At 69.9% G+C, this 112,754-nt stretch carries 110 protein-coding genes, 1 tRNA gene and 1 pseudogene (2 of these 112 only partly in view); 80 read left to right on the top strand and 32 right to left on the bottom strand.

Annotated features, from left to right (window positions below):
- A protein-coding gene (locus FHS07_RS01680) for a DNA-formamidopyrimidine glycosylase family protein (RefSeq protein ID WP_183418181.1) crosses the window boundary here: on the top strand, positions 1-116 show its 3' end. It extends 706 nt beyond the left edge of the window; only the last 116 of its 822 coding nucleotides appear in the window; its start codon lies beyond the left edge, outside the window; the stop codon is at positions 114-116.
- A 137-nt stretch (positions 117-253) separates the two neighbouring features.
- Here FHS07_RS01680 and FHS07_RS01675 read toward each other — a convergent pair whose 3' ends face one another.
- The 3 genes from FHS07_RS01675 to FHS07_RS01665 form a co-directional block, all read right to left on the bottom strand.
- Positions 254-415 (bottom strand): hypothetical protein, encoded by a 162-nt coding sequence (locus FHS07_RS01675; protein WP_183418180.1) that lies wholly within the window; start codon positions 413-415, stop codon positions 254-256.
- Between the two features lie 174 nt (positions 416-589).
- Positions 590-931 carry a hypothetical protein gene (locus FHS07_RS01670; RefSeq protein WP_183418179.1) on the bottom strand — a complete coding sequence of 114 codons (342 nt, stop codon included), beginning with the start codon at positions 929-931 and terminating at the stop codon, positions 590-592.
- A 1-nt stretch (position 932) separates the two neighbouring features.
- The gene (locus FHS07_RS01665) at positions 933-1,298 is read right to left on the bottom strand and encodes a DUF7882 family protein (RefSeq protein ID WP_183418178.1); all 366 of its coding nucleotides are present in this window, start codon (positions 1,296-1,298) and stop codon (positions 933-935) included.
- 113 nt (positions 1,299-1,411) lie between these two features.
- On the opposite strand from FHS07_RS01665, the gene FHS07_RS01660 reads away from it, so the two are divergent.
- The 3 genes from FHS07_RS01660 (at position 1,412) to FHS07_RS01650 (ending at position 2,566) form a co-directional block, all read left to right on the top strand.
- Positions 1,412-1,966 carry a MarR family winged helix-turn-helix transcriptional regulator gene (locus tag FHS07_RS01660; protein ID WP_183418177.1) on the top strand — a complete coding sequence of 185 codons (555 nt, stop codon included), beginning with the start codon at positions 1,412-1,414 and terminating at the stop codon, positions 1,964-1,966.
- Positions 1,963-2,142, top strand: a complete 180-nt coding sequence (locus tag FHS07_RS01655) for a hypothetical protein (RefSeq protein WP_183418176.1) — start codon at positions 1,963-1,965, stop codon at positions 2,140-2,142. Before FHS07_RS01660 ends, FHS07_RS01655 begins: the two co-directional genes overlap by 4 nt.
- A gap of 70 nt (positions 2,143-2,212) precedes the next feature.
- Positions 2,213-2,566 (top strand): hypothetical protein, encoded by a 354-nt coding sequence (locus FHS07_RS01650; protein WP_221189101.1) that lies wholly within the window; start codon positions 2,213-2,215, stop codon positions 2,564-2,566.
- A 49-nt stretch (positions 2,567-2,615) separates the two neighbouring features.
- Here the strand turns inward: FHS07_RS01650 and FHS07_RS01645 are convergent, their stop codons facing one another.
- Positions 2,616-3,008, bottom strand: a complete 393-nt coding sequence (locus FHS07_RS01645) for a DUF5684 domain-containing protein (protein WP_183418175.1) — start codon at positions 3,006-3,008, stop codon at positions 2,616-2,618.
- A 109-nt stretch (positions 3,009-3,117) separates the two neighbouring features.
- Here FHS07_RS01645 and FHS07_RS01640 point away from each other — a divergent pair, with 109 nt between their 5' ends.
- The 3 genes from FHS07_RS01640 (at position 3,118) to FHS07_RS01630 (ending at position 4,004) form a co-directional block, all read left to right on the top strand.
- A complete protein-coding gene (locus tag FHS07_RS01640; RefSeq protein ID WP_183418174.1) occupies positions 3,118-3,567 on the top strand; it encodes a hypothetical protein in 450 nt (149 codons plus the stop codon).
- Positions 3,568-3,652: 85 nt separating this feature from the next.
- The gene (locus FHS07_RS01635) at positions 3,653-3,838 is read left to right on the top strand and encodes a hypothetical protein (protein WP_183418173.1); all 186 of its coding nucleotides are present in this window, start codon (positions 3,653-3,655) and stop codon (positions 3,836-3,838) included.
- A 90-nt stretch (positions 3,839-3,928) separates the two neighbouring features.
- Positions 3,929-4,004, top strand: a tRNA-Arg gene (locus FHS07_RS01630).
- Positions 4,005-4,029: 25 nt separating this feature from the next.
- Here the strand turns inward: FHS07_RS01630 and FHS07_RS01625 are convergent.
- Together FHS07_RS01625 and FHS07_RS01620 are read right to left on the bottom strand one after the other, a co-directional pair.
- Complete coding sequence (locus tag FHS07_RS01625) at positions 4,030-5,199, bottom strand: tyrosine-type recombinase/integrase (RefSeq protein WP_183418172.1); 1,170 nt, start codon at positions 5,197-5,199, stop codon at positions 4,030-4,032.
- A complete protein-coding gene (locus tag FHS07_RS01620; RefSeq protein WP_183418171.1) occupies positions 5,199-5,807 on the bottom strand; it encodes a helix-turn-helix domain-containing protein in 609 nt (202 codons plus the stop codon). The genes FHS07_RS01625 and FHS07_RS01620 overlap by 1 nt, the downstream gene beginning before the upstream one ends.
- A gap of 94 nt (positions 5,808-5,901) precedes the next feature.
- On the opposite strand from FHS07_RS01620, the gene FHS07_RS01615 reads away from it, so the two are divergent.
- The 11 genes from FHS07_RS01615 (at position 5,902) to FHS07_RS16875 (ending at position 12,888) form a co-directional block, all read left to right on the top strand.
- A complete protein-coding gene (locus FHS07_RS01615; RefSeq protein ID WP_183418170.1) occupies positions 5,902-6,099 on the top strand; it encodes a helix-turn-helix transcriptional regulator in 198 nt (65 codons plus the stop codon).
- Positions 6,100-6,303: 204 nt separating this feature from the next.
- The gene (locus tag FHS07_RS16880) at positions 6,304-6,600 is read left to right on the top strand and encodes a helix-turn-helix domain-containing protein (protein ID WP_183418169.1); all 297 of its coding nucleotides are present in this window, start codon (positions 6,304-6,306) and stop codon (positions 6,598-6,600) included.
- A 446-nt stretch (positions 6,601-7,046) separates the two neighbouring features.
- The gene (locus tag FHS07_RS01605) at positions 7,047-7,346 is read left to right on the top strand and encodes a hypothetical protein (RefSeq protein ID WP_183418168.1); all 300 of its coding nucleotides are present in this window, start codon (positions 7,047-7,049) and stop codon (positions 7,344-7,346) included.
- Positions 7,343-7,645, top strand: coding sequence for a hypothetical protein (locus FHS07_RS01600; protein WP_183418167.1), 303 nt, complete (start codon positions 7,343-7,345; stop codon positions 7,643-7,645). The genes FHS07_RS01605 and FHS07_RS01600 overlap by 4 nt, the downstream gene beginning before the upstream one ends.
- Positions 7,642-7,887 carry a hypothetical protein gene (locus tag FHS07_RS01595; protein ID WP_183418166.1) on the top strand — a complete coding sequence of 82 codons (246 nt, stop codon included), beginning with the start codon at positions 7,642-7,644 and terminating at the stop codon, positions 7,885-7,887. Before FHS07_RS01600 ends, FHS07_RS01595 begins: the two co-directional genes overlap by 4 nt.
- Before the next feature lie 114 nt (positions 7,888-8,001).
- Entirely contained in the window at positions 8,002-9,168 is a 1,167-nt protein-coding gene (locus FHS07_RS01590; RefSeq protein ID WP_246383199.1) for a phage major capsid protein, read from the top strand.
- 804 nt (positions 9,169-9,972) lie between these two features.
- Positions 9,973-10,464, top strand: coding sequence for a terminase small subunit (locus FHS07_RS01585; RefSeq protein ID WP_425488136.1), 492 nt, complete (start codon positions 9,973-9,975; stop codon positions 10,462-10,464).
- Positions 10,448-11,026: a hypothetical protein gene (locus tag FHS07_RS01580; protein ID WP_183418163.1), complete on the top strand. Its 579-nt coding sequence runs from the start codon at positions 10,448-10,450 to the stop codon at positions 11,024-11,026. Before FHS07_RS01585 ends, FHS07_RS01580 begins: the two co-directional genes overlap by 17 nt.
- 474 nt (positions 11,027-11,500) lie before the next feature.
- Positions 11,501-11,848, top strand: a complete 348-nt coding sequence (locus FHS07_RS01575; protein ID WP_183418162.1) for a hypothetical protein — start codon at positions 11,501-11,503, stop codon at positions 11,846-11,848.
- Positions 11,845-12,282, top strand: coding sequence for a DUF6941 family protein (locus tag FHS07_RS01570; RefSeq protein ID WP_183418161.1), 438 nt, complete (start codon positions 11,845-11,847; stop codon positions 12,280-12,282). The genes FHS07_RS01575 and FHS07_RS01570 overlap by 4 nt, the downstream gene beginning before the upstream one ends.
- A 99-nt stretch (positions 12,283-12,381) precedes the next feature.
- Positions 12,382-12,888: a WhiB family transcriptional regulator gene (locus FHS07_RS16875; RefSeq protein ID WP_425488135.1), complete on the top strand. Its 507-nt coding sequence runs from the start codon at positions 12,382-12,384 to the stop codon at positions 12,886-12,888.
- A 209-nt stretch (positions 12,889-13,097) separates the two neighbouring features.
- Here FHS07_RS16875 and FHS07_RS01560 read toward each other — a convergent pair whose 3' ends face one another.
- A complete protein-coding gene (locus tag FHS07_RS01560; RefSeq protein WP_183418159.1) occupies positions 13,098-13,295 on the bottom strand; it encodes a DUF2188 domain-containing protein in 198 nt (65 codons plus the stop codon).
- Between the two features lie 119 nt (positions 13,296-13,414).
- Here FHS07_RS01560 and FHS07_RS01555 point away from each other — a divergent pair, with 119 nt between their 5' ends.
- The 6 genes from FHS07_RS01555 to FHS07_RS01530 are packed head-to-tail and all read left to right on the top strand — an operon-like array spanning position 13,415 to position 18,876.
- A complete protein-coding gene (locus FHS07_RS01555; protein ID WP_183418158.1) occupies positions 13,415-13,669 on the top strand; it encodes a DUF6458 family protein in 255 nt (84 codons plus the stop codon).
- A 31-nt stretch (positions 13,670-13,700) separates the two neighbouring features.
- Complete coding sequence (locus tag FHS07_RS01550) at positions 13,701-14,963, top strand: serine/threonine-protein kinase (protein WP_183418157.1); 1,263 nt, start codon at positions 13,701-13,703, stop codon at positions 14,961-14,963.
- Positions 14,960-15,523 carry a hypothetical protein gene (locus FHS07_RS01545; protein WP_183418156.1) on the top strand — a complete coding sequence of 188 codons (564 nt, stop codon included), beginning with the start codon at positions 14,960-14,962 and terminating at the stop codon, positions 15,521-15,523. The genes FHS07_RS01550 and FHS07_RS01545 overlap by 4 nt, the downstream gene beginning before the upstream one ends.
- Before the next feature lie 54 nt (positions 15,524-15,577).
- The gene (locus FHS07_RS01540) at positions 15,578-16,387 is read left to right on the top strand and encodes a transglutaminase domain-containing protein (protein WP_183418155.1); all 810 of its coding nucleotides are present in this window, start codon (positions 15,578-15,580) and stop codon (positions 16,385-16,387) included.
- Positions 16,388-16,426: 39 nt separating this feature from the next.
- Complete coding sequence (gene argS, locus FHS07_RS01535; RefSeq protein ID WP_183418154.1) at positions 16,427-18,091, top strand: arginine--tRNA ligase; 1,665 nt, start codon at positions 16,427-16,429, stop codon at positions 18,089-18,091.
- Positions 18,092-18,093: 2 nt separating this feature from the next.
- Positions 18,094-18,876: an LmeA family phospholipid-binding protein gene (locus FHS07_RS01530; RefSeq protein WP_183418153.1), complete on the top strand. Its 783-nt coding sequence runs from the start codon at positions 18,094-18,096 to the stop codon at positions 18,874-18,876.
- An 18-nt stretch (positions 18,877-18,894) separates the two neighbouring features.
- On the opposite strand, the gene FHS07_RS01525 is transcribed toward FHS07_RS01530, so the two are convergent.
- Positions 18,895-20,001, bottom strand: a complete 1,107-nt coding sequence (locus tag FHS07_RS01525) for a hypothetical protein (RefSeq protein WP_183418152.1) — start codon at positions 19,999-20,001, stop codon at positions 18,895-18,897.
- Between the two features lie 327 nt (positions 20,002-20,328).
- Here FHS07_RS01525 and lysA point away from each other — a divergent pair, with 327 nt between their 5' ends.
- The 6 genes from lysA to prfA all read left to right on the top strand — a co-directional run bounded on the left by lysA (position 20,329) and on the right by prfA (position 28,734).
- Positions 20,329-21,759: a diaminopimelate decarboxylase gene (lysA, locus tag FHS07_RS01520; protein WP_183418151.1), complete on the top strand. Its 1,431-nt coding sequence runs from the start codon at positions 20,329-20,331 to the stop codon at positions 21,757-21,759.
- Positions 21,756-23,081, top strand: a complete 1,326-nt coding sequence (locus tag FHS07_RS01515) for a homoserine dehydrogenase (RefSeq protein WP_183418150.1) — start codon at positions 21,756-21,758, stop codon at positions 23,079-23,081. The genes lysA and FHS07_RS01515 overlap by 4 nt, the downstream gene beginning before the upstream one ends.
- 2 nt (positions 23,082-23,083) lie before the next feature.
- Positions 23,084-24,166, top strand: coding sequence for a threonine synthase (thrC, locus tag FHS07_RS01510; protein WP_183418149.1), 1,083 nt, complete (start codon positions 23,084-23,086; stop codon positions 24,164-24,166).
- On the top strand, positions 24,163-25,095 hold the full coding sequence (thrB, locus tag FHS07_RS01505) for a homoserine kinase (RefSeq protein WP_183418148.1): 933 nt from the start codon (positions 24,163-24,165) through the stop codon (positions 25,093-25,095). Before thrC ends, thrB begins: the two co-directional genes overlap by 4 nt.
- A 151-nt stretch (positions 25,096-25,246) precedes the next feature.
- Positions 25,247-27,625 (top strand): transcription termination factor Rho, encoded by a 2,379-nt coding sequence (gene rho / locus FHS07_RS01500; RefSeq protein WP_343054575.1) that lies wholly within the window; start codon positions 25,247-25,249, stop codon positions 27,623-27,625.
- Positions 27,626-27,657: 32 nt separating this feature from the next.
- Entirely contained in the window at positions 27,658-28,734 is a 1,077-nt protein-coding gene (gene prfA, locus FHS07_RS01495; protein ID WP_183418147.1) for a peptide chain release factor 1, read from the top strand.
- 143 nt (positions 28,735-28,877) lie between these two features.
- On the opposite strand, the gene FHS07_RS01490 is transcribed toward prfA, so the two are convergent.
- Positions 28,878-30,281, bottom strand: coding sequence for an amidase family protein (locus FHS07_RS01490; RefSeq protein WP_183418146.1), 1,404 nt, complete (start codon positions 30,279-30,281; stop codon positions 28,878-28,880).
- Between the two features lie 30 nt (positions 30,282-30,311).
- Complete coding sequence (locus FHS07_RS16760; RefSeq protein ID WP_183418145.1) at positions 30,312-31,268, bottom strand: AraC-like ligand-binding domain-containing protein; 957 nt, start codon at positions 31,266-31,268, stop codon at positions 30,312-30,314.
- A 241-nt stretch (positions 31,269-31,509) separates the two neighbouring features.
- On the opposite strand from FHS07_RS16760, the gene FHS07_RS01480 reads away from it, so the two are divergent.
- A complete protein-coding gene (locus tag FHS07_RS01480; RefSeq protein WP_183418144.1) occupies positions 31,510-32,763 on the top strand; it encodes an acyl-CoA dehydrogenase family protein in 1,254 nt (417 codons plus the stop codon).
- Positions 32,764-32,933: 170 nt separating this feature from the next.
- Here the strand turns inward: FHS07_RS01480 and epsC are convergent, their stop codons facing one another.
- On the bottom strand, positions 32,934-33,503 hold the full coding sequence (gene epsC, locus FHS07_RS01475) for a serine O-acetyltransferase EpsC (RefSeq protein ID WP_183418143.1): 570 nt from the start codon (positions 33,501-33,503) through the stop codon (positions 32,934-32,936).
- Positions 33,504-33,505: 2 nt separating this feature from the next.
- The gene (cysK, locus tag FHS07_RS01470) at positions 33,506-34,444 is read right to left on the bottom strand and encodes a cysteine synthase A (RefSeq protein ID WP_183418142.1); all 939 of its coding nucleotides are present in this window, start codon (positions 34,442-34,444) and stop codon (positions 33,506-33,508) included.
- A 99-nt stretch (positions 34,445-34,543) separates the two neighbouring features.
- Between cysK and prmC the strand changes: the two genes are divergently transcribed.
- The 16 genes from prmC (at position 34,544) to FHS07_RS01390 (ending at position 49,309) form a co-directional block, all read left to right on the top strand.
- A complete protein-coding gene (gene prmC, locus FHS07_RS01465) occupies positions 34,544-35,434 on the top strand; it encodes a peptide chain release factor N(5)-glutamine methyltransferase (protein ID WP_183418141.1) in 891 nt (296 codons plus the stop codon).
- Between the two features lie 39 nt (positions 35,435-35,473).
- The gene (locus FHS07_RS01460; RefSeq protein WP_183418140.1) at positions 35,474-36,211 is read left to right on the top strand and encodes an L-threonylcarbamoyladenylate synthase; all 738 of its coding nucleotides are present in this window, start codon (positions 35,474-35,476) and stop codon (positions 36,209-36,211) included.
- Positions 36,208-37,383, top strand: coding sequence for an MraY family glycosyltransferase (locus FHS07_RS01455; RefSeq protein WP_183418139.1), 1,176 nt, complete (start codon positions 36,208-36,210; stop codon positions 37,381-37,383). Before FHS07_RS01460 ends, FHS07_RS01455 begins: the two co-directional genes overlap by 4 nt.
- Complete coding sequence (locus FHS07_RS01450; RefSeq protein WP_183418138.1) at positions 37,380-37,868, top strand: Cg1360 family ATP-synthase-associated protein; 489 nt, start codon at positions 37,380-37,382, stop codon at positions 37,866-37,868. The genes FHS07_RS01455 and FHS07_RS01450 overlap by 4 nt, the downstream gene beginning before the upstream one ends.
- A 310-nt stretch (positions 37,869-38,178) precedes the next feature.
- Positions 38,179-38,898 (top strand): F0F1 ATP synthase subunit A, encoded by a 720-nt coding sequence (atpB, locus tag FHS07_RS01445; protein WP_425488134.1) that lies wholly within the window; start codon positions 38,179-38,181, stop codon positions 38,896-38,898.
- Positions 38,899-38,942: 44 nt separating this feature from the next.
- The gene (gene atpE / locus FHS07_RS01440) at positions 38,943-39,176 is read left to right on the top strand and encodes a F0F1 ATP synthase subunit C (RefSeq protein WP_043360904.1); all 234 of its coding nucleotides are present in this window, start codon (positions 38,943-38,945) and stop codon (positions 39,174-39,176) included.
- 34 nt (positions 39,177-39,210) lie between these two features.
- On the top strand, positions 39,211-39,771 hold the full coding sequence (locus tag FHS07_RS01435; RefSeq protein WP_183418137.1) for a F0F1 ATP synthase subunit B: 561 nt from the start codon (positions 39,211-39,213) through the stop codon (positions 39,769-39,771).
- Positions 39,771-40,559, top strand: coding sequence for a F0F1 ATP synthase subunit delta (locus FHS07_RS01430; protein WP_055958093.1), 789 nt, complete (start codon positions 39,771-39,773; stop codon positions 40,557-40,559). The genes FHS07_RS01435 and FHS07_RS01430 overlap by 1 nt, the downstream gene beginning before the upstream one ends.
- A gap of 62 nt (positions 40,560-40,621) precedes the next feature.
- Positions 40,622-42,253, top strand: coding sequence for a F0F1 ATP synthase subunit alpha (gene atpA, locus FHS07_RS01425; protein ID WP_183418136.1), 1,632 nt, complete (start codon positions 40,622-40,624; stop codon positions 42,251-42,253).
- 25 nt (positions 42,254-42,278) lie between these two features.
- A complete protein-coding gene (locus FHS07_RS01420; protein ID WP_183418135.1) occupies positions 42,279-43,178 on the top strand; it encodes a F0F1 ATP synthase subunit gamma in 900 nt (299 codons plus the stop codon).
- A 22-nt stretch (positions 43,179-43,200) separates the two neighbouring features.
- The gene (atpD, locus tag FHS07_RS01415) at positions 43,201-44,649 is read left to right on the top strand and encodes a F0F1 ATP synthase subunit beta (RefSeq protein WP_055958085.1); all 1,449 of its coding nucleotides are present in this window, start codon (positions 43,201-43,203) and stop codon (positions 44,647-44,649) included.
- Position 44,650: 1 nt separating this feature from the next.
- Positions 44,651-44,911: a F0F1 ATP synthase subunit epsilon gene (locus FHS07_RS01410; protein ID WP_183418134.1), complete on the top strand. Its 261-nt coding sequence runs from the start codon at positions 44,651-44,653 to the stop codon at positions 44,909-44,911.
- 71 nt (positions 44,912-44,982) lie between these two features.
- Complete coding sequence (locus FHS07_RS01405; RefSeq protein WP_183418133.1) at positions 44,983-45,732, top strand: YaaA family protein; 750 nt, start codon at positions 44,983-44,985, stop codon at positions 45,730-45,732.
- 98 nt (positions 45,733-45,830) lie between these two features.
- On the top strand, positions 45,831-46,466 hold the full coding sequence (locus FHS07_RS01400; RefSeq protein ID WP_183418132.1) for a large exoprotein: 636 nt from the start codon (positions 45,831-45,833) through the stop codon (positions 46,464-46,466).
- A 258-nt stretch (positions 46,467-46,724) separates the two neighbouring features.
- The gene (locus FHS07_RS01395) at positions 46,725-47,498 is read left to right on the top strand and encodes a protein phosphatase 2C domain-containing protein (protein WP_183418131.1); all 774 of its coding nucleotides are present in this window, start codon (positions 46,725-46,727) and stop codon (positions 47,496-47,498) included.
- Between the two features lie 278 nt (positions 47,499-47,776).
- Positions 47,777-49,309: an APC family permease gene (locus FHS07_RS01390; protein WP_183418130.1), complete on the top strand. Its 1,533-nt coding sequence runs from the start codon at positions 47,777-47,779 to the stop codon at positions 49,307-49,309.
- Positions 49,310-49,324: 15 nt separating this feature from the next.
- Here FHS07_RS01390 and FHS07_RS01385 read toward each other — a convergent pair whose 3' ends face one another.
- Positions 49,325-50,305, bottom strand: a complete 981-nt coding sequence (locus FHS07_RS01385; protein WP_183418129.1) for an asparaginase — start codon at positions 50,303-50,305, stop codon at positions 49,325-49,327.
- Positions 50,306-50,409: 104 nt separating this feature from the next.
- On the opposite strand from FHS07_RS01385, the gene FHS07_RS01380 reads away from it, so the two are divergent.
- Both FHS07_RS01380 and FHS07_RS01375 read left to right on the top strand, forming a co-directional pair.
- On the top strand, positions 50,410-50,880 hold the full coding sequence (locus FHS07_RS01380; RefSeq protein WP_183418128.1) for an OsmC family protein: 471 nt from the start codon (positions 50,410-50,412) through the stop codon (positions 50,878-50,880).
- A 49-nt stretch (positions 50,881-50,929) separates the two neighbouring features.
- Positions 50,930-51,409 carry a hypothetical protein gene (locus tag FHS07_RS01375; protein ID WP_183418127.1) on the top strand — a complete coding sequence of 160 codons (480 nt, stop codon included), beginning with the start codon at positions 50,930-50,932 and terminating at the stop codon, positions 51,407-51,409.
- A gap of 149 nt (positions 51,410-51,558) precedes the next feature.
- Here the strand turns inward: FHS07_RS01375 and glpK are convergent, their stop codons facing one another.
- The 3 genes from glpK to FHS07_RS01360 all read right to left on the bottom strand — a co-directional run bounded on the left by glpK (position 51,559) and on the right by FHS07_RS01360 (position 55,749).
- Positions 51,559-53,070, bottom strand: coding sequence for a glycerol kinase GlpK (glpK, locus tag FHS07_RS01370; RefSeq protein ID WP_183418126.1), 1,512 nt, complete (start codon positions 53,068-53,070; stop codon positions 51,559-51,561).
- Between the two features lie 81 nt (positions 53,071-53,151).
- Positions 53,152-53,907, bottom strand: coding sequence for an MIP/aquaporin family protein (locus tag FHS07_RS01365; RefSeq protein WP_183418125.1), 756 nt, complete (start codon positions 53,905-53,907; stop codon positions 53,152-53,154).
- Between the two features lie 123 nt (positions 53,908-54,030).
- Positions 54,031-55,749 carry a glycerol-3-phosphate dehydrogenase/oxidase gene (locus FHS07_RS01360; protein WP_183418124.1) on the bottom strand — a complete coding sequence of 573 codons (1,719 nt, stop codon included), beginning with the start codon at positions 55,747-55,749 and terminating at the stop codon, positions 54,031-54,033.
- 110 nt (positions 55,750-55,859) lie between these two features.
- On the opposite strand from FHS07_RS01360, the gene FHS07_RS01355 reads away from it, so the two are divergent.
- Positions 55,860-56,825, top strand: a complete 966-nt coding sequence (locus FHS07_RS01355; protein WP_183418123.1) for a sugar-binding domain-containing protein — start codon at positions 55,860-55,862, stop codon at positions 56,823-56,825.
- Between the two features lie 27 nt (positions 56,826-56,852).
- Here FHS07_RS01355 and dhaM read toward each other — a convergent pair whose 3' ends face one another.
- The 4 genes from dhaM to FHS07_RS01335 form a co-directional block, all read right to left on the bottom strand.
- Positions 56,853-57,599: a dihydroxyacetone kinase phosphoryl donor subunit DhaM gene (gene dhaM, locus FHS07_RS01350; protein ID WP_183418122.1), complete on the bottom strand. Its 747-nt coding sequence runs from the start codon at positions 57,597-57,599 to the stop codon at positions 56,853-56,855.
- Complete coding sequence (dhaL, locus tag FHS07_RS01345; protein WP_183418121.1) at positions 57,596-58,234, bottom strand: dihydroxyacetone kinase subunit DhaL; 639 nt, start codon at positions 58,232-58,234, stop codon at positions 57,596-57,598. Before dhaL ends, dhaM begins: the two co-directional genes overlap by 4 nt.
- Positions 58,231-59,226: a dihydroxyacetone kinase subunit DhaK gene (gene dhaK, locus FHS07_RS01340; RefSeq protein WP_183418120.1), complete on the bottom strand. Its 996-nt coding sequence runs from the start codon at positions 59,224-59,226 to the stop codon at positions 58,231-58,233. Before dhaK ends, dhaL begins: the two co-directional genes overlap by 4 nt.
- Before the next feature lie 93 nt (positions 59,227-59,319).
- Entirely contained in the window at positions 59,320-60,069 is a 750-nt protein-coding gene (locus FHS07_RS01335) for a lysophospholipid acyltransferase family protein (protein WP_183418119.1), read from the bottom strand.
- A 111-nt stretch (positions 60,070-60,180) separates the two neighbouring features.
- Here FHS07_RS01335 and FHS07_RS16755 point away from each other — a divergent pair, with 111 nt between their 5' ends.
- On the top strand, positions 60,181-61,149 hold the full coding sequence (locus FHS07_RS16755; protein WP_183418118.1) for an FKBP-type peptidyl-prolyl cis-trans isomerase: 969 nt from the start codon (positions 60,181-60,183) through the stop codon (positions 61,147-61,149).
- 9 nt (positions 61,150-61,158) lie between these two features.
- A complete protein-coding gene (gene dxr, locus FHS07_RS01325) occupies positions 61,159-62,241 on the top strand; it encodes a 1-deoxy-D-xylulose-5-phosphate reductoisomerase (RefSeq protein ID WP_183418117.1) in 1,083 nt (360 codons plus the stop codon).
- 263 nt (positions 62,242-62,504) lie between these two features.
- Here dxr and FHS07_RS01320 read toward each other — a convergent pair whose 3' ends face one another.
- Positions 62,505-64,160, bottom strand: coding sequence for a Mur ligase family protein (locus tag FHS07_RS01320; RefSeq protein ID WP_183418116.1), 1,656 nt, complete (start codon positions 64,158-64,160; stop codon positions 62,505-62,507).
- A gap of 87 nt (positions 64,161-64,247) precedes the next feature.
- Between FHS07_RS01320 and FHS07_RS01315 the strand changes: the two genes are divergently transcribed.
- The gene (locus tag FHS07_RS01315) at positions 64,248-65,564 is read left to right on the top strand and encodes a site-2 protease family protein (protein WP_183418115.1); all 1,317 of its coding nucleotides are present in this window, start codon (positions 64,248-64,250) and stop codon (positions 65,562-65,564) included.
- Positions 65,565-65,796: 232 nt separating this feature from the next.
- Here the strand turns inward: FHS07_RS01315 and FHS07_RS01310 are convergent, their stop codons facing one another.
- The gene (locus FHS07_RS01310) at positions 65,797-67,812 is read right to left on the bottom strand and encodes an anthranilate synthase family protein (protein ID WP_183418114.1); all 2,016 of its coding nucleotides are present in this window, start codon (positions 67,810-67,812) and stop codon (positions 65,797-65,799) included.
- A 208-nt stretch (positions 67,813-68,020) separates the two neighbouring features.
- On the opposite strand from FHS07_RS01310, the gene ispG reads away from it, so the two are divergent.
- Both ispG and FHS07_RS01300 read left to right on the top strand, forming a co-directional pair.
- Positions 68,021-69,172 (top strand): flavodoxin-dependent (E)-4-hydroxy-3-methylbut-2-enyl-diphosphate synthase, encoded by a 1,152-nt coding sequence (ispG, locus tag FHS07_RS01305; RefSeq protein ID WP_183418113.1) that lies wholly within the window; start codon positions 68,021-68,023, stop codon positions 69,170-69,172.
- Between the two features lie 75 nt (positions 69,173-69,247).
- Entirely contained in the window at positions 69,248-70,432 is a 1,185-nt protein-coding gene (locus FHS07_RS01300) for a benzoate/H(+) symporter BenE family transporter (protein ID WP_183418112.1), read from the top strand.
- A 118-nt stretch (positions 70,433-70,550) separates the two neighbouring features.
- Here the strand turns inward: FHS07_RS01300 and pcp are convergent, their stop codons facing one another.
- Positions 70,551-71,183 (bottom strand): pyroglutamyl-peptidase I, encoded by a 633-nt coding sequence (pcp, locus tag FHS07_RS01295; RefSeq protein WP_183418111.1) that lies wholly within the window; start codon positions 71,181-71,183, stop codon positions 70,551-70,553.
- Positions 71,184-71,370: 187 nt separating this feature from the next.
- Between pcp and FHS07_RS01290 the strand changes: the two genes are divergently transcribed.
- Together FHS07_RS01290 and FHS07_RS01285 are read left to right on the top strand one after the other, a co-directional pair.
- Complete coding sequence (locus FHS07_RS01290; RefSeq protein ID WP_183418110.1) at positions 71,371-73,167, top strand: proline--tRNA ligase; 1,797 nt, start codon at positions 71,371-71,373, stop codon at positions 73,165-73,167.
- Positions 73,168-73,255: 88 nt separating this feature from the next.
- Entirely contained in the window at positions 73,256-74,077 is an 822-nt protein-coding gene (locus FHS07_RS01285; RefSeq protein ID WP_183418109.1) for an aldo/keto reductase, read from the top strand.
- A 173-nt stretch (positions 74,078-74,250) separates the two neighbouring features.
- Here the strand turns inward: FHS07_RS01285 and FHS07_RS01280 are convergent, their stop codons facing one another.
- A complete protein-coding gene (locus tag FHS07_RS01280) occupies positions 74,251-75,060 on the bottom strand; it encodes a DUF1206 domain-containing protein (protein WP_183418108.1) in 810 nt (269 codons plus the stop codon).
- Between the two features lie 184 nt (positions 75,061-75,244).
- Here FHS07_RS01280 and FHS07_RS01275 point away from each other — a divergent pair, with 184 nt between their 5' ends.
- The 6 genes from FHS07_RS01275 (at position 75,245) to rbfA (ending at position 83,830) form a co-directional block, all read left to right on the top strand.
- Positions 75,245-77,740, top strand: coding sequence for a glycogen/starch/alpha-glucan family phosphorylase (locus FHS07_RS01275; RefSeq protein WP_183418107.1), 2,496 nt, complete (start codon positions 75,245-75,247; stop codon positions 77,738-77,740).
- A gap of 308 nt (positions 77,741-78,048) precedes the next feature.
- A complete protein-coding gene (locus FHS07_RS01270) occupies positions 78,049-78,651 on the top strand; it encodes an HD domain-containing protein (RefSeq protein ID WP_183418106.1) in 603 nt (200 codons plus the stop codon).
- Positions 78,652-78,924: 273 nt separating this feature from the next.
- Complete coding sequence (nusA, locus tag FHS07_RS01265) at positions 78,925-79,914, top strand: transcription termination factor NusA (RefSeq protein WP_183418105.1); 990 nt, start codon at positions 78,925-78,927, stop codon at positions 79,912-79,914.
- Positions 79,915-79,947: 33 nt separating this feature from the next.
- On the top strand, positions 79,948-80,199 hold the full coding sequence (locus FHS07_RS01260) for a YlxR family protein (RefSeq protein WP_183418104.1): 252 nt from the start codon (positions 79,948-79,950) through the stop codon (positions 80,197-80,199).
- 93 nt (positions 80,200-80,292) lie between these two features.
- Positions 80,293-83,121: a translation initiation factor IF-2 gene (infB, locus tag FHS07_RS01255; RefSeq protein ID WP_183418103.1), complete on the top strand. Its 2,829-nt coding sequence runs from the start codon at positions 80,293-80,295 to the stop codon at positions 83,119-83,121.
- A gap of 217 nt (positions 83,122-83,338) precedes the next feature.
- Complete coding sequence (gene rbfA, locus FHS07_RS01250) at positions 83,339-83,830, top strand: 30S ribosome-binding factor RbfA (RefSeq protein WP_183418102.1); 492 nt, start codon at positions 83,339-83,341, stop codon at positions 83,828-83,830.
- Positions 83,831-84,136: 306 nt separating this feature from the next.
- Here rbfA and FHS07_RS01245 read toward each other — a convergent pair whose 3' ends face one another.
- The gene (locus FHS07_RS01245; protein WP_183418101.1) at positions 84,137-85,015 is read right to left on the bottom strand and encodes an A/G-specific adenine glycosylase; all 879 of its coding nucleotides are present in this window, start codon (positions 85,013-85,015) and stop codon (positions 84,137-84,139) included.
- 472 nt (positions 85,016-85,487) lie between these two features.
- Here FHS07_RS01245 and FHS07_RS01240 point away from each other — a divergent pair, with 472 nt between their 5' ends.
- The 5 genes from FHS07_RS01240 (at position 85,488) to FHS07_RS01220 (ending at position 88,683) form a co-directional block, all read left to right on the top strand.
- A complete protein-coding gene (locus tag FHS07_RS01240; protein ID WP_183418100.1) occupies positions 85,488-85,994 on the top strand; it encodes a nucleoside/nucleotide kinase family protein in 507 nt (168 codons plus the stop codon).
- The gene (gene truB / locus FHS07_RS01235; RefSeq protein ID WP_183418099.1) at positions 85,994-86,887 is read left to right on the top strand and encodes a tRNA pseudouridine(55) synthase TruB; all 894 of its coding nucleotides are present in this window, start codon (positions 85,994-85,996) and stop codon (positions 86,885-86,887) included. The genes FHS07_RS01240 and truB overlap by 1 nt, the downstream gene beginning before the upstream one ends.
- A complete protein-coding gene (locus FHS07_RS01230) occupies positions 86,884-87,252 on the top strand; it encodes a hypothetical protein (RefSeq protein WP_183418098.1) in 369 nt (122 codons plus the stop codon). The genes truB and FHS07_RS01230 overlap by 4 nt, the downstream gene beginning before the upstream one ends.
- Before the next feature lie 70 nt (positions 87,253-87,322).
- The gene (locus FHS07_RS01225; protein ID WP_058232245.1) at positions 87,323-87,742 is read left to right on the top strand and encodes a hypothetical protein; all 420 of its coding nucleotides are present in this window, start codon (positions 87,323-87,325) and stop codon (positions 87,740-87,742) included.
- Positions 87,739-88,683, top strand: a complete 945-nt coding sequence (locus tag FHS07_RS01220; protein WP_183418097.1) for a bifunctional riboflavin kinase/FAD synthetase — start codon at positions 87,739-87,741, stop codon at positions 88,681-88,683. Before FHS07_RS01225 ends, FHS07_RS01220 begins: the two co-directional genes overlap by 4 nt.
- A gap of 126 nt (positions 88,684-88,809) precedes the next feature.
- Here the strand turns inward: FHS07_RS01220 and FHS07_RS01215 are convergent, their stop codons facing one another.
- Positions 88,810-90,177, bottom strand: a complete 1,368-nt coding sequence (locus tag FHS07_RS01215) for an MFS transporter (RefSeq protein WP_183418096.1) — start codon at positions 90,175-90,177, stop codon at positions 88,810-88,812.
- Positions 90,178-90,378: 201 nt separating this feature from the next.
- Between FHS07_RS01215 and FHS07_RS01210 the strand changes: the two are divergent.
- From FHS07_RS01210 to FHS07_RS01200, 3 genes and pseudogenes are all read left to right on the top strand, one after another.
- Positions 90,379-92,861: pseudogene (locus FHS07_RS01210) on the top strand (heavy metal translocating P-type ATPase).
- Between the two features lie 278 nt (positions 92,862-93,139).
- Positions 93,140-95,299: a DEAD/DEAH box helicase gene (locus tag FHS07_RS01205; RefSeq protein WP_183418095.1), complete on the top strand. Its 2,160-nt coding sequence runs from the start codon at positions 93,140-93,142 to the stop codon at positions 95,297-95,299.
- Positions 95,300-95,612: 313 nt separating this feature from the next.
- Positions 95,613-96,641, top strand: a complete 1,029-nt coding sequence (locus tag FHS07_RS01200) for a 6-phosphofructokinase (RefSeq protein ID WP_183418094.1) — start codon at positions 95,613-95,615, stop codon at positions 96,639-96,641.
- Positions 96,642-96,911: 270 nt separating this feature from the next.
- Here FHS07_RS01200 and FHS07_RS01195 read toward each other — a convergent pair whose 3' ends face one another.
- A complete protein-coding gene (locus tag FHS07_RS01195) occupies positions 96,912-99,026 on the bottom strand; it encodes a prolyl oligopeptidase family serine peptidase (RefSeq protein WP_183418093.1) in 2,115 nt (704 codons plus the stop codon).
- A 189-nt stretch (positions 99,027-99,215) separates the two neighbouring features.
- On the opposite strand from FHS07_RS01195, the gene FHS07_RS01190 reads away from it, so the two are divergent.
- From FHS07_RS01190 to FHS07_RS01175, 4 genes are all read left to right on the top strand, one after another.
- The gene (locus FHS07_RS01190) at positions 99,216-100,433 is read left to right on the top strand and encodes an inorganic phosphate transporter (RefSeq protein WP_183419359.1); all 1,218 of its coding nucleotides are present in this window, start codon (positions 99,216-99,218) and stop codon (positions 100,431-100,433) included.
- Entirely contained in the window at positions 100,433-100,762 is a 330-nt protein-coding gene (locus FHS07_RS01185) for a peptidase (RefSeq protein ID WP_183418092.1), read from the top strand. The genes FHS07_RS01190 and FHS07_RS01185 overlap by 1 nt, the downstream gene beginning before the upstream one ends.
- Positions 100,763-100,802: 40 nt before the next feature.
- Positions 100,803-101,702 (top strand): phosphodiesterase, encoded by a 900-nt coding sequence (locus FHS07_RS01180; protein ID WP_183418091.1) that lies wholly within the window; start codon positions 100,803-100,805, stop codon positions 101,700-101,702.
- A gap of 186 nt (positions 101,703-101,888) precedes the next feature.
- The gene (locus FHS07_RS01175) at positions 101,889-103,352 is read left to right on the top strand and encodes an aspartate ammonia-lyase (protein ID WP_183418090.1); all 1,464 of its coding nucleotides are present in this window, start codon (positions 101,889-101,891) and stop codon (positions 103,350-103,352) included.
- A gap of 153 nt (positions 103,353-103,505) precedes the next feature.
- Here the strand turns inward: FHS07_RS01175 and FHS07_RS01170 are convergent, their stop codons facing one another.
- Positions 103,506-104,372, bottom strand: coding sequence for a fumarylacetoacetate hydrolase family protein (locus FHS07_RS01170; protein ID WP_183418089.1), 867 nt, complete (start codon positions 104,370-104,372; stop codon positions 103,506-103,508).
- A gap of 85 nt (positions 104,373-104,457) precedes the next feature.
- Between FHS07_RS01170 and FHS07_RS01165 the strand changes: the two genes are divergently transcribed.
- From FHS07_RS01165 to FHS07_RS01155, 3 genes are all read left to right on the top strand, one after another.
- Positions 104,458-105,618: a PrsW family intramembrane metalloprotease gene (locus tag FHS07_RS01165; RefSeq protein ID WP_183418088.1), complete on the top strand. Its 1,161-nt coding sequence runs from the start codon at positions 104,458-104,460 to the stop codon at positions 105,616-105,618.
- Between the two features lie 227 nt (positions 105,619-105,845).
- The gene (locus FHS07_RS01160; protein ID WP_183418087.1) at positions 105,846-106,211 is read left to right on the top strand and encodes an FKBP-type peptidyl-prolyl cis-trans isomerase; all 366 of its coding nucleotides are present in this window, start codon (positions 105,846-105,848) and stop codon (positions 106,209-106,211) included.
- A 150-nt stretch (positions 106,212-106,361) separates the two neighbouring features.
- Positions 106,362-106,922, top strand: coding sequence for a YceI family protein (locus FHS07_RS01155; RefSeq protein WP_183418086.1), 561 nt, complete (start codon positions 106,362-106,364; stop codon positions 106,920-106,922).
- Between the two features lie 237 nt (positions 106,923-107,159).
- Here FHS07_RS01155 and FHS07_RS01150 read toward each other — a convergent pair whose 3' ends face one another.
- The 3 genes from FHS07_RS01150 to FHS07_RS01140 all read right to left on the bottom strand — a co-directional run bounded on the left by FHS07_RS01150 (position 107,160) and on the right by FHS07_RS01140 (position 110,208).
- A complete protein-coding gene (locus tag FHS07_RS01150) occupies positions 107,160-108,077 on the bottom strand; it encodes a DMT family transporter (RefSeq protein WP_343054574.1) in 918 nt (305 codons plus the stop codon).
- A 608-nt stretch (positions 108,078-108,685) separates the two neighbouring features.
- Entirely contained in the window at positions 108,686-109,990 is a 1,305-nt protein-coding gene (locus tag FHS07_RS01145; RefSeq protein WP_183418084.1) for an MFS transporter, read from the bottom strand.
- Positions 109,987-110,208, bottom strand: a complete 222-nt coding sequence (locus FHS07_RS01140) for a DUF167 family protein (RefSeq protein ID WP_183418083.1) — start codon at positions 110,206-110,208, stop codon at positions 109,987-109,989. The genes FHS07_RS01145 and FHS07_RS01140 overlap by 4 nt, the downstream gene beginning before the upstream one ends.
- A gap of 333 nt (positions 110,209-110,541) precedes the next feature.
- On the opposite strand from FHS07_RS01140, the gene rpsO reads away from it, so the two are divergent.
- Positions 110,542-110,811 (top strand): 30S ribosomal protein S15, encoded by a 270-nt coding sequence (gene rpsO, locus FHS07_RS01135; RefSeq protein WP_055835040.1) that lies wholly within the window; start codon positions 110,542-110,544, stop codon positions 110,809-110,811.
- 464 nt (positions 110,812-111,275) lie between these two features.
- On the opposite strand, the gene FHS07_RS01130 is transcribed toward rpsO, so the two are convergent.
- Positions 111,276-112,352 (bottom strand): isopenicillin N synthase family dioxygenase, encoded by a 1,077-nt coding sequence (locus tag FHS07_RS01130; protein ID WP_183418082.1) that lies wholly within the window; start codon positions 112,350-112,352, stop codon positions 111,276-111,278.
- A gap of 201 nt (positions 112,353-112,553) precedes the next feature.
- Between FHS07_RS01130 and efeU the strand changes: the two genes are divergently transcribed.
- Positions 112,554-112,754, top strand: the 5' portion of a protein-coding gene (gene efeU / locus FHS07_RS01125) for an iron uptake transporter permease EfeU (RefSeq protein WP_183418081.1). 891 nt of this gene lie beyond the right edge of the window; 201 of the gene's 1,092 nt are visible here — the first part of the coding sequence; it begins with the start codon at positions 112,554-112,556; its stop codon lies off the right edge, out of view.

Here is a 112,754-nt window from a genome sequence, read left to right as displayed (position 1 = left end):
GCGGAACGCGGGTGCGCGTGCGCGACGAGGTGGCGAACGATCCCGAGCAGCGTCGCACCTGGTGGTGCCCACGGTGTCAGCCGATGCCCTCGGGCGGCGATGTCGCGGCACGGTGAGGGGGACGGGCCCCTCGAACCTCCACCCGATGCTCCGTGGCGGTGTCGACGCGCGGTACCGGCACCTCGAGTTCCGCACCCTCTCGGAGTGCGCCGGGGGGTCGCCGTCGTACCGGGTGCGTCGGGCGTTCCGACCGTCAGCTGATGTCGCCGGTGGGGGAGCCGTCGGTGGTGGAGGCGTCGTCCGCGTCCTTCTGGGCCGCGGCCCCCTCTTCGGGTGATTCGCTCCCGGCACCGTTCGACGTGTCGTCGGGGGCGGTGCCGTGGTCGTCGTTCGAGTGACCGTCGTGGTGCGTCATGGGCTGCTCCATCCATCGCGTGCGAGTTGTCGAGGTTGGCACGCCGTTCGAACGGTGTCCAGGGGGTCGACGCGGGTCATCTGCCTCGACACGAGCCGAGCGATCGAGGCCACCCGGTGTCGCGTCGGTCTCGAGGCCGGCGGCGACGACGCGAACGTCGACTCGGCCCGACGGTCAGAGGTACGGCGCGAGAGCACCCGCGGTGAGTCCGAGGGCGAGAGCGGTCCCGCCCACGATCGTCGCGGCCGTCAACGTCGCACGATCACGTCGTCGACGCCGAGAGACGTTCGCCGGGTGCGTGGTCGACTGGAGGGAGGACTTCGCCGTGGCCAGCGTCTCGTACCGACCGACCGGGACACCGTGCGCGTCCCGCGTGACGAACCCACCGGCGACGGCGTCGACGCATCCGAAGTACTCGCCGCCGCGGTGGGCGACCCAGAAGCCCGCATCGACCTTCGCCCAGAAGACCCGCGCGGACGACAGGGAAGCGGGAGGAGCCGCGGAGATGACGGTCACGTCAGGCCGCCACGGGGAGTACGCGGCGGCGACCGACGGCGGCGGGACGCGGGTTCTGCTCTGCCGCGGGGATCTGCGCGGTCAGGTCGACGGTGAGACCCGCGGACGAGTTCGCCATGTCCGCCATGTTCTTCAGCGTGGTCGCGTTCAACGACTCGGGTTCGGCGGAGTCGAAGACGTATCGCAGGGGGATCGCCGGCTGCAGCCAGAGGGTGGAACGACCGGGGGTGCCGTCGACGTGGGTCCAGCTGAGGGTGAAGCTCTCGCTCCGGCGGAGCTTGGTGGTCGTGACCACCTTGATGTGCGAGAGAAGGCGATCGGGGATGCGGATCGACTCGGTCGACGTCCCGTAGTACAGGTGGCCCATGGGGTGCTCCCTTCGAAAGCGTTTAGCTGTGATGAGAACATACTCGGTTAGTAACTAGTTTGCCTAACTATTATTTGCGCTGTATAGTCGCGGTACGAGCGGAGGAGTGTGTCATGACAGACGTCGAAACCACGCCCCGCGCACCAGCGGCTGCGGCCGATGCGGGTGACGTCACCTATTGGTACGGCGACGAGCCGGCGGACCGTCGCCAGCGCAGCAAGGCCGTGCTCGAATCCCTGCGCGTCTACCGCGCCGCCGAGGTGGCGATGCGACGCCGCACGCGCGACTCGATGTCGATGGGTGAGAACGAACTCCTCGTGCTGCGCTTCCTGCTCCGCGACCCGAAACGGCAGGTCCGTCCGGGGGAGCTCACCCGATACCTCGGGCTGTCGACGGCGTCGACGACGGCGATTCTCGACCGACTCGAACGCTCGGGCCACATCACCCGCTCCGCGAACCCCGACGACCGCCGCAGCATCTTCATCGCCGTGACGCCGCGCGCCGACGCCGATGTGCGGCAGACGCTGGGCAATATGCACGACAGGATGCTGGCCGCGGTCATCGACATGACCCCCGCCGAGTCGGCGGCCGTCGTCGCTTTCCTCCGCCGCATGAGCGACGCCGTCGATGGTGTGGCCGCCGAGGCGCCCGCGGTCGATTCGCCGTGATCTACGTGCTCGTCGGCGGCCCGCGCCACGGACAACACGTGTACGACCTGCCGCGCGGCTACCGCTTGTCGCTGAGCGACCCCCAACCCGAACCGTTCGGCGACTTCGACACCGTGCGCGCGGTGTGGTTCGAGCTCGACGAGGCGATGTTCCGCTCTTCGCAGCGGAGGGGCTGAGGCGTACCCCACCGTTCGCGTCCCGGCAACCCGCCCCCTCGCCTCACGGTCGGACCGCCAGGGTGAGGGAATGCGATGTGTGACCTATGCCGGCGAGACCATGATGACCACGGACGACGTCGCCGCGTCGCTGATCGCACTGACGGCGGCTGTCGCGAAAGAAGGCCAGGCCGAGGCGGTCAGTATCCCCATCGTCACTGCGGCGAAGAAGGTCGCTCAAGCGGAACTGGTGATCGGCGTCGGAAACGACGTGCTCTCCGCGCCGCTCGAGTGGGATGACGAGGAGCCGGACTTCACCGCCGCCGTCCAGGAGCTGCGCACCCACCGCCTGTTCCCCCGGGCGCACCTGCGCGCCGTCGAACCCGACCCCGGCGGAGACGACGAACTGATCGACTGGGACTTCGACCAGCCCACCCAGGCCTGACCCCGGCTCCTCGGATCCGTTGCTCACGCGGCCTCGTGGCCGCCGGCCGTCAGAGGCGCTCGGGACGGTACTTGTCGTCGCCGAAGCCGATGATGAGGTAGCCGACGACGTAGAGGAACACCAGCAGGAAGAGCGAGAACACCCAACCGTGGCCGAAGGCTCGTCCGATCCGCAGCTGTACGACGATGTGGAAGACGACACCCACGATCGGGATGACGTAGAGCAGGGCGAACCACCCGGAGAACCCGGCGATCTTGGTCAGGAAGACGATGTTGACGATCGGGATGATCGCCAGCCAGCCGGGGTGACCGGCCTTGGTGAAGACCTTCCACAACGCCACGACCGTGAGGACGTAGAGGGCGAAGGCGATGAGCGACGTGGTACCGCTCAGGGCGAAGATCGAGGTCTGTTCGGTGATCGATGACGGCGACGAGGTCAGCATGCGCTCATCGTAGAGCCACGCCCTCGCGCGTGAAGTCCTCTGCGCGCGGAGCCGGCACGCCAGCCCGGGGTTACCCTCTGGGGAGGACGAGGGCAGGGGCGGTGGCGCGATGAGTGAGCGCAGGTTCGAGTGGGGCGGGTTGGGCGCCGACCGCGGCGATTACGTCACCGCAGCCGAAGCCCTCGCCATGCTCGAGGTGCTCTGCATCGCCCAGGCCGATCTGGCGGTGACCACGGCTATGACAAGCGGCGCGGCGTGGGCGCGGTTCGAACGGGGTGACCGGTGGGCGCTCGTGTCCACGCCCGGATCCCGGTGGTTCTCGGTCGAGACCGACACGGGCCACCGCCTGCAGTTGGTCGATGCGAACTCGTCGAAGGACCAGAGCGCGCAGCTGCTCGCCGCCTATGTCGACATCGCCGAGGTGTACGTCCGCGGCGACGCGCGGCCGGCGCGCGGGCGGGGATGGGGAGGCTCGACCCTCACCCTCGACGTGAACGGGCGTCACGTGATCCTGACGCAGCCCCTGGCGCGTCGCCTGCGAGCGATACTCGGTCGATAGGCCCCGCGGGGCCCCACGGTCAAGCCGCTCCATCCGGGGGCATCGCCTTGTCAGGCTGGGACTTCACGCGACGAAGGGACACCCCATGAGCGACCCCCAGAACTCCGCCCCCGAAGAGACACCGGCCGACGGCGCCGCAGACCTCGGCGACGACCCCACGGTCCGCCCGAGTCAGGAGAACGACCCCGAAGAGGCGTCGAAGGCTCCCACGAAGGACGACCCGAACGCCGACCACCAGGCCACCGGCATCGGCGTGGTCGGCGACGAGTGATCCGGATGCCGTGGGGCGACCGTCGGTGTGTTCGGCGCCGCCCCGCGGCGTCGGGGCCCGTCGCGCCGCGGTGATAACCTGGACACGTCCGCCTCCGTAGCTCAGGGGATAGAGCGTTGGTTTCCGGTACCAAAGGTCGCTGGTTCGATTCCAGTCGGGGGCACCAATCGGGACAAGGGATCGCAGGGCCATCAGGCCAGGCGGTCCCTTTCTCGTGACAACGGATTGACAACAACCGCAGCCCGCTTCGCCTCATCGAGAGCGGTCGCAACGGCGTCCAGATCGTCGTCAAAGAGGTCGGCGTACACGTCCAGAGTCATCGCAGCCGACGCGTGGCCCAACATTCTCTGGACCGCTTTCACGTTCGCGCCCGACGACACGGCGAGCGACGCGGCAGTGTGTCGGAGGTCGTGGGGCGTGATGCGCGGCATATCGACGTCGATCGCCTGGGCGGCTTTCACCGCGGCGGTGAACCATCCGTTCCGCGACGCCGGCAGACGCACGTGCTCGCGTCCATCGCCGAACAGCAGCGCGTCACGGCTCTTGCCCTCGGCGAGCTGGGCAATCGGGAGCGACAGGAACGCGGGGAAGGGCACCGACCGGGACCGGTGCGTCTTCGGCGTACCCACGTGGATCTCGTGCGAGACGAGCACGGCGTTCTCCTCGACGCTGACGCGCCGCCGGAGGGCGTCGATGTGTCGGACGCGCAGAGCGGTCGCCTCGCCCCATCGGAGGCCCGTGTACGCGAGGAACATCACGAGCGTGGGATGCCGCGCTTCGTCCGCGAGGAGCTGCACCTGAGCGTGTGACAGGTACCGCCGCGTCATGGCGCGTGACTTCGCTGGGAGCGCCACCCCGCGGGCGACGTTGCGGGAGATGCGCCGGTCGTGAACCGCGACGTCGAGGATGGCCGCGAGGAGCCCGTGGGCGCGCCGAATCGTGGTGGCGCTCGCCAGCTTCGCCGGAACCCCGTCGGTGGCCTTGCGCGTCTCGTGCGCGGCCAACTCGCCCATCCAGGCCCCGACCTCGCTGTGACGGATCGACCCGATCGAGCGGTCCCCCCACTTCGGCCGCACGTGCTTGTCCCACGTCGAGGCGAGAGAGCTGTACGCCGACGGCTTCAGCACGTTCTCACGGGATGCCAGCCACTCGACGCCGAGGCGTTCGACCGTGATCCGGGCCGTCGACGGATCGACGTGCTCGCCGCGAGCCTTTGCCACCTCGACCTCGGCTAGCCGAAGCTCAGCGTCCTTTTTCGTGCGGAACCCTCGCTCCGAGGTCTGCGTGTTGTCAGGACGCCGGAACGCGATGCGGTAGCGCCGTTCGCCCGCGGCCGTCGCGTAGGCGTGGACGGATCCCATCAGAATTCCGCGTCTTCGGTCTTGTCGTAGCCGGGGATTGGCAGCTCGCTCGCGGGGATCAGGCCGAAACGCCGTAGCAGCGCGTGTCCGGGGCGGTCGGCGACGAAGTTGTTCCAGGCCCAGGCGAGGCCGTCCAGGTCGTCGTACTCGAACAGCGCGGCGAGGGCCTGCGTTGCGGTCTGGCGTTCGCCGAACCACTCTTCGACGTCATCCCCGGCGGATGCGTCGAACTCGGCCGCGAGCGCCCGCAGCTCGGCGAGGGCGTTACGGGCATCGGCGACGCGCTGGCTCATCTCGATCAGTGAGGCGAGGACCGTCTTCGTCTGGCGCTCGATCTGCATCCGCATGGAGGCGCGCGATGCGGGATCGTGCTCGGCGAAGAGCGCCAGGTTCAGGTCGAGCGCGTCGGCCAGGGCAACCGCCTCGCCGAGGCTGACCCGACGGTTCCGGCTTTCGATCCGGGCGATCGTCTGCTGGACGAACTCGTGGCCGCGATCGCGCATGCGTCGGGCGAGGTCTTCTTGCGACAGTCCCGCAGACGTGCGGCCTCGCTTGATCCACGCCGCGAACACATCGTTCGTCGTCGCTCCGGGGGTCGTTTCGCTCATGTTCGCAACATTAGTGCGTTCTGGAGTGACCGGCTACACAATTCCCGTGTTACAACTGTTCCAAGTGATTGCAAACAACGAAAAGGAGTAGGGCATGAGTGACTACCTGACACCTGACCAGGTGCTGGAGCTGATTCCGGGAATCTCGAAGGCGGGTCTTGCGCAGTTGCGGTTCAAGGGCGGCGGACCGAAGTTCCTGCGCCCGACGCCGCGCAAGATCCTCTACCGCCGTGCCGACGTCATCGCGTGGGTCGAAGGCTCGGAGCGCACGTCCACGGCGGTGGCCTCGTGACGCACGAAGGCCGCCCGCACGATGTGCAGACGGCCCCCCAAGAGACGACGAATCTCCGGACCGATCTTAACCGCTCGGTCGCACGTGGTGACCGCTCCGTGATCATCGTGAACAGCGCCCTAGCTCGGTGCTGGGAACAGCTCGCCGCCGGCCGACGGGATCTCGCGCTGATCGAACTACGCCGCGGGCGGGGGGCGTGACGGTGTGTCGGCGACGCAACTCTCCACACGCGGGGTTCTTCGCAGTGGACGCCTCACGGGCCTCGGACTCACCGCTGGCGAACGACTCGTTCTCATCGTCCTCATCGATCACGCTGACGCCGACGGCATCACGTTCCCGGCCGAGCGCACCATCGCAAACGAGTCCGGGATGCAACGGTCCGGAGTGCAGAAGCAACTCCCGGCGCTCGTGCGGAACGGGGTCATACGAGTGGTTCAGGAGGGTGGCCCGCGAAGCTCCACCCGCTATCAGATCGCACCGCAGTTATGGACCACTGGGTAGGCCACTCGAACGCCGAGTTATGGACCACTGGGTATGCCATAACTCCGCTGGTCCAGAGGCCTACCCAGTGGTCCAGAAGAAAGAACTACTCACGGAGGCCGCTCTACCGCGGCTATGCGCGCTCTCCCGAGCGCTTGCCGCTCGCTTCGCTCGCTGTGTGTGCTCGAAGAAACCGAGACGAAATGGTGTCCGTCGCCGCTTGCGGTGACGGTTCCCCCCGGATGGGGGGCGGAGGGGGGAGCCCCGAGGTCGACGCGACCCGCAACATCGCGTCGATCATCTGCCGGACGTTGCGCCGGCTCCCGCCGACGCTGGCTGATGACGAAGAGATGCACGAACGGCCGGCTCCGATAGCGGGCCGTCTGTAGCAAGACCGAATTCATCCGTGGTCACCGAGAAGGCGACCGAAAGTACGCGCGGGCCTCGCTCGCAGAGAGAGAAAGATCATGACCTTCGACAACAACGACCGCACCAACCCGCCGACCATGGGCGAGGTCACCGCCACCGATCGCGCCCGAGCGCTCGGGGTCATCTGCGGTGTCCTGACCGGCGACTCCGAGATGGTCATCACGAACCTCGACGCGGCGGATGACGACGAGAATCCGGCCGCTCGGGAAGCTCTGATCGCGGTTCTCGCTGGCGAAGCCGCTCTCGGCTTGTTTCACCAGTACGGCGATACAACACACGAAGTCGCCCGGAATATGCTCGCCGAACAGCTCGCGCTCGCAGCCAAGGAGCAGCCGTGAGCGCCGAGGTCAACCCGGTCCTGCCGGCCGGCGTGAGCGTCGTGTCCCGCGGCCCCGGAGGGGATCCGGCGGTGGTGGACGGTCGCGGTCTGCTGCGGCCACAGCGCGCGCAGGACGGCCCCGGGCTGGTCAGCGGTGCCGAGGGCGCTTCCATCGCCGCAGATGGGCGCGTGGCACGTGCGGCGAAATGCCCGGAGTGTCGCGACGGCAAGCACAGGGTCTGTGCCGAGTTCGCGGATATCACCGACGACGACGAGCTGATCCCGTGCATCTGCCCGTGCCGCGAGGACGCGCCGTGATCAGCCGCAGCCCGTTCGGCCCGCCCGCGCGGCGACCCGAGCACCTGGCCGATGAGAACGGGGCGATCCGCGCGGCCGACGAGATCGCGGAGCTGAACCGTCTCGCCGCCGCGGAGTGGATATGGCGGCACGACGCGAACGTGACGGTCGACGCGCTCCTGGCGCGGATAGCAGAGGTGGGGACGGACGTCGCGACGGCCGAAGCACTCGCCGGTCGACTGCCGACACGCCGCGCACATTGAGCTTGACTCGCGACGACAACTGAGCATTATGCTCACCACAACGACTGGAATCGTTCGGACCGCATCACCGGCCCCTGGTCGACCCGATCAACGAACGAAGGAACGCACGTGAACATGAAGGAACAGATCCGCGCCGAGCTGGACAAGGCGAAGGCAATCGTCGCCACCGCCGAGAAGGCTGGCCGCGAGATGACGGAGCAGGAGATCTCCGACGCCGACACTCACCTGAAGACCGTCAAGGGCCTGCGCTCGCAGCTCGAAGCGGCCGACGGTTCGACGGCCGTGAAGAACGCTCTCGACGCGCTGAACGGCGAGTTCGCCGGAACGAAGTCGAAAGCCCCCAGCCGGGGCTACAAGGCGGCACGCTCGGCGTCGTGGGCCAAGTCGACCGACGAGATCCTGCGCGCCGTCGCCAGCTCGGGCGGTGCGAAGGCCCTCACTTCCGGCACGGTCGACGTGCCGGCCGTCATCGGCGACCCGGGCGAGATCCCCGCCCGCCCGCACACCGTCCTCGATCTCATCGTGGGCCGCGACCGCCCTGCCGACGGTAACGGTAACGCGATCCAGTACCTCCGCCAGACGCAGCGCCCGACCGGTGCCGCGGCGGTCGCAGACGGTGCGCTGAAGCCGACCGGCATCGCCACCTTCACCGACGTCGAGGACCGCCTGCGCACCGTCGCGATCCTGTCCGAGCCGCTGCCGATCCGCTACCTGACGGACTTCCGCGGGCTGACGGACATTCTCCGGGTGCAGCTCGGTGAAGCCGTCATCACCGCCGTCGAGGATCTGGTGGTGTCGGGCAACGGCTCGGGCGAGAACTTCACCGGCATTCTCCAGACGTCGGGCATCCAGACCCAGGCGCGCAGCACCAGCATCGCCGGCCTCGATTACCGCCTGGAGACGAGCCTGAAGGCGAAGACGAAGGCAGACGAGATCGGCGGCACCCCCGCCACCGGCTACGTTCTGAACCCGACCGACTGGGAGAACATCACCCTCGCCCGCATCGCGAAGAACCCGGCCAACGAGGCGGAGGAAGGCGCGAAGCACCTCCTCCACGATCTGCCCGTCGTCACCTCGACGGCGATCGCGCTCGGAACGGGCCTGGTCGGCGACTTCAGCACCCTCGAACTCGTGACCCGCGAGACGGACCGCGTCGACATCGACACCGCCGGCGAGCTCTTCACGAAGAACCAGTTCCGCCTCCGCGTCGAGGGCCGCTACACGCTGAAGGTCGGACGCCCGAACGCGTTCTGCCGCTTCGACCTGACGCCCGCCACGTAACAGACTCCCGTCCCACGGTGCCTGAGATCCACCACCGGGACGGGTCCGCAGACGTCTCCTGTCTGCTGTGGATGGCGGAGGAGGGTTCCAGTCCCCACTCCGCCCAGAAGGGGCCGGCGATTTCTCCCGCCGGCCCCTTTCTGCATCCCGGGGCATGGTCCCCAGAACCGGGGCACCTCAACCCGGGGCACGGCATCCGGAGTCACGGGCGAGAGAGCCGGGGGCGAGGCCGGTCAGCGTTCGCAAGCTCGACGCGATCGACCGGCGGCAGGGCGGGCATTCGCGGTCCGACGGAGCAGACAGCACCGCACGGCGCGCGGACCCCAGGCGACAGCGCAGGACAGGGCGGCACTCGACCTCGGTGGAGCACCGCAACGCCCCGGAGATCGGCACACAGCACCGAGCACGAAAGCACCGACGCAGCACGCGGCGACACCGCAGCATCTCGAAACGCGGGAGAGATCGGGAACGCAGGGTCGCGAGGGGTGAGAGGTCACGAGGCATGAACACCACGACCACGACCACGACGACACCAAGAACGACGAAGAACGAGGAGAGAGCGATGGAGACGACGACGAACACCCGACGCGGTATCCCGACACGGGCGACGCGACAGCCCGCCAGACGGACGCGTGACAGCGGAGCGAGCACGCCCGCGGCACCCCGACGACATGAGAAGGGGGAGGGGTGTCCGAATCTCTGGCGACCCGACGAGACTTCCGATCCACCGGCTTCGGTTTCCCCCACCGCGAGCGGGTGCAAAGTGAGCGCTGTCGACGTAGACGAGATTTTGGGGGGTGTGTGATGGCTCAGACGGAGGAGGAACGCCGCGAATCTAAGCGGATCTGGGCGGCTGCGAAGAGGGCTGAGATCGCGGCGGAGCGTGACGCTCGTCTACGCGCTGATCGTGCCGATGCGGTGGCTCACGCCCCTCGGACGCATCGTGACGCGTATGAGGCGTCGGTGTCGGCCGCGAAGTGGTTCAAGCCCTCGGATGGTGCCCTGGTAGCCCTGGGGCGGCTGCTCGCGGAGGATCTGGATTATGCCGACTACCTCGGGGATGACGCCCTGGTACTTCGGATCATTGGGCGTCTGACGTCGATCCTGGGCCAGCTCGGGCTCACGCCCGTGGTGCGCATGCGGTTCGAGCTGCGGTCCGCCCAGATCGAGGCGCGCAAGGCCACGGAGAGCGCCGAGGCTGCACCGCCGGCACCCGCTGGTGCACCGCCTCTCCCGGCGAACGTGTCGAAGCTGGCGCGGCCGGCGAAGCGTGGGGACGGTGGCGATCGTGGCTGATCCGGTTCCTCCCCGCCCGGGGCTGGAAAGCCTGGCGGATCGGCTCGCGGAGCTGCGGGCGGAGATTTCACGCCTGAACCGACCATCGGGCACACAGCGCGCCGGCATCGTGGGGAACTTGTCGGGGATGGTCGACTACATCGGAGCCAGGACGACGAGAGCCACGGATCCGGGTTCATCGTGGTCGATGACCGTCCCCGGCGATGGTGTGGAGCGTGTATACGAGACGGGGACGGCTCTCACGTTCACGTCGACCGGCTCGGCTCTCGTAGAGGTGGTGACGGGTCACGCGAGGATGACGCTGCTCGGGTCCGGCTCCGCGGCCATCTCGCTGCGGATGGCCGTTCGGGATGCTGCGACGGGTGTGACGATCCCGGGCAGCTCGGCGGGTGCGTCTGCTCGTCTCGCGGCGTCCGTTACGAACGGGGTGAGCATGAGGTTCGGCACGCTCGCGGCAATCCGTCCCGGGCCCGTCGAGGTCGTTGTGCTCATCGTGGTGTCCTGCTCTGTCCAGACCTCGTTCGACGTGGACGCGCCAACTCTCATGGTGAAGCCGCTTTAGCACGTCCGGCCGTCGCGCATTTCGCGGATGCCGGGTGGCGAGGGATTACATTGTTCGGGTGAATCTTTCGTGCGATGGCAGCGAGGTTGTCGTGCGATTCAGTCCGTTCTCGGAGGAGGGGCTGACTGCGAACGCAGAGCAGACGCACGTCATCGACACGCGAGATGGGACTCACCCGCCGCGATATGGCGTATCTGTCGTCGCGGGCCGGTGCGAGGATGGCGAAACGTTCGAGGAAGCTGTCGCGCGCATAGCGGGTGAATCGACCTTGAACGGCAAGACGATAGCTGTCATGCTCGGGAGTCAGTTGCGTGACGCGGGCCTAGACCTCGTGAGCGACCCCGTGCCGACAGTGAAGCGGCACTACCTGGTGGGGGAGGCTCCTTTCCAGGCGATGCCAAACATTTCAGCACTAGCATCTCTTGTAGAGCACGGCCGGATGCGTAATCCGGGGTGGAAAAAAGGACGGGCAGCATGAGCCGCGCAACAGTTGAGGTTGATCTGAACTCGCGCGACGCACACGGGCTTACCCCGGTGCGTTGCGACAAGGCGAGCGCGCCCCTCCACGTCGGCCAGATCGTGACCGCCGTCGAGCGCGAGGACGAAGTTCAGGCTCGCGCGTACGTCGCCGAGATCGATGCGCGCTCCGGGTACGCGTTCCTGCACATCGACACGAACTCGATGACGGACTTGGGCGATCCATCGTTCGAGGTCCAGGCGAACTGTGGTGTTAACCGTGCTGTGGCCTCCGTGCGAAACACCGCGGCCGCGTCGTCAAGTGCGTCTGGCCGTGCACGCGCCTCGATGTACTTCAACGTATGAACCCGACGCTTCTCACTGCCGTGCTGGCAGATGCCGTCACCGTGCGCGACAACCTTCTGCACGTCCTCGGTGGCGGGATCACCACGCTTCTGCGCCCCAGTTTTCCCGCTCCACTCGCCGCGCGTCTGGGACTAACCTTCTACTTCCAGTTCCCCGCGGGACACCGGGAAACGGTCACGTTCGGCGCGGCCTGCAAGGGCGAAGACGACGAAGTGGTGTTCGAGGTGGAGGGGTCGGTAGACGTCTTTTCGGTCGACAGTGACGCCCCCGCCTCAGCCTCCATCGCGGTGCCCCTCGAAAACGCAGGAGTGCCTAGTCCGGGGCGATACGTGATCGACGTGAGCATTAACGGAACAGTGCAGGCGCAGATCCCGTTCCGGGTGCAGCTAGTCGACCCCGACATGATGGATCCGGCCTCACCGCCATTCGGCTGACGAGCAGGCTGGGGATTGCGCTTGCTTCGCTGGCTGACGTACGCGCAAGCTGCGGAACGTGTGCGATCGCACCCTGAGACGGTGAAGCGATGGCGGCGCATGGGCCTGTCGTTCGCTCTGGTCGAGGGCCGGCGGATGGTCCGCGAGGATGTCCTGTTGGCGTTCTGGCGCGAGCGCATGCAGGCCGATCCGGTGCATCAGGCGAGGATCGCCCGGGACCGCCTCCAGGACGCTTCGGGGGCCGTGATGGCATCGGTGCCGCCGCGAGTTATGAAACGGCGTCAGGCGGGCGCACCGCGTCGCACAGCGGCACCCCGACCGCAGCCGGCACCTGACTGTGATCCGCTGGCGAACGTCGCCCCGATGCGCGGCGCTCGGGAGTTCGCGGCCCTCCGGGATGCTCTCCGCGACGTCACGCCGTCTTGTGACGGTGTGGACACCTACACCGACGATCGCCCATCAGGGGACGACGTAGCGACGATGGCGAGGATCTGCGCGTCGTGCCCCGTCGAGGCAGCCTGTGAGGCGTACGCCGTCGCTGGTCGACCCACAGCCGGCTACTGGCCGACCGTCGGGTCAGACGCCTCCCGCGTGACAACAATCTGACAACACTCGTCGGGAATCGGGCCTGACTCAAATAATCGAGACACGTTCTACTCCCGCAGGATTCCGCGGGTTCGACGCATCAGCCTTGTCGTTCCGGGGGCCTCATAGGGTTTCCGGTACCAAAGGTCGCTGGTTCGATTCCAGTCGGGGGCACCACCACGAAGAGGCCGCGATGTCCCATCGCGGCCTCTTCGTCGTTTCCGCCGGGGTCACCCCTCGTCGGTGACCGCCCCGGTCGGCTCGGCATCCTCGACGATGTGCGCGGAACCGAGTTCGTCGGCCGTGGCACGCCCCTGGTCGACCGCCTCCTGCTTGCTCGGGAAGCTGGCCGACAGCTCGGGGCGGCCCTCGACCGTGTTCTCCCACTGCCCGCGGTTGGATCGGGTGGTCACATCGTTCTGGCTCATGGCATCCATGTCACACCCCGTGTGGGGCAGTCGCACCCGTCTTGACAGGCGTTGTCAAGAGGATGACCGGTGAAGGTCGGTCCTTGCCATGCTGGGAACTCCTTCGAAAGGGGTCTGACATGAGCATCGGAGCCGGCATCGCCCTGTTCGTCATCGGGGCCATCCTCGCCTTCGCGGTGAACCTTCCCAACGAATACGTCAGCTTGAGCATGATCGGCTACATCATGATGGGCGCCGGCGTCGTCGTCTTCCTGATCGGCATCGTGCTGCTGATGAAGCGCCGCCAGACCGACACGGTCACGCGCACCGAGGGAGCGGGCGGCGCCCAGGTCACCCGTTCGACCACGCGATCCTCGAACGACGACCTCGTCTGATGCGCTCGGGGACGCACCCCGGGGCAGGATCATGAACGAGCCGACGCCCACCGTCGCCGATCCCGTCGACGGTGGGTTGTTCGATGGGCGCTACCGGGTGGGCCGACTTCTCGGCCGCGGTGGCTACGCGCGCGTGCATGAAGCCGTCGACACGGCGCTGGAGCGGAGCGTCGCTCTGAAGATCATCGACGGCGACGGCGCCGACCCCTCGGATGTCTCGCGCGTCCGGTCGGAGATCCGCCTGCTGGCGTCGGTGTCGCACCCGTCTCTGGTCACCCTCTACGACGCGAGGCTCGCTGGGAGCCCGGCCTATCTGGTGATGGAGCTGATCTCGGGTCCCACGCTGTCGGACCGCATCGCGCGTGGCCCGCTGCCCGCGCACGAGGTCGCCGTCGTCGGCCGTGAGATCGCCGAGGCCTTCGCCGTCATCCACGCGCGCGGGATCGTCCACCGCGACGTCAAGCCGTCGAACATCCTCATCCGCCCCGCCGCCCACGTCGGTGAAACGCCGCGGGCGACCCTCGCCGACTTCGGCATCGCGGCCCTGGTGGGCGCCACCCGTGTCACCCGGGCGGATACCGTCATCGGCACCGCCGCCTACCTCAGCCCGGAGCAGGCGCGCGGCCTGCCTGCCGCCCCGGCGAGCGACGTGTACTCGCTCGGGCTCGTGCTGCTCGAGGCGATAACCGGCTCGCGGCCGTTCGGGTCGCGCACGCCCCATGAGGCGCTCGCGGCGCGGCTCGTCTCCACGCCGGAGATCCCCGCGAACGTTCCGCCGAGGTGGCGACAGGTGCTGCAGCGCATGACCGCCCTCGAACCGACGGAGAGACCGGATGCCGCGGGCCTGATCGTGGCGCTGCGCACCGTCGCGGATGCATCGGCGACCTCGGTCGAGGCGCGCACGGCGGTCCTGCCGCACGCGACGGCTCCGACGCAGTCCTTCGACGGGAGCGACAGCCGTACGCGAGTGCTGCCGCAGCCCGACAGCCACCCTTCGTCGCCGGGCGCGGACCGCACGCAGGTGCTCTCGCCGGCGGGCGGCGCCGAGTCGCACGGTTCCTCCGCGGGCGGCGCTCCGGCGGCCGGGACGCGTGGCGGGGCGTCGGCGCCCGGCCGCGGTTCCAAGAAGAACGTCGTGGTGGCATCGCTCGTGGCCGTCGTGCTCGCCGTGGGGGCAGTGGTCGCCGCCGTGTCGCTCTCGAGTTCGGGGGCCGCCGGCCGGCCCGATCTGCCGACGCTCCCGCAGCCGCTCGATCAGCACATGGATGAGTTGTGGACGGAGGTGGGGCCGTGATCCGTCGTGTCGCCCCGGCGGCGGCGCTCCTGCTCGCCGCGACCGTCGCCCTCGCCGCCTGCACGCCGCCCGCCGCGGCTCCCACCGCCTGGCAGCAGTCCGTGCAGACCGTCGCCGAGCAGGCATCGTCGGGCGACTACGCCTCCGCGCTGGCGAGCCTCGATGCCCTCGAGGCCGACGTCATCGCGCGGCGCGACGCGGGGGAGATCACCGCGGCGGAGGCCGACGGCATCCTGGCGCGTATCGCCACCGTGCGAACAGACCTCACCTCGCTCACCCCTGCACCGTCGTCGCCGCCACCGGAGGAGACCCTCGAGCCGGAACCGAGCGAGACCACCGCGCCGGAACCGACCGAGACCAGCGAACCGGAACCGACCGAGACCGCCGAGCCGACGGGCGAACCGACGCCCGAGGAGCCGGAGAACGGCGGCGGCGACGAAGACCGGTCCCCACCGAACGGCGGCGGCGACAAGGGTCCGGGAAGCGGCGGCCCCGGCGGCAATGACGACAAGAAGCCCCCGCAGGGAGCGTCTCCCGGACCGGGTGAGAAAGACGGGTGAGTCGATTCGTCGGCGGTGGTCCGAGGGCCTTCGACAGCATGCGAGGATTACCCGGTGCCGCGCCGCGTGACCGCTGAACTCGACCTCGATCTGGGGACGTCCGTCGACCTCATCTTCCAGATCACCGCGGCCCAGGGCGCGCCCGTCGCCGACGAACAGCTGACCTTCACGCAGGGCGATCGCGTGTACACGCCGACCGAGATCGTCGACCAGTCGGGTAGCCGTCTGCACCGCCTCTCGGGGGAGCAGGGGACTCTCTCCGTGCGGTACGACGCGGTGGTGTCGGGGCCGTCGCAGAGCCCCCGAACGAGCGATCTCGAGACCATCACGTACCTCCGCCCGAGCCGGTACTGCCAGTCCGACGAGGTGTTCGCCCAGGCGCGTCGGCAGTTCCGCGGCCTCGCGGGGGAAGATCTCCTCGCGGCGGTGTCGGGTTTCGTCGCGTCCACCGTCACCTACACTCCCGGGCTCAGCCTCGGCACCGACAGCGCCGTGACGACACTGATGACCGGGCAGGGCGTCTGCCGTGACTACGCGCACGTGGTCATCGCCCTTCTCCGCGCGATGGACATGCCCGCGCGTTACGCCGCGTGCTACGCCCCGGGGCTCACGCCCATGGACTTCCATGCCGTCGCCGAGGCCTACATCGACGGCGCCTGGTATGTCGTGGACGCCACGCGACTCGCCGACCGCCGCTCGCTGGTGCGCATCGCCACGGGTCGGGACGCCGCCGACTGCGCCTTCCTCAGCTACCACGGCGGGTACGTCGGGCTCGAGCGGATGCACGTCGACGCGGTGCTCGAGGGTGACGCCCCGGATGCCACCACCCCCGACGACCACGAAGCCCTGGTGCAGATCGGCTGACACAGCCACCCAGGCGTCGCGCCCTAGACTTGACGGGCTATGGATCCCGCTGCCCTCTCCGCTTCCCTGCTCGCCGTCGTCGCCCCGCTCGCGGAGGCCCGACGAGAGGGGTCCTCGGCGGGGATCACGGTCGCCGACCTGCCCCTGGAGCGGCCGAAGAACCGCGATCACGGCGACTGGGCCTCCAACGCGGCCCTGAAGCTGTCGAAGATCGTCGGTGCGAACCCCCGCGAGTTCGCGGCCGAGATCGCTGCGGGCCTCGAGGCGGTCGACGGCATCGCCCGTGTCGAGGTGGCCGGTCCCGGCTTCATCAACATCCGCCTGGATGCCGCGGCGGCGGGTGCTCTCGCGAAGACGATCGTCGACCGGGGCGCCGCCTTCGGCCGCAACGACTCGCGCGCCGACGAGATCATCAACCTCGAATTCGTCAGCGCCAATCCCACCGGCCCCATCCACCTCGGCGGCACGCGCTGGGCGGCGGCGGGCGATGCCCTCGCGCGCATCCTGTCGTCGCAGGGCGCGAAGGTGACGCGCGAGTACTACTTCAATGATCACGGCGCGCAGATCGATCGCTTCGCCCGCAGCCTCGTGGCCGCCCATCAGGGCGACCCCACGCCCGAAGACGGCTACGGCGGCGCGTACATCCATGACATCGCCGCGCGCGTCACCGAGCAGTACGACGGCGACATCGACGCCCTCGATCCGGATGCCAAACAAGAGGCGTTCCGCGAGCTCGGCGTGACCCTCATGTTCAGCGAGATCAAGCAGTCGCTGCACGAGTTCGGCGTGGACTTCGACGTCTATTTCCACGAGAACGACCTGCACGATTCGGGCGCCGTCGACCGGGCCGTCGCGCGCTTGCGCGAGCTCGGCCACATCTTCGAGGCCGACGGGGCGACGTGGCTTCGCTCGACCGAGTTCGGCGACGACAAAGACCGCGTCATCATCAAGTCCGACGGGCAGCCCGCCTACATCTCGGGCGACCTGGCCTACTACCTCGACAAGCGCGAGCGCGGCTTCAACCGCTGCATCATCATGCTCGGCGCCGACCACCACGGGTACGTCCAGCGCCTCATGGCGATGTGCGCCGCCTTCGGCGACGAGCCGCACGTCAACCTCCAGGTGCTCATCGGCCAGATGGTCAACCTCGTTCGCGACGGGCAGCCCATGCGCATGTCCAAGCGCGCCGGCACCGTGGTCACCCTCGAGGATCTCGTCGAGATCGTCGGCGTCGATGCCGCCCGTTACGCCCTCACGCGGAGCTCCGCCGACTCGAACCTCGACATCGACCTCGACGTGCTGCAGAAGCGCACGAACGACAACCCCGTCTTCTACGTGCAGTACGCCCACGCGCGTACCCACAACGTCGCGCGCAACGCCGCGGCATCCGGGGTCGACCGTTCGGAGTTCGCTCCCGAGCTGCTCGACCACGAGACCGAGTCCGCCCTGCTGGGTGCCCTGCAGGAGTTCCCCCGCATCATCGCGTTCGCGGCGGAGGTGCGCGAGCCGCACCGCGTCGCGCGCTACCTCGAAGAGCTCGCGGGGCTGTACCACCGCTGGTACGACAACTGCCGCGTCATCCCGCTCGGCGACGCGCCCGTCGAGCCGGTGCACCGCACGCGCCTGTGGCTCAACGACGCCACCGGCCAGGTATTGCGCAACGGTCTGACGCTGCTCGGCGTCAGCGCTCCGGAACGGATGTGACGATGACGGATGCCACGACGCCGAGCAGCCGCTCGGGCCGGAAGACCGGCCGCTGGATCGCGGTGATCGTGGTGGTGCTCGTGCTGCTGGCGGCGGCCGCCGTCGCCGCCGAGTACATCGCGCGCTCGGTCGTGACCAGCACGGTGCGCTCCCTCGTCGTGACGAACGTCGGCCTCCCGGACGATCAAGACGTCGACGTGCAGGTGGCGGGCCTCGTGCTGCCGCAGGTGCTCGCTGGGCGCCTCGACGAAGTCGCCGTCGCCTCCGACGACGTCACCCTGGGGCCGATCACCGGCGACGTGCGCGTCGACCTGCGCGGTGTACCGGTCTCGGCTGGATCGGCGGCCGACGGGGGAGTCGCCTCGGTGCGACTCGACCAGGAGCAGGTGCGGGCGCTCCTCGCCCAGCTGCCCGATCTGCCCGCCGGAACGGTGGAGGTCACCGCACCGGACGTCAGTTTCGAGACCACCCTGACGTTGTTCGGGATCGGCATCCCGGTCGGGGTGACGGCCACTCCCGGCGCCGCCGAGGGCGACCTCACGATCACCCCGACGGGCTTCCAGGTGGCGGGCAACGTGATCGACGCCGACACCCTGCGGGGCCAGTTCGGCGGCGTCGCCGACACGCTCGTGCAGACGCGCAGTCTCTGCATCGCCGACCGGCTGCCGGCGGGCCTGACCCTGACGTCCGCGACCGTGCAGGGGCAGGATCTGGTGGCGACGTTCGACATCGCCGGCGCGATCGTCAGCGACCCGGGCCTGCAGGCCGACGGCACCTGCGGCTGAGAGAAGCGATGTCGCGCGTCACCCGCTGGTGACGGTGAGCAGCCCTGCTTCGACGAGCTGGTCCAGGATGCCATCGACTGCGCGCGCTGCCTCGTCGTCGGGTGTCCCGTCGGTCGCCGCGCGCAGCAGGTCGTCTCGGGTGGCGTCGTCGGCGGCGCGCAATATCGCGGGCGCGACACCGGCGAGGATGCGCAACGTGCCTCGTCCGTCGGTCTCCCCGGTCATCACCGCCAATCGGCCGTCAGGGAGGGGGCACGAGTCCACCACGGCACCGCGCCGGTAGCGTCGCCCTCCACCGTGCGACGCCCCCGAGGGAGGTGTGGAGACGACCGCGGCAGACGACGCCTCGTCGGGCTCCGGCCGGCGGTCGAGGTCCTCGACCATCAGGTCGCCGACGAGGTCGACCAGCTGCTCCGCCTCGGAGTATTCGGCCCGGAGGGCGCCGCCGGTCCGCGCCAGCGAGCTCATGACGACCCCCAACGGACGCGGCATCGAGGCGAGGGCGCTGGAGTGGGGTGCCAAGAGGACCAGGGCGTCGGAGGCGGGGACGGGTACGAGGCGCGCCCGGGCGTGGGCGCGGTCGCGGTCGAGGAGTACGACGCGACGCACGCGCAGCGGTGCGGTCGGAAGCGGTCGGAGCCCCAGGTCGCGAGGCGCGTGCTGGATCTTGTAACCCTTGCCCTCGGTGATCACCGAGAGCGGTTTGCGGTAGCCGCGGACTCCGCCATCGGATTCGATCCCCACCGTCTCGTCGGAGACGTAGCCCCACGACCGTGCGAGCAGCCGGGTGGCGGTGGTCTTGCCGGCGCCCGAGGGTCCCACGAGCACGACGACGCCACCGTCGGAGGCGGCCAGTCCGGCCGCGTGCAGCATCCACAATTCGCCCCGCCGCGCGTCTATCGCTGCCTGGGTCACCCTGCCCGACAGGTCGGACAGCGTCTGTCCGTCGCGGTCGCTCGAGACCGGAGCGACCACGACCTCCGCGGGAGCCGGGTCGACCACTCGGGCATCCGCCCAGACGCGCGCGACGGTGTCGCGGTCGGTGGGCGTCAGCCCCGACGGGTCGATGCCGACGCGAACCCCGAGGGCGTCGACGACGAGGGGGGAAAGGGGAGGCGGCGTCACGTCGACACCGTATGGCGATGACGTGCACTCGCCGGGCGCCGGCGCGTGCACCACGTCCTCCCGCTCTCTCGCATCGCCCGTGGTCTCATCCGACACGGCGCATGGCGTCACCCGACTCTGCGTCCGCGGACGAACGCCTCCACCGCGGCCTCTCACCGGCGGAGCGGGACGGGCGAGCGCCGGTGACCTCGCGCACGCGGCGGGACAGGAAGGGAGCGGCATACGCCGTGCCCTAGACTGCAAGGACCACCCCTCGCGTGACTCTCCGCCGGGGGTGGAGCCGTGATCCGCGGCCGTCGCGTCGCCGCAAACCCGATTGGTCCCCCTGTGTCCGCCTCGCACTCCGCGCTCGTGCCCGAGTGGCTCGTCGCCCCGGCCGAAGCGAATGAGCTCGTCGCCCCCGTCTGGCCCACGTCCGCCCGCCGCGTCGACGACGGATCCGTCGAGATCGGCGGAGTCTCGGTCTTCGACCTCCGAGACCGTTTCGGCACCCCGCTCTACGTCCTCGATGAAGACGAGGTGCGCGCCCACGCCCGTCGTGCGCGCGCGGCTTTCGAGTCGGCCGCCGCCCGCCACGGCATCCGGGCTCGCGTCTACTACGCAGGCAAGGCGTTCCTCTCGGCGGAGGTCGTACGGTGGGTCGTCGACGAGGGACTCGCGGTCGATGTCTGCACGCGCGGCGAGCTCGAGGTGGCCCTGGCCGGAGGGGCGGAGCCCGCCCGACTCGGCTTCCACGGCAACAACAAGAGCGTCTCCGAGCTCGAGCGTGCGGTCGAGGTCGGCATCGGCTCGGTCGTGGTCGACAGCCCCATCGAGATCGAGCGCCTCGCCGCCATCGCCGACCGCCGCGGTCTCGTGCAGTCCGTGCTCGTGCGCGTGCGCACGGGCGTCCACGCCGAGACGCACGCGTTCCTGGCGACCGCGCACGAAGACCAGAAGTTCGGCTTCTCGCTCTCGGGGGCGGCCGACGCGGTCGCCCGCATCCGCGAGCTCCCCAGCCTGCGCTTCGTGGGACTGCACGCCCACATCGGTTCGCAGATCTTCGACTCGTCCGGCTTCCGGGAGTCGGCCGCGCGCCTGGTCGACCTGCACGCCGACCTCCTCGCCGGAGGGGAGATCCCCCTCCTCAACGTCGGCGGCGGCTTCGGCATCTCCTACACGTCCGTCGACGACCCCAAGCCCATCGAAGAGATCGCCGACGGCATCCTGGACGCCATCGCCGAAGAGTGCGCGGTGCGCGGCATCCCCATGCCCGACGTCGCCACCGAACCCGGCCGCGTCATCGTGGGCCAGGCCGGCGTGACGCTGTACGAGGTCGGCACGGTCAAGACCGTCACGGCGGCCGAGGGCCTCGATCGTACGTACGTCAGCGTCGACGGCGGTATGAGCGACAACGCGCGCCCCGCCCTCTACGGCGCCGACTTCTCAGCGCGCGTCGTCTCACGCGTCAGCAGCGCGTCCTCGGCGCTGACGCGCGTCGTGGGACGCCACTGCGAGTCGGGCGACATCGTCGTGGATGCCGAATACCTTCCTGCCGACGTCGCGCCCGGTGACCTGCTGGGCGTGCCGGCGACCGGCGCCTACTGCTTCTCGCTCGCGAGCAACTACAACTACACCCCGCGTCCGCCCGTCGTCGCGGTGCGCGACGGCAGAGCGCGCGTCATCGTGCGCGGCGAGACCGTCGACGACCTGCTCGCCCGCGACGCCGGCATCCCGGCATCCACCCTGATCCACACACCCCACGGAGACACCGAATGACCGACTACCGGACGCTCCGCGTGGCGCTCCTCGGCGCCGGCGCGGTCGGCTCGCAGGTCGCCGACCTGCTGCTCAGGCACGGCGACGAGCTCGCCGACCGCGCGGGCGCCAAACTCGAACTCGCCGGCATCGCGGTGCGCAATCTCGACGCCAAACGCGAGGCCGACCTTCCTCGCGAGCTCTTCACCACCGACGCCGAGACCCTCATCGTCGGCAGCGACATCGTCATCGAGCTGATGGGCGGCATCGAGCCCGCGCGCACGCAGGTGCTGCACGCCATCGCCTCCGGGGCGGACGTCGTCACCGCCAACAAGGCGCTGCTGGCCACCCATGGGTCCGAGGTCTTCGAAGCCGCCGACCAGGTCGGGGCCGAGGTGTACTACGAGGCCGCCGCCGCCGGGGCCATCCCCATCATCCGACCCCTGCGCGACTCGCTCGCCGGCGACCGGGTCGTGCGGATCATGGGCATCGTCAACGGCACCACCAACTACATCCTCGACCGCATGGACACCGAGGGCGCCGACTTCGCCGACGTGCTCGCGCAGGCGCAGGCTCTCGGCTATGCCGAGGCCGACCCCACGGCCGATGTCGAGGGCTACGACGCGGCGCAGAAGGCGGCGATCCTCGCGAGCCTCGCGTTCCACACCACGGTTCCTCTGGATGCCGTGCACCGCGAGGGCATCACCTCCGTCGACGCCGCGATGATCGAGTCCGCCCGCCACGCCGGCTACGTCATCAAGCTGCTCGCGGTATGCGAGCGCCTCGCCGCCGAAGACGGCGGCACCGAGTCGATCTCGGTGCGCGTGTACCCGGCGCTCGTCGACCGCGCGCACCCGCTCGCGAGCGTCCACGGCGCGAACAACGCCGTGTTCGTGCAGGCCGAGGCGGCAGGCGACCTCATGTTCTACGGCGCCGGAGCCGGCGGCGTTCAGACGGCGTCCGCCGTGCTCGGCGACGTGGTCTCCGCCGCGCGTCGACACATCGCGGGAGGCGTGGGCGTGGGCGAGTCGACCCGTGCCAACCTCCCCGCCGTGCCCATCGGGCGCGTCATCACGCGGTATCAGATCACGCTCGAGGTCGATGACCGACCGGGCGTGCTCGCCACGGTCGCCGGCATCCTGAGCGAGGGTCGCGTGTCGATCGCGACCGTCGAGCAGACCGTCATCGAGGCCGACGAGAACACTCAGACCGGCGGCTCCGCCCGCCTGGTCATCGGAACACACAAAGCCCGCGAGCAGGACCTGAGCGAGACCGTCGAGCGTCTCGCCGCCAGCGGCGTCGTCGAGCGCGTGGTCTCCGTGCTGCGCGTGGAAGGGAACTGAACATGGCTCATCTCTGGCGCGGGGTCCTCCGCGAATACGCCGACCGTCTGGGCGTCACCGACGCCTCCACCGTCGTCACCCTGGGCGAGGGCGGCACCCCCCTCATCCCGGCTCCCGCACTGTCGCGCCGCACCGGCGCCGACGTGTGGGTGAAGTTCGAGGGCATGAACCCCACCGGCTCGTTCAAGGACCGCGGCATGACCGTCGCCCTCTCGCGCGCCGTCGAGCACGGGGCCAAGGCCGTCATCTGCGCCTCGACCGGCAACACCTCGGCCTCGGCCGCGGCCTACGCCGCCCACGCCGGCATCACGGCCGCCGTGCTCGTGCCCGAGGGCAAGATCGCGATGGGCAAGCTGAGTCAGGCGGTCGCCCACAATGGTCGTCTGATCCAGATCCGCGGCAACTTCGACGACTGTCTCGAAATCGCTCGCGAGCTCGCCGACCACTACCCGGTGCACCTGGTCAACTCGGTCAACCCCGACCGCATCGAGGGTCAGAAGACCGCGGCGTACGAAGTCGTCGAGCAGCTGGGCGACGCGCCCGACTTCCACTTCATCCCCGTGGGTAACGCCGGCAACTACACCGCCTACTCGCGCGGCTACCGCGAAGAGGCCGCCCGCGGCGTCGCCACCCGCGTGCCCCGCATGTTCGGCTTCCAGGCCGCCGGTTCCGCTCCTCTCGTGCGCGGCGAGGTCGTGAAGAACCCCGAGACGATCGCCAGTGCCATCCGCATCGGCAACCCCGCGTCGTGGGACCTCGCCCTCGAGGCGCGCGACGCCACCGACGGCTGGTTCGGCGCGATCGACGACGACGGCATCCTCGAGGCGCAGAAGATCCTGGCCGGCGAGGTCGGCGTCTTCGTCGAGCCCGCCTCGGCGATCAGCGTCGCGGGCCTGCTCGACCGCGCCGAGGCGGGGTTCGTCCCGGCCGGCGCGAAGGTCGTGCTCACCGTCACCGGTCACGGTCTCAAGGATCCGCAGTGGGCGCTTCGCAAGGCCGACGGCACCGATGTGAAGCCCACCGTCGTCGACGCGACCACTTCGGAGGTCGCCTCGGTGCTCGACCTGCAGCCGGTGACCGCGTGAGCTCAGGCCCCGGTCGCCGAGTCGCGGTCCGCGTTCCCGCCACGAGCGCGAATCTCGGTCCCGGCTTCGACACCCTCGGCTTGGCACTGAGCGTCTACGACGATCTCATCGTCGAGCAGCTCGAAGGCGACGGCCTCGAGATCGAGGTCGCGGGCGAGGGCGTGGCCGATGTGCCGCGCGACGCGTCGCACCTCGTGGTGCGCGCGATGGCGCACACGTACGCGTCGGTCGGTCGCACACTCCCGGGCCTGCGGCTGACCGCGCACAACGTCATCCCGCACGGGCGCGGCATGGGGTCGTCGGGGGCCGCCGTGGTCGCCGGCATCCTCGCCGCGAAGGGTCTGCTCGAGGGCGACGTCGTCTTCAGCGACGTCGACCTGCTGCGCCTGGCCACCGAGCTGGAGGGGCACCCCGACAACGTCGCGCCGGGCCTGTTCGGCGGTCTGACGATCGCGTGGATGGATGCCGCCGGCCCGCAGCACAAGCAGCTGATCGTCCATCGCGGCGTGTCACCGCTGGTGTTCGTGCCGAGCTTCACGATGTCGACGGCCGTCGCGCGAAGCCTGCAGCCGCTGCAGGTCCCGCGCGAGGACGCGGTTTTCAACGTCTCGCGCTCGGCCCTGCTCATCGCGGCGATGACGCAGAGCCCCGAACTGCTCATGGCGGCGACCGAAGACAAGCTGCACCAGAACTACCGTGCGCAGGCCATGCCCGAGACCGACCGACTCGTGCGGGCGCTCCGCGCCGAGGGCTACGCGGCCGTCGTCTCCGGGGCGGGCCCCAGCGTTCTGGTGCTCGCCGACGGCCCCGGGCAGCGACTCGAGGCCGCTGATGTCATGGCATCCGTGGTCGACACCCCGTGGCAGGCGCTCATGCTCGCCGTCGACGTCAAGGGTGGTACAGTGAAAAACGCAGAGGGTTCCGCGTAACTTCGCGAATCTGAGCCTCTGCACCACCTGCGAAATCCGCAACACATCGCGAACCCGGTATCGGCTGCAATCTCCCGAACCGCTGGTGTCTCTTCGTCTGCGATCTGCACGGCGAAGCGCGATCTGACACGTTTCATTCTGAGGAGCACTCGTGGAGTCCATCTCCGAGACCCATTCCGTCGACGCGCCCGAGGGCGCCGAGATCCCCGCCGAAGAGCAGCTCACTGCTGACGCGCAGGGCACCGATACGCCGCACACCGACACCGAGCAGAACACGCTCGACACCGCGCAGACCGAGGGCACGGACGCCCCGGACACCGCGGCCGACGATGCGCAGCCCGAGGCGCTCTTCGCCGACGACATCATCGTCGCCGACGCCCCGGCCGCGGACGCCGCCGCCACGGACGAGACGGCATCCGCCGAGGCCGCCTCCGCGGCTGAGCAGGCTGCCGAGACCGCTGCCGAGACCGCACCCGCGGAAGAGGCCGCGCCGGCGGAGAAGCCCGCACGTGCCCCGCGCAAGCGCGCACCCCGTCGTGCGACGACCGCCACCGCCAAGGAGAAGGCCGCAGCCGCCGCCGAAGCCGCCGCAGCCGAAGCCGCTGCCGCCGAGGCGACCGCCACCGAGGCCGCCGACGCTCCCGTCGCCGACGCCGCCACGGATGAGACGCCGACCACTCCCGTCACGACCGCGGCCGATGTCGCCGACGACTCCGCAACCGCCGCCGACCTGCCCGTCGTCGCCGAGACGACCGACGCGCCGACCGCCGACGCACCGTCTGCGGACGTCGCCGTCGAAGAGGCCGGTGCCTCCGATGCGTCGGAGCCCGTGGCCGAGGCCGACGCGAACGACGGAGAGAACGCCGCCGCCGCCGAGAACGCCGCCGCCGACAACGCCGAGCAGTCCGACGAGACCCCTGCTCGCGGTCGTGGCCGGAGCCGTTCGCGCAACCGGAACCGCAACAAGCCCGACGCCGCGGCCGAGAAGGCCGAGGCCGGCTCCGACGACGCCGAGGCGCCCACGCAGGGTGCCCAGCGCGACGGGGGCCAGCAGGGCGCATCGCAGCGTGACAACGCACAGCAGGGCTCCCCGCGCGAAAATGGCCAGCGCGACAACGGTCAGCGCGACAACGGTCAGCGCGACAATGGCCAGCGCGACAACGGTCAGCGCGACAACGGCCAGCGTGACAACGGTCAGCGCGAGAACGGCCAGCAGGGCGGCGCCTCGCAGCGCGACAACGCGCAGCAGAGCGGCCAGCAGGCCCAGCAGCAGCAGGGTGCGGCGAACAGCCGCAACCGTCAGCGCAACAAGCGCCGCGGTCAGACCACCACGGGCGACGAGTTCGAGACCGAGATCGGCGAGGACGACGTGCTCGTCCCCATCGCCGGAGTGCTCGACGTGCTCGACAACTACGCGTTCGTGCGCACCACCGGCTACCTGCCCGGCCCGAGCGACGTCTACGTCTCGCTCGGCCAGGTCAAGAAGTACAACCTGCGCAAGGGCGACGCCGTCGTCGGTGCCATCAAGCAGCCGCGCGAGGGCGAGCAGCAGGGGCGCCAGAAGTACAACGCGCTCGTGCAGGTCGACTCGATCAACGGCCTGTCGGTCGACGACGCCGCCGCGCGCGTGGAGTTCAACAACCTCACCCCCCTGTACCCGCAGGAACGCCTGCGCCTCGAGACCGGACCCGAGAAGCTCACGCAGCGCATCATCGACCTGGTGGCCCCGGTCGGCAAGGGCCAGCGCGGCCTGATCGTCGCGCCCCCGAAGGCCGGCAAGACCATCGTGCTGCAGCAGATCGCCAATGCGATCGCCACGAACAACCCCGAGGTCCACCTCATGGTCGTGCTCGTCGACGAGCGCCCCGAAGAGGTCACCGACATGCAGCGCACCGTTCGCGGCGAGGTCATCGCCTCGACGTTCGACCGACCCGCCGAAGACCACACCACGGTCGCCGAGCTCGCCATCGAGCGTGCGAAGCGTCTGGTCGAGCTCGGCCGCGACGTCGTCGTGCTGCTCGACTCGATCACCCGTCTGGGTCGCGCGTACAACCTCGCCGCGCCCACCTCGGGCCGTGTGCTCTCCGGTGGCGTCGACGCGTCGGCGCTGTACCCGCCCAAGCGCTTCTTCGGTGCCGCGCGCAACATCGAGAACGGCGGATCGCTCACCATCCTCGCCACCGCCCTGGTGGAGACCGGTTCGAAGATGGATGACGTGATCTTCGAGGAGTTCAAGGGCACCGGCAACAGCGAGCTGCGCCTGAACCGCCAGCTCGCCGACAAGCGCATCTTCCCGGCCGTCGACGTCAACGCGTCGAGCACTCGCCGCGAAGAGATGCTGCTGTCGAACGACGAGGTCAAGATCACCTGGAAGCTCCGCCGCGCTCTGGCCGGTCTCGAGCCTCAGCAGGCCCTCGAGGTCGTGCTCGGCAAGCTCAAAGAGACGCAGTCGAACGTCGAGTTCCTCGTGCAGATGCAGAAGTCGATCCCGGCGCCCGCGCGCGGCGGTGACGACAACAGCATCCGCTGATCCGGGCCGTCAGCGCGATGTCGGTGCCCGCGATGTTCGACTCGGTCCGAGGGCTCCTCGACGAGCACAAAGCCGTTCAGGAGGAGCTCTCCGACCCGGCCGTGCACGCGGACGCCGCACGCGCGAAGCGCGTCAATCGGCGCTACGCCGAGCTGTCGCGCATCGTCTCGGCCCATGAGACGTGGGTCTCGGCATCCGATGATCTGGACGCCGCGCGCGAACTCGCTCGCGAGGACGACGCGTTCGCCGACGAGGTGCCGGGGCTGGAGCAACGGGTCGCCGAGACGCAGGAGCGTCTGCGCCGTCTGCTCATCCCGCGCGACCCCGACGACGCGCGCGACGTGATCATGGAGATCAAGGGCGGCGAGGGCGGCGCCGAGAGTGCTCTGTTCGCGGCCGATCTCCTCCGCATGTACCTGCAGTACGCGGCATCCATGGGATGGAAGACCGAACTGCTCGAGCGCACCGAGAGCGATCTGGGCGGATACAAAGACGTCCAGGTCGCGATCAAGGGCTCGTCGAGCGACCCGGCGCAGGGCGTGTGGGCGCACCTGAAGTACGAGGGCGGCGTGCACCGCGTGCAGCGCGTGCCGGCGACGGAGTCGCAGGGCCGCATCCACACCTCGACGACCGGCGTGCTCGTCTTCCCCGAGGTCGACGAGCCCGAAGAGGTCGGCATCGACCCCAACGACCTCAAGATCGACGTCTTCCGCTCGTCGGGTCCCGGCGGTCAGTCGGTCAACACCACCGATTCCGCGGTGCGCATCACGCACGTGCCCACGGGCATCGTCGTGTCGATGCAGAACGAGAAGTCGCAGCTGCAGAACCGCGAGGCCGGTATGCGCGTGCTGCGCGCACGCCTGCTCGCCAAGCAGCAGGAGGAGCGCGACGCGGTCGCCGCCGACGCGCGGAAGTCGCAGATCCGCGGCATGGACCGCTCCGAGCGCATCCGCACCTACAACTTCCCCGAGAACCGGATCGCCGACCATCGCACCGGCTACAAGGCGTACAACCTCGACCAGGTGATGGACGGTGCCCTCGGACCGATCATCGAGTCGGCGATCACCGCCGACGAAGAGGCGCGGCTCGCCGCCCTCGCCGACGGCTGAGCCTTCCCGCACCGGTCGCGAGGAACGCCTCCTCGTCGTCGCTCGCGCCGACGGAGCGTCCGCCCGGACACGACGCAGGACTTCGCGCGGCGCTCGACGCCGTGACGCGGGGGGAGTCCGACGTTCGTGACGCGCTGAGGCGGTCAGATGCCCCAGCCTGGTGGGTGGGGCATCGGCCCACGCGCGGCCTCGAGCTGCGCAGCCAGCGACAGGATCGTCGCCTCGCCGCCCGGCCGCCCGACCACCTGCACCGACACCGGATGACCGCTCGCATCGCGGGTGAACGGCAACACCAGCGCCGGAAGTCCCGCCACATTGACGAAGCTCGAATACGGCGCGTACTCGACCTGCATCGCGAACGTGCGCTCGGGACCGTGCCCGTCGTACCAGCCGACACGCTGCGGGGGCAGGGCGAGTGCGGGCGTGAGCACGGCGTCGAACCGGGAGAAGGCGGTGATCGTCTCGCGCTCGAACACGCGCGCGGCGGCCAGCGCGCCCAGCAGATCGGATGCCGCCAGCCCGCGGCCTTCGCGCACGAGCCAGGCCGTCAGCGGCTCGACGACCTCGAGGTCGGCGTCGCTGAGCGGGATGCGTGCGGCGCTCGCGCGCCACAGTACGCCGAACAGCTCGGCGTACCCGCGCGGGCGCCAGTGCACGTCGTCGACGACGTGGCCCTCCCCGGCGAGAGCCCCGACGGCCGCCTCCAGCGCCGCGCGGGCGTCGGGATGCAGGCGGATGTCCTCGGCGTCGTCCCACGGTGACACGGTCGTCACGCCGAGCCGTAGCGGCCCGGGCGCGCGCGTCGCGGCGGTGAGGAACGGCCCGTCACCGGAGGCCCGGGTGGCATAGGCGAACGGTGCGAGACCGACCAGCGCGTCGAGCAGCAGAGCCGCATCGGCGACCGTCCGCGCGAGCGGCCCCGTCACGGCGAGGCCGTCGGGGGAGTCGAACCCCGAGCCGAGCGGCAGTCGTCCGCGCGAGGGCTTCACCCCGACGACGCCGACGGTGGCGGCCGGGATGCGGATCGATCCCCCGCCGTCGGACGCGACGGCGAACGGCAGCAGTCCCGCGGCGACCGCGACCGCGGCTCCGCCGCTGGAACCGCCCGCACCGTTCTCGGGATTCCACGGGTCGCGCGCGGGGGGAGCGGTGCGCGGTTCGGTGTAGCCGGTGAGACCGAACTCACTCGTGGCGGTCTTGCCCAGGTTGACCGCGCCGGCCGCATCCAGTGCCCGCGCGAGGGGATCGGATGCCGTCGGCACGTGGTCGACGCGAGCGAGCGACCCGTAGCGGGTCGGCACACCGGCGCGGGCGACGAGATCCTTGTCGGCCAGCGGCAATCCGTACAGCGAACCCCGTGAGGTCGAGGATGCCACGGCATCCGCTCGCTCCAAAGCCCCGTCGGCCGTGACCTCGGCGAACGCCCCGAGGAAGCGACGCCCCTCGATCCTGGCGAGGTAGTGCGCCGCGACCTCGCGGGGCGAGAGGTCGCCGCGACGCAGGGCTGCCGCCGTATCGGTGGCGGGGATCTCGTGCAGCTCGGTCACCCTTCGAGCGTAGGCGTGCGGCGGCGCGGTTCAGGCGTGCCGGGCGAGGTGCTCGCGGGGGGACTCGCCGAGATGGTGACGGAACGCCCGGTTCAGGTGCGACAGGTCGCTGAACCCCCACTCGGCGGCGAGATGCGTGAGCGTCGGGCGCCCCCGCGTGGTCAGCAGAGCCTCGGCGCAGCCGTGCACCCGGATGCGCATGACCGTCTGTCCGTAGGTGAGCGGCGCGTCTTCGTACAGCTGATGGAGCTTGCGTACCGAGATCGCGAAGTGCCGGGCGATGGCGCTCGGCGAGGTGTCGGCGTAGCGCACGTGCCGTTCCAGGTGGTGCTCGATGCTCCGACGCAGCGCGTGAGCGCCACCTGCCTCCATTCCCGGCGCGTCGGCGGGGCAGGTACGCGACAGAGCGGCGGTGAGCGAGGCGACCGCCGCTCCTGCGGCATCGGCTTCGGGTCCGCTCAGCGCGGGCGCCTGCGCCCATGCCGCACGCATGGTGTCGGCGACCACCGCCCCCAGACCGGAACCCGAGGAGTACGCGCGCGCGGTCATGTCCTCGCCGAGACGGCCGGGCACCTGTGCGGTCGGCACGCGGAACGAGATCGCACGCCACGGGTCGAGGTAGTCGAGGTCGAACGGGCGGGTGGCATCCACGATCGAGAACGTGCCCGGACCCGACATGCTGCGCCGGTCGCCCTGCGTCACGACGCACCGGCCGTTCAGCATGAGGTTGACGAACACGACCTCCTCCGTCACCCGGCGCACCTCGTCGGGGCCGTGGTGGATGACCTGTTCGCAGGTCTGGATCTCGGCGCCGTTGGACGAGCCGAAGGGGTGGGTGTCGACGCGGCCGTCGAGCCCCCGCTGGCTCCACGCGTCGCGCGAGCCGCGCGCGGCGGGACGCAGGGGCGTGAACGCCGCGCACACCACTTCGCGCCAGTACGCGTACTGCTCCGAGACGGGGCGGTCGATCGTGTTCCACCGGGGCACCGGCGGCCTCCCTTCCTGCGGCACTCGTCAGCCGCGCACTCCGCGGATGGTCGATGACGACAGCAGACCAACCCCGTGTTTCCCGCTCGGCCGTGGTCGGTTTCGGGGTGGTAACCAAGCGCGCACACCCGCAGACCCTGCACTCTCGTCCTGGTTCGACGGCACTGTCGTCCAAGATCGCGACGGATCCGCCCTGCGACGCTACCCAGACCTCACCCGAGAGAACTGGAGCGAATCACACATGCCCATCGATTTCACGTTGTCCCAGGAACAGCTCGGCCTCCGCTTGCAGGCCCGCGAGTTCGCCGACACCGTCTTGAGCGGTGTCGACGCCGCCATCGCGCCGATCCCCGACCCGCTCGGCCGATTCCGTGCGCTGAAGCCCTTCTACCAGCGGATGGTGGATGCCGGATTCGTGAAGGGTCTCATCCCGACCGAGAACGGCGGTCACCGTTTCACGAACCTGCAGTTCGCCCTCGCGTGCGAAGAGCTCGCCCGCGTCGAGATCAACACCCCCACCATCGTGCTGGGCACCGGCCTCGGGGTGTTCCCCATCATCACCGCGGGTACGCCCGAGCAGAAGGAACGCTTCCTCGCACCGTTCGTCGACGGGAGCCCGGCACTCGCGGCGATCGCCTTCACCGAAGCGGCGGGTGGGGCGAATTTCGACCACCCCGATCCGAGATACGGCGTGCAGACGTTCGCGGTGCGCGACGGCGACGAGTGGGTCATCAACGGACGCAAGGCCTACACGACCAACGCCTCGGGATGGGACGACCAGGGCGCCGACATCATCAGCGTGGTATGCCGGATCGACGACACCAAGCCGCCGGCGGAGTCGCTTGCGATCATCGTCGTCGAGAAGGGCACACCCGGTGTCGAGATCACCGGCATCATCGACACCTTCGGCCATCTCGCGACGAACTCGCCCGTGGTCGAGTTCACCGACGTACGTGTGCCGTTGTCGAACCTGATCGGCGCTCCCGGCGACGGCATGCAGCTGACCAAGGGCGCGTTCTCGTGGACCTGCTCGAGTATCGCAGCGGCCGCTGTCGGCAAGATGCGCCGCGCGTTCGAGATCTCCTACGACTTCGTCACGACCGAGAAGCGGTCGGGGAGCGTTCCGGTCATCGAGCACCAGAACGCCGGATACATGCTGGCCGACATCAAGACGCGCATCGAGGTCGGCCGCTATTTCGCATGGAAGGCCGCCGACCACTTCGACAAGACCGGCGGACGAGACCGGGAGCTGTCCAACATGGCCAAGATCTACAACTCCGAGCTGTCGGTGCAGACCGTCTACGACGCGATGCGCCTCGTAGGCGTCGACTCCTATGGGGACCGTTCGCACCTCGGCGGCATCATGCAAGACGTGCTGTGCCTGCCCATCTACGATGGCGGGAACATGGGGGTCAGGCGCCGGCACCTGCACGAGATGCTGCGCGAGCCCGGCTACGACCATCTCGCCGCGAGCGAGAACCGTCTCTCGGTCTGACACCTCCGCCGCGCGGAATCCCTGCTCTCGGGACTCGGGGACGCGACCATCCGCCTCGCGATGACCACGATCGCGAACACCGTGTCGCCCGCCTCGCGTCTCCGATCGCGCGGAGACCACGTCCTGCCCCGCGCGACCACCCGGAAGGGGAGTCGCGCGGGGCGGTGACGTCAGATCGAGTACTCCGGAGCGGTGAGCAGCGCCCGGGTGTCCTCGCCGTTCCGACGCGAGCGCGCGCGGGCGGGAACGCCGACCAGCACGCTGTCGTCGGGCGCGTCGCGGGTCACGACGGCGTTCGCCCCGACGGCGCTTCGCGCACCGATGGTGACCGGTCCGAGGATCTTCGCTCCCGCACCGACGGCGACTCCGTCGCCGAGGGTGGGGTGGCGTTTGCCGCCCTCGCGCTGCCGGCCGCCGAGGGTGACGCCGTGGTACAGCATCACGTCGTCACCCACCTCGGCTGTCTCGCCGACGACGACACCCATGCCGTGGTCGATGAAGAAGCGCCGCCCGATCGTCGCGCCGGGGTGGATTTCGACGCCGGTGAGCCAGCGGGTCACCTGCGACAGGGCCCGCGCCGGAAACCGCAGACCCCGCCGCCACAGACGGTGGGCGACGCGGTAGGACCAGACGGCGTGCAGGCCCGGGTACAACAGAGCGATCTCGAGCGCACTGCGCGCCGCGGGGTCGCGGAGTTTGGCGGAGGAGATGTCTTCGCGGATGCGGGAGAAGACCCCCACCGTCAGTCTTCGCGCAGGTGCTCGTACAGCGCCGTCGAGAGGTAGCGCTCGCCGTACGACGGGATGATCACGACGATGTTCTTTCCCGCGGCCTCGGGGCGACGGGCGACCTCGAGCGCTGCCCAGATGGCCGCACCCGACGACATGCCGACGAGGATGCCGTCTTTGGCGGCCGTCTCGCGGGCGAGGCGGATGGCGTCGTCGAATTCGACGTCGATGACCTCGTCGAGGATGTCGCGGTCGAGGATCGCGGGCACGAAGTTGGGACCGATGCCCTGGATCTTGTGCGGCCCGGGGTGGCCCTTGGTGAGGATCGGAGAGTCGGCCGGCTCGACCGCCACGATCTGCACGCCGGGGACCCGCTCCTTGAGCACCTGACCGACGCCGGTGATGGTGCCGCCCGTGCCGATTCCGGCGACGAAGTAGTCGACCTTGCCGTCGGTGTCGCGCAGGATCTCCTCGGCCGTCGTGCGGCGGTGGATGGCCGGGTTGGCCTCGTTCTCGAACTGCCGTGCCCAGACGGCACCCGGCGTCTCGGACACGATGCGCTTGGCCTCGTCGACGGCGTACGACATGCCCTTGGTGGGGTCGGTGAGCACGAGCTCGGCGCCGAACGCCTTGAGCAGGATGCGGCGCTCCTTCGACATCGAGGCGGGCATGGTGAGGATGACCCGGTAGCCGCGGGCCGCGCCGACCATCGCGAGGGCGATGCCCGTGTTACCGCTGGTGGATTCCACGATGGTGCCCCCGGGCTTCAATTCACCCGACGCCTCGGCCGCGTCGACGATCGCGATGCCCAGACGGTCCTTGACGCTGGAGGCCGGGTTGTAGAACTCCAGCTTCAGCAGGATCTGCGCTTCGGTCCCCTCCGCGACGCGGTTCAACCGCACGAGGGGGGTGTCGCCGAACGCGGAGGTGATGTCGGGGTGAATGCCGGGCATGGGGCGCCTTTCGCCGTCGGTCAGAACGCGATCATCCTAGGCGAGCCGTCCGGGGCCGGTTCTGTGTATGACGTCCCGCTACTAAGCTGGGGCCCCGTCATGCTCGAGACGCCCCCGCCCCCCATTTCCCACGCCCTCGTCGGCGACGTCGTCCGCGAGACCGCCCGCCGATTCGGAGTGGCCGGCATCCCCGATGCCCAGGTCGATGCCGAGCTGCTCGTGGCCCACGTGCTCGACACGTCGCGCGGGGGAGTGCAGGCCGCAGCCGTCCGCGGAGACCGGATGCCGCCCGCCGCCGCCGCGGCACTGGCCTCGCTCGTCGACCGGCGCTGCCAGCGCGAGCCGCTGCAGCACCTGACGGGTGTCGCACCGTTCCGCTCCCTCGAGTTGGCCGTCGGCCCGGGTGTCTTCGTGCCCCGGCCCGAGACAGAGATGGTGGCCCAGCTCGCGATCGACGCGCTCCGTGTCGTGGCATCCGAGTCCCCGATCGCGGTGGACCTCGGCACCGGTAGCGGGGCGATCGCCCTCGCGATGGCGACCGAGGTGCCCCACTCGCGCGTGTTCGCCGCCGAGAACTCGGTCGACGCCTTCATCTGGACCAAGCTGAACCATGCCCGCGTCGGCGCCGAGAACCTCACCCTCGCCTTCGCGGATCTCGCGGTCGCGTTCGCCGACCTCGACGGCACCGTGTCGGTCGTGGCCTCCAACCCGCCCTACGTGCCCGACGACGCCATTCCGCGCGACCCCGAAGTGCGCCTCTACGACCCGCCCGCGGCGCTGTACGGCGGTCCCGACGGACTGGATGCCGTGCGTCGGCTCAGTCAGGTGGGTCTGCGCCTCGCCCATCCCGGCGGCACCATCGTCCTCGAGCACGGAGAGTGGCAGGGCGAGGCGATCCGCGACATCCTGGCCGCCGACGGGTGGCGCTCGGCCGCCACGCACACCGACCTGACGACGCGCGATCGCGCGACGACGGCCGTCCGCCCGTGACCGCGGTCTCAGCAGGGCACGACTAGACTGACGCGCGACATGTCACCCGTCTACGACTGCCGTGACGAGTCGCAGCTGCTGTCCGGGATGCGCCACGCGCGTCAAGCGATCGGCCGAGGCGAACTCGTCGTGCTCCCTACCGACACCGTCTACGGAATCGCCGCCGACGCGTTCAATGCGCGCGCCGTTGCGGGACTCCTCGAAGCGAAGGGCCGGGGACGCCAGCAACCACCACCCGTGCTCGTGCCGGGGGTGGCCACGCTCCGTGCCCTCGTCGCAGAGATCCCGCCCGCCGTCGACGACCTCGTGCGCGAGTTCTGGCCCGGCGGGCTGACCATCGTCCTGCCCGCACAGCCCTCGCTCTCGTGGGACCTCGGCGACACCCACGGCACGGTGGCGGTGCGCATGCCCGCGCAGAAGCTGACGCTGGAGCTGCTGGAGGAGACGGGCCCCCTCGCCGTCTCGAGCGCGAACCTGACCGGCATGGCGGCCGCCGTCGACATCGACTCCGCCCGCGACATGCTGCGTGACAGCGTCGCGGCCTACCTCGACGCCGGCCCCAGCGAGACGGGCGTCGCCTCCACCATCGTGGATGCCACCACCCTGGTCGGCGGGTCCGAGCCCCAGGTGCGCGTGCTGCGCGAGGGTGCCATCTCGCGCGAGCGCCTGCGTGAGGTGCTGGGCGATCTGCTCGAGCCCGATCCGGAGGACGACGCCGTCGGTCCCGCCGTGCTTTCGGTCGAACCGTCGCCGGATTCCGAGGCGCCGGGTCCGTGACCCAGTATCTCCTCATCATCCTGTTCACGGCGGCGGTCACGCTCGCGCTGTCGTGGGTGGTGTGGAAGCTCGCGCTGCGGTTCAAGCTCTATCCCGGCATCCGGGATCGCGACGTCCATCAGACGCCGACGCCCCGTTTGGGTGGGGTGGCGATGTTCCTGGGGGTCGCCGCGGCATTCGCGCTGTCGAGTCGTAATCCCTACTTCGCGATCCTCTGGGCCGACCCGGTTCCGGTGCTCTCGCTCCTGGGGGCCGTGCTGCTCATCGTCCTCGTCGGGGTGGCGGATGACCTGTGGGACCTCGACTGGATGATCAAGCTCGGCGCACAGTTCATCGCCGCCGGCATCATCGCGTGGTTCGGGCAACTGCAGATCCTGTCGTTGCCGATCGGGGCGCTCACGGTCGGCTCGGGGTGGGTGAGCTTTCTGCTCACCGTCTTCGCGCTGGTGGTCGTGATGAACGCGGTCAACTTCATCGACGGCCTCAACGGCCTCGTCGCGGGCGTCGGTCTGATCGCCAACGGCGTGTTCTTCGCCTACTCCTACCTCCTCGTGCGCGACACCGGAGCCAGCACCTACTTCAACCTCGCCTCGTTCATCGCCGCCGTCCTCATCGGGGCATGCCTGGGCTTCCTCCCCATGAACTGGACGCCGGCGAAGCTGTTCATGGGCGACGCGGGCGCACTCATGCTGGGACTCCTCATGGCCAGTTCGGCCATCGCCATCACCGGTCAACTCGATCCGGCTGTGCTCGACCCCGAGAAGATCGGTCGTTCCCAGCTGCTGGGTGCCTTCATCCCGATCCTGCTGCCGGTCGTGATCGTGCTGCTGCCCCTGCTCGATTTCGGTCTGGCGGTCCTGCGACGTCAGTGGGCCGGCCGGTCGCCCTTCTCGCCCGATCGCAAACACCTTCACCATCGCATGCTCGACATGGGCCACAGCGACCGCGACGCGGTGCTCATCTTCTACAGCTGGACCGCCGTGGTCAGCCTGGCGTTCCTGCTGATGTACATCGGAACACAGCAGAGCTGGCCCGGCGATTACGTGATCGGCATCCTGTTCGGCCTCACCGGTGTGGCCGCCTGCGCCGTTCTGACCCTCCTTCCCTCACAGCATCGTCTGCGGCGATTGACCCGTCGTAGCAGACCCACCCGACCGGAGACCCCCTCATGAGCAGCGCCACGCCCGAAGCCCGCCGACCCCTCTCGAGTACGCCCGTGCTGCGCACCGCCCTGGTCTGGGGCGGGATCGTGACCGCCGCCCTGCTCGTCGCGGGGGCAGCCGTCGGCTTCGCCGTCGGGGGAGCACCCGGCCTCGGCAGCGCTCTGGCGGGAGTCGCCGTGAGCGCGATCTTCCTGGCCGTAACGGCGATCAGCATCCTGGTGGCGAACCGGTGGTACGGCGATCCGCTCTACGTCCCCATCTTCTTCGGGATCGTCCTCGGCGGCTGGCTGCTCAAGTTGATCCTCTTCATCGTCGCCATCGCCGTCCTGCGGGGGCAGGACTGGGTCGACCTCGTCGTCTTCTACGTCGCGCTCGTGATCAGCGTGCTGGCGTCCCTGGCGGTGGACGTCGTCGTGCTCATGCGCATGCGCATCCCCAGCGCGAGCGACGTTACGCTGCCCACCGACCCCGATGCCGGTGACCGCCGCGCATGAGGGCGCGGGGCGCATAGTCCACGACGGCGACCGCCGCGGCGTATTAGTCCGGCGGCGAGAGGATCCTCCTGCCCGACACGTGGACAGCCTGGGAGTTTGATAGGGTGGCATACGTACCCACCCGCGATCGGAACTCTTTTCCAGGTCTCCTCATCGGGTACCATCACCGACCATCGTCGCAACGGTTCACACCGATGCCCCGAAGCTGGAGCCAGCGCTGACTACTCAAGCTGCGACCCTGATCACGAACTTCGCGTCCGCGGGTGCCGAGTTCCACCCGCCGTCCATCTCGGAGTTCTTCCCCGATGCGGTGCTGTTCGAGGGCACGATCTTCGCGATCACGCGTATCAACCTCACGCAGATGCTGGCGACGCTGGCCCTCGTCCTCTTCCTCGTGCTCGGCACGCGGCGTATGAAGATCGTCCCCGGTCGCTTCCAGAGCATCGCCGAGATGGGCCTGGACTTCGTGCGCGTCAACATCGCCGAAGACATCCTGGGCAAGAAGGACGGGCGCCGGTTCCTGCCCATCCTCACCACGATCTTCTTCATGGTGCTGTTCATGAACATCACGGGTGTCATCCCGTTCCTGAACATCGCCGGTACCAGCGTCATCGCCGTGCCCATGCTGCTCGCGATCGTCGCGTACGTCACGTTCATCTACGCGGGCATCAAGAAGAGCCCCGGCGGCTTCTTCAAGAACGCCCTGCTGCCCTCGGGCGTGCCGTGGCCGCTGTACATCATCATCGTCCCGCTCGAGTTCCTCTCGACCTTCATCATCCGCCCCGTCACGCTGACGCTGCGTCTGCTGATGAACATGGTCGTCGGTCACCTCATGCTGGTGCTGTTCTTCTCGGCGACGCAGTTCTTCGTCGTCGGGCTCGGCGGCTGGTGGACGGCGCTCGGCGCCGGATCCCTCGCCTTCGGTCTCGCCTTCACCCTGTTCGAAATCTTCGTCGCCTTCCTCCAGGCGTACGTCTTCGCGATCCTCACCGCGGTCTACATCCAGCTCGCGGTCGCAGAAGAGCACTGAGCGGCCCGGCGCACGCCGAGCCACCCAACGAAAGGAAAAAACCCGTGGACGCAACTACGGTTCTCGCCCAGGTCACCGGTAACGTCGCCACGATCGGCTACGGCCTCGCCGCCATCGGCCCCGCCATCGGCGTGGGCATCGTCGTCGGCAAGACGATCGAGGGTGTCGCCCGTCAGCCCGAACTCGCGGGCCGCCTGCAGGTCCTGATGTTCATCGGTATCGCCTTCACCGAGGCGCTCGCCTTCATCGGTATCGCGACCGGCTTCATCTTCACCTGATCCGGCCGCTCTCGACTCACTGTAAGGAGACAGGATGCTGAACGCTCTTGTCACACTCGCCGCGGAGCCCGCGGGCGAGGAAGCGCAGAACCCGCTCCTGCCTGCCGCGTACGACATCATCTGGTCGGCGGTGTGCTTCGTCATCATCGCCGTCGTGGTGTGGCGTGTGGCTCTGCCGCGCATGGCGAAGCTGCTCGACGAGCGCAGTGCGGCCATCGAGGGCAACATCGCCAAGGCCGACGAGGCCCAGCGACAGGCCGAGGCCGCCCTCGAGGAGTACACCGCCCAGCTCGCCGAAGCGCGCAAGCAGGCCGGTGAGATCCGTGAGGGCGCGACGCAGGACGGTCGCAAGATCGTCGCCGAGGCGAAAGAAGCCGCTGCCACCGAGGCAGCACGCATCACCGCCAGCGCGCACGCGCAGATCGAGGCCGAGCGTCAGACGGCCCTCGTGCAGCTGCGTTCTGAGGTCGGTACCCTCGCGGTCGACCTCGCGGGCAACGTGATCGGCGAGACGCTGACCGACGACGCGCGTGCGAACGCCGTGGTCGACCGCTTCCTCGCCGAGCTCGAGGCCTCCGAGAAGGCGGCCAAGTAATGGGCAGCGCGACCACTCAGGCCCGAACCGCGACGACGGAGGCGTTGGCCTCCACGTCGGGCGTCGATCTCGACGTCGCGCGCGAACTGTTCGCGGCCGTCGCCGCCGTGAGCGGCTCGGCCCAGCTGAGCGGCGCGCTGTCCGACTCGTCGGTGCCGCCCGCCGTCCGTGCGGGTCTCGTGTCGGCGGTCTTCGGTCCGTCGTACCAGCCGGCAACGGTTGCGCTGCTCTCCAGCGCCGCACAGCAGCGCTGGTCGAACTCCGGCCAGTTCATCGAGGGGCTCGAAGAGCTCGCGGTGCAGGCGACCTCGGTCGCCGAGCCGGCCGACATCGAGGCGGAGCTGTTCGCCTTCTCGCGAACGGTCGCCTCGAACGGCGAGCTCGAGCTCGCGCTGGGCGGTCGCCTCGGCGGCGCCACGGCGAAGGGCGACCTCGTCTCGAAGCTGCTCGATGGACGCACCAGCGCCGGTACCGCGCTCATCGTCTCGTCGCTGGTGAAGCACGCCCGCGGTCGCCGCGTGCGCGCCCTGCTGCGCCGGGCCGAGCGCATCGTCTCCGACCAGCGCGCACGCATCGTCGCGACCGTGTACGCCGCCGCCCCGCTGAGCGACGACCAGCAGGCCCGCCTGCAGAACTCCCTCAGCGCGCGATACGGCTCAGCGGTCACGCTGAACACCGTGATCGACCCGACGGTGCTCGGCGGACTGCGCGTGCAGGTCGCCGATGACGTCATCGACGCGAGCGTGTCCGCACGTCTCGCCGATCTCCGCCAGCGGATCGCCGGCTAAAGACTTTCCGCCCGAGCGGGCGTGGATCTGGGGGCCGAGTGCCCCACGAACGAAGGAAGACAATGGCAGATCTCTCTATCAGCCCCGACGTCATTCGTGACGCGCTGAAAGACTTCGTCACCGCCTACGAGCCCAACGGCGCTGCGGCGACCGAGGTCGGCGCCGTCGTCGACGCGGCCGACGGCATCGCGCACGTCGAGGGCCTTCCCGGCGTGATGGCCAACGAGCTCATCCGCTTCGCGAACGGCACGCTGGGCCTGGCTCAGAACCTCGATGAGAACGAGATCGGTGTCGTCGTGCTCGGCGAGTTCTCCGGCATCGAAGAGGGTCAGAGCGTCACCCGCACGGGCGAGGTGCTCTCGGTCGGCGTCGGTGACGGCTACCTGGGTCGCGTCGTCGACCCGCTCGGAAACCCGATCGACGGTCTCGGCGAGATCGCGACCGAGGGTCGTCGTGCACTGGAGCTCCAGGCTCCCGGCGTCATGCAGCGCAAGAGCGTGCACGAGCCGCTGCAGACGGGCATCAAGGCCATCGACGCGATGATCCCGGTCGGACGCGGACAGCGTCAGCTGATCATCGGCGACCGCCAGACCGGTAAGACGGCCATCGCGATCGACACGATCATCAACCAGCGCGCGAACTGGGAGTCCGGAGACGTCAACAAGCAGGTGCGCTGCATCTACGTCGCGATCGGGCAGAAGGGTTCCACCATCGCCTCGGTGAAGGGTGCCCTCGAAGACGCCGGCGCGATGGAGTACACCACCATCGTCGCGGCACCGGCCTCCGACCCCGCCGGCTTCAAGTACCTCGCCCCCTACACCGGTTCGGCCATCGGCCAGCACTGGATGTACGGAGGCAAGCACGTCCTCATCATCTTCGACGACCTGTCGAAGCAGGCCGAGGCCTACCGTGCCGTGTCGCTGCTGCTCCGCCGCCCGCCGGGTCGCGAGGCGTACCCCGGTGACGTCTTCTACCTTCACTCGCGCCTGCTCGAGCGTTGCGCGAAGCTGTCCGACGAGCTCGGTGCGGGTTCGATGACGGGTCTGCCGATCATCGAGACCAAGGCCAACGACGTCTCGGCGTACATCCCGACCAACGTGATCTCGATCACCGACGGCCAGATCTTCCTGCAGTCCGACCTGTTCAACGCCAACCAGCGTCCCGCGGTCGACGTGGGCATCTCGGTCTCCCGCGTGGGTGGCGACGCCCAGGTGAAGTCGATCAAGAAGGTCTCGGGCACGCTGAAGCTCGAGCTGGCCCAGTACCGCTCGCTCGAGGCGTTCGCGATGTTCGCGAGCGACCTCGACGCCGCGTCGCGTCGTCAGCTCGCCCGTGGCGCGCGTCTGACCGAGCTGCTCAAGCAGCCGCAGTACTCGCCCTACCCGGTCGAGGAGCAGGTCGTCTCGATCTGGGCAGGTACGAACGGCAAGCTCGACACGGTCGAGGTCTCCGACGTGCTCCGCTTCGAGCGCGAGCTGCTCGACTACCTCCGTCGCAACTCGACGGTGCTCGACACCCTGCGCGAGACCAACGTGCTCGGCGACGACACCCTCGCCGAGCTCGAGAAGCACGTCGATGCCTTCTCGAAGGAGTTCCAGCCCGGCAAGGACCAGAGCGTCGTGGGCGCCGAGAAGGTCGAGGCCGCCGGGGCGGAAGACGTCAACCAGGAGCGGATCGTCAAAGGCCGTCGCTGAGTAGCGACGACACGAGAACGGAATCATGGGCGCACAACTGCGGGTCTACAAGCAGAAGATCTCTTCTGCTCAGACGACCAAGAAGATCACGAAGGCGATGGAGCTCATCGCGGCCTCTCGCATCCAGAAGGCGATGGCGCGTGTGCGCGCGGCGTCGCCCTTCGCGAAGGCCGTGACGAACGCCGTCTCCGCCGTGGCGACGTACTCGTCGGTCGACCACCCCCTGACGACCGAGCGCGAGAACATCCGCCGATCGGCCGTGGTCATCTTCACGTCCGACCGCGGTCTCGCCGGCGCGTTCAACTCGCAGATCCTCCGCGAGGGTCTCGAGCTGTCCGAGTTGCTGCGGTCGCAGGGCAAAGAGGTCGTCTACTACCTGGTCGGACGCAAGGCCGTCGGATACTTCCAGTTCCGTCGTATGCCGAGCGTCGCGCAGTGGGTGGGCGACACCGACACCCCGCAGTTCTCGACCGCGGAAGCCATCTCGGATGCCGTCCTCGAGGCGTACCGCGCCGGCGGCGAGAACGATGGGGTCGACGAGATCCACCTCGTGTACAACCGTTTCGTCAGCATGATGACCCAGTCGCCGGAGTCGGTTCGACTTCTTCCCCTCGAAGTGATCGAGGCGGACGAAGCGCCGGCCCAGTCCGAGGTCTACCCGCTGTACGAGTTCGAGCCCGACGCCGAGACCGTGCTCGACGCGCTCCTGCCGACGTACGTGCAGAGCCGCATCTTCAACGCCCTCCTGCAGTCGTCGGCCGCGAAGCACGCCGCGACCCAGAAGGCCATGAAGTCGGCGAGCGACAACGCCGACAAGCTCATCACCGACTACACCCGCCTGCGCAACAACGCGCGTCAGGCGGAGATCACGCAGCAGATCGCCGAGATCGTCGGCGGCGCCGATGCCCTGGCATCCGGCAAGTAAGTTCCCAAGGAGAGAAGAAGCCATGAGCCTCACCGCCGAGAAGACCGACGCAGCCGTCGTCGGACGCGTCGCGCGCGTCACCGGCCCGGTCGTCGACATCGAGTTCCCGCATGACGCGATCCCCGAGATCTACAACGCGCTGAAGACCACGATCACCATCGGTGACCAGTCGACCGAGATCACCCTCGAGGTCGCCCAGCACCTCGGTGACGACCTCGTACGCGCCATCTCGCTCAAGCCCACCGACGGCATGGTCCGCGGTCAGGAAGTGCGCGACACCCGCGGCCCCATCTCGGTGCCCGTCGGCGACGTGACCAAGGGCAAGGTGTTCGACGTCACCGGTGAGGTGCTCAACGGCGTTCCCGGTGAGACCATCGAGGTCACCGAGCGCTGGGGCATCCACCGCAAGGCTCCGAGCTTCGACCAGCTCGAGTCCAAGACCGAGATGTTCGAGACCGGCATCAAGTCGATCGACCTTCTGACCCCCTACGTGCAGGGTGGAAAGATCGGCCTCTTCGGTGGCGCCGGTGTCGGCAAGACCGTCCTCATCCAGGAGATGATCCAGCGCGTCGCGCAGGACCACGGTGGAGTGTCGGTGTTCGCCGGTGTCGGTGAGCGCACCCGTGAGGGCAACGACCTCATCGCCGAGATGGAAGAGGCGGGCGTCTTCGACAAGACCGCCCTCGTGTTCGGCCAGATGGACGAGCCGCCGGGAACGCGTCTGCGCGTCGCCCTGTCGGCCCTGACGATGGCGGAGTACTTCCGCGACGTGCAGAAGCAGGACGTGCTGTTGTTCATCGACAACATCTTCCGCTTCACGCAGGCCGGTTCCGAGGTCTCGACGCTGCTGGGCCGCATGCCCTCGGCCGTGGGCTACCAGCCCAACCTCGCCGACGAGATGGGTGTGCTCCAGGAGCGCATCACCTCGACGCGTGGCCACTCGATCACGTCGCTCCAGGCCATCTACGTGCCTGCCGACGACTACACCGACCCGGCCCCGGCGACGACCTTCGCGCACCTCGATGCGACCACCGAGCTCTCGCGTGAGATCGCGTCGAAGGGTCTGTACCCGGCCATCGATCCGCTGACGTCGACGAGCCGCATCCTCGACCCCCGCTACATCGGTGCCGACCACTACCGCGTGGCGACCAACGTGAAGCAGATCCTCCAGAAGAACAAGGAACTGCAGGAGATCATCGCCATCCTCGGTGTCGACGAGCTCTCCGAAGAGGACAAGATCGTCGTGTCGCGTGCACGTCGCATCCAGCAGTTCCTCTCGCAGAACACCTACATGGCGAAGAAGTTCACCGGTGTCGAGGGCTCCACGGTCCCGATCAAGGAGACCATCGAGTCGTTCGACGCGATCGTCAAGGGCGACTTCGACCACGTCGCAGAGCAGGCGTTCTTCAACGTCGGTGGCATCGCCGACGTCGAGGCCAAGTGGGCGCAGATCCAGAAGGAGAACGGCTGACATGTCGTTGCGCGTGAGCCTGGTGTCGGCAGACGCCGAGGTGTGGACGGGGGAGGCGACGCTCGTCGTCGCCAAGACCGTCGAGGGTGAGATCGGCTTCATGCAGGGGCATGAGCCGGTGCTCGCGATCCTCGCCCAGGGCGAGGTGCGCATCACCCGCACCGACGGCACGAAGATCCTGGCCAACGCCGCGGATGGTTTCCTGTCGATGGCGAGCGACGAGCTGACCATCGTCGCCGGAAACGCCTCACTCGTCTCCTGACGCCGCTTCATCGCTGACGCGCGTCGCCCGATCACTCGGGCGGCGCGCGTCGCCGTTTGCCTGGAGTGCACATGCTCGTCCTGCTTCCCCCGTCCGAGACCAAGCGTCCCGGAGGCGAGGGCGCCCCGCTCGACATCCCCCGTCTCGCCTTTCCCACGCTTCGCGAGCCTCGCGAGGCCGTCGTGAACGCCCTCGTCGCGCTGTCCGCCGACGAAGACGCAGCCGCCCGCGTGCTCAAGCTGAGCCCGAAGCGCCGTCACGAGGTCGCCGACAATGCAGCTGTACGCACCGCGCCCACGATGGCCGCCGTCGACCGCTACATCGGGGTGCTCTACGACGCCCTGGATGCCGCGTCCCTCGATGCCGAGGGGCGGGCGTGGCTGGGTGCCCACGTGGCGATCCAATCGGCGCCGTTCGGACCCGTCGGGGCCCTCGACCCCATCCCGGCCTACCGCCTGGCGGCCGGGACGTCGCTCCCCGGCGTGGCGGCACTGCGTCGCGTCTGGGCGGACGCCGCGCAAGAGGCATTCGGTGCGGTCGCACCCGGCTTCATCCTGGATCTCCGCTCCGAGGCCTACGCGGCTCTCGGCCCGGTTCCGCCGGGCACCCCGTCCGCGTACGTGCGTGTCGTGACCGAGGCCGAGGCAGGAGCGGTTCGAGCGCTCAACCACTTCAATAAGCATGCGAAGGGCGCGTTCGTGCGCGAACTCGCAATGCGGCGTCCGGCTGTCGAGGGCGTCGCCGACCTGCGGGCCTGGGCGCTGTCGGCCGGCTGGCGAGTCGTGGACGGTCGGCACGGCGAGATCGCACTCGTGGTCTGAGCGGGGCCCGCCTTACAGGTTCCTCTCAGCTTCGCTAGCATGTGATCGCACGGGGCGCACGGACGCTTCGCCGTGCACTCTCCTGGAAAGGAATCCACATGAGTGGTTCGTCTTACACGTACGACGACGGAAGCGGGCTCGCGGCCCTCGCCTTCCTGATCGTCCTGCTGCCCATCCTGCTCATCAGCATCTTCGCGGGCTACATCATCTCGTCGTTCTTCCTCATGAAGATCTTCGAGAAGGCCGGTGTGCAGGGCAAGTGGCGCGCCTGGGTGCCGATCTACAACACGCTCGTCGCCGCGAAGCTCGGCGACGTCTCGCCGTGGGCATACCTCATCGTGGTCGTCGGCGCGAGCGTCCTGAGCAACATCCCGGTCATCGGTTTCGTCTTCGGTCTGGTCGCGGTCGCGGCCAGTGTCGTGGTCGCCTGGCGAATCGGTCTGAAGTTCGGCAAGGACTGGCCGTTGCTGCTGCTGTGGCTCATCCCCGGCATCGGAACACTCATCTGGCTCGGCATCCTGGCCTTCGGTTCTGCCCGCTGGAACCCTGCCATCGCGCCCGCGCCGTGGGCGAACACCGTCGCCGCCGACAAGACCGTCTGGGACGGCGTCCCGGTGCAGCCCGGCCAGCAGGTCACCGGTGGACCCGGCTACGGCGGCCCCGGCTACGGCGGGCCCACGCCTCCGTCGGCACCGGGCACCACGCCTCCGCCGCCCGCGCCGCCGCAGTACTGATCAAGGGAAGGGCCTCTCGCGTCGCGAGAGGCCCTTCGTCGTCGCCGCTGCCGGGGCGTTCGCTCAGGGTCGGTGCAGACGTGCGAGCTCGGACCGTGGTCTCGCCATCAGCCGATGCGGTTTGCGTCGTGGGTGCTCCTGCACCCCGATGGTTCGGCTCTGCGGGGGGAGGTTCACGGGTCGCGTCCGGGCGTCTACTAGGATGACAGGGCCGTGCGCTTTCGCCGGCGCTGTCGTCGGCCAACCGGAGGATCGTTCGTGCCCGAGGTGACCACCCACACGCGCAACGTCCCACTGGGGTCGACGACGCTGGAGCTGTCGTGGGCTGCCGGCACCGACACCGGGCGGCGGCGCGAGGTCAACCAGGACGCCGTCCTCGCCGAGTTCCCGCTCTTCGTCGTCGCCGACGGAATGGGCGGCCATCTGGGCGGAGAGATCGCCAGCGCGAGCACGGTCGACCGCCTGCGTGCCGTGGTCGAAGGCGGCGCGGTTTCGACGAAGAACATCGAGAAGGCCTTGTCGCGTGCGGTGAAGGACATCACCTCGCACCCCGAGACCACAGACGAGGGCACCGGAACGACGCTCACCGGTGTCTACCTCGAGACGCACACCGAAGAGCCTCATTGGGTGACACTGAACATCGGCGACTCGCGGGTGTACGTGCTGCGCGACGGCGAGATCGTACAGGTCACCACCGACCACTCCGTCGTCCAAGAGCTCATCGCCGCTGGTCGGCTCAGCCCCGAAGAGGCCGAGAACCACCCCTACGGCAACGTCATCACCCGCGCCGTCGGCCCCAGCGACAGCGTCAAGCCCGACTACCTGAGACTCGACGTGCTCGACGGCGACCGCTTCGTGATCTGCTCGGACGGGCTCACCAAAGAGCTCACCGACTTCGGCATCCGCCATTTCCTCCTGGCCAACTCCGACCCCGCCGCCGCTGTCGAGGCGATGATGGCGGCGGCTCTCGAGAACGGCGGCCGCGACAACGTCACCATCGTCGTCCTCGACGTCGTGCGCCGTGATGCCTGACCTCGCGCGCCGCCCCGCCCGACGTCGCCGCGACGCCTGACCGCGGCGCCCGACGTCGCCGCGACGCCTGACCACGGCGCCCGGCGCCCGACCGCGCCGCCCGCCCGACGTCGCCTGATCGCCCCGCCCGACGCCTGACCGCGCCGCCGTGCCCGACGTCCCCGCGTCGCCTGACCGCCCCGCCTGACGCCTCCGCCGACGCGACTACCGACCGCGCGGCCCGCCCGGCCCGAAGTCTCCGCTTGACCGCGATGGGGCGCGGATCCTACGTTCAGGACATGACCGCTGCATCCGAACGCACGGCCGGCAAGGGCCTGGCCACCGGCACCCTGGGGCTGTGGGGCTCGACCGTGATCGGTCTGGCATCCACCGCCCCGGTGTACTCTCTCGTGGCCACCCTGGGCTTCGTCGTCCTCGCCGTGGGGTCCTCGGCTCCTATCGCCTTCATCATCGCGTTCATCCCGATGCTGTTCATCGCCTTCGCCTACCGCGAGCTGAACAACGACGTCCCCGACTGCGGTACGACGTTCACCTGGAGCACGAAAGCCTTCGGGCCGTGGATCGGCTGGATGGGCGGGTGGGGCGTGGCCGTGGCCGGCATGGTGGTGCTGGCGAACCTCTCCCAGATCGCGGGCATCTACCTGTGGTCGTTGGTCGGCGACGGATCCCTCGCCGAGAACGTGCCGCTCGTCACAGCGACGGGCGTCGCCTTCATCGCGGCCATGACCTTCGTCAGCTACCGCGGCGTGGAGATCGGGGAGCGGATCCAGAACGTGCTGCTCGGGGTCCAGTACCTCGTCCTCGCGTTGTTCGTGGTGTTGGCGCTGTGGAAGTTCTTCGACGGCACCGCCCCCAACCCGACCCCGTTCGACGTGGCGTGGTTCAACCCGTTCGGCTTCACCGACTACAGCGGCTTCATCGAGGCGGTCTTGCTGGCCCTGTTCATCTACTGGGGATGGGACACGTGCCTCGCCCTCAACGAAGAGACGAAGGACCCCAAGCGCATCCCGGGTCGGGCCGCCCTGCTGACGACCGTGATCCTGCTCGGCACGTACGTCACGGTGACGGTCGCCGCCATGATGTACGCCGGTGTCGGCGAGGACGGCGCGGGCCTGGCCAACCCCGAGAACGCGGACGACGTGTTCCTGGCGCTCAAAGACGGGCTCTTCGGGCCGTTCGGATGGGTGATGATCGTCGCAGTGCTCATCTCCGCCGTGTCGTCGACGCAGACGACCATCCTCCCCACCGCGCGCGGAACCCTTGCCATGGCGGCGTACAAGGCCCTGCCACGTCGCTTCCAGACGGTTGACCCCCGGTACCGCACGCCGTCGTTCTCGACCCTCGTGATGGGTATCGTCGCGAGTGTCTACTACGTGGGCATGACACTGATCAGCGACAACATCCTGCAGGACTCGATCCTCTCTCTCGGTCTGGCGATCGCGTTCTACTACGCCATGACCGGGTACGCCTGCGTCTGGTACTTCCGCCGGGAGCTGACCGGCTCGGCGAAGAACCTCGTCACCCGCGGCATCCTGCCGCTGCTCGGCGCTCTCATGCTCACGTACGCCTTCGTGCAGTCGGCGATCGACATGTACGACCCCGAGTACGGCAACACCGTGCTGCTCGGGATCGGGGGGACCTTCGTCGTGGGTATCGGGGCGCTGGCGATCGGCGTCGTGCTGATGCTGATCTGGTTCGCCTTCCCCGGGGCGAAGCCGTTCTTCCGGGGCGAGAGCCTCAACCGCGACACCGAGGTGCTCGTGCCCGACGAGCCGATCGCCTACCCGAGGTCGGTGGACGGAGGCCTGTGAGCGGTGCCGCCGTCGTCAGACGGTGGCGCGGATCGCACCCACTTCGTGGCCGCCCCCGCGGACCGACAGCGAGAGGTGCGAGACGGCGTCGGCCACGGCCTCGGGCGTCAGGGCTCCGGTGCGCTCCAGCAACCTCAGCGCCACGACGTGGCCGGCACGATTCGATCCGTCGAGCATCTTGAGAGCGACCGTCGTGCCGTCGGGGGCCGTCATCACCTGCACGCCCTCGGCACCCATCTTGCTGAAGACGCCGAGGCGTTCGGTGACGACGGTATCGGGGCGGCCCGGGCCGTCGATCGTCCAGGGGTGCTCGCGCACGGCGCGCACCAGCGTTCCGGCGCTGCGGTGCAGCGCGAAGGGGGAACGTTCCGATGACGTCGCGATGCGCTGGATCGCGCGGGCGAGGCCCACGAGGCTCATCGCGTAGACCGGTGCCCCGCAGCCGTCGATCGCGGTGGTGGTGAGTCGCTCGCCCACCAGGCGCTCGATGACTTCGCGGATGTGCACCTGGAGGGGGTGCTGCACGTCGAGGTAGTCGTCGGTCGACCACCCGTTCGCCACGCACGTGAGCAGCATGGCGGCGTGCTTGCCGGAGCAGTTCATGCGGAGCGGCGAGGGAGCGCCGTGGTCGCGGACGAGCTCGTCGCGAGCAGCCGCGTCCGAGGGCCATGCGGCGGGGCAGCCCAGGTCGTCTTCGGTCAGCCCAGCCGACTGCAGGATGCCGCGGGCCACCTCGACGTGCCGCTCGGTGCCGCAGTGACTCGCCATCGAGATCGCGAGACGCTCGTCGGCGAGGTCGACGCCGGCAGAGAGGCATGCGAGCGCCTGCAGCGGCTTCATGCTGGAGCGGGGGAGGAACGCGGCCGTGGCATCGCCCAGGGTGAGTTTCTCGGACCCGTCGGGGGCCAGGACGACCGCGACACCGTGGTGCCGCGACTCGAGGAATCCGTTGCGGTCGACGACGGCGAGCTCGGCGAAAGCGGGGGGCGTGGGCATCCCTCCATGGTATCCCGGCCGTCTCCATCGCCACCGGTAGCGCCGGGGCGAGCCCCGGTGGGCGGAGCGGCCCGCGCACACGCCGAGGGCGGCAGACTGGGGGCATGAACGGAGAGCATCACTACCGCCTGCACTCGACCTGGACGGGCGATCGGGGGAGCGGCACCAGCGGCTACCGCGACTACGACCGCGCCGTCACCCTCGAGGTCGACGGCAAGCCGGCCATCGCGGCATCCGCCGACAAGCCCTTCCGGGGCGACCCCGCCAAGTGGAACCCCGAGGAGCTGCTGCTCGCGGCCCTCAGCGAGTGCCACCTGCTGTCGTATCTGCACGCGTGCACGACGACCGGGGTCGTCGTCACCGCGTACGAGGACGACGCGACCGGCACGCTGCAGGAGGACGGCAACAGCGGCGGAGCGTTCACCGAGGTGGTGCTGCGCCCCCGCGTGCGAGTCGCGGACGAGTCGATGGTGGATGCCGCCCGTGCAGCGCATCGACAGGCTCGCGAGTGGTGCTTCATCGCGAATTCGGTCAACTTCCCCGTGCGACACGAAGCGGAGATCACCGTCGGCTGAGCATCCCCCTCGCGGGCGGCGCATCGTCCGGCGTCGGTACAGTGAGCGCATGCAGCTCGAACCGGCGCTCCGCCGCCTCGATCGAATCGCGGGCGGGCGCCAGGCCGACCATCGCGTCGCCGTCTCGGATGACCCGAAGGTGCGTCGCGCCCTCCGCGCGGTCACGCTTCTGCTCGCGCTCGGCTTCGTGCTCGGGGTGGCGACGGTCGTCGTCGCTCTCGTGATGACCGTGAACGGCACCGATGTGGGCTTAGCGGTGTGGATGCGCTGCCTCGTCGTGCTGGCGATCACCACGACGCTGTTCTACTTCCTCTGGCGGGCACGTGCGGGGTGGTACTGGGCCTTCCGGCGCTTGCAGCTGTTCAGCCGCATCTTCCCGGTCGTCGCGCTCGTCCTCGCGGCCATCCCCGGCCTGTACCCGTTCTGGGTGGTCACCGAACAGATCCTCTTCGCGATCCTGCTGATCGGCGTCTCGGACTACCTGCAGTCGGACGCGGTCCGTGCGGCGTTCCCGAAGCCGCAGCGCTGAGACCCGGCATCCGGATGCCGGGGCGCCGGCGTCTGCGGGCGGGCCCGGTCTTCTCGACGGGCCGTGCGGTTCGTGGAGCCGAAACGCGCCGGGGACGACGGAACCCCGCCGGCAGGACGCCGACGGGGTTCCGTTCGTGACATGTACGCTCAGCGCACGTCGTCGTCGACCCAGTCCATCGATTTGGTGACGGCCTTCTTCCACAGGCGCAGCTCGCGGTCGCGCTCGCCGTCGTCCATGTTGGGCTCCCACCGCTTGTCTTCCTGCCAGTTGGCGCGGAGGTCGTCGAGGTTGTCCCAGAAGCCCACCGCGAGGCCCGCGGCGTACGCGGCACCGAGGGCGGTGGTCTCGGCGACGACGGGGCGCACGACCGGCACACCGAGGATGTCGGCCTGGAACTGCATGAGCTCGTCGTTGGCGGTCATGCCGCCGTCGACCTTGAGTTCGGTCAGGTCGACTCCCGAGTCGGCGTTGACGGCCTCGAGCACCTCGCGGGTCTGGAAGGCCGTTGCCTCGAGGGCTGCGCGGGCGATGTGGCCCTTGTTGACGAAGCGGGTCATACCGACGATCGCGCCACGGGCGTCGGGGCGCCAGTACGGCGCGAACAGGCCCGAGAAGGCCGGGACGAAGTACACCCCGCCGTTGTCGTCGACGGTGCGGGCCAGGGCCTCCACCTCGGGAGCCGAGGAGATGATGCCGAGCTGATCGCGCAGCCACTGGATCAGCGACCCGGTGACGGCGATCGATCCTTCGAGTGCGTAGTGCGCGGGCTGGTCCCCGAGCTTGTACCCGAGGGTGGTCAGCAGGCCGTTCTTCGAGCGGACGATCTCTTCACCCGTCTGGAAGATGAGGAAGTTGCCGGTGCCGTAGGTGTTCTTGCTCTCGCCCGGATCGTAGGCGGCCTGGCCGAAGGTCGCGGCCTGCTGGTCGCCGAGGATGCCGGCGATCGGCGTCTCGCGCAGCAGCGACGACGACTCGACGGCGCCGTACACCTCGGAGGAGGAGCGGATCTCGGGCATCATCGAGCGGGGCACGCCGAAGTCCGAGAGGATGTCGTCGCGCCATGAGAGCGTTTCGAGGTCCATGAACAGCGTGCGGCTGGCGTTGGTGACGTCGGTCGCGTGTACACCGCCCTCGGTGCCACCGGTGAGGTTCCACAGCACCCAGGTGTCCGTGGTGCCGAAGATGAGGTCGCCGGCATCCGCCTTCTCGCGTGCACCGTCGACGTTCTCGAGGATCCAGACGATCTTGGTGCCCGAGAAGTAGGTCGCCAGCGGCAGACCCACGATGCTCTTGTAGCGTTCGGGGTCGCCGTCGGCGAGGCGGTCGACGATCGACTGCGTACGCGTGTCCTGCCAGACGATGGCGTTGTAGACGGGCTTGCCGGTGTTCTTGTCCCAGACCACCGCGGTCTCGCGCTGGTTGGTGATGCCGACGGCGGCGATGTCGTGGCGGGTGATGTCGGCGCGGCTGAGGGCCAGGCCGATCACCTCCTGGGTGTTGCGCCAGATCTCGAGCGGGTCGTGCTCGACCCACCCCGCGCGGGGGAAGATCTGCTCGTGCTCCTTCTGCCCGACGGAGACGACGCTCCCGGACTTGTCGAAGATCATCGCGCGCGTCGAGGTCGTGCCCTGGTCGATGGCGAGGACGTAGTCGGCCATGGAGGACTCCTTTGTCATGTTCGGTGGAAGTGGTGAAGGACGTGCGGGGCGGGGGCGTCGGACGACGCCCCCGCGGGAGTGTTACGCGCCGAGGCTCAGCAGCACGGGAGCCAGAAGCCCCGCGAGCAGTCCACCGACCAGGGGGCCGGCGACGGGGATCCAGGCGTAGCCCCAGTCGCTGCCGCCCTTGCCCTTGATGGGCAGGAGGGCGTGGGCGATGCGGGGGCCCAGGTCACGGGCCGGGTTGATCGCGTAACCGGTGGGGCCACCGAGCGAGGCGCCGATACCCACGACGAGCAGGGCCACGGGGACGGCCGCGAGACCGCCGATGCCGCCCGGGACGCCGATGTCGGCCACGCCGTAGTCGCTGAAGCCGAAGATCACGAAGACCAGGACGAAGGTCGCGATGACCTCGGTGAGGAAGTTGAAGCCGTAGGAGCGGATGGCGGGACCGGTGGAGAAGACGCCGAGCTTGGCGGCGGGGTCGGGCTCGTCGTCGAAGTGCTGCTTGTAGGACGCCCAGGCGAGCACGGCACCGATGATGGCACCCACCATCTGCGCGGCGACGGCCACGAGGAACTGGACGAAGGCGATCTTGCCGGCCACCAGCAGACCGATCGAGACCGCGGGGTTCAGCTGTGCGCCCGAGTAAGCGGAGACGATGACACCGGCGAAGACCGCCAGGCCCCATCCCCAGTTGACCATCAGGGTGCCGCCGGCATTGCCCTTGGTCTTGGCCAGGGCCACGTTCGCGACGACGCCGCAACCCAACAGGATGAGCATCGCGGTGCCGACCACCTCCGAGAGGAAGTACAGCCCCAAGTTCACTTCTTGCATGTCGTCATCGACCTTTCTTCGGTCACCCGGACAACTTCGGCGCGGGTGATGTTATGCGGCTCAGTGCTCTGAACCTACGACCGGTGTGCGGGCGCGCAATAGACGGCGCGCCCGCACGTTCTCTCAGATTCGAGCGACGCCGGCCTGAGCGAGGTCCACACGGTGGGATGCGCGCAGGATCTCCGTGGTGCGGGAGACCTCCTCGTCGACCCGATCGGCGTCCCAGCCGAGCGGAGCGGCGATCGTCTCGGCGACCTCGCGCAGGGTGCGGTCGGTCATCCCGCCGACGAAAGCGAGGTGCGTGCGCCTCAGCAGCACGTCGATCAGGTGCACGACCTGCTCGTTCTGTGCGATCCAGGTCAGCTCTTCCCGGTAGTAGCCGGGGGCGTCGGGGACCGGGGTCGGCTCCGAGGGAAGGGCGGCGAGGATCGCGTCTGCGCGCGTTCCGTAGCGCTCGAGCATCGCCTCGACGAGGCCGGCGCTGTGCGCATTCGTGCGCGACGAGACCCACCGACGACGCTGCTCGGGGGTGGCGGGGAACCCGGCGCCGCCGCCGATGGGGAGCCCCTGGGTGCTGACGCGGTGCGGACGACGCAGCTTCTGCAGCGTCTTCATGCTCATGTGCTCGGCGAGGGCGCGGAAGGTGGTCCACTTGCCGCCGACGAGGCTCAGAGCGGGGACACCGGCGATCTCGTCCTCGACGATCCGGTAATCGCGCGACACGAAGCCGGGGGCGGTGTCGTCGTGGCGGGGGAGCGGACGGATGCCGGAGAACGTGTAGACGATCTGCGAGCGGTCCACCCCGACGTTCGGGAAGACGTGACCGATGAGGTCGAAGAAGTAGGCGATCTCGTCGTCGGTGCACACGACCGGCTTGGACGGGTCGGCATCGATGTCGGTGGTGCCGACGAGCACGCGGCCCTTGAGCGGGTAGATGAGCACGATGCGGCCGTCGGAGTGCTCGAAGAAGATCTCGCGTCCGCCGGTGGCCGCGAGCAGCTCGGGGTTGTCGAGGACGATGTGCGAGCCCTTGGTGCCGCCCATGAACGTCGTCGTGAGCCCCATGGCCGCGTTGGCCAGGTCGGTCCACGGGCCCGCCGTGTTCAGCACGACCTTCGCCTTGACGCTGAACTCCTCGCCCGAGACCTCGTCGCGGACGCGGACGCCGTCGGCGTCGGCACCGACGGCCGAGACGTAGTTGACGGCCTGCGTGCGACCGCCACCGGCCTCGATGCCGTCGCGCAGCACGTCGAGGGCGATGCGCTCCGGGTCGTGCATGGAGGCGTCGAAGTAGGTCGCGGTGTAGGCGAGGTCGGAGTTGAGCTGGGGAAGCTCGGCGAGCGACTTCTTCTTGCCCAGGAACTTGTGCCGGGGGACCGAACCGCCGTCGCGCGAGAAGGTGTCGTACATGATCAGGCCGACTTTGATCAGCAGGGCACCGCGCTCGTTGGGCTTGCCGCGGCCGTGCGTGACCAGCAGGCGGAAGGGAGCGGAGAGGATGCCGGAGAACGTCTTGTAGATCGGGATCGTCGTCTCGAGCGGCTTGACGTAGTGCGGAGCGGTCTTGAGCAGGTCGTTGCGCTCGGTCACCGCCTCTTTGACGAGACGGAACTCGCCGTTCTCGAGGTAGCGGATGCCGCCGTGCACCATGTGGCTCGACGCCGACGACGCTCCCGAGACGAAGTCGCCGCGTTCGACGAGGGCGACTCGCACGCCCTGCAGGGCGAGGTCGCGGAGAGTGGCGAGGCCGTTGATGCCCCCGCCGATGATCAGGACGTCGAGGTCTTCGGCGTCACGGAGCGCCTGCACATCGGCGCGGAGCGAAGTTGCGGGGGACGACATGTCGACTGCGACCTTTCGTTGGGGTACACCATGAGAATGCGCCTGTCTGCACGTTGTTGCAAGCCCCTTGAACAAACGTGCAGAATGGTGTTCGTGAAAGCGACGACACCGTGACGACGCAGGCCGAGGAGCGCTCCCGCGATGCGTTGCGCGCGGCCCAGCTCTACTACATGCAGGACCTCACGATGGATGCCATCGCGCACGAGATGCGCGTCTCGCGCTCGTCGGTCTCACGTCTGCTGCAGCATGCCCGCGACGTGGGACTCGTCACCATCTCGATCAGCCCACCCGACGACGCCCGTGGGCAGATGGCGCAGCGCATCGCCGACCGGTTCGGCATCACCGCGCACGTCGTGCCCACGCCCGCACGGACCTCCGAGGCGGAGCGCCTCGAGCGGACGGCCCTCACCGCGGCGCGCATCCTCGCCGAACGCGTCGAATCGTCCATGACCGTCGGCGTGGCCTGGGGATCGACGCTGTCGGCCGTGGCCCGTCATGTGCCGCTCAAGGACGTGCACGACACCCACATCGTGCAGATGAACGGAGCCGCGAACGTCCGCACCTCCGGCATCCCGTACGCGGGGGAGATCCTGTCGAAGTTCGGCGCGGCGTGGTCGTCGTCGGTGCACCAATTCCCGGTGCCGGCGCTGTTCGACGACCCGCGTACCAAGCACGCCATGTGGCGTGAGCGCTCGGTACGGTCGGTCCTGGAGATCCAGCAGCGGGTGGGGCTGTTCGTGTTCGGTCTCGGCTCGCCCCACGCCGACGTGCCGTCGCACGTATACAGCGGCGACTATTTCGACGAGCGCGACCGCGCGGTGATCGAGCGCGAAGGCGTCGTCGGCGACTGCGCGACGGTGTTTTACCGTGCGGACGGGTCGAGCGACATCCCCGAGCTGAACGCCCGATCCAGCGGACCCGACCTCGACACCGTCCGCCGCATCCCTCGACGGTTCTGCGTCGTGTCGAGCCTGTCGAAGCTCGACGGTCTGCGCGGGGCGCTCGCCGCCGGGCTGATCACCGAACTCGTCGTCGAGGAGGCGCTGGCCCGCCGCCTGCTCAGCGTCACCCGCTGAGCATTCTCCGGCTGCCGGGTCCGCGGATCAGCGCTCGCCGAAGCCGTCGTCGATGAGCGCGCGGAGCTCGACGAGCGCGGGACGGGCCTGCGGCCCCGTCGCGCTCACCCGCACGCGCGATCCCTGCCGCGCGCCCAGGGCCATGAGCGCGAGGAGGCTGCGCGCAGACACCTCTTCGCCCCCCGCGTCGAGGTCGGCGATGCGGACATCGGCGTCGTACCGCGACGCGGCCTTGACGAAGGTCGCGGCGGGCCGTGCGTGCAGACCCGACGGATTCGTGACGACCGCCTCGAACGACTCCGCGTCCGGCGCCACGCCTCCGGATGCCGGGGCTCCCTCGCCCGCGTCGCCAGCGGTGTCCCGCGCGTCGGTCGCGTCACCGAGTTGACGTCTCTTCGCCGCGCCCGCGCCGGACACCTCCGCATCCACCGCGACCAGATCCGCCCCGCCGGCAGCCGTGACAACTGCCGAAACGAGCCCCTCCACGAAGGGCGCCGAGCTCAACCGCACGCGGTCGGGAGCGCCGACGAACTCCAGCGCCGTCTCGGCACTGAGGATCGCCGAGCCCAGGTCCATGATCACGAGCACGCCGTCGCCCGTGTCGGCTTCGTCGACGGCTGCGGCGATGGCCACGGCATCCGTCCCGAGATCCCCGTCGGGTCCGCCCGCGGCCACCCGCACCACCGGCGGCTCGGCGCCGCCCATCTGGAGGGCGAGTTCGACCGCCGCCTCGGCCAGGGCGCGGCTGTGCGAGACGGCGACGATCCCGATCACGCGGCGCCCGCCAGCGTGTCGCGCAGGGCCTCGAGGAGCAGCGTCGCCGAGGTCGCCCCCGGATCGAGGTGCCCGGCGCTGCGCTCGCCCAGGTAGCTCGCACGCCCCTTACGGGCGACGAGCGGTTCGGTGGCGTCGCGGCCACGCGCAGCGGCCTCCGCGGCCGCACGGGCGGCCTCGGCGGGGGTCGCACCGTCGCCGGCCGCAGCATCCCACGCGTCCACGGCCGGGGAGAGGGCATCGATCATCGTCTTGTCGCCGAGCTCGGCCTTTCCGCGCGCGACGACCCCGTCCACGCCGGCGCGGAGAGCCGCGCCGAGCGAGGCGGCATCCACCTCATCGGACGACAGGGCGGGACCCATGCGCAGGAACAGCGTCCCGTACAGAGGGCCGCTGGCACCGCCGACCGACGAGACCAGGGTCATCCCGACGGTCTTGAACAGCTCGGCGGCGCTCGCCGGCGTCTCGCCGAGCTTGGCCACCACCGCGTCGAGGCCACGCGCCATGTTCGAGCCGTGGTCGGCGTCGCCGATCTCGGAATCCAGGCGCGTCAGCTCGTCCTTGTGCTGCTGCACGGTGTCGCGGAAGGCGCGTACCCATGCGACGAGGTCGTCCGTGGAGACGGCGGCGCTCATGCGCCCCACCGCAGGCCGGGAGTGACGACCGGCGCGTCCCACAGTCTCAGCATCTCGTCGTCGGCCCGGACGACCGTGAGAGAGGCGCCGGCCATGTCGAGGCTCGTGATGTAGTCGCCGACGAGCACCCGCTTCACCTCGACGCCGGCCTCCGCCAGCAGCGGTGCGATCTCGCCGTACAGCAGGTACTGCTCGATCAACGGCGTCCCGCCCAGGCCCGACAGCAGCACGATCGCCGGTCCCACCGGCTCGCCGAAGTCGTGCACGACAGGATCGACCATCAGCTTCGCGATCTCGTGAGCGGATGCCAGCTTCACCCGCGAGCGACCGGGTTCGCCGTGGATGCCGACCCCGACCTCCATCTCGTCGTCGGGGAGCTCGAAGGTGGGGCGGCCCGCGGCGGGGACGGTGCAGCTCGTCAATGCCACGCCCATCGACCGGCCCGCGGCCGACACACGCCGAGCGAGCTCGGCGACGGCGGCGAGGTCGGCTCCCTCCTCTGCCAGCGCGCCGACGATCTTCTCGAGGACGACCGTGGTGCCGGTGCCTCGGCGTCCGGCTGTCCAGGTGGAGTCCGTGACGGCGACGTCGTCGGCCACGACGACCGACTCGACCTGCACGCCCTCCGCTGCGGCGAGCTCGGCGGCCATCTCGAAGTTGAGCACGTCGCCGGTGTAGTTCTTCACGATGTGCAGCACCCCGGCCCCGGAGTCCACCGCCTGCGTCGCGGCGAGCACCTGATCGGGCGTCGGAGACGTGAACACCTCACCGGCGGCGGCGGCGTCGAGCATCCCCCGTCCCACGAACCCGCCGTGCAGCGGCTCGTGTCCGGAGCCCCCGCCCGACACCAGCGCGACCTTCCCCGCGCGCGTCGGCTCGGCGCGCGAGATGACGCGGTTCTCGGCATCCACTCTCAGCTCGGGGTGGGCGGCTTCGATTCCCCGCAGGGCCTCGGCCAGCACGTTGCCCGGGTCGTTCACGAACTTTTTCACGGTGCCTCCTCGTCGTGGCGTCGACGGCGCCAGCCGTCGCACTCCCGACCATGCTCGTCGGTCGCCGCCGCGTCAAGGGTGCGGGGCGCGAGGTCAGAGGCGTTCGTGCGGAAGGACCTGCTTGATGCGCTCGATCGTATTCTGCGCGGGGGCCTCGTTGTACGCGCCCGCGAGTTCTTGCTCGCTGAGCGCGTGGATCGCGGCCATGATCTCGTCGGTCGCTCCACGGCGGGCGCGTCCCGACGACGCGGGACCGTGAGGTGACAGATCGAGCGGAGTGCCGAAGCGCACCGTGATGCGCGGCTTGGTGCTCGGGAACTTGGCGCCGACGGGCATGACCGCGTCCGTACCGATGAGCCCCACGGGCACGACGGGCGCGCCCGTCTGCAGCGCCAGGAATGCGACGCCGGTGCGTCCCTTGTACAGCCGACCGTCGAGCGAGCGCGTGCCTTCGGGGTACAGCGCCACCGCGCGGCCGTCTTCGAGCAGGGCTCGCTGCTGATCGAGGGCCTCGAGAGCTTTCTGGCCCGCTCCGCGCTCGACGCCGATCGCGCCGATCGCGGTGAAGAACTGCCGCGAAGCCCACTTCTCGAAGTACGCCGCCTTCGCCATGAAGTGCACCGGCCGGGGAGCGGCCACCGGAATGGCGATGGAGTCGATGAACGACAGGTGATTGCTGGCGAAGATGACGGGACCGGTCCGCGGGACGTTCTCGCGGCCCTCCACGCGGGGTCGGTAGACGGCGCGGGCCAGCGGCGCGATGAGGGAGCGCCCGAGGAGGTAGGTGGCGCCCATCTGCTGCGGCCGTGCTGCGGGGGGTTCGGCGGGCAGGTCGGAACTCACCTGACGAGATTACTCGCCGCCGCATACCCGCGCGCGCATGAGGACTCCCAGCCGCGACCAAGCGGGATACGCAAAGATGGAAGCTTCCCCGCTCCCTTCGAGAGGTCTCCCGTGCGCTTCCGCCCGTTCGCTTCCCTGTCCGTCGCCGCCGTCGCGGCGTTGCTGCTGGCGGGGTGCGCCGGTTCACCCGATCAGGCGCAGACTCCGGATGCCACGACCGGGACGGCCGACGCCGGCCAGTGCCAGGCTCCCCTCGCCGAGGCCCCCGCGCCCGAGGGACTCACCGTCGCGGGCGATTTCTCGTCGACGGTCGAGGTGACCCTTCCCGACGCCTACGCCCCCGCTGAGCTGCAGCGCACCACCCTGATCGAGGGCGCCGGCGAACAGGTGCAGGCGGGCGACGTGCTCAAGGCCAACTTCACCCTGGTCGACGCGGCGAGCGGCGCCGTCCAGCTGCAGTCGATCGATTCGGCGCCCGACGGCATGGACACGCTCATCTCGTCGCAGCAGATCTTCGGCGCCTCGCTCCAGTGCGCGACGATCGGCTCACGTACGGTGTCGTCCTTCCCGGCGGGAGCCCTGGGCGACGGCTCGCCCGCTTTCGTCCTCATCGCCGACGCCATCGAAGAACTGCCCACGCGCGCCGAAGGAGCCGAAGTCGCTCCCGTCGAGGGCATGCCGACCGTGACCTTCGCCGATGACGGTGCGCCCACCATCACCGTCCCCGGCACGCCCGCGCCCGCCGAGACGCGCGTCGAGAACCTGCGAAAGGGCACCGGCGACGTGGTCAACCCTGGCGACACGGTCATCGTGCAGTACACCGGCGTCCTTTACGACGGCGGCACCGTGTTCGACTCCAGCTGGGACCGCGGAGAGCCGGCGCAGTTCGCGACGACGGGCGTCGTGCCCGGGTTCAAGAAGGCCCTCGAGGGGCAGACGGTCGGCTCGCAGGTCGTCGCGGTGATCCCCGCCGTCGACGGCTACGGCGACCAGGCGTCGGGCTCGATCCCGGCGAACTCCGCCCTCGTCTTCGTCGTCGACATCCTCGGCGTGCAGCACGCCCCCGAAGCCGCTCAGTAGGCTGACGGCATGCGCCGCGTCCTCATCCTCGGTTCCACCGGTTCGATCGGGACGCAGGCGCTCGACGTCATCCGCGCCAACCCCGACCGCTTCGACGTGGTCGGCCTGGCCGCCGGCACCGACCGCGCCGGCGTCGAAGCCCAGGCCGACGCGTTCGGTGTCGAGCACATCGCGCTCGGCGCCGTCGAGGCGGAGCAGCTGGTGCGCGACGTCGAGGCAGACGTGGTACTCAACGGCATCACCGGTTCCGTGGGGCTCGGGCCCACGATCGCCGCGCTCGAAGAAGGGCGCACACTCGCCCTCGCCAACAAGGAGTCGCTGATCGTCGGTGGCGACCTCGTCACGGCGCTCGCCGCTCCGGGCCAGATCGTGCCCGTCGACTCCGAACACTCCGCGATCGCGCAGGCGCTGCGTTCGGGGGAGCGGAACGAGGTGCGCCGGCTGGTGCTGACGGCATCCGGGGGCCCGTTCCGCGGTCGTTCGCGAGAGCAGCTCATCGATGTCACCCCCGCACAGGCGCTCGCTCACCCGACGTGGGACATGGGCCGCGTCGTCACGACCAACTCCGCGACGCTGGTGAACAAGGGCCTCGAGGTGATCGAGGCGCACCTGTTGTTCGACGTCGCCTACGACCGCATCGACGTCACGGTGCACCCGCAGTCGATCGTTCACTCGATGGTCGAGTTCGTCGACGGGTCGACCATCGCGCAGGCCTCGCCCCCCGACATGCGCCTGCCCATCTCGCTCGGGCTCGATTGGCCGCATCGCATCGGCGGCGTCGGAGCCCCGCTCGACTGGACGCGCGCCTCGCAGTGGACGTTCGAGCCGCTCGACGAGGAGGCCTTCGGCTCCGTCGCGTTGGCGAAGCGCGTGGGGCGCGCGGGCGCGACGTTCCCGGCGGTGTTCAACGCCGCGAACGAGCAGGCCGTCGACGCGTTCCACGAGGGACGCCTCGGCTTCCTCGACATCGTCGATCTCATCGAGCGCGTCGTCGAACGGCACGAGGCGCCGGCAGACCTCACGCGTGAGTCACTCGCTGAGTCCGAGGCGTGGGCGCGCCGCACGGCTGACGAGATCATCGCCGCGCGCTGAGTCCCGGCGCGGCCGACCGGCGATCACGAGGACACGACGCGGGATTCTCACCGGCGGGGACCGGCTGGACCCCGCGACTCAGGCCGCGACCGCGTGGGATTCCTGCGTTGTGACAGCGACGAGGTCCGGACGGTGGTGCGGACGGTGGTGCGGCGGACACGATGCAGGGATCCTGCCCGCCCGGCCGTGTCGTGCCCATCGAGGGGCTACGCGAAATCTCGTGCGTGTGTCGGCACCAGCCGCGGAGCTCGCGCGGAGGCGACTCAGGCGGGGAAGTCGACCGGGCGCTCGGGATCGGACGACGGGGTGCTGTCGGCCGGGTAGGGCACCGGCCACTGCGGGTCGGGCACGGGCCAGCCGGCCGCGCGCAGGGCACGACGGGAGAGCTCACGCGCCGAGTACGGGGTGCGCACCCCGCGGATGTCGCGGTAGTCCTGGTGGCCGGGACCCGCCCACAGGATCGCGTCGCCCGCGCCCACGAGTTTCACGGCCTCGAGGATCGCGCGCTCCGGCGGGGTGACCTCGAGGATCTCGGCATCGGGGCGGGCCCGGCGTGCACCCTCGACGAGCACCGAGCGGATGGCATCCGGGTTCTCGTGCCGCGGGTGGTGGTCGGTGATGACGAGGATGTCACTGCCCAGTACGGCGGTCCGGCCCATGTCGTGGCGTTTGGTGGCGTCGCGATCGCCGTCGGCGCCGAAGACCATGACCACGGAGCCCGGGGTCACCCGGCGGACGGCCGCGAGCGTCTTCTCGAACGCGTCGGGGGAGTGGCCGAAATCGACGTAGACCGCCGGCCCTTCGGCGCCCGACACGAGCTGCGTGCGTCCCGGGAGCGAGGCGTCGATGCGACCGCCGTCGAGCGTTTCGACGAGGCGTTCCCAGGCGTACCCGGTCTCGAGCAGCATGACGATCGCGAGGCCCGCGTTGGCGGCCATGTGCCGGCCGATGACCGGCACCACGGTGGTCAGGCTGCGACCGTCGCGCGCGCGGAGCGTGAACTCTGTTCCGTCTTGGCGCTCATCGACGATGTCGACCGTCCAGTCGGCGTCGACCGCCGGATCTTCGGCGATGGCCGGGGTGACGATCGTGACGACCGGGATCTCGGCCCGCGCGGCGATCTCGGCGCCCGGCGAGGAGTCGAGGCAGACCACGCCCCGGCGCGAACGATCGGAACGGAACAGCGGCATCTTCGCCTCGAAGTACTCGCGCATGTCGGCGTAGTCGTCGAGGTGGTCGTGGGTGAGGTTCGTGAAACCCGCCACGTCGAACACGAGCCCGTCGACGCGGTGGCGGGTGAGGGCCTGCGCGCTCACCTCGACCGCGACGGCCTCGACGCCGCGCTCGCGCATCAGGGCGAGGAGCGCGTGGAACTCGGATGCCTCGGGCGTCGTGAGGCGCGAAACGATGACCTCACCGGCGATGTGGCGCTCGGCCGTCGACGACAGGCCCGTCACGACGCCGAGCTGACCGAGGATCCCCTCGAGGAGGTGCGACACGCTGGTCTTGCCGTTCGTGCCGGTCGTGGCGAGCAGCTGCGGCAGGTCGTCGTCGGCGCCGGTGCCGTACACCCACGCCGAAAGGTCGCCCAGCAGTGCCCGGGGGTCGTCGACAACGACAATCGGAAGACCGGTGGACGCGGCGATGTCGGCGCCGTCCGCGTCGGTGATGACGGCGACCGCACCGCGTTCGGCGGCCGTCGCGGCGAAATCCGCCCCGTGACGGTTGACGCCGCGGATGGCGACGAAGGCCTCGCCCGCGCGCAGATCGGCGGTGGCGAGGGTGATGCCGGTCAGGGTCGTCCCCTCCACATCACCGACGCTGCGTACGCCGAAGCGTCGGGCCAGTTCCGCGAGGTCGCGGTGGGGCGGTCGCTCGGGCCGGAGCACGGGCGGGAGGTTCGAGGGCGCATCGGTCATCCCGTCCATTGTCTCATCCGGCGCCGCACAGACACCGCATCGCCGTCGCACGGGCGGTTCAAAGCCGAGCGGCGGTATCGTCGCCGGGTGACCGCGATCGCCTTCCTCATCGGCGTGCTCGTGCTCGTGATCGGCCTAGCCGTCTCGATCGCCCTGCACGAGGTCGGGCATCTGCTGCCCGCGAAGCTCTTCGGCGTGCGCGTCGGCCAGTACATGATCGGGTTCGGCCCCACCCTGTGGTCGAAGCGAGTGGGCGAGACCGAGTACGGATTCAAGCTCCTGCCTCTCGGCGGTTTCATCTCGATGGCGGGCATGTACCCGCCCGCCCCCGAGGGGGAGGAACCGACGAAGCGTCGGTCCCGCTTCTTCGCCACGATGGTGCAGGACGCACGTGACGCCAACGCCGAGACCCTGGTCGCGGCCGACGATCGCGTCTTCTACAAGCTGCCGGTGTGGAAGCGCGTCGTCGTCATGCTCGGCGGGCCGATCATGAACCTGCTGCTCGCCTTCGTGCTCTCGGCTGTCGCCGTCAGCGGCATCGGCATCGCGACCACGACGACGACCGTCGCATCGGTGTCGCAGTGCGTCATCCCCGCGAGCGAAGACCGCACCGACTGCACGTCGGCCGACCCGGTCGCACCGGCCGCGGCCGCCGGCATCCAACCGGGCGATGTCGTCGTATCGGTCGACGGTCGCGCGGTGTCGACCTTCGCCGAGGCGGCCGCCATCATCCAGGACGCCCCCGGTCAGGCGCTTCCCGTCGTGATCGAGCGCGACGGTGCCACGCAGACGGTCACCGTCACCCCCGCGCGCACCGACCGCGTCGTCACCGACGCGCAGGGGCAGCCGGTACGGGATGCCGCCGGAGCACTCGAGTACGAGAGCGTCGGCTTCGCGGGGCTCCGCGCTCAGCAGGCTCTCGTGCCCCAGCCGATCTGGGTGGGTCCCGAGGCGACGATCCAGCAGGTGGGTGCCGTCGCGCAGATCATGACGCAGCTGCCGGTGCGCATCTACGACACCGCCGCCGATCTCGTCACCGGTCAGCCGCGCGATCCCAACGGACCGCTCAGCGTCGTGGGCGCGGGCCGTCTCGCGGGCGAGTACGCCGCTGTCGATGCGCCGATCCTCGCGCGCGTGCAGTCGATCATCGGCCTGCTGGCGGCGCTGAACATCGCGCTCTTCGTCTTCAACCTCATCCCCCTGCTCCCGCTGGACGGAGGGCACGTCGTGGTGGCCCTGTGGGATGGCCTCAAGCGCTGGATCGCGCGTCTGCGAGGAAAGGTCGCGCGACCGGTGGACGCCACCAAGCTCGTTCCCGTGACCTTCGTCGTCGTCGTGCTGCTCATCGGAATGGGCGGCGTGCTGTTCCTCGCCGACGTCTTCAACCCCGTGCAGTTGCTCTAGCGCGAATCGCCGCCCCGCTGCCGGACACCACGCGGAGGTCGTCCGGGTCGCCGTCCCCGCGCGGGCCGAGCGAGTCCCCGGCGACCGCGTGCCCGTCGCCGGACACAACGCAGGAGATCCTTCCGCACCGACGCGGGATGCCGGCACGTCACGGCATCTGCGGCCGCATCTCCTGCGTTGTGTCCCGCCGGAGCTCGGACCCGGACCGACGAGTGGACCGTGGACGCCCGGGTCAGAGGGCGTGGGAGATCAGGCGCTCCAGCGTGCGCATGCCGTCGCGCGACAGGATCGATTCGAGGTGCCCCTGCACGCTGGCGAACTCCCGCCCGCGCATCGCGTAGACGTCACCGGTCTCGGGGTCGGCCGCGACCTCGGCGGGCAGATCGAGCGTGAGCGTTTCGGGATCGACGGCGAGGGGGAGCGGCGACTCCGCACCGGACGCCTCCCCGTTCGCCCTCACGCCCCCGACCCGCAAGCCGCGCTCGGTGGTCCCGGGGGCCACGCGCGCGGTGAAGGTGTTGTAGAACCCGATCGACGCGTCTTCACCGAACAGGTCGACGCTCTTCTGCAGACCCTGGTGCGGCTGCGCCAGGGGAGCGAGGTCGATGCCGAGCTGGTCGGCGAGGATCTGATGACTCAGGCACACGGCGAGCAGCGGGGAACGGCTGTGCAGGCGGCGCGAAACGACGCGGCGCATCGCACTCATGCGGGGACTGTCGTCGCGCGGGTCGCCGGGCCCGGGGCCCGAGACGACGAGGTCGGCGGCGTCGATCTCGGCATCCGTCACCTCCGACCAGTGCACGATGCGGGTGTCCAGGCCGAGGTGGCGCAGCTGATGGGCGAGCATCGTGGTGAAACGGTCCTCGGCATCCACGACGAGAGCCGTGCGGCCGGCGAAGGGACCGGAGCCGTCGGGGTCCTGCGGGTTCATCCAGAACGGCGCGAGGCGGTCGTTGCGCGAGGCCAACAGCTCGGCGATCGCGGGATCCTCGCCCAGCGGACGGCGCGGTGCAACGGGGGCGTCGGGGTCGGCGTCGGCGGGCGCCGCCGGGACGGGCGCGGCCGGCGTGCTGTCGCGGGGGATCGCCCCGATAGCGCCGAGCACTCCCGCGGCCTTGCCGTGGGTCTCGCCCACCTCGCCGTACGGGTCGGAGTGGCGCACGAGCGTCGCACCGACCGGCACACGGAGGCGTCCGTCGACGAGATACGCGGTGCGGATGAGGATCGGCGCGTCGAGGTCGTGCGTGGGGCCCTCGGTCGCACCGTTCGGGGTGAACAGCGCGGCGACGCCGGAGTAGTAGCCGCGCGGCGCAGTCTCGTGGCGCGCGATGACCGTGCACGCGTTCTGCATGGGGGAGCCGGTGACCGTGGGCGCGAACATCGTCTCGCGCAGGATGTCGCGGGGGTCCAGGTCGCTGCGCCCGCGCAACATGTACTCAGTGTGCGTGAGGCGCGACATCTCTTTCAGATGGGGGCCGGTGATGCGTCCGCCGTCGCTGCAGACGGCGCTCATCATCTTCAGCTCCTCGTCGACGACCATGAAGAGCTCTTCGGTCTCTTTGGTCGAGCGCAGGAACTCCGCCAGCGTGTCGGCCGTCGCGCCGCCCGCGGGGTGACGGAAGGTGCCCGAGATGGGGTTCATCGTGACGATGCCGTCCTTGGCGCTGACGTGCGCCTCGGGGCTCGCGCCGACCGCGATGTGCCCGTCGGTGACGACGGCGAAGGTCCAGTAGGCGCCCTTCTCGTGCTCGAGCAGCGCGCGGAACCACGTCAGCGCCGCGATCCGCGGATCGACGTCGACCCCGGCGACGAAATCACGGCGGATGACGAAGTTGGCGCCCTCGCCGCGACCGATCTCCTCGGCGATGACGCGACGGACGATGCCCGCGTACTCCTCGTCGGCGATGTCGAAGCCGGCTCCGGCCAGTGGCACGGGGGAGGAGGGAAGGGATGCCATGGCCTCCGCGCGCGGGACGGCCACGCGCTCGTCGATGACGAGACAGCGCAGCGGGGCGCCGTCGTCGTGGCAGACGAAGCCGCGTTCGCGCACCTGCCGGTACGGGACGAGGGCGAGGACTTCGCGCGCGGTACCGGCGGCATCCACGAGCGGGATGTCGGCGAGCAGGTCGACGTCGACGACGTCACCGGTGAGCACCTCGACGGTCGCGCCATCGCGGGCGATCAACGCGAAGGGGGCGGTGCCGTCGGCGAGGTCGAGGAGCAGGGAGGAGGGGTCGGGCCCGGTCATCGAGAGTCTTTCCGTCTGTGAGGGAGGGTCCAAAGCGGCCGCCGAAAACACGAAGACCGCCCGGGTTCCCCAGGGGGAGGGCGGTCTGTTGCATGCGTGCGCACCGCCTAGACGGTGGGCCACCAGGGTGTGTACGCGCGCATGGCGCCGAACCTACCACAGGGCGTCTTCAGCCCCCGTGCGGGGCCCGGGGCGTAGGCTGAACGGCGTGCCTGCAGTGAACATCGGGATGCCCCGCGTGCCGGAGGTCCTCGCGCCTCGTCGGAAGACTCGTCAGATCAAGGTCGGCAAGGTGCTCGTCGGCGGTAGTGCGCCGGTCAGCGTGCAGTCCATGTGCACGACCCCGACCACCAACATCAACGCCACGCTCCAGCAGATTGCCGAGCTCACGGCATCCGGTTGCGAGATCGTGCGCGTGGCGGTGCCGTCGCAGGATGACGCGGATGTGCTGCACATCATCGCGAAGAAGAGCCAGATCCCGGTCATCGCCGACATCCACTTCCAGCCGAAGTACGTCTTCCAGGCGATCGACGCCGGCTGCGGCGCGGTGCGCGTGAACCCGGGCAACATCCGCAAGTTCGACGACCAGGTCGGCGCCATCGCCGCCGCCGCCAAGGCCGCCGGCGTGTCGCTGCGTATCGGCGTGAACGCCGGCTCCCTCGACCGGCGTCTGCTGGAGAAGTACGGCAAGGCCACGCCCGAGGCGCTGGTGGAGAGCGCCGTGTGGGAGGCCTCGCTGTTCGAGGAGCACGACTTCCACGACTTCAAGATCTCGGTGAAGCACAACGACCCCATCGTCATGGTGAAGGCGTACCGCATGCTGTCCGAGCGGGGCGACTGGCCGCTGCACCTCGGCGTGACCGAGGCGGGGCCGGCGTTCCAGGGCACGATCAAGAGCGCCACCGCCTTCGGCATCCTGCTCTCGGAGGGCATCGGCGACACCATCCGCGTCTCGCTGTCGGCACCGCCCGCCGAAGAGGTGAAGGTCGGCCACCAGATCCTGCAGTCGCTCAACCTGCGCGAGCGCAAGCTCGAGATCGTCTCGTGCCCCTCCTGCGGCCGTGCGCAGGTCGACGTCTACACCCTCGCCGACGACGTCACCGAGGGGCTGAAAGACCTGACCGTGCCGCTGCGCGTGGCCGTCATGGGCTGCGTCGTCAACGGCCCCGGTGAAGCGCGCGACGCCGACCTGGGCGTGGCATCCGGCAACGGCAAGGGCCAGATCTTCGTTAAGGGTCAGGTCGTCAAGACCGTGCCCGAGGCAGAGATCGTGCAGACGCTCATCGAGGAGGCCAACCGCCTCGCCGACGAGATGGGCCCCGACGCCACCCCCGGCACCGCGCAGGTCGTCACGGCCTGAGCCGGCGTACACCCGGCCGCCGCGCGCAACGGCGTCGGCGGCGCGGAGCGGGGTTCCGCTAGCGTCGGGATCGTCATGACCGAGACTCCCGCCGCCTCTCTCGCCCGCCCGCTCATCGCCGGGGTCGTCACCGCCCTCGTCGGCTTCACCAGCACCTTCGCGGTCGTCCTGACCGGCCTGCGGGCCGTGGGCGCCACTCCCGAGCAGGCGGCGAGCGGCCTGCTCGCCATCACGCTCGTCGTCGGCCTCGGCTGCATCCTGCTCGCCGGGCGCTATCGCATCCCGATCACCGTCGCGTGGTCGACGCCGGGCGTGGCGTTGCTCGCGGCCACGGGCTCGGTCGACGGGGGCTGGTCGGCGGTCGTGGGCGGGTTCCTCGTGTCGGCGGCGCTCATCCTGTGCACGGCGCTCTTCCCCCCGCTCGGCGCACTGATCGCCCGCATACCGCCGTCCATCGCCCAGGCGATGCTCGCGGGTGTACTGCTCCCGCTGTGCGTGGCGCCGTTCGTCGGGGTGGTGGAAGACCCATGGGGCGTCGCCCCGGTGTTGATCGTCTGGCTCGTGGCATCCCGTCTCCTGCCGCGCTGGGCGGTTCCTCTGGCCTTCGTCGCAGCGATCGCCGTGGTCGCCGTCGAACTCGCCCGCACGGGCGTCGAGATGGATGCCACGACCCTGTTGCCCCGGCTCGAGCTCACCCTCCCGACCCTCACCGTGGGATCGGTCGTCGGGATCGCCCTGCCGCTGTTCGTGGTGACGATGGCGTCGCAGAACGTGCCGGGAGTCGCCGTCATGCGCAGCCTCGGTTACACGATCCCGTGGCGTCCGGCCATGCTCGTCACCGGGCTCGGATCGGCCGCCGCCGCCGGCTTCGGCGGGCACGCGATGAACCTCGGGGCGATCAGCGCGGCGATCGCCGCGGGGCCGGATTCGCACCCCGACCCGAAGCGGCGGTGGGTCGCCGGCGTCTCCGCGGGCGGTACCTATCTGGTGCTGGGAGCGCTGTCCGCGGCATTCGCCGCCATCGTGCTGCTGGCCCCCGCCGGCGTCATCCCCGCCGTCGCGGGCGTCGCGCTGTTCGGCGCGTTCGGGTCGGCGGTTCAGCAGGCCATCGACGATCCGGGCGAGCGGGTGCCGGCGGTCGTGACGTTCCTCGTCGCGGCATCCGGGATCGCGGTGTTCGGGGTGAGCGCGGCGTTCTGGGCGCTGGTGGCCGGACTCGTCGTGCGCGCCGTGCTGCACGTGGGGCGGCGCGCGGGCTGAGACTACCGGGGCGCTCTCGGGCGGGCGGCTCTTGGGGAGCCCTGTGGGCTGCGCTCGCGGGGCGTGCTCGAACAGGGCGCCGGCGGGGGAGTCGTGCGGGCTGAGCCCGGCCTCTCCCTCAGTGCAGGGCGCCCGCCGGGGTCGAGAGGTCGTCCGCCACCTCGACACAGGTGCGCACCGCGATCTCGAGCGCCCGCGCGATGTCGGCGAGGGGCAGCGCGGGGGCGCCTTCGGGGGCGTCTTCGCGCGCGTACGGCACGTGCACGAACCCGGCCCGCACGCCGGGCGTGGCGGCATCCAGTGCGGTGAACATGACGTGATTGCACACGAACGTGCCGGCGGAGTGGGAGACGGCGGACGGGATGCCGGCGTCGGCCACGGCCGCTGCGATGGCCTTGACGGGGATCGTCGCGAAATGAGCGGCGGGGCCGCCGGACACCACCGGCAGGTCGACGGGCTGCGCGCCGTCGTTGTCGGGGATGCGCGCATCGGCGAGGTTGATCGCCACCCGCTCGGGCGTGACGTGGCTGCGTCCACCGGCGAGCCCCGTCGCGACGACGATGTCGGGGCGGTGGTCGGCGATGAGCGCACGCAGCCGCACCGCCGCCTCGTCGAACGCGACCGGCAGCACCTCGACGACCAGCCGCTCCGGCCCGCGCCAGCCCGCGGCGACCGCGTTCACCGCGTCGCCGGACGGATTCGTGGCGTCGCCCGCGAACGGCTCGAAACCCGTGAGCAGGATCGTGGTCATCGCTCCAGGCTATGTCGCGATCCGGGGGGAGCGTTCGTCCGGAACCGCCCTGATGAGCGGTCGGTGTCGACGTGACCGCGCGGCGCGAGCAGCGGATGAGCGGCACGTCGCCGCGTCCGTCATCGCTTCTCCCGGCTCAGCCCGCGGCATCCTCCGGATCCTCCCGCGCGCCATAGACTCGACTCTCGTGGTCACCCGTCTGTCGAACTACTTCCTCCGCACGCTCCGCGAAGATCCCTCGGATGCCGAGGTCACGAGCCACCGTCTGCTCGTGCGCGCCGGTTACATCCGCCGCAACGCCCCGGGCATCTTCGCGTGGCTGCCGCTGGGCCTGAAGGTCAAGGCCAAGATCGAGACGGTCGTTCGCGAAGAGATGGCGAACGCCGGGGCCTTCGAGGTGCACTTCCCGGCGCTGCTGCCGCGTGAGCCCTACGAGGTCACCGGCCGCTGGGACGAGTACGGCGATGCGCTGTTCCGCCTCCAGGACCGGAAGGGCGCAGACTACTTGCTCGCGCCCACGCACGAGGAGATGTTCACCCTGCTGGTGAAGGACCTCTACTCGTCGTACAAAGACCTGCCGCTGACGCTGTACCAGATCCAGGACAAGTACCGCGACGAGGCGCGGCCCCGCGCCGGCCTCCTGCGCGGCCGCGAGTTCACGATGAAGGACGCGTACTCGTTCGACGCCACGGATGCCGGACTCGACGCCTCCTACCAGGCCCAGCGCGACGCCTACGAGCGCATCTTCACGCGCCTGGGTCTCGAGTACGTCATCGTCGCGGCCGACGCGGGGGCGATGGGCGGGTCGAAGTCGGAGGAGTTCCTGCACCCGACCCCCATCGGCGAGGACACCTTCGTGCGCTCGGCCGGCGGGTACGCCGCCAACGTCGAGGCGTTCACGACCGTCGCGCCCGAGGCGTTGCCGATCGAGGGTCGGCCGGAGCCGAAGATCTTCGACTCGCCGAACACGCCGACGATCGCAACGCTCGTCGACCACTCGAACGCCCACCTCGACGCGCCCGCCCCCGGCATCGCCGGACCGGCGACCGCCGAGGCGACCGCGTGGACCGCCGCCCACACCTTGAAGAACGTCGTACTGGCGCTGACCCATCTCGACGGCACACGCGAGCTCGTCGTCGTCGGCCTGCCCGGTGATCGCGACGTCGACGACAAACGCGTCGAGGTGGCCTTCGCGCCCGCCGACGTCGAGGCCGCGACCGACGAGGACTTCGCCAAGAACCCGCTGCTGGTCAAGGGCTACATCGGCCCCTGGTCGCCGACCGGCCCCGTGCTGGGCGAGGAGTCGGCCACGAAGATCCGCTACGTGCTCGACCCCCGCGTGGTCGACGGCACTGCCTGGATCACCGGCGCCAACGTCGACCAGAAGCACGTGCACTCCCTCGTCGCCGGCCGCGACTTCGTCGGCGACGGCTTCGTCGAGGTCGCGACCGTCCGACCCGGCGACCCGGCTCCCGACGGCTCCGGCCCGGTGGAACTGGCGCGGGGCATGGAGATCGGTCACGTGTTCCAGCTCGGCCGCAAGTATGCCGAGGCGCTCGGGCTGAAGGTGCTCGACGAGAACGGCAAGCTCGCCACCGTCACGATGGGCTCCTACGGCATCGGCGTCACCCGCATCCTTGCGATCATCGCCGAGCTCAACAACGACGCCAAGGGACTCATCTGGCCCGAGTCGGTCGCCCCGTTCGACGTGCACGTCGTGGCCACCGGCCGTGACACGGTCGCGTTCGAGCTCGCGGCATCCGTCTCCGAGCAGCTCGAGGCCGCTGGGCTCGACGTGCTCTACGACGACCGCCCCAAGGTCTCGCCCGGCGTGAAATTCGGCGACGCGGAGCTTGTCGGCATCCCGCGTATCCTCATCGTCGGTCGCGGTGCCGCCGAGGGCCAGGTCGAGCTCTGGGACCGCCGCACGGGCGAGCGCGACACCGTCTCGGTCTCGGACGCGGTGGCGGCGCTCACCCGCTGAGAGTCTCGCGGCGCGGCATCCCCTCGACGGACGTCCGGGGGATGCCGTTCCGCCTTTCCCGGGCGTGCACGCCGGTAGCGTGGATGCCATGATCGCCGCCCCCCGCCTGTCGCTGTCCGACGGCTCCACGATCCCGCAGCTCGGCATCGGCACCTACAAGGTGCCCGCCGACGTCACCGCCGACCTCGTCGAGGGTGCGTTGGCCGCGGGCTATCGCCACGTCGACACCGCCGCCCTCTACGGCAACGAGACCGAAGTCGGTGAGGGGCTTCGTGCTTCGGGCCTCGACCGCGACGAGGTCTTCGTCACCACCAAGGTGTGGAACGACGACCAGGGCTTCGACGCGACGCTGCGTGCGTTCGACGCGAGCAGCGCGCGCCTGGGCCTCGACCGGGTCGATCTGTATCTCATCCACTGGCCCATCCCCAGCGCCGACCGGTACGTCGACACGTGGCGCGCTCTGCTGCGATTGCAGCAGGAGGGGCGGGCGACCTCGATCGGCGTCAGCAACTTCGCGATCCCGCACCTCGAGCGCCTCCGCGACGAGACCGGTGTGCTCCCGGCGGTCAACCAGGTCGAGTTGCACCCGCGCTTCCCGCAGGACGCACTCGTCGACTGGGACGCCGCGAACGGCATCGTCACGGAGTCGTGGGCACCGCTGGCGCGCGGCGGACTTCTCGACGAGCCCGTGCTCGTGCGGATCGCCGAACGATACGGCAAGACCCCGGCGCAGGTCGTGGTGCGCTGGCACCTCGACCGGGGGTTGGTGGTGTTCCCCAAGTCGGTGTCGCTCGAGCGGATCCGTGAGAACGGCGACGTGTTCGACTTCACCCTCGACGCCGACGATCGCGCCGCCATCGCGGGGCTCGACACGGGCGAGCGCACCGGACGCGACCCCGCCCTCGACTGAGTCGGAGGCCCACCTCGCCCCAGCGCCCTCGGCCGGCGCCGCAGGTCGTCAAGCACAACGCAGGAGATCCGGTCGTCAGCGGGCGGAGGCACGCGGACGCACAGGCCGCTCGGGTGGACGTGACGCGAGACTCCTGCATTGTGCCTCCCGTCGCTGAGGCACGACGTCGCCGCTCACGCGTCCAACCGCGCATAGCGCGCGCGAAAGATCGTGAACACGCCGTACGCGAGGAACCCGAACCCCACGAGCAGGGCCAGGAACGGGCCCGCGGGCAGTGCGATCAGCGCGGACACGGCCCCGTCGAGGCCGCCCGCGGTGTCGGGTTCGATCCGCACCGCGGCGATAACCAGCAGCACCCCCACGATCACGAGCGCCACGCCTTTCGCGAGGAAGCCCCCCACTGCCAGTGCGCTGAGCACGTGCCCTCCCACGCCGTCGGGCAGCCGCACCTTGTTGTGGAACGAGCGCCGGAGGCCCATCCATCCGAAGCCGATCCCCACGCCCGCCACGGCCAGTCCCACCGTCCCCAGGAGGAACCCGCCGATCGGGAGCGTGAGCGCGACCTCGCTGGCGTCCTCGGCGGCCTGCTCGGCGTCGGGGCGGGCGCCGAAGGCGACGGATGCCGAAATCGCGCCGATCACGACGAAGACGATGCCCTGCGGTGCTTCGGCGGCGATCCGCGCGAGGCGCTTCCACCCCGAGAGCCCGCGCGGGGCGACGGCCTGCAGCAGATGCCAGCACCCCAGGGCGACGAGGCCCACCGCCAGCGCTCCGAGCGCCAGCGCCCCGAGCGGCAGCGCCGCCACGGCGCGGAACGCGCCCGTCTGATCCGTGTCCTCTGCGGCGCCGAAACCCACGGCGAGCACCAGCCCGCCGATGAGCAGATGCAGGATGCCGTTGGCGACGTAGCCCGCGCGGGCGGCCACGCGGAAAGCGGGGTTGGCCTCGGCGTCACGCGCGACGGAGCGGGCGGAGGAGGGCACCCCGGAACCGTAAGGCCTCTTGCCGCACCGCGCCACTCGCTTGGGCTCGGGAGACGGGTCCCCGGGGGGAGGGAAGGGAGGGCGCCTGTGGGGTTCCTTCAAGGAATGCGGCGAATGGGTGAAGATCGTGTGTCGTTCCCGTTCCGCCTTGGCACCGCGGCGCGCGACTCATTACGGTCGGAAGGTGCCCGAGAACACCTCTGAGCTGCGCCCCACCCACCCGCTGGCCATCGCGCCCGTCGTCGCCCCCGCGGCATCCGTCGACGGGTTCGCGAAACAGTTCCTCCAGAACCTGAACTTCGATCAGGGCGTGACGCTGTCGACCTCCGACGTCAACGATCAGTACCTCGCGCTCGCCTACACGGTGCGCGACTACCTGATGGCCCGGTGGTTCGACGATCGGGCGCAGCAGAAAGCCCAGCAGAACAAGACCGTCTGCTATCTCTCCGCCGAGTACCTGCTCGGCCGCCAGCTCGACAACAACCTGCTCGCCTCGCGCTTGACCGACATCGCCACCGAGGCGCTCGCGCAGTGCGGCATCGACATCGACGACCTCCGCCAGGTCGAGATCGAGCCCGGGCTCGGCAACGGCGGCCTCGGGCGCCTCGCCGCGTGCTTCATCGACTCGCTCGCGACCATGAGCGTTCCGACGATCGGCTACGGCATCCGCTACGAGTACGGCATCTTCCGCCAGGCATTCGCCGACGGCCAGCAGATCGAGCAGCCCGACGCCTGGCTGCGCATGGGCTCGCCGTGGGACTTCGCCCACCCCGAGGCCGCGCAGACCATCTCGTTCGCCGGCACCACCGAGACCTATGACGACGACGGCGTCGAGCGCACCCGCTGGGTCCCCGAGTGGAACGTCCTCGCGGTGCCGTACAACATGATGGTGCCCGGTTACCACAACGGTCGCGTCAACACCCTGCGCCTGTGGCGTGCGGTGGCCACCAACGCCTTCGACCTGCACACCTTCAACTCCGGCGACTACGTCGAGTCGGTGCGCGCGCAGACCTTCGCCGAGAACATCTCCAAGGTGCTCTACCCCGAGGACTCCACGCCCCAGGGCAAAGAGCTCCGTCTGCAGCAGCAGTACTTCTTCGTCGCCGCCTCCATCGCCGACTTCATTGGAAACGTGCTGCCCGACGACTTCGACATCGAGAAGCTGCCCGAGCGCGTCATCTTCCAGCTCAACGACACGCACCCCGTCATCGGCGTCCCCGAGCTCATGCGCGTCCTGGTCGACGAGAAGAAGCTCGAATGGGATGCCGCGTGGGCCATCACGCAGAAGTGCTTCGCCTACACCTGCCACACGTTGCTGCCCGAGGCCCTCGAAGTCTGGTCGGTCGACCTGCTCGGGCGTCTGCTGCCGCGGCACCTGGAGATCATCTACCGCATCAACGACGAGTTCCTCCTCGAGGTGCGCGAGCGTTTCGGCGACGACGAGATGCTCATCCGCAACATGTCGATCATCGGCGAGCACCCCTCCCGATCCGTGCGGATGGCGTACCTCGCCACGGTCGCGGGTTCCAAGGTCAACGGTGTCGCCGAGCTCCACTCGCAGCTGCTGCGCGACAACGTGCTCAAGGACTTCGCCGAGATGTGGCCCGACAAGTTCACCAACGTCACGAACGGCGTCACCCCCCGCCGGTTCCTGCGTCTGGCCAACCCCGAGCTGTCCGACCTCATAACCGAAGCACTCGGCGCGGGATGGACCGTCGACCTCGAACGCCTCCGGGGCCTGGAGGCCCTCGCCGACGACGTCGACTTCCGCGAGCGCTTCGCCGCGGTGAAGGCCTCGAACAAGCGACGCCTGAGCCGCGTGCTGGAGGCGCGGGGGGAGGCCCCGCTCGACGACGGTCACATGCTCGACGTGATGATCAAGCGCCTTCACGAGTACAAGCGGCAGACGCTGAAGGTGCTGCACATCGTCAGCACCTACGAGGGCATCGTGTCGGGCCGTCTCGACGTGGATGCCGTGCAGCCGCGCACGTTCCTCTTCGGCGCCAAGGCTGCTCCCGGCTACGGTATGGCCAAGCGGATCATCCACCTGATCAATGCCGTCGGCGAGGTCGTGAGCGCCGACGAGCGCGTCAAGGGCAAGCTCAAGGTGCTCTACCCCGCCAACTACAACGTCACCCTCGCCGAGCGCATCATTCCGGCCGCCGACCTGTCGGAGCAGATCTCGCTGGCCGGCAAAGAGGCGTCGGGCACGGGAAACATGAAGCTCGCGCTGAACGGCGCCCTCACCATCGGCACCGACGACGGCGCGAACGTCGAGATCCGCAAGCTCGTCGGCGACGACAACTTCTTCCTGTTCGGCATGAGCGAACCCGAGGTCGAGGCGCTATGGGCCGAGGGCTATCGCCCGGCCGACTTCTACCAGGACGACGAAGAACTGCGTCGAGCCATCGACCTCATCGCGTCCGGAGCGTTCTCCGACGGCGACCGCTCGGTCTTCGAACCGCTCGTGTCGAACCTGCTCTACGACGACCGCTTCATGGCGCTCGCCGACTTCCGGTCGTACCTCGACGCGCAAGATCGCGTCGACGCCGCGTACGCCGATCAGGATTCCTGGGTGCGCTCGGCGATCCTCAACGTCGCACGAAGCGGCTACTTCTCGTCGGATCGCGCCATGCGCGATTACCTCGAGCGCATCTGGCACGCCACGCCGGTCAGCTGATGTGCTCCGGTGCCGCGGCCCGAGGGTCGCGGCATCCTGCTGCCGTCGTCGCTCCATCCTGCTGCCGTCGTCGCGCCATCCTCTGTCGTCGTCGCGCCATCCTGCTGCCGTCGTCGCGTGCACAACGCAGGAGAAGTTCGGTGTGACCGCGCGGCGACGCAGGGAGACGGAGCCCGAGCGGCCTGCATCGCCGAAACTCCTGCGTTGTGCACGCCTGTGGCAGGAAGTCGCCGATCGCTGACCGGAGGGGGTCTACCGGAGCCGGTCGGGGCACGCGAGAGTCGAGGTTCACCGACCCCGGAGGCCCCGTGCGCATCAGCGACATCCCCGTGCCCGACACCACCGCCGCCCGCGGCGCCCTGGCGCTCGCGACCGAGTACCAGACGCCCGCCCTCACCGCGCACGCACTGCGTTCATGGCTGTGGGCGGAGGCGTTCGCCCTCGTCGACGGCGTCACGGGCGTCGACCGCGAACTGCTCTACGTCTCCGCCGTGCTCCACGACATCGGCACCGTGACCGAGTTCGACAACCACTCGCTGTCGTACGAGCACGCGGGTGGACACGTCGGGATCGCCCTCACGGCCGGGGCCGGATGGGCGCGGGAGCGGCGGCACCGCGTGCTCGACGTGATCGTGCGCCACAACTGGCCGAGCGTGGACCCGTCGATGGATGCCGAGGGCCACCTGCTCGAGACGGCGACCGCGCTCGATATCTCGGGATCGCGCCCGGGCGATCTGCCCGAGGTGTTCGTCCGAGAGGTGCTCGCAGCGCACCCCCGCGGCGCTCTGGCAGCGGAGTTCGGCGCGTGCGTCGTGGACCAGGCATCGCGCAAGCCCGACACCGCAGCGCGGAGGCTCGTCGACGGGGGCGTGGTGGCGAAGCTCGCGGCGAACCCTCTCGAGCTGCTCTGAGCGACGGCGGCGGGCACGACGCAGGAGATCCGGTGGCGCATGGCCGGAGACGAGCGGAAGATGGCGCGGGTCGGGGCCGCGGCTCCTGCGGTGTGTCCCGCCGGAGCGGGGACGCGCTCGCAGCGGCCCGTCGCACGCGACCCGATGCCGGGAAACGGCTGGACGACCGGGGCCGGAGCGGCCCGCGGGTCGCGGGCGGCACCGCATCCCGGGTATCGTAGGAGGGTTGTCGGCGCCGGTCGCGTCGACGAGAGCTGAATAACGGAGGGCCTTGTGGACATCGATCTCGCACTTCTGAAGACGATCGAACGCGAGAAGGAGATCCCCTTCGACGAACTCGCGCGCATCATCGAGCAGGCGATCCTGACCGCCTACGCGAAGCACATCTCGCCCAGCGGTGAGATCCCCGAGGGTGCGCGCGCATCGCTCGATCGCAAGACCGGTCACGTGGGCATCTTCACCCCCGTCACCGACGAAGAGGGCGCCGTCATCGGCGAAGAGGAGCAGGCGCCCGACGACTTCGGCCGCATTGCGGCGTTCGCCGCGAAGCAGGTCATCAGCCAACGTCTGCGCGACATCGCCGACGACGCCGTGCTGGGGGAGTTCCGCGGAAAAGAGGGTGACATCGTCGCGGGCGTCGTGCAGCAGGGTCCGAACCCGCGCATGGTGCACGTCGACCTCGGCACCGTCGAGGCGATCCTCCCGCCCGAGGAGCAGGTGCCCGGCGAGACGTACTCGCACGGCTCGCGTCTGCGCGTGTACGTCACCAGCGTCTCGAAGGGCAACAAGGGCCCGCAGATCACCGTGTCGCGCACCCACCCCGGTCTGGTGCGCAAGCTCTTCGCGCTCGAGGTCCCCGAGATCGCCGCGGGTCTCGTCGAGATCGTGTCGCTCGCCCGCGAGGCCGGCCATCGCTCGAAGATCGCCGTCAAGGCGAACGACCCGACGGTCAACGCGAAGGGCGCCTGCATCGGTGAGCTCGGCCGCCGCGTGCGCGCGGTCACCGAAGAGCTCGCGGGCGAGAAGATCGACATCATCGACTACGACGCCGAACTGCCCCGCTTCGTCGCCAACGCCCTGTCGCCGGCCAAGGTGACCTCCTCGTTCGTCCTCGACGCGTCGACCAAGGCCGTTCGCGCGCTGGTACCCGACTACCAGCTGTCGCTCGCCATCGGCAAAGAGGGGCAGAACGCCCGTCTCGCGGCGAAACTGACCGGCGCCAAGATCGACATCCAGCCCGACAGCATCCTCGAAGACAACTGAGCATCCGTCGCTGAGGCGACGGCGAGGTGTACGATGGAACCAGTACGAACGTGCGTCGGATGCCGCGCACGCGCCCCCCGATCCGCGCTTCTGCGTGTGGTCGCCCACGGATCGATCCTCGTCGCTGACGAGCGAGCGGTCCTCCCGGGACGGGGAGCGTGGGTGCACGAGACGGACGCGTGCGTGAGGAAGGCTCTCACGCGTCGCGCCTTCGTACGAGCATTGCGTGTGTCAGGCCCGCTTGACACGCAGACCTTCGAATCACACCACCAGCGAAAAGGCTGAACGGCTATGGACACGAAGTGAACGGCTCGAAATGAGACCCGTCCGCAACTAGCGGTCTGCCCTGTCCGGGGTAGGCCCTCAGACAGGAGAATTGTGGCAAAACCACGCGTGCACGAGATCGCTTCCGAACTCGGCGTCGACAGCAAGGTCGCGCTTGCGAAGCTGAAGGAGCTCGGCGAATTCGTCAAGAGCCCCTCATCCACCATCGAGCCCCCCGTGGCTCGTAAGCTCCGCGCCGCCCTCGCGGCCGAGAGCTCCTCGGGATCCTCGGATGCCAAGTCCGCCGCGCCCGCGGCGCGTCCCGCATCCGGCGCTCGCCCCGGACCCGCGCGTCCCGCGGCGACCCCCGGCGCCCGCCCGTCGGGCCCCCGCCCGGGACCCGCGAAGCCCGCCGCTGCGGCCGAGCCCGCGGCTCCGGCCGAACCCGTGGCCGCCCCGGCTGCATCGGCTCCCGCAGAGACCACCCCCGCTCCGGCCGCACCCGCGGCCACGCCCGTCGCGGACGCTGCGGCAGCGCCGGCCACCCCGTCGTCGCCGCCGAGCCCGGGCTCGACGGCCCCCAAGCCCGGCCCCAGCTCGCCCCCGCGTCCCGGTGGCGCCCGTCCCGGCAACAACCCCTTCGCCTCGGCGCAGGGCATGGGCCAGCGGCCCTCCGGTCCCCGTCCCGGTAACAACCCCTTCGCCTCGGCGCAGGGTATGGGGCAGCGGCCGACTCCCGGCAACATCCCTCGCCCGCAGGCCCCGCGTCCCGGTGCCCCGCGTCCCGGTGCCCCGCGCCCCGGTGGTGCAGGTCGACCCGGCGGTGCCGGTCGTCCGGGCGCTCCGTTCCAGCAGCGTCCCGGCGGCCCCGGTCGTCCCGGCGGTGCCGGTGGCGGCTTCCAGCGTCCCGGTGGTGCCCCCGGCGCTCCCGGTGGTGGCGGCTTCGCAGGCCGCCCCGGCGGCGGTGGCGGTCGCGGCCGTGGTCCCGGCGGTGGAACCGCGGGTGCCTTCGGTAAGGGCGGCGGCAAGTCCAAGCAGCGCAAGTCGCGTCGGGCGAAGCGGCAGGAATTCGAGATGCGGTCGGCGCCGGTCGTCGGCGGCGTAAACGTCTCGAAGGGCAACGGCGAGATCATCCGCCTGCGTCGCGGCGCCTCGATCTCGGACTTCGCCGACAAGCTCGAGGCCCTGCGCGGCTACAACGTGCAGCCCGGCACGCTCGTGACCATCCTGTTCAACCTGGGCGAGATGGCCACCGCGACCGAGTCGCTCGACGAGGCCACCTTCGAGGTGCTCGGCGCCGAGCTCGGCTACAAGATCCAGATGGTCTCGCCCGAGGACGAAGACAAGGAGCTCCTCGAGGGCTTCGGTCTCGACCTCGATGCCGAGCTCGAGGCCGAGAGCGAGGACGATCTCGAGATCCGTCCTCCCGTGGTCACCGTCATGGGTCACGTCGACCACGGAAAGACGCGACTGCTCGACGCCATCCGTCAGACCAACGTGGTCGCGGGCGAAGCCGGTGGCATCACGCAGCACATCGGTGCGTACCAGATCTGGACCGAGCACGAGGGCATCGAGCGCGCGATCACCTTCATCGACACCCCTGGTCACGAGGCGTTCACCGCCATGCGTGCCCGTGGTGCGCAGGTGACCGACATCGCGATCCTCGTGGTCGCGGCCGACGACGGCATCATGCCCCAGACGGTCGAGGCGCTGAACCACGCCCAGGCGGCGAACGTGCCGATCGTGGTCGCGGTCAACAAGGTCGACAAGCCCGACGCCAACCCCGCCAAGGTGCGCCAGCAGCTCACCGAGTACGGCCTGGTCGCCGAGGAGTACGGCGGAGACGTCATGTTCGTCGACGTGTCGGCCCGAGAGAACCTCAACATCCAGGCTCTTCTGGATGCGGTGCTGCTCACCGCAGATGCCGGGCTCGACCTCACGGCCAACCCGAACAAGGCAGCCCGCGGTGTCGCGATCGAAGCGAAGCTCGACAAGGGTCGCGGTTCGGTCGCCACGGTGCTCATCCAGTCGGGAACGCTGCGCGTCGGAGACGCGATCGTCGCGGGCACCGCGTACGGCCGCGTCCGCGCGATGATGGACGAGAACGGCGACGCCGTCGACGAGGCCTACCCCTCGCGTCCCGTGTCGGTGCAGGGTCTGAACTCCGTGCCCCGCGCCGGCGATGTCTTCATCGTCGCCGAGGAGGACCGAACGGCCCGTCAGATCGCCGAGAAGCGTGAAGCCGCTCAGCGCAACGCCCAGCTGGCCAAGGCCCGCAAGCGCATCTCGCTCGAGGACTTCACCCGTGCTCTCGAAGAGGGCAAGGTCGAGTCGCTCAACCTCATCATCAAGGGTGACGTGTCCGGTGCCGTCGAGGCGCTCGAGGAATCGCTGCTCAAGATCGAGGTCGATGACAGCGTCCAGCTGCGCATCATCCACCGCGGTGTGGGTGCGATCACCGAGTCGGACATCAATCTGGCCACGATCGACAACGCGATCGTGATCGGCTTCAACGTCCGTCCCGACACGAAGGCCCGTGAGCGCGCCGCCCGCGAGGGTGTCGACGTGCGGTTCTACTCGGTCATCTACAACGCGATCGACGACGTCGAGCAGTCGCTCAAGGGCCTGCTCAAGCCGGAGTTCGAAGAGGTGCAGTCGGGTGTCGCCGAGATCCGCGAGGTGTTCCGCTCCTCGAAGTTCGGCAACATCGCCGGTGTCATCGTGCGGTCGGGAACGATCACGCGAAACGCCAAGGCTCGCGTCATCCGCGATGGTGTCGTGCTGGCCGATGGCCTGGCCATCGAGTCGCTGCGCCGCTTCAAGGACGACGTCACCGAGGTCCGTACGGACTTCGAGGCCGGTATCGGTCTCGGCAAGTTCAACGACATCCAGATCGGTGACGAGATCGAGACGACCGAACTGATCGAGAAGCCGCGAGGCTGATCGTCGTGCGGGAGTCGTGCCACGGGGCGCGGCTCCCGCTTCGGCCTGCGGGGTGTGCAACTCCGAGAGCAGAGCGGGGCTCCTACCCCCGATGCCCTCGGAGATGCACACCCCAACCGGCCTCCGCTGGTGCAGTTGCCCCGCGACGTGCCCCCCACCCGGCAATGAGCCGCGGGGCGCTCGACTCGTGGCGGTATGAAGACAAAAGGAGAAGGCAGTGGCAGGGGAACGACAGGCCCGTGTGGCCGACCGCATTCGCGTGGTGCTCGCTGAGCGGCTCGAGAAGGGGCTGCGCGACCCGCGGCTCGGATTCGTGACGATCACCGACGTCCGCGTCACCGGCGACCTCCAGCACGCGTCGGTGTTCTACACCGTCATGGGCGACGAGGCGCACCGCAACGACACCGCGGCGGCATTGAAGTCGGCGACCGGCATGCTGCGCAGCGAGGTGGGAAAGAACCTCAACACGCGTCTCACCCCGTCGCTCGAGTTCATCCTCGACGCGATCCCCGAGAACGCCGATCACATCGCGGCGCTCCTGCGCGAAGCGCGTGAGCGCGACGAGTCGGTCGCGGGACTCGCGGCATCGGCCGCGTACGCCGGTGACGCCGACCCGTACGTGAAGCCGCGCGACACCGAAGACGACGACGACGACCTCGACGAGGACGACGTCGTCGACGACGATGACGAGGACGGCACGCGGGCCTGAGCCCGCTGGCTTCGACGGCCGGATGCCCACCCCGAGCGGGTGGCATCCGGCCGTTCGTCGTCACCGGGGCGCACACGTCCGGCACCTTCGGGACCGACGGGTTGTCCCGTGCATCGCATGATTTCATTGCAGGCGGTGTGCAGGGGAGGCGCGCGATCTGCTGATCGCTGGGCACGTGAGCCTGCCCTGCTCCCATCCGGCGCGGCCGATCGACGCCCCGTACCGATGCCGTAGCAGCGCCCTCCCCCCGCGGGGGTTGTGTGCCGCGAACGTGAGCCGCGGGACGTGGGACGTGAAACCCCGGAATCAGGATGCCGGATGGCCCGGGAGACGCAGGATGCCGTCGAACGCCTCGGCGAGGCCGTCGGTCACGAGCGAGTCGATCGCGCGATCGCGCTGGGCGGCGTCCGGCCAGTCGGGCAGAACGGCGACCAGCTGCACGGGGCAGGGCGCGGCGTCGCGGAGCACTCTCAGCACCGCGCCGCGCGCCTGCCGGTCGCTGCCCTCGTAGGTCGCTTGCTTGCGGCGGCGATCCTCGGACTCCGGATACCCCGCCGCGCGCCATGCGCACTGCCCCGCGAGCGGGCAGAGCTCGCACTTCGGCGATCGGGCGGTGCAGACGATCGCACCCAGCTCCATCGCGGCGGCGTTGACGACGGCCGCCTCGGCGACGTCGTCGGGGAGTTCCGCCGCCATCGCCACGAGGTCGCGGCGGTGGGGCGGGCCGGGCTGTGCGGCTCCATCGACGGCGCGCGCCAGCACCCGGCGCGTGTTCGTGTCGACGACCGGATGCCGATCCCCGTACGCGAACACCGCCACCGCGCGAGCGGTGTAGTCGCCGATGCCGGTGAGCGCGAGCAGAGCCTCGACCTCGCGCGGCACGACCCCGTCATGCCGATCGCGGATCTCGACCGCGGCTCGGTGCAGCCACAGCGCCCGACGGGGGTAGCCGAGGTTGGCCCACTGGGTCACCGCGTCGCCGGGGGACGAGGCGGCCAGGTCCGACGGGGTCGGCCACCGCGTGAGCCAGGCCTCGAGGTGCGGGATGACCCGCGCGACGGGGGTCTGCTGCAGCATGAATTCGCTGACGAGCGTGCCCCACGCCCCGAACCCCTCGCGTCGCCAGGGGAGGTCGCGCGCCGCCTGGCCGTACCAGGCGATGAGCGGGGCGGCGAGTCCTGGCATCCGTCCAGCCTACGAGTGCGTGCGGGCGTCCGCGCTCGCGGCTTCGCATCGAGAAACGCGATCGGCGGGTGGAAACGCTTCGTCGGGGCGTTTCTTCCGGCGGATGGCGTTTCTCGATGAGGGGGCGGAGGGGGCGGAGGGGGCGGGGCGGGGGCGGGGCGGGCTCACGAGGCGTCGGTGGGTGGCGGAGCGGCAGCGGCGCGGTGGCGGAGCGGCGGCGGCGCGGCGGCGGCGCTGAACGTCGTGAGAAACGCGATCGGCGGGTGGAAACGCTTCGTCCCGCCGTTTCTTCCGGCGGATCGCGTTTCTCGCACGCGTTCGCGTTCCGCGCGACGCCGAGCCGGCCGCGGCGGCGTGCACCGCGCAACGCCGAGCCGGGACCGGCGGCGCGCACGGCGGTGGGCGGCGAGCCCGACGCGAGGTGACCGGATGCCGCGGGGCGGACCCGCGTCGGCGAAAGTAGGCTGGGAGCATGTCGTCGTCCGAGAACACCGCCCGTGACCTGCAGCGGAGTCTGCTCGGCCTGATGCGGCAGAACAGCCGCGCGGGGCGCGTCGTGGTCGCCATCGACGCGCTGGACAGCGGAGCGGCCGGTGCCTTCGCGGATGCCTTCGCGGCGGCCGTCGAGCAGGAGGGGACCACCGCATACCGCGTCGCCCTGGCTGACGGCGCGCCGCACGCCCGTGAGAGTCTGATCGCCCCCTTCCGTGCGGGCGAACCGTTCGGTCCGGGCGATGTCGCCCCCGCCGACGCGGTGCTCGTCGTCTCGGGACGCTTCCTGCACACCACCGACGTGCGGGGTCTGTGGAACTTCTCCGTCTGGCTCGAGAGCAATCCGCCGATCGGCGCCCCGCGTCCGGAGCTTCCGGATGCCGAGAAGCACTACCTGCGCACGACGCGGCCGAAGGCTGCCGCCTCCGTCATCGTCGAGAACTCCGACCCGGCCCACCCCGTGCAGGTCTTCGGAGACTTCTGCTGATGGTCCGTGCCGGCATCCTCCTGGTCGACAAGCCGGGGGGCATCACCAGCCATGACGTCGTCTCGCGCGCACGTCGCGCGCTCGGTACCCGCAAGATCGGGCACGCGGGCACGCTCGACCCCATGGCCACGGGTCTGCTGGTGCTCGGCGTCGAGGGCGCCACACGGCTGCTGACCTACATCGTCGGCGCCGACAAGACGTACGAGGCGACGATCGTGCTCGGTATCGCCACGGACAGCGACGACGCCGACGGGGTCGAGACGGAGCGGGCGGATGCCACGGCCGTGGCCGCGGTCGCCGACGAGGCGATCGCCGCGGGGATCGCCGCACTCACCGGCGAGATCGAGCAGGTGCCGAGCACGGTCTCGGCGATCAAGGTCGGAGGCCGCCGCGCCTATGACCTCGCCCGGGCCGGCGAGGAGGTCGAGCTGAAGGCCCGACGCGTGACGGTGTCGCGCTTCGACGTCCGCGCTGTGCGCCGAGGCGACGGTGTCATCGCGCTCGATGTCGTCGTCGACTGCACGAGCGGCACCTATATCCGCGCCCTCGCCCGCGACCTCGGGCGCGCGCTCGGCGTCGGCGGGCACCTGACGATGCTGCGTCGCACGCGCATCGGGGCGTTCGAGGTGGCCGCCGCGGCATCCGTCGACGACATCGCCGAAGACGCCCTCATCGAACCGGCGACAGCCGCGGCCGTGGTGGTCGGCGCCCTCGCCGTCGGGGCGGACGAGGCGCGGGACCTCCGCCACGGGAAGCGCATCGACGGGGGAGGTCGCCTCACCGGAGCCGTGGCCGCCGCGATCGACCCCGACGGCCGGCTGATCGGCATCGTCGAGAAGCGCGGGGCGCAGCTCAAGAGCGTCATGAACATGCCCGAGGAGGTCGACCGATGATCCTGTGGTTCACCCTCGCGCAGGTGGGCATCGCGGTGCTGGCCGGGACCGTCGCCGTCATCGCGGGACTCGTCGGCCGCCGGCCGGGAGACGTGACGGTCGGATCCCTCGCGCTCATCGAGCTTCTGCTCGTCGTGCAGATCGTCGTGGCGCTCATCGCCCCGTTCGCGGGCAACCCGCCGTCGGGCAGCCTGCTGGAGTTCTGGACCTACCTGGTCTCGGCGGCGCTGGTGCCGGTCGCGGGAGTCGCGTGGGCGCTGATCGAACGCAGCCGCTGGAGCACCGTCATCATGGGCGTCGCCGCCCTCGCGGTCGCCGTGATGGTGTGGCGCATGCACGTGATCTGGACGGTGCAGATCGCCTGACGGGTTCGCGGATGCCGTGACACGGGCGCACCGCTCGGCCCGGGCGCCGGAGAACTAGAATCGAGGGGTCATGGCATCCACCACTCCCACCCGCACCCGGGGGATGACCGGCATCGGCCGTGTCCTCGTCGTCGTCTACGGCATCATGGCGCTCGCCGCCACGGGCCGCTCCTTCGTGCAGATCGCCCGCGAGTTCGACGACGCCCCGTTGGCGTATTCGCTGTCGGCGCTCGCCGCTGTCGTCTACATCCTCGCGACGCTCGCCCTGATCTTCTCGGCGCGGCCCGCCTGGTACCGCGTCGCATGGATCGCGATCGGCTTCGAGCTCGTCGGCGTGCTCGTCGTGGGCACGCTGAGCCTGGTCGACCCCGCGCTGTTCCAGCACCCCACGGTCTGGTCGGTGTACGGCTACGGCTACCTGTTCATCCCGCTGGTCCTTCCCTTCCTCGGCCTGTGGTGGTTGATGCGCCACCGCCGGGCGACGACATGATCGTGTTCCGCGATCCCGCCGAGGTCCCCGCCGACTTCGGTCCGTCGGTGGTGGCGATCGGCAAGTTCGACGGCGTCCACACCGGCCACCGCGCCGTGATCGACCGGGCCCGCGTCGATGCGTCCGACGGGTCGCGGGTCGTGGCGGTGACCTTCGACCGCAACCCGCTCAGCGTGCTGAAGCCCGAACGCTGCCCGCCCGACGTGATCGGACCGCACCAGAAGCTCGAGCTCCTCGAACGTGCCGGAGTGGATGCCACCCTGCTCCTCACCTTCGACGACGCGCTGGCGTCCATCGCCGCGGAGGAGTTCGTCCGCAGCATCCTGGTCGACGCCCTCCGGGCGCGCACGGTGCTCGTCGGGCGCGACTTCCGCTTCGGCGCGGGCGGCGCGGGCGATCCGGCCCTGCTCGAGCGGATGGGCGCGGAGCACGGTTTCCGCGTCGACGTGGTCGATGACGTGCGCGCCGTGCACGCCGACCGGCGCGTGTCGTCGACGTGGATCCGCGAGGCGCTGTCGGCCGGCGATGTGACCACCGCCGCACGCCTCCTGGGGCGAGCCCCGTCGGTGTGGGGCGAGGTCGTGCACGGGCTGAAACGCGGACGGGATCTCGGATACCCGACGGCGAACCTGTCGCAAGACCTCGAGGGCTTCGTGCCGGCCGACGGTGTATACGCCGGCTGGCTCGTCGATGTCGACGGCGCGCGCCGCATCAGCTACCCCGCCGCGATCAGCGTCGGCACCAACCCCACGTTCGATGATGTCCACTCCCGGCAGGTCGAGGCGTACGTCCTGGATGAGACGGGGCTCGACCTCTACGGACACCACGTCGAGGTGCGCTTCGTCGAGCGTGTCCGCGGCATGACCGCCTTCGACGGGATCGACGCGCTGCTGGTGCAGATGGCCGACGACGTGGAGCGCACGCGCGCGCTCCTCCGCTGATTGCCCCTCGCGCCCGCCGCCGGCTCCGTCGTCGAGTCGCGGCATCCGTGAGGGGGTCCACCCGCGCGAACCGATGTCGCGGGTCGGGGCGGGCACCGAAGGGACTCGGAACGGCGCCGCGTCGGATCAGTCCGTCCGCGACAGGTGATTGCGGATGCCGACGAACGACGCCGCAGCTCCGAGCAGCATCAGTGCGGCGGTGACGATGGCGGCGCGGTGGAACCCGTCGAGGTCGAGCGACCCGCCGACGACCGCCGAGACCGCCGCGATCGCCAGCAGCCCGGCGACGCGGGAAACGGCGTTGTTCACGGCCGACGCGATTCCCGACCGCTCGGTCTCGATCGCACCCAGCACGGCCGCGGTCAGCGGCGAGACGGTCACGGTCAGGCCCAGGCCGAAGACGACGATGCCGGGGAGCACCTGCGTCCAGTAGTCGAAGTCGTCGCGGACGCTCAGTAGCAGAAGCGACCCGAGCGCCATCAGGACCGGCCCGAGGGTCATGAACAGCCGCGGACCGTAGCGCCCGGCCAGGGCGCCCATGCGCGAGCTCAACAGGATCATGAGGAGGGTGCTGGGCAGCGAGGCGAGGCCTGCGAGGGTCGCGGAGAGGCCGGCGCCCTGCTGCAGGTACACGCTCACGACGAAGCCGTTGAGAGAGAGCGCGGCGTAGACGAAAACGGTGGCGAGATTGCCCGCCCAGAAATTGCGTGCGCGGAAGAGGTCGAGCGGCATCATCGGATCGCGGGCGAGGCGCTGACGCACGATGAAGCCGATGAAGGCGGCGGCGCCGATGAGTCCCGGCAGCCAGATCACGGGCGACGCCCACCCGAGGTTCGGTTGCTCGATCAGGGCGAAGACGACGCCGCCCAGGCCGACGGCGCACAGCACGGCCCCGACGATGTCGACGCGCGCGCCGGGACGACGGTGGTCGCGGTGCCCGAGGCGCACGAGGAGCCACATCGTCACCGCGATCGGCACCACGTTCACCAGGAACGCCAGGCGCCACGACAGCGTGTCGACGAAGATGCCGCCGATCAAGGGGCCGGCGATGATCGCGACGGTCGTGGCCCCGGTCCAGATGCCGATAGCGCGGGCCTGTGCGGGCCCGCGGAAGGTGGAGGTGATCAGGGCGAGCGAGCTGGGCACCAGTAGTGCTCCCGCGATGCCCTGCACTGCGCGCGCCACGATGAGGAACTCCGCCGTGGGCGCCGCGGCGATGGCGACCGAGGTGATACCGAAGCCGATGAGACCGACGCGCAGCACGACCACGCGTCCGAACACGTCGCTGAGCGAGCCGGCGACGAGGATGAAGGCGCCGAGGGTCACGAGATAGGCGTCGACGACCCACTGTTGGGTCGAGAGGCCGCCGCCGAGTTCACCGGCGATGGCGGGAAGGGCGACGTTGACGACGGTGCCGTCGAGGAACGACACGAAAGAGGCCAGCACCGCGATGGTCAGCACCGTGCGCTGCTCGCGGGTCATCGTCTCAGCCATCGTCCCAGAGTAGGGTCGTGCGGCCGGAGCGGGATAGGGCTGGCGGTCCGGTGGGACGGGGCAGTCCCGCATGTCGTGGGCCGTTCACGGAATACCCCCAGGGGGTATGCTGTTCCTGACGGGGTGACCGAAGGAGAAGCCATGAGCAAGAACACGGATGCCACCGCACCCGCGGCCGAGGCGGTGCTCGACATCGAGGGCATGACCTGCGCGAGCTGCGTCGCCCGCGTCGAGAAACGACTCGGCCGAGTGGAGGGGGTCGAAGCCGCCGTGAATCTCGCGACCGAGACGGCCCGCGTGCGCTACCCGGCAGGGCTCGACACCACCGCGCTGATCGATGCGGTCCGTGCCGCCGGGTACGACGCCACCGTTCGCACGAGGGCGGCCCGGGTCCCCGCGACCACCCCCGTACCCCCGCCGCGCGTCGCACCCGCCACGGCTGCGGGCATCGCGGATGCCGGCACCCGGTCGGCCCATCCGGTCGCCGTGCCGGCACCCAGCGGCGAGATCGACGCCGCGACGGGTCGCAGCGTCGAGTCGGTCGCGGCCCCGGCGACCGGCCGCGCGGCGTCCGACTCGCTCGACGGGAGGCCTGCCACCGACGCTCATCACGTGGCTGCGTCGTCCACGGATGCGGCAGCCGCCGGACAGCTCGCGGATGCGCGCCCCGCGGATGCGCACCCCGCTGACGCACAGCACGAGGGACACGTGCACGACACCGCCGACGCACCCGGCGCGACGCCGCTGCGCGTGCGGCTGCGGGTCTCGCTCGCGCTCGCCGTGCCGGTCGTGGCGCTCGGCATGATCCCGGCCTGGCAGTTCCCGGGCTGGCAGTGGGTCTCGCTCGCTCTCGCGACGCCGATCGTGCTGTGGGGCGGTTGGCCCTTCCACCGGGCGACGCTGCGCAATGCGCGGCACGGAGCCGCCACGATGGACACCCTCATCACGCTCGGCACGTTCGCGGCGTACCTCTGGAGCGTCTGGGCGCTCGTCTTCGGGAGCGCGGGGCGCATCGGCATCCGGCACGAGGTGATGCTGTTCGGACCCGTCCACGACGCCACCTCCGTCGTGTACTTCGAGGTCGCCGCCGCGGTGACCGTCTTCCTGCTGCTCGGCCGCGTCATCGAGCAGCGCTCCACGCACCGCGCGGGTGCGGCGCTGCGCGCCCTGCTCGACCTCGGCGCGCACGAGGCCGAGCTCGCCGACGGGCGTCGCATCGACACCGCCTCCCTCGCGGTGGGGACGACTTCGTCGTGCGGCCGGGCGCGACCGTCGCCACCGACGGCGTCGTGATCGACGGACGCGCCTCGGTCGACGAGAGCATGCTGACGGGGGAGTCGATGCCGGTCGACGTGGGACCGGGGTCGAGCGTGACGGGCGGCACCATCGCCTCGGGAGGCCGACTCGTCGTGCGCGCGACCGGTGTGGGCGAGGAGACGCGCCTGGCGCGTATCGCGCGCCTGGTCGAGGACGCGCAGCTCGGCAAGAGCCGTGTGCAGCGCCTCGCCGACCGCATCTCGGGCGTCTTCGTCCCCGTGGTCATCGTGCTGGCGGCGCTGACGCTGATCGCCTGGATCGTCGCAGGCCAACCCCTCGCCGCCGGCTTCACGGCCGCGGTGGCGGTGCTGATCATCGCGTGCCCGTGCGCCCTGGGCCTGGCCACGCCCATCGCGATCCTCGTGGGCACCGGCCGGGGTGCGCAGCTCGGCATCCTCGTCACGGGACCCGCGGCCCTGGAGTCGGCCGAGCGCATCGACACCATCGTGCTCGACAAGACCGGCACGCTCACGGCGGGGCGGATGAGCGTCACCGCCGTCACGGTGGACGAGGGAGCGGATGCCGCCGAGGCGCTCCGCCTGATCGCCGCCGTCGAGCGCGGCTCGGAGCACCCCGTCGCGTACGCCATCGTCGCGGCGGCGGGGGAGGGGCCGGTGGCCTCCGACCTCGACGCGCTCCCGGGCCGGGGGATCATCGGCCACATCGACGGCGTGCGTGTCTTCGCCGGTCGCCCGGCGCTCGCAGCGAGCCTCGGCGCGCCGCTGTCCCCCGCCCTGGCTGCGGCGGTCGCCGACGGTGAACAGCGGGGCACCGTCGTGGTGGCCGGGTGGGCCGATGGGGGCGGGATGCGCGCGCGGGCGGTGATCGAGGTCGCCGACACGGTGCGTCCCGAGAGCGCCGCCGCCGTCGCGGAACTGCGGGCGATGGGACTCGAACCCGTGCTCCTCACCGGTGACAACGAGCACGTCGCCCGTGCCGTCGCTGCCGAGCTCGGCATCGAGCGGGTGCGCGCGGGGGTGCTGCCCGAGGGCAAGGTCGCCGAGATCACGGCCCTGCGAGCCGAAGGACGCACGGTGGCGATGGTCGGCGACGGGGTCAACGACGCCGCCGCGCTGGCATCCGCTGACCTGGGGATCGCCATGGGGGGCGGAACGGATGCCGCGCTGCACGCGAGCGACGTGGCTCTCATGCGCGACGACCCGCGCGGTATCGTCACCGCCGTACGCCTCAGCCGGCGCACGATGCGGGTGATCCGCGGCAACCTCTTCTGGGCGTTCGCGTACAACGTCGCAGCTCTCCCGCTGGCGGCGCTGGGGTTGCTCAACCCCATGATCGCGGGCGCGGCGATGGCGTTCTCGAGCGTGTTCGTCGTGCTGAACAGCCTGCGCCTGCGACGCGCGGGCTGACACCGGGCCGGGTGCTCGCGCGCAGCCGGCGCGACGGGCCCCGGCCCCTTTCTGCACAGATCCGGCGCGATACGCGAGCAAACCGCAGGGGACCGCTAGAATGGACGGGACCTCGACTTCCGCGCTCTCGCGAGCCGTTCCGGCGTAGACGCGATGCGGGTCGCCGACACCGCTTCTTCGGCGGCGGTTCGCGCGACGATTTCCCGAGGTCACTGATCCACCGGCCCCGGCCGGGAACGTTCCGGGACGAGATCCCGGACGACACGCTCAGGAGGAGCATGCCGACCACGGCAACCGCCGCCCGTAGCTCGACCCAGCGGCGCAGAAAGACCACGTCATCCCGACGCGACGACGAAGCCCCCGTCATCCCGATCCTCGCCCGCAAGGTGCGCGAGGTCGAGGCGAAGGCGCAGCGCGGCAAGCTCGGGCCCACCAACCGCGTCAAGTTCCAGGTGATCGCCTTCCTCGTGCGCGAGGAACGTGCCCGGGTCAAGGCCGACACCGAGATCACCGACGCCGCCCGCGCCGAGCTGCTCAAGCGCCTCGACGGGGTCGCGACGATCCTCGCCAAGACGGCCGCGCGCGACACCTCGCTGATCCAGTTGCTCGAGGTCGATCAGGCCACCTCTCCCGTCGCCCGCCGCATGCGTCGCGACTGGCTGCTCGAGGCCGGCTCCGAACTGCCGCCGGACGAGCTCATCATCACCGACAACGCGCCCAAGATCGCCCCCGTGGTGCCGGCGTCCCTCGCCGAGAAGCAGGTCATCCCGGCATCCATCGAGGCGCGTCAGATGGCCAACCCGTTCCTCGCGCCCGACCTCACCCCGCGAACGAGCGGTGACGCCCCGCGCCGCCGCCTCGACGGATGGGAGCTCATGGGCCCCCTCTACAAGGCGTTCGAGATCGGCGCCGGAGGCTCCGCGGCGAGCATGGAGCTGCCGCCCGTCCCCGAATTCGACCGGCTGTCGCCGCGCGGGCTCGAGGTCATGCCGCACCAGTCGCGCTTCCTCGAGGCTGTCCGCACCGGTCACCGGTCGTTCCTGCTCGCCGATGAGCCCGGCCTCGGCAAGACCGCCGAGTCGGTGCTCGCCGCCAGCGTCGCCGACGCGTACCCGCTTCTGGTCGTCGTGCCCAACGTCGTCAAGATGAACTGGGCCCGCGAGGTGCAGCGCTGGACGCCGCAGCGTCGCGCGACCGTCATCTCGGGCGGCGGCGCCGACATCGACGCCTTCGCCGACATCTTCATCGTCAACTACGAGATCCTCGACCGGCACCTGTCATGGCTGTCGTCGATCGGGCTCAAGGGCGTCGTCGTCGACGAAGCGCACTTCATCAAGAACCTCACGTCGCAGCGCTCGCAGAACGTGTTGGCCCTGGCGTCACGTGTCCGTCAGCAGACGCGAGATCCGTTGATGCTCGCCCTCACCGGTACGCCTCTGATCAACGACGTCGAGGACTTTGACGCGATCTGGCGGTTCCTCGGGTGGACCAACGGCGAGAAGCCCGGTCCCGAGCTGATGGAGAAACTCGATGCCACGGGCCTGACGCCCGCCGACAAGGCGTTCTACCCCGAGGCGCGCGAGGCCGTGATCTCGATGGGCATCGTGCGACGCAAGAAGAAGGACGTCGCCGCCGACCTGCCCGACAAGCTGGTCGCCGACCTGCCCGTCGAGCTCGACGACGAATTCGGTCGTTCGATCCGCCAGGCCGAGCGAGAGCTCGGCGCCCGCCTCGCAGCGAAGTACCGCCGCATCATCGAAGCGCGCGGCGACCGAGGTCTCGCCGCCGGCGCGATCGACGAGGACATCGTGCGCCTCGTCGCCCACGGCGAGCTCGAAGAGAGCAAGGCCGCGGGTTCGGGCAGTGAGAACGTCTTCACCATGGTGCGTCGCATCGGTCAGGCCAAGGCGCACCTCGCCGCCGACTACGCCGTGCAGCTGCAGCGCTCGGTCGGCAAGGTCGTGTTCTTCGCCAAGCACATCGACGTCATGGATGCCGCGGAGGCCCACTTCAAGGCCTCCGGCCTGAAGTCCGTGTCGGTCCGCGGCGAGCAGACATCGATCGCCCGTCAGGCCGCCATCGACGCCTTCAACAGCGACCCCGGCGTGGGCATCGCGGTGTGTTCGCTGACCGCCGCAGGTGTCGGCCTGAACATGCAGGCGGCCTCCAACGTGGTGCTCGCCGAGCTGTCGTGGACCGCCGCCGAGCAGACGCAGGCCATCGACCGCGTGCACCGCATCGGACAGGGCGAGCCCGTGACCGCGTGGCGCATCATCGCCGCGCACACGATCGACACGAAGATCGCCGAGCTCATCGACTCGAAGGAGGGCCTCGCCCAGCGCGCCCTCGACGGCCAGTCGATCGAGCCCGGCTCGAGCGACTCGGTGCAGCTGTCGGCGCTCATGCACCTGCTGCGACAGGCACTCGGCAAGGCCTGATCCTGCTGGCGCGACGCCCCGGAGCCTCGGCTCCGGGGCGTTCGTGCGTTCGCAGCGCCGGCCAGCGCGTCTGGACGTTGCAAGAACTGGGATGGGTTGAGAGCAGGGCGAGCCGCGCTGGGGACGGCCCGTTCCGGCGAGATCGCCTGTGCTCGGCGGCAGCGGCGAGCCGAGTGCGCTCCGGAGTCGCGGCTGCGGCATTCGCCGTCTGCGTCGTCACCGTGTGGCAGCGCCCGGGCCCACGGCGATAGGGTCGAAGACGGCAACGGCGCCGTCACCTCCACCCGAATCACAGCACTTGAGGACTCTGCCCATGAAGATCGGCATCCTGACCAGCGGCGGCGACTGCCCCGGGCTGAACGCGGTCATCCGTGGCGTCGTGCTCAAAGGCACGACCAACTACGACATCGAATTCGTCGGCATCCGCGACGGGTGGCGTGGCGTCGTCGACGGCGACTTCTTCCCCCTCACGCGCCATGAGGTGAAGGGCCTGTCCAAGGTGGGCGGCACCATCCTCGGCACGAGCCGCACCAACCCGTACGAGGGTGCGCGCGGCGGCGCCGAGAACATCTCCAAGACGCTCTACGGGCACCGGATCGACGGCATCCTGGCCATCGGCGGCGAGGGCACTCTCGCCGCAGCCGACCGCCTGTCGAAAGACGGCATCAACGTGCTCGGCGTCCCCAAGACGATCGACAACGACCTGCGCGCCACCGACTATTCGTTCGGCTTCGACACCGCCGTCAACATCGCCACAGATGCCATGGACCGCCTCCGCACCACGGGCGACTCGCATCAGCGCTGCATGGTGGCCGAGGTCATGGGTCGGCACGTCGGCTGGATCGCCCTGCATGCGGGTATCGCCGCGGGCGCGCACGTCATCTGCATCCCCGAGGTCCCGATGTCGATCGACGAGATCGTCGAGCAGGTCACCCGGGCCCACGATCGCGGACGTGCGCCCCTGGTCGTCGTCTCCGAGGGTTTCAAACTCACCGGCATGGATGAAGCCTTCAGCGACAAGGGCCTCGACGCCTTCAACCGCCCGCGTCTCGGTGGCATCGGCGAGCTGCTCGCGCCCGAGATCGAGCGTCTGACCGGCATCGAGACGCGTTCCACCGTCCTGGGTCACATCCAGCGCGGCGGTTCGCCGTCCGGCTTCGATCGCGTGCTCGCCACGCGCCTCGGGCTGCACGCCGCCGACGCTCTGCAGGAGGGAGCCTGGGGCCAGATGGTCGCGATGCGCGGCACCGACATCGTGCGCGTCCCCTTCGCCGACGCCCTCGGCGAGCTCAACAGCGTTCCGCTGTACCGCTACGAAGAGGCCGCCGCGCTGTTCGGCTGAGCGCGTTGGTTCCGACGCCCCGTCCCGCTCGCGCGGGGCGGGGCGTCGTCGCTGTGCGGGGCGTCTGCTGCTGTTTCGGCGAGGCGCGTGTCGTACTCCGTGCAGTCTTCCGGCGCATTTCTGCACGACGTGGGAGACGCACGTCCCGAGAGGGAACACGTCTGCTGAGACGGTGTGGTCGAGCGGGCTGCCTGTCGCGTCCCACGATGTGCAGTTGCGGAGGGGGAAACCTGCGCGGAAGGGGACATTCCCGTGACGATGCGGCTGGGCCTACTCCGCCAGGCCCAGCACGTCGAGCAGCCAGGCGAGTTCGAACGCTCGCTCGCGCCAGGCGTTGTAGCGGCCGCTGACGCCTCCGTGACCGGCGACCATCTCGCACTTCAGCAGCGCGTCTGCGCCGACCTCGCGGAGGCGCGCGACCCACTTCGCCGGCTCGATGTACAGCACGCGGGTGTCGTTGAGGGAGGTCACCGCCAGCATGCGGGGGTACTCGACGCCCTCGCGCACGTTCTCGTAGGGCGAGTACGACTTCATGTAGGCGTACACGTCGGCGTCGTGCAGCGGGTCGCCCCATTCGTCCCACTCGATGACGGTGAGGGGGAGCGAGGGGTCGAGGATCGTGGTCAATGCGTCGACGAAGGGCACGTCGGCGAGGATGCCGGCGAACAACTCCGGGGCGAGGTTGGCGACGGCGCCCATCAGCAGCCCACCGGCGCTGCCGCCCTCGGCGACGATGCGGTCGGGGGTCGTGTAGCCCTCGGAGACCAGGTGACGTGCCGCCGAGACGAAGTCGGTGAAGGTGTTGCGCTTGGCCAGGAGCTTGCCGTCTTCGTACCACTGCCGGCCCATCTCGCCGCCGCCGCGCACGTGGGCGACGGCGAAGACGACACCGCGGTCGAGCATCGACAGCCGGGCCACCGAGAAGCCGGGCTCGATGGAGTGCTCGTACGAGCCGTACCCGTACAGGTGCACCGGTCGCGGGCTTGCCCCGGGCTCGCCGAACGAGCGCTTCCACACCAGTGACACCGGCACCTGGGTGCCGTCGTCGGCGGGTGCCCACACGCGGGCCTGGCCGTAGTCGGCGGGATCGAAGCCGCCGAGCACGGGCTGACGCTTGCGGAGCACCAGTTCGCCCGTGTCGATGACGTAGTCGTAGACGGTACCGGGAGTGACGAACGACCCGTAGCCCAGCCGCAGCACGGGAGGAGCCCACTCGGGATTCCCGCCGGTGCCGACGCTGTACAGCGGCTCGTCGAACGAGATCTCGTCGACCGTGCCGTCGGTGTACGACAGCATGCCGAGGCGGGCGAGGCCGTCGCGGCGGTAGCCGACGACGCCCCAGTCGCGGAACGTGTCGACGCCGAGCAGGCGGTGGCCGGTCCGGTGCGGGATGACGGTCTGGCGTGCGCCCTGAGGATCGGATGCCGAGACCCGCACGAGCTCGAAGTCGAGCGCGCCGTCGTTGTGCAGGATGTAGAGCACATCCTCGCCGTCGACGACGGCGTGCGACGACGAGTATTCGACGCCCTCGCGCCGCGGCCACACCACGCGCGGCTCGCCGCGGAGGTCGTCGGCATCCAGAAGCCATTCCTCCGAGGTGATCGAGGACCCCATCTCGATGACGAGGTAGCGGTCGCTGCGCGTGAAGTCGGCGCCCACCCAGTAGCGGTCGTCGCTCTCATGGAAGAGCTTCACGTCGGCGTCGACGGGGGTGCCGACCTCGTGCAGCCACACGGTGTCGGGCCGCCAGGCGTCATCGACCGTCGTGTAGACGATGAAGCGGCCGTCGGGCGAGAACGATGCGCCCGAGAAGGTGCCGGGGATCTCGTCGGGCAGCGTTTCGCCCGTGACGAGGTCGCGTACGCGCACGGTGTAGCGCTCGTCGCCGGCGATGTCGATGCCGTAGAGCATGCGCGTGCCGTCGTGGGAGATCTCGAAGCTGCCGAGCGAGAAGAACTCGTTGCCCTCGGCTTCGACGTTGCCGTCGAACAGCACCTGCTCGCCGGGCACGGGGCGGTCGGGAGAGAGGGTGGGCGGGGTCCAGTCGTCGGGGGAGTCCAGCGGAGCGCGGCACTGGATGCCGTACTGCGCGCCCGCGACAGTGCGACCGTAGTACCACCAGTCGCCCCGGCGGGCGGGGACGGAGAGGTCGGTCTCGAGGGTGCGGCCCTTGATCTCGCCGAAGATCGTGTCGCGCAGCGGGGCGAGGTGGGCGGTGCGCGCCGACGTGTAGGCGTTCTCGGCCTCGAGGTGTGCGACGACCTCGGCGTCGTCTTTGGCGCGGAGCCACTCGTACGGGTCGTCGAAGGTGTCGCCGTGGTGGGTGCGCGCCGCGGAGCGGCGTTCGGTGACGGGTGCGGTCGGCTGGTGCTGGAGGTCGGTCACCGTTCCACGGTAGTGCGCCGTTGCGACATCGGGCCGGTCCGCGCACGCCGTGCGCGTTTGACCACCGCCCCCACCGATGAAAGGATGACGACGCGACCTCGGTGAACGAGTGTCGAACTCCAGGTGAACTCTTCGTTCGTCACGCCGATCTCGTCGGCATCCCTTCCTCCTTCTCACGGAAAGCGAACGGTGGAGAGCGCAGCCCTCATCATCGTGCTGGTCATCGCGCTGGCACTCTTCTTCGACTTCACCAACGGTTTCCACGACACCGCGAACGCGATGGCCACGCCCATCGCGACCGGTGCGCTGAAGCCCAAGGTGGCGGTCCTCCTCGCCGCATGCCTCAACCTGGTCGGCGCCTTCCTGTCGACAGAGGTCGCCAAGACGATCTCGGGCGGCATGATCCGCGAAGACCAGCTGAGTCCCGACATCTTCCCGCCGATCATCTTCGCCGGCCTGATCGGCGCGATCACGTGGAACATGCTCACGTGGCTGCTCGGTCTGCCGTCGAGCTCGTCGCACGCCCTCTTCGGCGGTCTGATCGGGGCGACGCTGGTGGGCGTCGGCGCGAGCGCCATCGACACCGGCGTCGTGCTGAGCAAGGTCATCCTGCCGGCGCTCATCGCTCCGCTCACGGCGGGCATCATCGCCTTCACCGTGACCAAGATCGCCTACGGCGTCACCCGTCGCCACGACGCCAAGGCCGACGGACGAGACGGCTTCCGCTGGGGGCAGATCTTCACCTCGTCGCTCGTGGCCCTGGCGCACGGCACGAACGACGCCCAGAAGACGATGGGCGTCATCACCCTCGCCCTCATCGCCGTCGGGTGGCAGTCCAGCGCGAACCCCGACCCGCAGCTCTGGGTGATCTTCGCGTGCGCCATCACCATCGCGCTCGGCACCTACATGGGCGGCTGGCGCATCATCCGCACGCTCGGCAAGGGCCTGACCGACGTCAAACCCGCACAGGGTTTCTCGGCCGAGACCTCGACGGCGGCGACGATCCTGGCATCCAGCGCCCTCGGTTTCGCGCTGTCGACGACGCAGGTGGCCTCGGGATCGGTCATCGGATCGGGCCTCGGCCGCCGCGGATCGACCGTGCGGTGGAACACCGTCGGACGCATCATGATCGGCTGGGTACTGACGCTGCCCGCCGCGGGTGCGGTGGGGGCGGCGGCCGCTCTCATCGTGGTGTGGCTGGGCGGTTGGGGCGTCGCCGTCGACGCGGTGATCGCCGTCGTCATCATCCTGGGTCTGTTCCTACGCTCGCGCCGCGATTCGGTCACGTCGGCGAACGCGATGAGCGAGGTCGCCGACTCGGGGGCGGCGGTCAAGGTGCCCCGCAAGCCCGGACCGACGCGCCATCAGCGTCGCCTCGACCGCGACAAGGTCGGGAAGGACGCCTGATGGCCATCGACTGGGCAGCGTTCCTGCAGGTCTTCGTCGCCGCGCTCGTGGGCGCGTCTGTCGTCGTCACCTTCTACGCGCTGGGCCTGCGCCTGCTCGTGCGCGGCGGGCGCCCGCCGCTGGTCACCCCGGCGGAGTTCACGGATGCCATCACCGTGCTCACCGACAAGCAGCGCCGCCGCGGCGAGAAGGCGGTGGCGAAGGCGGCGAGGAAGAATCCGCTGAGCGATGGGCAGAAGCGCCTCTCGCTCCTCGGTGCCTACGCCTGCTTCGCCGTGTGCGCGTCGGCGGTGCTCGGCGCTCTGCTGCTCATCCTGTTCAACCACTGACCCCGGACGCGATGTCGGAGCCCCCTCCTAGGCTGAGGACATGGCATCCGTGCACTTCGGTCAGCACGCGCCCGCTGCGCGCGTGCTCCTCCACCTCAGCGACACCCATCTCCTGGGCGGCGATCGCCTGCTCGGTGAGCGCTACGACACCGCGCGACACCTGCGGCGCACGCTCGAGGCCGCTGAGGCGACCGGTGTGCGTCCGGATGCCGTGGTGTTCACGGGCGACCTGACCGACCTCGGCGAGCCCGAGGCGTATCGGGCCCTCCGCGCCGAGGTCGAGCCGTGGGCTGCGCGCCTCGGTGCGCCGGTCGTCTGGGTGGCCGGCAACCACGACGAGCGGCCCGCACTGCGCGCCGAACTCCTCGACGCGGAGGCGAGCGATGAGCCCGTGACGGGGGTGTGGGACCTCGGCGGACTGCGGCTCATCGCCCTCGACTCGACGGTGCCGGGCTGGCACCACGGCGACCTCGACGCCGCGCAGCTCGACTGGCTCCGCGGTGAACTCGCCGAGCCGGCTCCACTCGGCACGATCCTCGCGCTCCATCACCCGCCCCTGCCCACGCACATCCCGTTCTTCGACATCCTGGAGCTCCGCGATCAGAGCGGGCTTGCCGAGGTTGTCCGGGGGAGCGATGTGCGGGCCATCCTCGCCGGCCACCTGCACTACTCCACGTCGGGTACGTTCGCCGGGGTTCCCGTGAACGTCGCCGCGGCCTCGTGTTACACGATGGACCTCGCCCGCCCCGCCGACGAGGTCAACGGTATGGATGCCGGGCGCTCGTTCCACCTCGTCCACGTCTGGGACGACACCGTCACGCACGCCGTCGTGCCCGTCGTCGATGCGGAGGCGGCGGGTTTCTTCACCCCCGAGTGGACGGCGCGCATGGCGTCGCTGACCGCAGAAGAGCGGCTCGAAGCGTTCTCCCGCAAGCGGTGAGTGGGGGAGCCGCACGACCCCGCGCGAGGCGCCCGGAAGGCTGCACGCGCGCTCGCGACGAGCGTGCAATAGACGCACGGGACGGTGCGGATACGGCGGCAGGCCGTCGCGGCCACCGACGCCGACTGAGGTGGTCGTTAGGCTCGTGCCATCCCTGCTCGCCGTGACACCCACAAGGACGTACCCATGGCTTTGGACGCGATGACTCGCACCCGTACCGAGACCGACTCCCTGGGATCCCTCGAGATCCCCGCCGACGCGTACTGGGGCATCCACACCGCCCGCGCGCTGGAGAACTTCCCGATCGCCAAGCGCCCCATCTCGGTGTATCCCGACCTCGTGCGCGGCCTCGCGATGGTCAAGCAGGCGTCGGCCCGGGCCAATCGCGAGATCGGCGTGCTCGACGAGGCGAAGGCCGATCTCATCGACCGCGCCGCCCAGCGCGTCATCGACGGCGAGTTCCACGACGAGTTCACCGTGGGGGTCATCCAGGGTGGTGCCGGCACCTCGACGAACATGAACGCCAACGAGGTCATCACCAACATCGCCCTCGAGATGGCGGGCCGCGAGAAGGGCGACTACGCCTTCCTCTCCCCGATCGACGACACCAACCGCAGCCAATCGACCAACGACGTCTACCCGACGGCCATCAAGATCGGTCTCGCGCTGACACTGCAGAGTCTGCTCGAAGAGCTCGCACTGCTGCGCAAGTCGTTCCTGGCGAAGGCCGAGGAGTTCCACGACGTGCTCAAGGTCGGGCGCACCCAGCTGCAGGACGCGGTGCCGATGACGCTCGGTCAGGAGTTCCACGGCTTCGCCACGACACTCGGCGAGGACTACAGCCGCCTCACCGAGAACGCCTACCTGATGTACGAGATCAACATGGGCGCCACCGCCATCGGTACGGGCATCACCGCCCACGCGGGCTACGGGGGAGCGGTGCTGCGCCACCTCCGCGGCATCACCGGCCTCGACCTCGAGACCGCGACCGACCTGGTGGAGTCGACGAGCGACACCGGTGCCTTCATGTCGTTCTCGTCGTCGCTCAAGCGCAACGCCGTCAAGCTGTCGAAGATCTGCAACGACCTGCGCCTGCTCTCCTCCGGCCCGCAGGCGGGACTCGGTGAGATCAACCTGCCGCCGCGCCAGGCCGGTTCCAGCATCATGCCCGGCAAGGTGAATCCGGTGATCCCGGAGGTCGTGAACCAGGTGGCCTTCTCGGTCGTCGGGGCCGATATGACGGTGACCATGGCCGTCGAGGGCGGCCAGCTGCAGCTCAACGCCTTCGAGCCGGTGATCGCCCACTCGATCTACCAGTCGATCACGTGGATGCGGCAGGCGATGTGGACGCTGCGCGTCAACTGCGTCGACGGCATCACCGCGAACCGCGAGCGTCTGGGCGCGATGGTCGGTTCCTCGGTCGGCGTCGTGACCGCGCTCACGCCGTTCATCGGCTACGCCGCGTCCGCCGCCCTCGCCAAGACCGCACTGCTGACGCACCGCAACGTCGCCGACCTCGTCGTGGAGGCGGGCTTGATGACCCGCGACGAGGTCACGAAGCAGCTCTCGCCGGCCCGCCTGTCGGGCCTGCAGGCGGTCACCGCGGCGATCCCCATCGTCCGCTCCGCGGACAGCGTCGTGGAGGAGTGACCCGCTGAACCACGAAGGGCCGGGACGACGCGTCCCGGCCCTTCGTGATGGATGCCGCCTCCCGCACTGTCGAGAGAGCTTCGCGCCGACCTCCCGTCCGCGTGCTGCGTCCGACCCGTCGGCGCGACGGGGTCTCGCGGAGGCGGGGCCGCCTCAGTCGAGGATCCGGCAGTGGGTCGTCAGCTCGCCGATGCCGTCGATGCCGACGGTCACCGTCGAGCGGTCGCGGAGGAAGATCTGCGGGTCGCGCGAGTAGCCTGCGCCGCCGGGACTGCCCGTCGAGATGAGGGTCCCCGGCAGGAGGGTGACCGACTCGGACAGCTTGTGGATGAGCGTCGCCACCGATCGGACCATCTGGCCGGTGCTGGCATCCTGCACGGTGTGTCCGTCGACGACGGTCCAGATGTGCAGATCTTGCGGGTCGGGGATCTCGTCGGCCGTGACCACGAACGGTCCCGTCGGGGTGAAACCGTCGAAGGATTTGCAGCGTGACCACTGCGCCTCGGAGAACTGGATGTTGCGGGCGGTGATGTCGTTGACCACCGTGTAGCCCCACACGTGCTGCAGCGCGTCGGCCTCGGCGATGTCGCGCCCGGGCCGGCCGATGATGACGCCGAGTTCGGCCTCGTAGTCGACGGCCTCGCTGAGCGCGCGCGGCCACGAGGTGGTCGCCTCGTGCGCGGTCAGGGAATTGGGCCACAGCACGAACACCGTCGGCCCCGCGTCGGTCTTGAGTCCGAGCTCGCCCGAGTGGGCCGCGTAGTTCAGCCCCACCGCGAGGATCGAGGGGGGAGCGAGGACGGCCGAGGCGTACCGGATGCCGGAGAGCGGATGCCGCGGGGCCGAGGCCGCGGCCTCGCGCACAAGATCGAGCAGGGCGTCGCCGCCGGCGATCAGTTGCTCGAGCGTGGCGGGTGCGCCGTCGAAGAGCGCGTCGACGAACACGATCTCTTCGTCGTGCACCGAGACGAGACGGGGGGCTTCGGCCCCTTCCTGGGACTGGGCGTGGGCGAAGCGCATAGGTCCACGCTACCCGGACGGGCGCGCGGCCGTGGAGCTCGCAAGCCCCGGATATCGTGTCGGAGGTCGCCCTTAGGCTGTGCGCATGAGCTCCCCCTCGCCGTTCTCCCGACCGGGATCGGGCGAACCCACCCGCATCTCGACCGCGCCGCAGGCGCCCGCCTCTGCGGCGCCCCCGCGGTCACGTGGCGGCGGCGTGGCGCTCTGGGTGATCGCGGTGCTGCTCGTACCCCTGCTGGCGTTGCTGGTGCGGTACTTCACCGGGTTCCTCGGCACGGCGGCATCCTTCATCGGTCTGATCCTCGCGGCGATCCCGTTCGTCATCGTGTGGTTCGCGGTGCGGTACATCGACCGGTGGGAACCCGAGCCGCGGCGGCTGCTCGTCTTCGCCGTCGCGTGGGGAGCCATCGCGTCGGTGGTGATCGCGCTGGGGGTCGACCTGCTGATCAGCCTCGTGACCGGGGGGCTTCCGCCGGCGATCGGCGCGGTCGTGCAGGCACCGATCGTCGAGGAGGTCGCGAAGGGGCTCGGGGTGCTTCTCATCTTCGCGTTCGCCCGCCGCGTGTTCGACGGGCCCGTCGACGGAATCGTCTACGGGGCGCTGATCGGGGCCGGGTTCGCCCTCACCGAGAACGTGCAGTACTTCGCCATCAGCTATCTCGAGGGCGGGCCGGGGCAGGTGGCGAGCACCTTCTTCCTCCGGGCGGTGCTCTCGCCCTTCGCGCACGTCATGTTCACCAGCCTCGCGGGCTTCGCCTTCGGCCTCGCCGCGAGGCGTGGTCTGAGTACGCGTGCGGCACTGGCCTACGGCATCCCCGGAGTGATCGGTGCGATCGTGCTGCACGCGCTGTGGAACGGTTCGGCCACGTTCCTCGACTTCTTCGAGCTGTATGCGGCCCTGCAGGTGCCGCTGTTCGTGCTGTTCATCCTCGGCATCCTGGCGCTGCGGCGAGAAGAGACCCGCCTGACCAGGGCCCGTCTCGGCGAATACGCAGCGGCCGGCTGGTTCACCCCGCAGGAGGTCGACATGCTCGCCACCGGTCCCGGGCGCCGTTCCGCGATCGCGTGGGCGCGTACCCTCCCCGGCGACCGGTCCGCGGTGATGAAGACGTTCATCGTCGACGCCACGGCTCTCGCTGCCGCGCGACAGCGATCGCTGTCGGGCCGAGACCCGCACGCGCCGGCGACCGAGCGCTACCTGCTCGAGCGCACGATGGCGGCTCGGACGGCGTTGCTGTCGTCGTGAGAGCCGGCGAGCGGTGATCCGGCCGGTCGGCAGAGCTGGTGGTCCGGTGTGGTGTCGAGGGGAACCGCTCAGGGTCTTGACAGTCGGCCGGAGCGGGAGCACCATCGATGTAGGCCAACTCAGCGCCCGGTAGACACGCAGGCATCGCCGCGGCACCGGGCGCTGAGTCTTTTCCCGGTCATTGTCGAGGGGCTCCCCGAGCGGTCGCGGCGTGCTTGGATGGATACATGACTGATCGCACCAAGCCGGAGTTCGACGCTCCCAGCGGCCCCGCCCCTTCCGACCTCGTCGTCCGCGACATCATCGTCGGAGACGGCGACGAGGCCAAGCCCGGTGACACCGTGACCGTGCACTACGCCGGTGTCGAGTACGAGTCGGGCGAAGAGTTCGACTCGTCCTGGGGTCGTGGCGAGAGCATCCAGTTCCCCCTCCGCGGCCTTATCCAGGGCTGGCAGGACGGCATCCCGGGCATGAAGGTCGGCGGACGCCGCGAGCTCGTCATCCCGCCGCACCTGGCCTACGGCCCCGCGGGTGGACACTTCCTCGGCGGCAAGACCCTGATCTTCATCATCGACCTGCTGAAGGTCGGCTGACCGGGAGTTCTTCACCCGACGTTCACGAACCCGAGGGGGCTGCGGCTCCCTCGGGTTCGTTATTTTCCTCGATCGTGGAATACATTCGTGTGAATGGGAGTTGGCCTTGTCAAGATGCCGACACGGCTCCCACAGACCTCAAGGAGTGACATGACCGACACCACTGCCCTCGACATTCCCGGCTACAAGACCGGCACCTGGGTCCTCGACCCCGCCCACAGCGAGGTCACCTTCTCTGTGCGCCACATGATGATCTCGAAGGTGCGCGGCACGTTCGGCGTCAAGAGCGCCACGATCGTCGCCCCCGAGAACCCCTACGACGCCACCGTCGAGGCCTCCGTCGACGTCACCTCGGTCGACACCAAGGACGAGGGTCGCGACCAGCACCTCCGCAGCGCCGAGTTCTTCGACGCCGAGACCTACCCGACCATGGACTTCCGCTCCACCGGCATCCGCCTCGAAGACGGCGACTTCCTCGTCGACGGCGACCTCACGATCCGCGGCATCACCAAGCCCGCCACCTTCTCGCTCGACTTCGGCGGCTTCGGCACCGACCCGTGGGGCAACTACAAGGCCGGCGCGACCGCCAAGACGGTCGTCAACCGCGAAGACTTCGGCCTCACCTGGAACGCCGCCCTCGAGACCGGTGGCGTGCTCGTCGGCAAGGACGTCACCATCGAGCTCGACCTGCAGCTCGCGCTCCAGGCGTGATCGTTTCGCAGCGGACGCTGCGGGCGTGATCCTTTACGAGGGCCCCGGATGCCACGGCATGCGGGGCCCTCGTCGTGTCCGGGGTGCGCACCGGCGCCGATCGGCGCTGCGTTCGCTCACTCTCACGTCGTCTCTCTTGAACGGCGGATCGCCGCGATCGAACGCGCGATCCGCGTGAGGTGAGTGCTGCGCTGAGCCGGGTGTGCCGCGGTCGAGGCGAACCGGCGGCCTTTCGCCTCACACGCTCGCGCGCCGGGGCATCCGCAGTCGCTGCTGCACCAGCAGGATGCCGACGAACACCACAGCGGCGCCGACCGGTTCGTTCCACGAGATGCGCTCGCCGAGGACGAGCACGCCGAGCGCGACCCCGACGACCGGTGTGATGTAGGTGACCGTGGACGCCCGGGTCGGTCCCCACGCCCGCAGCACGTTCTGGTTCCAGATGTAGGCCAGACCCGTACCGAGCATGCCGAGCGTGACGATGCTCGCGACCACGGCGGGCGAGAGGTGCATCGGCTCCGCCAGGATCAGCGGCGACAGCAGCACCATCAGTGCCGCTGCGGGGCCGATGTAGCCGAAGGCCAGTGCGATGCCCGAGAGACCGGTGTCGCTGAGGAAGCGCCGTACGTACGCGAGGCTGAATCCGTAGCAGGCGGTGGCGCCGAGGAGTGCGAGCTGTGCGACGGTGCTGTTGCCGACATCGGTCACGGCGCCGGGTGCGATGATCACGACGACACCCACGATGCCGATGGCGATGCCGACCAGCTGGCCGGGCTTGAGGCTCTCGACCCGGAACACCGCCCACGCCATGATCGCCGTCATGATCGGGGTCGTCGCGTTGAAGATGCTCGCCAAGCCCGACGACACGTGCTGCTCGGCCCAGGCGAACAGCAGGAACGGCACCGCGCAGAACGTCACAGCCAGCACGCACAGGTGTCCCCAGACACGCCGGTCGCGAGGGAGGCGCTCGCGCCGGAGGGCGACGATCGCGCCGAGGGTCAGTGCGCCGAAGAGCAGGCGACCGCCGGCGACCTGTGCCGGCGTCATGCCGGTGAGGGCGACGGCGATGAAGAGGAAGCTCGAACCCCACACGATGCCGGCGAGGACGAACTGGACCGCGATCGAGACGGGGGAGGAAGAGGGACCGGATGCCACGTTCCCGACCCTAGGCCCGACTCCCGGCATGGCCGCGGCCCGAACGCTGCGACGTCCGGAATCCGCTGAGGGTCGGCAGTCGCACCCCCATCGGGATCATGCCGGGTGCGGGTGCGGGTGCGGGTGCGGGTGCGGGTGCGGGTGCGGGTGCGCGGTGCGGGTGCGGGTGCTGGTGTGGGTGCTGGTGAGCGAGAAACGCGTCCTTGTGGAAGAAACGCTTGGTCGGGGCGTTTCTTCCCGCCGGAGGCGTTTCTCGGGGCGGTTTTGCGGCAGCGCGGCGGTGTCGCGGCGGCGCAGTCGTAAGACGTGACATCCGGGTGCCGCGGCGGCGCAGTCGTAAGACGCGGCAATTGCGCGGGCGGGCGGGCGGCGCGGTGCGTGGTGCGCGGCGCGCGGGGGCAGCGTCTGATGTAGCGAGAAACGCGTTCTCGTGGCAGAAACGCTTGGTCGGGGCGTTTCTTCCCGCGGGAGGCGTTTCTCGGTGCGGCAGCGGCAGCGGCACCGGCACCGGCAGTGGCACCGACAAGGGCGCCGGCACCGGCGGGCGGCGGGCGGCGGCGCGGTCTCGGAGTGCGTCGGGAGAGGAACGGGCCCGCAGGCGCGTCGCGTCAGGGCTGGGGATCGAGCGCGTCGTACTGCCGGAAACGGGGGGAGAAGCGTACGAGCGTGCCCACCAGCGCGAGGATCAGGATGCCGCCGAACAGGGGCGGCACCCACAGCGCCGCGACGGTCGCGAGCGTGCCCGCGTAGAGGGCGCCGACACGGGGTCCACCGGCCACCACGACGATGAAGATGCCTTGGAGGCGTCCGCGCATGGCATCCGGAACCGCCGCTTGCATCATCGTGGACCGGTAGATGGCGCTGACGTTGTCGGCGGCGCCGGAGACGGCGAGGACGATCGCGGCCAGGACGATGAGCCCGACGGCGGCGTGCGACTCGTCGACGACGTCGGGACGCAACCAGCCCAGCGTGGCCGCGAGGAGGACGCACCCGAAGGCGCCGATCGACAGGCCGTAGACCTGAATGGCTCGCTCGATGCCGAGACCCTGGCGGCGCACGCGTCCGACGGGGCCGGAGAACAGGCTCGACAGGAAGGCTCCCGCGGCGACGGCTGCGGTGAGCACTCCGGTGGTGATCGCGCCACCGCCGAGCAGGACCGCTCCGATCGCCGGGAACAGCGCGATGGGCTGACCGAAGGTCATCGCGGTGATGTCGAGCAGGTACTGCAGGCGGATGTTGGGAGCGCGGCGCAGGAAACGCATGCCGTCGCGGAGTGACTGCAGGCCCGGTCGCACCAGCTCGCCCTCGGGTCTCAGCTTCGGCAGCGACCACAGCCCCAGGAACAGGGACGTCATGAGCAGGACGTCGAGGGAGTAGGTCCACGCATACCCGGCGAAGGCCACCAGGACGCCGGCGAGGGCAGGTCCTGCCATCACCATGATGCCCACGGTGACACCCTGCAGGGCGGCGGCGGCCGGCAGGAGATCGCGAGGGATGAGGCGCGGCGTGATGGCCGACTTGGTGGCCATCACAATGGAGTTCGCCGCGGAGTTCACCACGCTCAGGACGAAGAGCCACCCCACCGTCTCGAGACCGGTCCATGCCAGTACGGCCAGGAGCGCGGTCGAGGCGAAGGTCACGACGGCCGCCAGCAATGCGACGGTGCGGCGGTCGAACGCGTCGGCCAGCATGCCGCCGTACAGCCCTGCCGCGATCATCGGCAGCAGCCCCGCCACCGCGATCATCGACACCGCCAGGGTGCTCTGGGTCAGCTCGAACACGTGCAGCATGACCGCGACCACAGTGAGCTGGCCGCCGAGCCCCGCCAAAGTCGAGCCGATCCACAGGCGCGCGAACGCAGGGGAGGTGGTGAGCGGGCGCAGGTCGATGAAGGCGCTCTGCCGCACGCTCATGCGTCGACCTCGACGCGCTTCACGCGGGACGTGTGTCCGCGCAGGATCGCGACGTCGCGCGGCGGCACGCCGAAGTGGGCGGCGAGGACACTGACGACCCCGCTGTTGGCGGCGCCGTCGACCGCGCGTTCGCGTACGTGAACCACGAGTCCACCGGCGGTGTCTTCGACGAGGGGGCCGCGCCGACTGCCGGGCTTGACGTGGACAGTGAGCTGCACGGATCGAGGCTACGCCAGGCCTCCGACCCCGGGCGCCGTGCGCTCGCGAGCGACCGCGTCCGCCCGATGCCACCCACTGAGAACGGGGCGCTGTGCGACGGAGAGCGACCGCATCCGCCCGCGGTCGGGAGAGTGCGGGAGAGGCGGCGTGCGGCATCCGGTCGATGCTGCCGGGGACGCGGCTCGTCCCGGGCGCGGGAGGGCCCGCGGCGATTCGGTGGTGGCATCCGGATGGGGTAGACTCATGCGGTTGCCGTTTGATCGGCCGCGGATAAAGAGAGCCCACGCATCAGGCGTCGGGCGCCGCGCAATGAGAGAAAGGGGATCCCATCTATGCCGCTCGAGTCTGACGCCAAGAAGGCGATCATCGAACAGTACGCGACGCACCCCGGTGACACCGGATCCCCCGAGGTGCAGGTCGCGATGCTGACGCAGCGCATCAAGGACCTCACCGAGCACCTCAAGGAGCACAAGCACGACCACCACTCGCGTCGTGGTCTGTTCTTGATGGTGGGTCAGCGCCGCCGTCTGCTCGGCTACCTCCAGGACATCGACATCGCGCGTTACCGCTCGTTGATCGAGCGCCTGGGTCTCCGTCGCTAAGCGCGACCCCGCGTATATCGCTTTCTCGAAGGCCGTCCCACGGTGTGGGGCGGCCTTCGTCGTTCCCGGATGCCGTTCGCATCACGCCCGGATGCGTTCGCACTCTGGTGCGCTCCTGCCTCGGTGCGCTCTCGCGGTGGTGCGCACCCGATCCATGCGTGTAAGACGGCGAGCGCCGCTCTCACGCGCACGGGAGGCAGCGCTCGCCGCCCGGCAGCGCAGCCCGTCGAGAAACGCCTATCGCAGCGAGAAACGGCTTGTCGCCTCGTTTCTTCCCGCGGATCGCGTTTCTCGACGGTGCTGACACCGCGGCGGGCGCTGCGCTCGGGGCCCCGGCAGCCTCCGCGGCGGTCGCACCGCTCACCCCCCCCAACACCGCAGCGCTCGCCCCTCGACGTCGCAGCGCTCGCGGGGCCCGCAGCCGCCGCGCCTACCGCCGCGAAGGCCGGCGCCGAACACCAGCCTCAGGATGCCGAACGGGCGGCCAGCAGATCGGGATGCCAGCGCTCGGCGACGTCGGGGTGAGCACGCAGCCGCGACTTCAGGGCATTCTCGCCGTAGGTCGCGTGGATCGGGTTGGTCGGGTCGTCCTCGACGCCGCGGGCTTCGGCGGCCAACTCCGCGGGGAGCTCGATGGTGGGCAGTCGCGCGTCGAGGGCGGGGTTGAAGAAGAACGGCACCGAGATGCGCTCGTCGGGGAACCGCGGCGAGATCACGCGGTGGTTCGTCGCCCGCAGGTAGCCCTGGGTGGCGTACTCGAGCAGCTCGCCGATGTTGACCACGAAGGCGCCGGGCACCGGGGGAGCGTCGACCCACTCGCCGTCGCGCTCCACCTGCAGGCCGCCCTTGCCGGGCTCGACCCACAGGAGCGTGAGGACACCGGAGTCCTTGTGCGCGCCGACGCCCTGCTGAGGCGTCGGGTCGTCCTTGCCGGGGTAGCGGACGATCTTGATGAGCGTCTGCGGGTCGCCGAAGTGGCGATCGAAGTACTGCTCCTCGGCCCCGAGCGCGAGCGCCCACGCCCGCAGCAGCTTCCGCGCGACACCGGTGAGGTGGTCGTGCCACTCGGTGACGACGTCTTTCAGCTCGGGCTGGGCGGCGGGCCACAGATTCGGCCCGATGAGGCGGGTGTACCCGGGGGCGTCGGGGTCGTCCCCACTCCCACTCGGCGCGTCGCTTCCGCGCCGCGGTGAGCCTTCGGGCGTGTGGGCCCAGATCGCCGCGCGCTCCGGACCGATGTCGATCTGCTCGCGCCAGTCGACCCGGCCCTGCGTGCGCTCGCCGCCGACGCGCGTGTATCCGCGGAAGTGCGGGCTCGTGACGTTCTCGATCGAAAGTTTCTCGGCGTCGGGAAGGGCGAAGAAGACCTTGGCCGCGCGCAGCAGGCTCGCCTCGAGTTCTGGGCTGACGCCGGTGCCCGTCAGGTAGAAGAACCCGACGTCGTGGGTCGCGGCGCGCAGCTCATCGCGGAAGCGGGCGGCGGCATCCGGACCCTGGTCGAGGAGCGAGAGGTCGAGAACGGGGAGGTTCAGGTCGGACATGCGACGAGGCTAGGTCGATCACCCGCGCGACGGGGCGAATGTTGCCGCGGGTTACCCCGCTCGCGCTCCCGCGCCGCGCCGCCGCGGAAGAAAGGTGCGCGAAACGGCGAACATGCGTAATCTGTCATGGTCAGGTGAGGCTGTCCTTACCCGGCCCGCAGCGTCGCGGCTCCTCTGAACCCGAAAGTCGGAACACCGCCCGTGCTTGCCAGCTTTTTCGCCACCTTCCTCATCGGCCTCCGCGAAGGCCTTGAGGCCGCGCTCGTCGTCGGCATCCTCGTCGCGTACCTCACGCGAGTGGGGCGCCGCGACGCGCTGCCGAAACTCTGGACCGGGGTCGGGCTCGCGGTCGCCCTGGCGCTCGGCATCGGCGCGATCTTCACCTTCGGGGCCTACATGCTG

Source organism: Microbacterium proteolyticum (assembly GCF_014192415.1).
Lineage (GTDB): Bacteria > Actinomycetota > Actinomycetes > Actinomycetales > Microbacteriaceae > Microbacterium > Microbacterium proteolyticum.
Note: the sequence above shows the minus strand (reverse complement) of the source record. Positions and strands in the feature narration are given on the sequence as shown.

Coding starts and splice junctions, on each gene's coding strand:
- FHS07_RS01675 (WP_183418180.1), bottom strand. CDS start 415: ATGACGCACCACGACGGTCACTCGAACGACGACCACGGCACCGCCCCC.
- FHS07_RS01665 (WP_183418178.1), bottom strand. CDS start 1,298: ATGGGCCACCTGTACTACGGGACGTCGACCGAGTCGATCCGCATCCCC.
- FHS07_RS01660 (WP_183418177.1), top strand. CDS start 1,412: ATGACAGACGTCGAAACCACGCCCCGCGCACCAGCGGCTGCGGCCGAT.
- FHS07_RS01650 (WP_221189101.1), top strand. CDS start 2,213: ATGCGATGTGTGACCTATGCCGGCGAGACCATGATGACCACGGACGAC.
- FHS07_RS01645 (WP_183418175.1), bottom strand. CDS start 3,008: ATGCTGACCTCGTCGCCGTCATCGATCACCGAACAGACCTCGATCTTC.
- FHS07_RS01640 (WP_183418174.1), top strand. CDS start 3,118: ATGAGTGAGCGCAGGTTCGAGTGGGGCGGGTTGGGCGCCGACCGCGGC.
- FHS07_RS01635 (WP_183418173.1), top strand. CDS start 3,653: ATGAGCGACCCCCAGAACTCCGCCCCCGAAGAGACACCGGCCGACGGC.
- FHS07_RS01625 (WP_183418172.1), bottom strand. CDS start 5,199: ATGGGATCCGTCCACGCCTACGCGACGGCCGCGGGCGAACGGCGCTAC.
- FHS07_RS01620 (WP_183418171.1), bottom strand. CDS start 5,807: ATGAGCGAAACGACCCCCGGAGCGACGACGAACGATGTGTTCGCGGCG.
- FHS07_RS01615 (WP_183418170.1), top strand. CDS start 5,902: ATGAGTGACTACCTGACACCTGACCAGGTGCTGGAGCTGATTCCGGGA.
- FHS07_RS01605 (WP_183418168.1), top strand. CDS start 7,047: ATGACCTTCGACAACAACGACCGCACCAACCCGCCGACCATGGGCGAG.
- FHS07_RS01590 (WP_246383199.1), top strand. CDS start 8,002: ATGAAGGAACAGATCCGCGCCGAGCTGGACAAGGCGAAGGCAATCGTC.
- FHS07_RS01585 (WP_425488136.1), top strand. CDS start 9,973: ATGGCTCAGACGGAGGAGGAACGCCGCGAATCTAAGCGGATCTGGGCG.
- FHS07_RS01575 (WP_183418162.1), top strand. CDS start 11,501: ATGAGCCGCGCAACAGTTGAGGTTGATCTGAACTCGCGCGACGCACAC.
- FHS07_RS01570 (WP_183418161.1), top strand. CDS start 11,845: ATGAACCCGACGCTTCTCACTGCCGTGCTGGCAGATGCCGTCACCGTG.
- FHS07_RS16875 (WP_425488135.1), top strand. CDS start 12,382: ATGGGCCTGTCGTTCGCTCTGGTCGAGGGCCGGCGGATGGTCCGCGAG.
- FHS07_RS01560 (WP_183418159.1), bottom strand. CDS start 13,295: ATGAGCCAGAACGATGTGACCACCCGATCCAACCGCGGGCAGTGGGAG.
- FHS07_RS01555 (WP_183418158.1), top strand. CDS start 13,415: ATGAGCATCGGAGCCGGCATCGCCCTGTTCGTCATCGGGGCCATCCTC.
- FHS07_RS01550 (WP_183418157.1), top strand. CDS start 13,701: ATGAACGAGCCGACGCCCACCGTCGCCGATCCCGTCGACGGTGGGTTG.
- argS (WP_183418154.1), top strand. CDS start 16,427: ATGGATCCCGCTGCCCTCTCCGCTTCCCTGCTCGCCGTCGTCGCCCCG.
- FHS07_RS01530 (WP_183418153.1), top strand. CDS start 18,094: ATGACGGATGCCACGACGCCGAGCAGCCGCTCGGGCCGGAAGACCGGC.
- FHS07_RS01515 (WP_183418150.1), top strand. CDS start 21,756: ATGACCGACTACCGGACGCTCCGCGTGGCGCTCCTCGGCGCCGGCGCG.
- thrC (WP_183418149.1), top strand. CDS start 23,084: ATGGCTCATCTCTGGCGCGGGGTCCTCCGCGAATACGCCGACCGTCTG.
- prfA (WP_183418147.1), top strand. CDS start 27,658: ATGTTCGACTCGGTCCGAGGGCTCCTCGACGAGCACAAAGCCGTTCAG.
- FHS07_RS01480 (WP_183418144.1), top strand. CDS start 31,510: ATGCCCATCGATTTCACGTTGTCCCAGGAACAGCTCGGCCTCCGCTTG.
- cysK (WP_183418142.1), bottom strand. CDS start 34,444: ATGCCCGGCATTCACCCCGACATCACCTCCGCGTTCGGCGACACCCCC.
- prmC (WP_183418141.1), top strand. CDS start 34,544: ATGCTCGAGACGCCCCCGCCCCCCATTTCCCACGCCCTCGTCGGCGAC.
- FHS07_RS01460 (WP_183418140.1), top strand. CDS start 35,474: ATGTCACCCGTCTACGACTGCCGTGACGAGTCGCAGCTGCTGTCCGGG.
- FHS07_RS01450 (WP_183418138.1), top strand. CDS start 37,380: ATGAGCAGCGCCACGCCCGAAGCCCGCCGACCCCTCTCGAGTACGCCC.
- FHS07_RS01435 (WP_183418137.1), top strand. CDS start 39,211: ATGCTGAACGCTCTTGTCACACTCGCCGCGGAGCCCGCGGGCGAGGAA.
- FHS07_RS01430 (WP_055958093.1), top strand. CDS start 39,771: ATGGGCAGCGCGACCACTCAGGCCCGAACCGCGACGACGGAGGCGTTG.
- atpA (WP_183418136.1), top strand. CDS start 40,622: ATGGCAGATCTCTCTATCAGCCCCGACGTCATTCGTGACGCGCTGAAA.
- FHS07_RS01420 (WP_183418135.1), top strand. CDS start 42,279: ATGGGCGCACAACTGCGGGTCTACAAGCAGAAGATCTCTTCTGCTCAG.
- atpD (WP_055958085.1), top strand. CDS start 43,201: ATGAGCCTCACCGCCGAGAAGACCGACGCAGCCGTCGTCGGACGCGTC.
- FHS07_RS01410 (WP_183418134.1), top strand. CDS start 44,651: ATGTCGTTGCGCGTGAGCCTGGTGTCGGCAGACGCCGAGGTGTGGACG.
- FHS07_RS01405 (WP_183418133.1), top strand. CDS start 44,983: ATGCTCGTCCTGCTTCCCCCGTCCGAGACCAAGCGTCCCGGAGGCGAG.
- FHS07_RS01400 (WP_183418132.1), top strand. CDS start 45,831: ATGAGTGGTTCGTCTTACACGTACGACGACGGAAGCGGGCTCGCGGCC.
- FHS07_RS01390 (WP_183418130.1), top strand. CDS start 47,777: ATGACCGCTGCATCCGAACGCACGGCCGGCAAGGGCCTGGCCACCGGC.
- FHS07_RS01385 (WP_183418129.1), bottom strand. CDS start 50,305: ATGCCCACGCCCCCCGCTTTCGCCGAGCTCGCCGTCGTCGACCGCAAC.
- FHS07_RS01380 (WP_183418128.1), top strand. CDS start 50,410: ATGAACGGAGAGCATCACTACCGCCTGCACTCGACCTGGACGGGCGAT.
- FHS07_RS01375 (WP_183418127.1), top strand. CDS start 50,930: ATGCAGCTCGAACCGGCGCTCCGCCGCCTCGATCGAATCGCGGGCGGG.
- glpK (WP_183418126.1), bottom strand. CDS start 53,070: ATGGCCGACTACGTCCTCGCCATCGACCAGGGCACGACCTCGACGCGC.
- FHS07_RS01365 (WP_183418125.1), bottom strand. CDS start 53,907: ATGCAAGAAGTGAACTTGGGGCTGTACTTCCTCTCGGAGGTGGTCGGC.
- FHS07_RS01360 (WP_183418124.1), bottom strand. CDS start 55,749: ATGTCGTCCCCCGCAACTTCGCTCCGCGCCGATGTGCAGGCGCTCCGT.
- dhaL (WP_183418121.1), bottom strand. CDS start 58,234: ATGAGCGCCGCCGTCTCCACGGACGACCTCGTCGCATGGGTACGCGCC.
- dxr (WP_183418117.1), top strand. CDS start 61,159: ATGCGCCGCGTCCTCATCCTCGGTTCCACCGGTTCGATCGGGACGCAG.
- FHS07_RS01320 (WP_183418116.1), bottom strand. CDS start 64,160: ATGACCGATGCGCCCTCGAACCTCCCGCCCGTGCTCCGGCCCGAGCGA.
- FHS07_RS01310 (WP_183418114.1), bottom strand. CDS start 67,812: ATGACCGGGCCCGACCCCTCCTCCCTGCTCCTCGACCTCGCCGACGGC.
- FHS07_RS01300 (WP_183418112.1), top strand. CDS start 69,248: ATGACCGAGACTCCCGCCGCCTCTCTCGCCCGCCCGCTCATCGCCGGG.
- pcp (WP_183418111.1), bottom strand. CDS start 71,183: ATGACCACGATCCTGCTCACGGGTTTCGAGCCGTTCGCGGGCGACGCC.
- FHS07_RS01285 (WP_183418109.1), top strand. CDS start 73,256: ATGATCGCCGCCCCCCGCCTGTCGCTGTCCGACGGCTCCACGATCCCG.
- FHS07_RS01260 (WP_183418104.1), top strand. CDS start 79,948: ATGGAACCAGTACGAACGTGCGTCGGATGCCGCGCACGCGCCCCCCGA.
- FHS07_RS01245 (WP_183418101.1), bottom strand. CDS start 85,015: ATGCCAGGACTCGCCGCCCCGCTCATCGCCTGGTACGGCCAGGCGGCG.
- FHS07_RS01240 (WP_183418100.1), top strand. CDS start 85,488: ATGTCGTCGTCCGAGAACACCGCCCGTGACCTGCAGCGGAGTCTGCTC.
- truB (WP_183418099.1), top strand. CDS start 85,994: ATGGTCCGTGCCGGCATCCTCCTGGTCGACAAGCCGGGGGGCATCACC.
- FHS07_RS01230 (WP_183418098.1), top strand. CDS start 86,884: ATGATCCTGTGGTTCACCCTCGCGCAGGTGGGCATCGCGGTGCTGGCC.
- FHS07_RS01225 (WP_058232245.1), top strand. CDS start 87,323: ATGGCATCCACCACTCCCACCCGCACCCGGGGGATGACCGGCATCGGC.
- FHS07_RS01220 (WP_183418097.1), top strand. CDS start 87,739: ATGATCGTGTTCCGCGATCCCGCCGAGGTCCCCGCCGACTTCGGTCCG.
- FHS07_RS01215 (WP_183418096.1), bottom strand. CDS start 90,177: ATGGCTGAGACGATGACCCGCGAGCAGCGCACGGTGCTGACCATCGCG.
- FHS07_RS01205 (WP_183418095.1), top strand. CDS start 93,140: ATGCCGACCACGGCAACCGCCGCCCGTAGCTCGACCCAGCGGCGCAGA.
- FHS07_RS01200 (WP_183418094.1), top strand. CDS start 95,613: ATGAAGATCGGCATCCTGACCAGCGGCGGCGACTGCCCCGGGCTGAAC.
- FHS07_RS01185 (WP_183418092.1), top strand. CDS start 100,433: ATGGCCATCGACTGGGCAGCGTTCCTGCAGGTCTTCGTCGCCGCGCTC.
- FHS07_RS01180 (WP_183418091.1), top strand. CDS start 100,803: ATGGCATCCGTGCACTTCGGTCAGCACGCGCCCGCTGCGCGCGTGCTC.
- FHS07_RS01175 (WP_183418090.1), top strand. CDS start 101,889: ATGGCTTTGGACGCGATGACTCGCACCCGTACCGAGACCGACTCCCTG.
- FHS07_RS01170 (WP_183418089.1), bottom strand. CDS start 104,372: ATGCGCTTCGCCCACGCCCAGTCCCAGGAAGGGGCCGAAGCCCCCCGT.
- FHS07_RS01165 (WP_183418088.1), top strand. CDS start 104,458: ATGAGCTCCCCCTCGCCGTTCTCCCGACCGGGATCGGGCGAACCCACC.
- FHS07_RS01160 (WP_183418087.1), top strand. CDS start 105,846: ATGACTGATCGCACCAAGCCGGAGTTCGACGCTCCCAGCGGCCCCGCC.
- FHS07_RS01155 (WP_183418086.1), top strand. CDS start 106,362: ATGACCGACACCACTGCCCTCGACATTCCCGGCTACAAGACCGGCACC.
- FHS07_RS01145 (WP_183418084.1), bottom strand. CDS start 109,990: ATGAGCGTGCGGCAGAGCGCCTTCATCGACCTGCGCCCGCTCACCACC.
- rpsO (WP_055835040.1), top strand. CDS start 110,542: ATGCCGCTCGAGTCTGACGCCAAGAAGGCGATCATCGAACAGTACGCG.
- FHS07_RS01130 (WP_183418082.1), bottom strand. CDS start 112,352: ATGTCCGACCTGAACCTCCCCGTTCTCGACCTCTCGCTCCTCGACCAG.